Genomic DNA, 115,343 nt, shown 5'->3' with positions numbered 1-115,343 from the left:
GCCACAAGCTGTTGGCTGCCCGCAAGTTCCGTTGCTACAACCAGAGATGAATCCACCCTAGGTTGCTGAGATAATTGTGCTTCAATCTCGCCGAGTTCAATCCTAAAACCTCTTATCTTAACTTGGTGGTCTATGCGGGCAATAAACTCTAAGTTACCGTCTGGTAAATAACGAACCAAATCACCAGTCCGGTATAGCCGTTTGGAGCTATTTGGATTGCTCGCATCGAAATACGGATTGTCAATAAAGCGCTCTGCTGTTAACTCTGGGCGATTGAGATAGCCGCGAGCCAAACCGGCACCGCCGATGAATAATTCTCCAGCTACACCATGTGGGGTCATGTTTAGAAACTTATCCAACACCATAAGTTGAATATTATCAATGGGCTTTCCTATTGGTACTCCGTGACTGATATCTCCATTGCAGTTCCAGTAACTTACATCAATTGCAGCTTCTGTTGGGCCATATAAATTGTGTAGTTCTGTATTTGGTAATGCTTGTCGTACCCCTTCTACGTGGCTCACTTGTAATGCTTCACCGCTACAAAAGACTTGTTTCAAATTAGTACAGAGTTTGAACTCTTCATTTTCGAGCATGGCTCCTAGCATAGAAGGTACAAAGTGAAGTTTCGTAATTGCACTGCGCTGAATAAGCTCACATAGGTAAATAGAGTCCTTATGCCCTTCTGGTTTTGCAATGACTAACCGTCCACCGTATGACAGTGGCCACACAAACTCCCATACCGATACATCAAAGCTATATGGTGTTTTCTGGAGTACAGTATCGTCGACAGTCATATTGTACCGGGTTTGCATCCAGTGAATTCGGTTTACCAACGCTTGATGCTCTACCATGACACCTTTAGGCTTACCAGTAGAGCCAGACGTATATATGACATATGCCAAGTGAGTTGAGGTTAGGCCCTGTGCCGTAAGATCGACATTTGTAGTGGGGAATTGAGCGAAATATGAATTGTTCTTCATATCGATGAGTGTACCTGTATAGATCTCATGCAGTACCACAGATGTATTATTCTCGCTCAGCACAACATCTAAGGACGCATCATCAAGCATATAGCTTAAGCGCGCTTGTGGGTAACTTGGCTCTAAAGGTACATATGCACCCCCGGCTTTAAGTATAGCGAGTATACCGATGACCATTTCTAGTGAACGCTCGATACATAGACCTACCAATGTATCTGGCTTAACATCGTGTTGAGTAACTAAACAGTGCGCTAACTGGTTTGCTCGTGCATTCAGTTCACCATAGGTCAGCTGCTCATTTTCAAACACAATCGCGATATTATCAGGGTGCGCTGTTGCTTGATGCTCGAATAACTCGTGGATACATAGATCCGATGGGTAATCTGAAGCAGTATCGTTTAGAGCGTGTAGCAAGAAGTCAGCTTCCTCTTGGTTAAGCATAGGTAACTTCGAAGGACACAGTTGTGTATCTGTTGCACAAGATTGTGCACTTACAGCTAACACCATTTGCTCTAGGTGGCCCATAAATTGTGTGATAAATGCTTTGTCAAACAAGTGACAGTCAAAGGTGCAGCTTAAATCTATTCCGCCATTGGTAATTCGAAAATCAACATGAAGGTCAAACTTTTCATGAATTACATTTGAAGAGTAAGGCTTGAGCTCTATGCCTGGTAATGTGAAATTTTCCTCGTTGGAGCTGATGCCATACTCTGTATTGGTTGTCATCATAATTTGGAAAAGTGGCGCATGGCTGGTACTTCGAGTGACATTTAAGCTTTCAACTAACTGTTCAAACGGAACATCCTGGTTTTCTTGCGCCTCTAAATGTGTGGTTTTCACATGCTGTAGGTATTTTGCGATAGAGCCTTGCTCGACGTCTAGGCGCAAAACCAGGTTGTTGATAAACATACCAATTAAATTGTCCACTTCCGTATGAAGGCGATTGGCGACAGGTACACCTATCACAATGTCATTGGTGCCGCAGTAGCGGGCGAGCAACAGTGCAAAAATACCATGGCAGAGCATAAATTGCGTAACCCCATGTTTTTTTGCCATAGTTTGTAGTTGATGCGCCGCGTGCTCTGGCAAACTGAGTTTTACAAGGTCGCCCTCGTACTGTTTGATGTTGGGGCGTGGATATTGTGTCGGCAAATTATGCACTTCCGGCAAATCTACCAATTGTTGTTGCCAATAGGTCAATTGCGACTCAAGCATTGCTTCATTTAAATAGCTTCGCTGCCAATGGGCATAATCGGCATATTGAATGTCGAGCGCTGGTAGAGGGTTGGTTTGCCCTGCATGAAAAGCACTATACAGCGTCACGAATTCTTTAGTAAATACCTCTAAAGACCAGCCATCTGAGGCAATATGGTGCATATTTACAGTCAGCACACCTTCATGCTCACCAGTCTTAATATATTTGGTTCGAAGCATTAAGTCGCAGGCTAGGTCAAATGGAGTTCGTATCTCTTGCTCTACCAATTGTTGTATTTGGGCAGTCTGATCTGCACCGTCTGTGATGGCAAGGTCAATGACCGTGGTTGCAAAAGACACATTTTTTGCGCTCTTGATGTGCTGCGTGACTTCGCCATCTGTATTGATAAAATTGGTGCGCAAAACTTCGTGACGGTCCACAATTGTCTGGAACACGAGATTGAGCAGCGGTAAGTCTAAGTCACCATGGAGCTCGAAAATAATCGGCATATTATATTCTGGCGTCCCCCCTTGCAGCGAGTCCAGAAACCATAGTCGTTGCTGTGAATACGATAGGGGGAGGTATTTGCCTGTACGCTCAACGGGAAGGATTGGCGGGCGCTCAACACGGTTACTCTGTGTATCAATAATGTTAGCCAGCGCGGTTAAGGTTGGCGATTGAAACACATCTTTTATGGCGACTTCACAATCAAGCTGAGTACGAATTTCTGAGGTGAGACGGACTGCTAATAAAGAATGCCCACCCAATGAAAAGAAACTAGATTCTCGGCCAATTGAATTTTTTGGCACGCCTAATAGCTCTGTCCATATCACTGCCAGTGTTTGTTCTGTGATAGTTTCTGGAGGCGAAATACCTTCATCATCTACCACATCGTCATAGGCAGGAAGCCTTTTTTTATCGGTTTTACCATTGGTAGTCAGGGGCCAGTTTTCGACCACGATAAATCTGTTTGGGATCATGTATTCTGGCAGCTTTTGAGATAACTCAGCTTTTAATTCAGGGATATCTATAGTTGCTTTTGGCAAAATATAGGCGACCAGCATCTCACGGTCTTCAATCGCAATCACGCAAGATTTAGCAATCTTACTACAGTTAGTTATTTGACTCTCAACCGCACCAATTTCTATTCTAAACCCGCGTATTTTAACTTGCTCATCCTTTCTGCCGATATATTCTAATTCACCATTGTCCAGCCAGCGAACGAGATCACCACTGCGGTATAACAATGGAGAAGTATCGCCAGGGAAGGTGTTAGGGATGAAGCTTTGCTTGGTAAGCGCTGCATTGTTTAAATACCCTTTACCGACACATTCACCGCCAATAAATAACTCGCCGATAGCACCGTCTGGTACCAATTCACCGTTGTGATCTACGACATAGCAGTGTGTATTAGAAATAGGGGCTCCGATTGCGATACTTTCTGGCCACTCATCTACTTCGCTGGTCAGCACGGTCGACGTACATACGTGCGTTTCTGATGGACCATATTGATTCACAAGCCTGATATTGGGATGGCGTTTAAAGAATGTACGGATCTCAGGCGTGATGACTAACAGTGCCGCGGTAGAAATAACAACTTCAAGTGATGGGAACAGAAGCTGCCTTTCGTTGCTGTAACTGGCTAGTGTTTGCAGCATAGAGTAAGGCAAATTAGCGAGGCTAATATTTGCTGATTGGAGCTTTGTCGCTATTTCTTCAACGTCAAACTGTTCAGTTTCAGTAACCAATTGCAATGAACCGCCTTGCAACAAGGCTAAAAATATATCGGTAAAACTCATATCAAAGCCAATCGATGAAAACTGCAAAACAGTATGTGGCTTAGCTATTTCTTGGCAGTTTTCCTGCATCGCATAAATAAGGTTTACCAAAGGTTTGTGGTGCATGCCGATCAATTTAGGCTTACCTGTTGACCCCGACGTTGTGAGTGCGTAAGCAAGGGATTGCTCGTTTACAGAAACTTCGAGATCGGGTACTTCTTGAACCCAGTCAATTTTGTCCAAGTGAATAATATCAATATTGGCAGTGTCGTTTAGCGCCTGTGCATTGACAGAGCTGGAGAGAATGAGCCCTACATTTGCATCTTCTACACGCTCAACAATAATCTTATCGCTGTGTTTAATGTCCAGAGCCAAATACCCACAGCCAGCTTTTAATATGCCAAGAAGCCCAGCTATCATTTCCACAGAGCGCTCAATGTATAAGCCGACGAGTGGATTAACCATTGCTTTTTTATAAGCCAGGATCTGGTGTGCGATAATATTGGCTTTGTGATTCAACTCTCGGTAGCTGGTGGCACCTTGATTGGTGATAACGGCACATGCATCAGGCGTTAGCTCTGTTTGTTGTTCAAATATTTGGTGTAGGCACTGCGGTGTTTCCCTAGCTATTGTCGAGCCAGCAGCCTTATCAAGTAGCTTGTCGATTTCTGTATTTGACAACATAGCGATGTCGGCAAGTGCTACTTGGCCGGTAGATTGTTCTCCCAAATTGCTAATAGCAGTAAGCACATTGCACAGGTGTTCTACAAGCAGCTGAATTTGCGATTCACCAAAAAGAGCTTCGTCATATGTCCAATCAATGAAAAGACCTTTGTTTGTGAAGCTCACATCAATATCCATATCAAATTTTGATGTCGATTCGGCTAAATCGAGTGGTTCAATATCAATACCCGGCAGCTCATATTTGACATCACTTTGCAGTTTGTAGTCCGTCATTGTAGTGAGCATTATTTGAATGAGTGGGGAGTGGCTGGTACTGCGCTCCAGTTTTAAATGTTCAACCAATTGATCAAAAGGAACATCCTGATTCGATTGCGCTTCTAAGTGGACTTCCCTTACGTGTTCAAAATAGGCTGCCAAATTGGTGTGATTGGTATTCAATCGTAGTGCGAGAGAATTGACAAAAAAACCAATTAACGGCTCAAGACCAGCGACCAGTCGATTGGCTACGGGTGTACCTATAACAATATCTTGCGAGTTACTGTGTTTTGATATGACCAAGGCCAATGTTGCGTGAATGAGCATAAATGGCGTTAGCTGAAAGTCATTTGCTATTTTTTGTAGTTTAGTGGCAATGTCTAACGAGAGAGTTTCGCTCACAGTTTTGCCAACACTTTGTTTTACTTTTGGTCTGGCGTTAAGGGTTGCGATCCCATGAAGTGCAGGGGCACCGTCTAGTTTTTTCTGCCAGTAAGACAATTGCGTGCCTAATACTTTGCCGTCTAACCACTCTCTTTGCCAACATGCATAGTCGGCATATTGAAATTGCAAAGGTGGAAGTTCAGCACTTTCACCTGCGCTATGCGCTTGGTAGAAAGTAACAAACTCTCTGGATATAACATTCATTGACCAGCCATCTGAAGCTATGTGGTGTATATTGAAAAACAGCACACCAGAGCTAGGTTGAGTGTCAGTCGCATTTGACGTGTGGATATAGAGACAGCGGAGCATAAGGTCTGAACTAAGATTGAATGGCTTGGCTGCATTTTGTGTAATGATGCTTTTGACTTGCGACTGTTTTCTATTATCTGCTATTTCAGTGAGGTCATACCGTTCAATATCGACTTCTGGGTTATCACATACTTTTTGGTAAACAAGGCTTTGTTCAGTTTCAATATAAACAGTTCTTAAAACTTCGTGCCGCTCAAGTATGGACTGTAAGGCTTTTTTGACCGACGCTAAGTCTAATGAACCGGTAACTTTAAAAATAAGAGGGACGTTATACTCTATCCCTCCTCCTTGTACTTTATCTAAAAACCATAACCGCTGTTGCGAGAAGGACAGTGGGATGCGGTCTTTCGGATAAGTATGGGGTTTTAGCTTCGAGCGAGTATTAGAGAGTTGTGAAACAACAGAGATAATACTGTCTTTATTTTGCTTAAAAAATTGTTTGTCTTCGTTAGACAGTGAAGCAAGATTACCTTTGATGATAAGTTTGCCATTTTGTGAGCTGACCTTTAACCCGTTTTGAATTTTTTCTTTTATAAAGTTTCTTATGATATTTAAGTCGTTAGCCATAATGTTCTACAGTGCTTATTTGGTTAGGGCGGGGGGTTAAGACAATTTAACCTCTTTAATAGTTTGATACGCCTCGACTTTAATCAAGGCGTGTATCATCTAGCTATTAACGGTTGGATGTGTTGATTTTATTGCTATAAACCCCATTTATTATTACAGGGTTATATTTAAACGCATGGTTCACATTGCCTTTCAACTAACCTAGGTTTTGCACTTGTTTCTGTAGTGGCGGTGACGGGTATGGTGACCAATGTCTTGTGTAGCCCACAATTAAACTGCCATACCATTTCGGAGAGCGTATCTTGGTGCCATTTAAATTCAATGGTGCGCTCGACACTCCACCCGCGGAATTTAAATAGTCCATCGCTAAGCGGTTCTAAAGTAAAGAGAGGCTTTTCATCTAACCAAAATTGCAGTTCACTATTGTTGATTAACTTTATTTGGCCACTAATGATGCCTAGGATACCGTCATCTGTTTCAAATATGCCTTTTAACAAAGCGGCTGAGATATCAAAGTCACACTGATATTTTTTAAGAGATTCAACAGCAAGCGGCTGGCTATTTTGATGGCTGAGTATCTGCTTTGCAGCTATTGCTTTTTGCTCAGATTGAGGGAATAGCTCAAGTAGTTTGTCGGTGATATAGGCATCAAAAATTAGGTGAATACGATGTTTGTCACTGCCATTATCTACGCTATGCGGTACTGAAAAGTCACCATACCACAACTCACCTTCTGGCCAGTGAAACTCCTCTTTACCAAACCTCATAATGACATTTTCATCAGTTTGAATAGGGATGTGTAATCTGACTTGGCCATATTGGAGCGCTACAAAAGTATCACAGTGCTCTTGTATTGACATGCCAGGCCCCATGGATGACAGCCTAACGGTACGAATATCACCACCGAAATACGACATCAGCTTACGAATATATGGAGTGTGTTTGCTCATCTCGTTATATTCATAGTCATGGATGCTTGGGCCTCCTGGGTCTGTCCGAGATTCGCTGCCACCTAGGGAGCGCAAACTGACCACTTTCCAGTTTCCACTATGATAAACAGTAGTATTTAATCCAGGGACATTTTCAGCAATAAAAGGAGACTCTTTGTGCCACTGAAGTCTTTGGATAATTTCTAGTTCTTTTTTTAGTTCTGGTAGGTCAATATCCATATTTAATTTACTGCATATTGAAAGTGACATTTCTAGCTCCTTTAACTTGCTAAATATAACTATTTAACTTTGGGTCGTTTTATTTTTATTTTAGTTTTTATGTTGTGGCTTTTTATTTGCCATCTTTTTATTTTTTTGCTTTTTTGTTTTTATTTTTGTGGGGCTAGGTGAGTAGAACCTTGTCATTCAACTCACCTATAGGGCTAGTTAATCTCCAGATTTCAAGCTATAGACAAGAGGTCTATTTAATATGGGTCTCAATGGTACGTAACAGGCAATCCAAGAAATTGCTAAAATCAGCGCAAGTGTGTATACGCCAATCGCAACAAGTTCAAAGCCTATATATTGAGAGAGTAAATTAGGGTCTATTAGATAAGCGATGATCAGCATAGCTGTAGCAATAGAGACTCCCACAGCATATGATTTGAGATTGTTTTTAAAGACAAACAAAATTAATTGCTTGCGTTTAGAGCCAAGTGCTAATCGCGTACCTAGTTCAAATTTGTTCATCTGAGTGGTGTAATTGAGAACACCGTAAAGACCCAAACCGGCTAGAATTGTGCTAATTAAAGAAATGGCGAGGGTAGAAATAATGGTAACAATTTCGCCAAATTGAGACATGTACTTTGTCTGTGCAAGTGACTCAAACTCAAACACAGCCAACTTCGAATCAATACCATAAATAATGTTAACGATATCAGTTCTATCAACTGTTTGATTGTCTTTAATTTTAATGAGCATGGACTGGTTTGCCTTGTCGATTGGAACGTATAAACGTGCCGCATCATTTTCAGCGCCCGGTACCATGATGTTATCTATTACACCAACAATGACGTGCTCTTTGTTTCTTACTAAGAGCTTTTTGCCTAGTGCACTGTCATTACCAGACAACAGCCTAGCAAAACCCTGATTGACAACAAGTGCGTTGCTATCACCATTGAGTTCGCTGCGGTCAAAGCCTTTCCCTTCGATGAAGGAAATATCTAGTGTATTGAAGTAGTTGCTATCAACACTTTTACCAATAGGAACAAAGTTCTCATTTGTTTCGACGTCAGTTGCGGCCCACATACTAAAAGAGGACAGCGGGGATTCGCCAAATGTGACAGATTCAACTTGCGGTAGCCTCTCTATTTGGGCTTTCGTTTCAACAAGTAGCGCTGCCATTTCATCCCACTTCACAGAATGCTTTTCCATATGCGAGAAGTTAACATTGACCAAGCCATCGATTTTCATGCCAAGAGGTTGGTTAACTTTCTTGTAGGCCTCTGAAAATAAAACAGAGGTTGCGAAAATGATAATGCTTGCAATGGCAATTTGGGCAACCATTAAACTGGAGCGAGTTTTTTGTGACACCTGTAAACCAGAGCCTTTACCACTTGATTGAATTGCGGCTCTTAGCTCTTTGTAATTTATCATTGATAAATTTACTCGAGAGAAGGTGAGTATCAGAACTACCATAAGTACAAATGCAGAAATGACGCTCATAAAGTTGAGGCTTAGCTCATTACTTCTTGGAAGAAGATCAGTGAAAAATGCTTGCATGATCTCAATGCCAACATAGGCGATAACAAGTCCAAAAATCGCCGCTGGTAGCATTAGTAATGTCGCTTCAAGCAAGAATATGACATGCAATTGAGATTTCTTTGCACCGAGAGCTGCGTTGATAGCGAGTTTTCGGTGTTGTTCAATTGTTCTTGAAATAAATAAGTTAGTGATGTTAGCCATGGCTATCAACAATAATGCAAATGCCCCAAGAACCAACATAGTCACTGTTTTTTGACTGTCACCTAATACTTTATCTTTCAATGAAGTGACGATTAGCTCGATTGACCACCCTTTGAAAAAAGGAATGCCGACATTATTTTGGTTAAAAAGCTCACTGGCTCTTGGTGATGATTGCTGAGCGGCAATATCTGCTGTCACACCTGCTTTTACTTTTGCAACGTAGACGATGCCACCATCAATGTACGACCAAGTTTCTTTGGCCATTGCGGAGTTTTGATCCCAAGTTAGCCAAACGCTTGTAGATGACTGATCTGCACGGATCCTTGGTTCAATAAAATCGGGTGATAAAACCCCGACAATTTTGTAAGAGATGCCATTAAAGCTCACACTTTGATCTAGTACGCCTTCATCTGAATTGAACATTTCTTGCCAAGTTTTGTGGCTCAAAACTGCTAGGGGTATGTGACTATTCAATCCTTCATCAGCTGTAAAAACGCGACCTAAAGACGTTTTCGCACTAGTGATATCAAACCACTCAGGTGTCACCGATGTGGTAGCAACGGTTGGTTGAGCACTATCTGATGTCATCACTGAGGTTGCATAAAACATCAGTGCACTAGCATCAAATGAGTCATTATTTTTGTAGATTTCAATGGCGCCAGGGTAGGTAAATGCATTACCCATCACGCCCCCTTCCGCATTTAGCGCTCTGTACTCAACCGTGACTAATCTCTCCTGATCAGGGTAGGGAAGTGGTTTGAGAAACATGTAGTATGCAAGCGTTAAAACAGATATAAATGCGCCGAGTGTTAAGCCAAGTGTTGCAATGACACCAAACATTAAGGTTGGCTTGCGACTCAGGCTCTTAATGGATTGTTTGACTACTAACGTTGAATTCTTCATACGGCTTCACTCAACTGTTCCTCTTCAACTTGCAAAACCCCGTCTTTTAGCTGGTATTTAGTTCTAGCCATGTCCGCGTATCTGCTGTCGTGAGTTACCATGCAAATCGTAGTCCCTTGCGCATTTAGCTCCTCTAAAAGCTGCATGACTTGATCACCAGTTGTAGAATCAAGGTTACCTGTCGGTTCATCAACTAATAAAATAGCAGGATCAGCGGCAAGTGCTCTGGCAATCGCAACCCTTTGCTGCTGACCACCAGACAGTTGATTTGGGAAGTGATCGAGTCGGTGTGACAAGCTAACTTTTTCTAAGCATTCTTTTACTTTTTTATCAATTTCTTCCGCAGCAAGCCCATCAGTGCGATAGGTTAATGGCAGAGCCACGTTGTCATAAACAGAAAGCTCTTCGATTAGGTTAAATGATTGAAAGATAAAACCTAGTTTAGTGTTTCTTACTTCGGCTGCCTGATCTTGAGTGAGTGATGTGACATCTTTACCTTCAATTTTTAGCTCTCCGCCACTCGCTTCATCTAACAGACCTATGATTGATAGCAGAGTAGATTTACCCCCACCAGAAGGTCCAGATATAGAAACGTAGTCGCCCTCGTAAATCTTAATATTAATGTCTTTTAAAGCATGTGTTTCGACAAGATCTGTATCGTAAACCTTGGACACATGATTTATTTCAATCTTGATGTCTTTGTTCATGGATTTTCCTTTATTGTTTTTTACTGGCTACTGTATGTCAAAGTTCGCTTTCCCTTTGACCTGTGTAGGTACGTCAGAGATGATGAACTCGTCATTTTCTTTTGCTCCAGAATTAATTTGGATGTATTTACCACTACTGTAGCCAAACATTAGATTTCTCTTTGATGCGTTTAGGCCGTCATTTGAAAGCGCATACAGCATTGCAGGTTGAAATGCTCTTGCGTCTTTTGGATGTTCGATAAATAGCGCGTTTTCAATTTCATTGATGACAATATGTCCGTCAATACTGCGCTGGGGACGTGCACTTTTAGGTAATTGGTTAGGCAGTGCTATCTCTACCGTGACTGTATTATTTTGTACTTCCGGGACGATACGGTTCACCGTGCCATTAATCTTGTCCTGGTATGTATCGATAACTGCATTTTGACCAATTTCTATGTATTGAGCTTGGCTTTGTGGCACTTGGAGCATCGCCATCAGGCTATTGCTACTCCCTATCATTAAGATTTCCTGTCCGGTGGCGAGGCTTTGTCCTTCTTCAACAGACAGGCGTTGAATAACTCCATTTGAATCAGCACGTACTTCGAGGCGATTTACCCTTTCTTGTGCGATATGCAGCTCACCTTCAGTTTGCCTCATTTGTTGTTGGCTAATAATGATTTTTTGCTCGTGAACTTTTTCTAGAGTCGCTATTTTTGTGGTTTGGATGTCATATTGAACTTTGAGTTTGTTCAATGACGAAAGGTTTTTGATATAATTGAGCCTAGACACGACACCCGATTCAACTAATTGTTTTTCAGCCTCATGTTGCTGTTCCATTGCTTCTATGTCTGCCTTGAGTCGACTGAGCGTTGACTGCTCATCCAGCATTGCCAATTCTTGAGAGAGTTCTAGCTGCTTAAGATTTGCTTCAGCTTGCGACATTTGTTTTTGTGCACTTTGTACTTGCTGATGCAGTTCAGGGTTATCGAGTACGACCAGTAAGTCATTAGGTTTTACAATCGCGCCTGGTCGCTGAACAATTTTTTTAACCGTGGCAGGCGTCATGGTTGTCAATACACGCAGGTCATTAGGTATTAAGGTGCCAAACCCCTCAACTTTTACAGTAAATAAACCTTTTTCTACTTTAGAGGTAACCATAGACTCTCCATCTACGGCTGCTCCAGATTTGACTGTTAACATATATGCACTGGCGATGAGCGCTAAGCTCGCTGCGACGATAACTGGTTTAGATACTTTAGGCTTTTTCTTTTTTTCTTTTTTAATATCCATTTCAATGAACCTTTGAGTTCCTCACTAATTTTCCAAATCTATCATAGTGAGTAGGGCTTTTATCAATTAATTATGCTGTTTACGCTTATGTTATACGGTAAATAAAGTTTTTTATTTTATTTAAATTATTTGTTTATATAACAAGTTGCTCAGGCTCTATTGCATTGTCATTAATAATTGTTACGAGATCTTTTAGTGCATTTTTATGTGTTTCAATAAAGAAGTGGCCACCATCATAGTGATTTATACTTATGGGGTTTTTACTAAATCCTTGCCATAAAGACAGGTTGCTTTGGTTAACATCTCGGTCTTCTTTACCGGTAAAAACGGTGATTGGCACATTAAGCTGGTGGGGTAGGCATTGATATTCTTCTGCAATTTTGAAATCCGCTCGAATAGAGGGCAGTAGGAGTTCCATAAGTTCTTCTTGTGCGAGTACTTCTGGTGGGGTTCCCCCAATAATATGAAGCTTTTCAATGAATTCATGGTCAGGCTTATCACTCAGCTTGACCACATCTTCATTTGAATTAGGAGCTGGACTCCCCGATACGACAAGCTGTAGCGGTTGCCTAACTGTTAATTGCTCTAACTCTTTGGCGAGTGCAAACGCAACTCTTGCCCCCAAACTGTGACCGAAAAATAGGTAGGGCACATCGCTGAGCTGTTTAAAATCAAACAGTAAAGAGTTAACCAGTTCTTCCATATTATCTATAGCGGGTTCAGAAAATCTTTTTCCTTTCCCAGGTAGACTGACGACAAGAACTTCAATGTCATTATCAATATAATCCGGCCAATCAGAAAATGTGGTGTGACCACCACCTGCATATGGAAAGCAAAAGACCCTAAATCTCGGGCTTGAAACCTGATTAATAGGCAGGAAGGACTTAAGCACTTAATGCTCCTTATTATTATAATTATTATTCCTAAAATATTAATAATAGGTTAGAGGATAAGGGCTGGCTTATTGCTGAAATGCATTTTCCAGTTGGCTACACACTTCTTGCCTTAATACAACCAGGTTTGATGTTCTGCATAAGTGAAAACTTGACAGAAACTCTAGTTTACGCACCTGTAACCTATTGGGTGATGTTATTATCATAAGTCTAACTTTGTCAACAATTTGGTTAGCTTTAATTTACGTTGAAATCAGTTTTAGCGAGAGAGGAAATGGATTGCCATTTCGATATTATTTGTTTTCGACACGTTTAGTTAACGAGTTTTCTAACTTGCAATGTTGGCCTGTATAAATTGCGGGCAGGGGGGCGTGAGTAGCTTGATTCGACAGTGTGGCGCGGCTGTATATCTACTTGTGGTGAGTTTTTATGTGTCTAAACTGTGTGAGAGAGTCAATTAAAGGCATTGTTACTCGTCTATATGTGATTTGATGTTGTTGTTTTAAATGTGCTTTATTTTTTGTTTGGAGATTTTTTAACTTCTATTGAAAATATTAAAACATTCATAATTTACAATGAAGGTGAAAATAACACTTTTAAGATTCGCTTTTAGTGAATGCCTTTCCAGCCCTTTATTGGCGCAGTGCGGCTAAAAATCAGGCAAAATTATCCATTATTCTTAATGGTATAGGTCTGTTTTTTTGGTGTTTACTTCGTTGACAATGATGTTTCAATTGTGCAACTATTGTAATAACTGGTTTAATCATAATAACAGTATCTAGAACCGAAATGTTAAGGAGTTAATAGTGGGCTCTAGATTAAAAAATAATAACGCAGTGGTGATCAGTTGGTTTTTTAGTTGCGAAAATGGATTTTCATATGCAAAAGGAAGGTTTTTTAGTGGCAAAAGTCTTGTTCGTTTAGTTGTAAACGGATTTTTTAGCCTAATCTCATTTTGTTGATCAAACCCCCTTCGCATTGGCTGAACTGCCACATGTCAATCACTGTTCTTATATAAAAATAATAAAAATCAAGAGATTAAATTTATGTTTAACCGCTACCCCATGCTGTCAAGGACAGGCGTGTTTCTGTTGCTACCTCTTATTTTGGCAGTCCTATATACATTCTCCTGGGTGAAGTCGACAATATTTGAAGAGGATTCAAGTTTTACTGTTCAAGGTATTGAGCAGGATATCTCTGTTACTTTTGATGAATTTGGGGTGCCGTCGATAGATGCGAATTCTGATCTAGACGCATTTTTTGCGATGGGTTTCTTGCATGCCAAAGACCGTATGTGGCAAATGGAAGTCCAAAGACGGATGGGCAAAGGCGAAACAGCTGAGATATTCGGACGAAGTAGTTTGTCTCAAGATATCTGGATGAGAACCTTAGGTTTACACGCGGTTGCAGAAGCTTCATGGGAGAATTACGACGACGATTTTAAGGCTGCAATGGAGGCTTTTTCTGCAGGTTATAACTCATGGCTTGCTCAAACGGATCAATTACCCGTCGAGTTTTCGTTATTCAATGTTGAGCCTAAACCTTGGACCCCTGTCGATTCAATTGTGATCGGCAAGTTGTTCTCGCTTATGTTGAGTTTCAACCTATCGCGAGAATTAGATGTTGTAAGAGCGATGAGTTTGCTGCCTGAACAGCACTTTAGGTCGCTTTACCCTGATATTCCACAAGCGCATATTTCTACATCAATCGCTGAACAAACCACGCTGGATATTGAAAATAACTATGTGCAATTGCAAGCTCAGCGATTTGGTAAACAGAAAGATTTAGGCAGCAATGGCTGGGTTGTTTCGGGTGAACACACGACAAGTGGCGCGCCCATTTTGGCAAACGATCCACACCTTGGTATTGAGCTGCCATCAATGTGGTATGCAGCGAAAATCAAAGGAGACAAAATAAACAGTGCAGGTATGACTTTCCCCGGTCTTCCATTTGTCATTTTTGGTAAAAATGAAGATATCGCTTGGGGTGGTGCGAATTTTACGATAGATAAACAAGACATTGTGTTACATGAATTTAATCCTAATTCGCCTAACCAATACGCATCGAGCACAGGTTGGAAGCCATTGGATATTGAAGTGCAACAAATACACATCAAGTCTGAATTTCCTGATGCATTAAGAACAAAGCAACCGCCTTATGAGTTGTTCATAGCGCGCACTGAAAGTGGCCCAATCATTGATTACGCACCGGGCTCTCTGAATGGCATGTCGCTGAAATGGACTGCGCTTGACGCCAATGATTTGAGCTTGAAAGCACTGTTGCAGCTCAACTACGCTAAAGATTGGCACAGTTTCAGAAACGCTTTAAGCCATTTAGTGTCACCTTCATTAAATGTATTTTACGCTGACAGAGCGGGCAATATTGGCATGAGTGCATCAGGTCTTATTCCAATTAGAAAGGTGGGGCAAGGCAAAGTACCGGTACCGAATACGCAGTTTGAGTGGACAGGCTATGTACCTTGGGAAGAGATGCCCTATATTTACAATCCGCCTGAAGGCTTTATTGCCAATGCAAATGAAAATTACCTGCCAACGAGCTACCCGTATTTTGTCGGCAGTGATTGGGCTGAGCCGACTAGAGCAAACCGTATTAAAAGCATCCTGAAACAACGTATCGACAAGGGAGAAAAGGTCGATGCTGAGTTTAACAGAGTGATGCAACTGGATGTCGTGGATGACAACGTACGTCACCTTCAACGTATTCTGACTGAACAATATGGATTTAACCCTGAACAAACGATTCGAAAAGGCTTTCTGACTTGGGATGGCGATATGTCTTCGGATTCCCCTTACCCTGCATTATACGTTTCATTTATTGAGCACCTCAGAGAAGAATTAGTTAGACCGCACTTTAAGCTAGTTGGAAAGGGGAGTGTTTTAGATAACCGAGTGTCTAGCCTAGTAAGCCGTGTCGAGGCTGGCACTTTATTGAGGTTATTAGAGGAAGAGCCCTATTGGTGTATTAAGCAACCAGCACAGCAACAACAGGCGTGTATCACTGTTGTCAACTCGGCATTTGACAAAGCACAAGCTGAATTAACCAAACTTGTGGGTTCAAACCCTGATAACTGGCGTTGGTCAGAGATTGTCAGCCGCGAATACACACACCGCCCATTGGGTGATATGGAAGCATTAAAGTCATCCTTTAAAACCTACATTAGTGGTGATGGTACGCCCCACACAATCAATGTGGCGAACTATCGTTTCGATGAAGACGAAGGCTATATTCAAAATGCAGGTGCAACCTTCAGGCATGTTTTTGAACTGACACCTGATATTTCTTATCACTTTATTAATTCCACAGGTCAATCTGGTCATATTTATAGCGCGCACTATGCAGACATGATGTCCATGATGCGCACCAATACACTGATTAACAGCACCGAATCAAAATCACAGTACACACTAAATTTGAGGCCAGCGGAATAGTCATGCGAGTTATTAAAGAAATTACCAAATATGCACCGAACTCGATTTTTGTTTCACTCGTATTTGGTGGCTTAGCGGGTGTTGTTTACACCGGGCTTATCCCTATTTTATTGATTGGTATTGAAGATCTCGTCAATGCAAACCAAAGCGGTAACACAGCTGTTGTCCTGGGTATTCAGGTGTCAAATGTTGCATTAGCCGGGTTGTTTTTAGCACTGTGTTTTGCCATTTTGATATTTAGAGTGCTCTCTCAGACCATTTTGCTCAAGGCAAGCTTTTTATTTGCCACGTCTTTTCGCAAAAAACTCTATGAAAAGGTGCTGGCAAGTAAGCTAGATAAACTAGAAGATACGGGTTCTGCGCGGCTAATTAATGCGTTAACAACTGACATCAATAATATTGTCGCCGGTGGTCAATCAGCGCCTGTACTGTTTATTAATCTGATCACCATTTTTGGTATGTTGATGTATGTTTGGGTGGTTAATTCAGCGGTGTTTTACTTTCTGATCATTGCGCTGTTAATTGGTGTTGTGACCTACCAAATTCCGCTCATTTTGGCTGGAAACTACTTTACTCGGTCAAGGGAGTGGAGAGATAAACTACAAGCTTCTTTTGAAGCCTTGTCTTATGGCACTAAAGAGCTCAAAGTCAATAAAACGCTCAGACAAGACTTCTTCCAGTCTGAGTTATTAAAGGCTGAAGAAAAGGTTAAGGACTACTCTACTAAAAGTAACATCGTTTACTCAATTACAGGTAACTATGGGGAAATGATCTGTTTTTTGGTCATTGGTACGGTTGTTTTTGCCTATTCGAATTATCAGCAAATAAGTAATAGCCAGTTGATTTCCGTGGTCATGATTATGCTTTATTTGACAGGGCCCATTGCGGCCTTGTTATCTGCCATTCCCAGTATTATGCAAGCGGCTATTTCATACAGAAAGCTCGATATTTTATACGATGAGTTGCAATCTGAAGGCTTTGCTGTCGATGTGAAAAAGCAGACCTCATGGCAGACTTTGCAGCTTAGAGATGTCGTATATCAATATGAAAAATCGCCCTTTTTTGTTGGACCAGTCAATTTATCCATTTCAAAAGGTGAGCTGGTTTTCTTGGTCGGCGGTAATGGTTCAGGTAAGTCGACATTAAGCAAGTTAACCTCTCTATTCTACAAGCCCACCAGTGGTGCACTCTATTTTGATGACGTACAAGTTGAAGATGCAAATGTAAATGGATTTAGACAAGGCATATTTACGATATTCACTGACTATTACCTATTCAAGAAAATCGGCTCAATTGATGAAAATGATCATCAAGAGATTAATGAAGTTAACAGGTTAATCGCAGATTTTGAGTTGGCGCACAAAGTTGAATACACCGGCTCAGGATTTTCACAAACTTCTTTATCTGATGGGCAAAGAAAACGATTAGCGCTGATCTCTGCGATATATGAAGACAAAGAATTGTACTTATTTGATGAATGGGCAGCCGATCAAGATCCCGAGTTTCGGGAGCGTTTTTATCGTCATATTTTGCCAATGTTGAGGGCAAAAAATAAAGCTGTACTAGTAGTAAGTCACGACGATAGATTTTTTGATGTGGCTGACAAATTAATATTTATGGAGACAGGGCAGGTTATAGAACAGCGCGAACACCAACACCGTAATCTTAACGCTAGCTAATACAGGTTTGAAAAAATGTATAAAAATAAATCTACTGTATTAAATATTGGCATCTTAAATTTGATGCCGGATTTGGATAATTACCAAAATGAACTTGAAACTTTGTTTTCAAGTTTGGGTATTTCGACAAAACTACACTGGCTGAAACTGAGCAGCAAACCCAGTTCAGCTTCTCAACCGACTGCACTTAAGCCTCCATACTCGTTGTACTCTGAAGTGACAGCAACGACCCAGTTAGATGGATTGATCGTGTCTGGTGCGCCGGTTGAAAAGTTGCCATTTTCAGAAGTCGTTTATTGGCAAGAACTACTGGCACTCATTAAGTCTGCGCAGCGTCGCGGCATTCCTCTATTGGGCATATGCTGGGGAGCGTTGGCAATCGCTAAATCCATTGGTATTGACAAAAAAGTGATAGAAGAAAAGCACAATGGCATCTACGACATGCAGAATAAGTCGTTCGGTCATAGTGCTTATTCGTGTTTAAAGCAAAGCTTTCCAATGCCCTTTAGCATTTATGCACATTTAAATGAAAGCGATGTCCATAGCCATCTAGTAAAAGGCGATGTGACAGTGCTTGCCGGTAACGATTGTTACCCTCATGCGATACTTCAAACAACGGATGAAATGAACACCATGTGTTTGGGTCATCCTGAATACACGTCGAATCGTGTTTTAAATGAGTGGTTGCGAGATGCCGCCAACAATCCCAACTCAGTGCCACCAGTCAATTTCGATTTAAATGACCCCAAACATTTTTGGAAATCCTATTCTGAACAATTTTTTGTGACCTGGTTGCAGCAACTAACCTCAATAAAAAAAGCTGCAATGGCACCGTTACTACAAGAATCAACAAATGGAGATGTCTTATTTTATGAGTAATCATGTTTATTTACGACCTGATGTTTATTTTGAACCGTTGTTTAACAAATGGTTTATGTGGCCGTATTTGATGTCACCAGCGACAGCAGCTATGAATTTAGTGAATCAGCATATGCGTTCAATGAAATCTTTTGTCGCGAACGCAAAGATCCACGCAAAATCAGTCAAGGCAAAGTCAATGACTGGCAGCTCGCTGATGAATTTACCGTTATCTCAGGTTGATGATGTTAAGCAGCTAATAGCAAAATCTCGCGACCAATATGGTGATTTATTTGAGCTAGTAGATGCCATCAGTGAACTGGACAAAATGTTATTGTCAGAGGCCAAAGGCATGTCACTTGAGCCTCTTTATGAAAAAATACCTGATCCGCTTCGAGGTCTTGTAGAGCTATGTTATGACTTGAATAACCAGCCGTCATTTCGCTTGATAGAAAGCCTATTTTATAAAACATCCTATTATAAAGAATGTGCCCAATCTGTTTGCTTGGGTCGCCTACACAGCTCAGAAAGAAAGTTTGTACTGTCGACCCCAAGATTTGCTGATGACGATCATTTGCACCTCAATATTCCACTCAATCATCCTTTTGTGAACACGCTATTTAGTATGCGTGATGTACCGCAAGAGCTCGATGACATCGCGGCCCAATTTGAGGCACTCGATATTGAGGGAAGCTTAAGTTTCGAAGAGTTATTTACAACTACGCCCCCGAAGAAAACCGCAAAGCCCGTTGAACAGGGTAAGGTTGAGATCGACTACCTTGGACATGCGGGTTTGATGGTTAGAACTGCAAGTGCAACTGTGATGGTAGACCCTGTTCTTGCATATATGAACGATGAGGAAGTGAACAAAGTCACTTTTGATGATTTACCAGACTCCATCGATTGTGTGATGGTCACTCATACGCACATGGACCATTTATGCATTGAAACCCTATTGCAGCTCAAGCACAAAATTAAGCAAATTGCGGTTCCTAAGAGTAACTCAGGTATGTTAGCTGACCCATCAATGAAGCTGATGCTAAATGCACTGGGGTTTTCAAATGTAGTTGAAGTAGAAGATTTAGATACCTTTGATCATGAAGACATCACAATAACTGCAATGCCATTTCTTGGTGAGCATGCAGACGTCAATATTCGCAGCAAATCTGCATGGCTCATAGAGTCCAAAGGCAAAAAGATCATGGCAGCAGCCGACTCGTCCAACATAGACCCCTATTTGTACAAAAGACTCAACGATTTGTATGGCGATGTTGATGTGCTGTTCATCGGCATGGAGTGCACAGGGGGGCCGCTAAGATGGTTATACGGCGCGTTGTTGACTTCACCAGTTTCGAGTGAAGTTAACGAAAGTAGACGTTTTAACGGTTCAGACTACAAAGCCGCTTCAAGCATTGCCGCCGCGTTCAATGCGAAAAGTGTATACGTCTATGCTTTGGGCATTGAACCTTGGTTTGGCTATTTCATGGGGATCTCTTACAACGAGGATGACGAGCAATTGGTTCAGTCAAAAATGCTGGTTGATGAATGTCACTCTAAAGGCATACCAGCAAAACAGCTGCAAGGAAGAGAGCACTGGGTTTTTAGTTAGTTGCCAATAAATCACAGGTCTCAATAAAAATAATAAAAGTAAGAAGATATACATGAATTCAATAGTTGATGTTTTGCAAAAAAGAGCGTTGAGTGAACCGCAACAGCCAGCGTTTACCTTTATTGATAATAAGAATGAAGAAACCATTTCCTATGCTGAGCTAGATAGTGTTGCGCGTGACGTAGCTGGTCGCTTGTCAAATTTAACGCAGCCTAACGAGCCGGTACTCTTATTGTGCCCCCCAGGTTTAGAGTTCATCAAACTGTTTTTTGCATGCCTATACGCTGGTCGCATGGCCGTGCCACTTTATCCTCCGAGGTTGAAGCAGCGCACGGAGCGGATAAAACAGGTTGTTGAAAATTGTAATGCGCGCATCGCGTTAACGAGCAATGGCTTGCATGACTCACTGAGTGACTATTTATCAGAGCATGATGACTTGCAAGGTGGTCAGTTGTTTAGCTTATCAACACTGAATCAAGTTGACGCAGCTGATGTGTTGGCATCTGTGAACAGCAACGACACAGCGTTTATTCAGTATACCTCTGGGTCTACTGGGGTACCAAAAGGTGTTGTTGTTAGGCATGACAACATAGTGGCAAATATCCAGGGTTTAGAAGCAAATACTGGGTGCTCAAAAGATGATATTTTCGTCAACTGGCTGCCCCTATTTCATGACTTAGGGTTAGTTAATACCATATTACTACCTGTCTATTTTGGCGCTCACTCTATATTGATGGCACCAGCAGCGTTTGTCCAAAAGCCAAGCTTTTGGCTTCAGGCGATCAACAAGTATCGCGGAACAATTTGCGGAGCGCCCAACTTTGCTTACGACCTTTGTGTAGATAAAATTCAAGAAGACGCCCTAGAAGACTTAGATCTTTCTTGCTGGAAAATTGCATTTAACGCAGCAGAGCCTATTCATGCCGCTACATTGGAGCGATTTGTTGCCAAGTTTAATACTGTTGGCTTCAGCGCATCGGCATTATATCCCAGCTATGGCATGGCAGAAGCGACGGTGTTTATTAGTGGTGGTCAACCGCAAAGTGCCCCCGTAGTAGTAGAATTTGATAAAGCTGAACTGGCAAATCGACGTGCTAAAAAAGCGCAGACAGATGGCCAGCGTTTAGTAAGTTGTGGCCAAGTACCACCCAAACATACACTTAAGATTGTTGACCAAGACACTAAAGCGACATTGCCTGATGGTCAATGCGGTGAGATCTGGGTATCAGGCCCAAGTATCGCACAAGGCTATTGGGGCGATGAAAGCAAAACGGCTGAGGTATTTAACGCGTTTACTTCTGAAGGAGATGGTCCATTTTTGAGAACGGGCGATCTTGGTTTTGTATTCGATGAAGACCTATATATTGCAGGTCGGATCAAAGATGTGCTGATTGTTAGAGGTGCTAACTATTATCCTCAAGATATAGAAAAATGTGTCAGTGATCTGCATCCAGCTTTTGTAAACCATAGAGCCACGGCATTCACAACAGGTGAAGGGCCATCGCAGCGCCTTGTGGTGGTGCAAGAAGTTTTTGCCCGCGCTGCGCGTAAAGAAAATCTGGGTGACTTAACGGCACTAGCTCGACAAGCGGTGGCAGAGCAGTTTGATTTAAAAGCAGAAATTATTTGTATTCGTCAAGGTACACTTAGTTTGACCTCAAGTGGTAAAGTGCAGCGTGCAAATACAAAAATGCTATTTGAATCTGAGCAGCTCAACATCTTGTGTAATGAGGGGCAAAGCGACAAACTAGATACCCCTATGACATCTATGAGCAAGACGGAAGCTCAGCTACATACGATTTGGCAACGAGCCTTCAATCAAGCAGATATCAGTGTAGATACGAACTTTTTTGCGTTAGGGGGGGACTCTCTCGATGCGGCAAAAGTGGTATCAGAGATTGAGCGCACTTTTGCAATTCAGCTTAACCACGAGCACTTTTATGCTCACCCGACAATTCGTGAACTTGCTACTGAAATAGATAAGCTGAGTGCTATTGATGGTGCAGTCACACCCCAAAACACAATACCTGCATCCGGTTTAATGGAAGCGCCAGCTTCTTATGGGCAACAGGCGTTGTGGGTATTAGATCAAATCGAACATCAGCGCGCAACACTCAAGTTACATGTCGCTTTTAAGCTACGAGGAAAAACCGATATTGCCAAACTTGAATGGGCAATCAATCAAGTAATTACTCGCCATACGGCACTGCGCACGCGATTTATAGTCAAAGACGATACGCTGATCCAACAAATTGTCGAGCCCTATATAGTGGCACTTCAAAATGACTTGGTAACGATATCAGCCTCTGATCTTGATGCTTTTTTACAGCGTCATGGTCAAAGTGACTTCGACCTGGAAAGCGGTCACAACTTGCAAGTAAAAATCGCCCAGTTAGGCGATGATGAACTTGTGTTGAGCTTCTTGCTGCACCACATCGTGTTTGATGCTTGGTCAGCAGAGCTGTTAATCGAAGAAATTAACTGTTTGTATAACGAGCAGCAGCCGCTAGGGGAGCCTGCACTCTCGTATATAGACTGTACACTGTGGCAAAAGCAACAAGGCCATCTAAATAGTGGCATTGAATATTGGCAAGATGTGCTCGCAGGTGCGCCGGAGCTACTGCTGTTACCATACGATAGACCTCGCAATAAAACCCAATCATTCGCAGGCAGTCGTATCACTCAATCGTTAGATGTATCGATTCAGCGCAAACTAGAGCGCCTCGCAGCATCGCATCAGACTACCTTGTACACTGTGATGCTGTCAGTCTATCAGGTCTTGTTATATAGACTAAGCGGCAGCAAAGACATTGTTATCGGTACAGACAGCGCAAACCGCCAAGTGAGTGAGACCATGAATGTCATTGGTTACTTTGTGAATCAATTGGTATTGCGCCAAGTCATTAATGCGGAGCATTCACTGTCACAGTTGATTGCTGATAACCACAATGTGGTGAATGGTGCGTTGAACCATCAACATCTGCCTTTTGACTTGCTTGTTGATAACTTGAAGTTAAAGCGAAACTCAAGTTACTCACCACTTTTTCAAACCAAGTTTATTCTCAACGGTAAGGCGAATTTGCAATTGGCGCTGTCCGATGTCGCGGCTTCTAAAATTGAGATAGCAACCAATACGGCACAGTTCGATTTAACACTGAGCATAGACAAAAATGAAACGGACAATTGGGATATCAATTTCCATTACAACACGGCATTGTTTGATGCACAAACCGTGGAGCGTTTCCTTGCAGATTACCTTGTATTGCTTGAGCAGGCGGTGAGTGAGCCGAGTCGCGAAATTAAGGACATTAGCTTAGCGTCACTGTGTATCGACGAGTATGAACAAGCACACAGAGGCAAGGTTGTTGATGCAGAGTCCATTCCCGACTTTGTTTCAATGTTTGAGCAAGCTGTCGCGCAGCATCCAAACAAACAAGCAGTGGTGTTTAATGGACAAAGTTACAACTATGCGTATTTAAACCAGTTAGCCAATCAGTTTGCCCACTTTTTACAGGATATTGATGTGTCGAGTGGTGCCATCGTTGGTGTCCATATTGAGCGTTCACTCAAACAAGTCGTGGTACTGCTGGCTTTAGCCAAATGTGGCGCAACATTTTTGCCGCTAGACCCAGCTTATCCAGTAACTCGGATCAGAAATATTATTGCAGATGATGAACTTGACCTGATTGTTACTACAGATCCTGAACATGAACACTTGTCTCATTACGATGGCGCGCTGTTAGAGTTAGATGATGAATACAGCTTGCTAGATGGGGAGCTTGAGAGCAACCTTACTCAATCGGCAATTGACTCGGGGTTGGTGTATAGGCTTTATACCTCTGGCTCAAGTGGCGTACCAAAAGGCGTTAATGTGAGTCGTCGCTCGTTTAACAACCTGTGCAACTGGTACATTAACTTTTCTTCAATGAATACACACAGTGTTGTATTTCAACCTATTCCATTGAGCTTTGATGCGTCGATAAAAAATATCTTTGCACCTTTGATGTGTGGCGCGACTTTGGTATTGCCTGAAGAGGGGACTTTTGACGCAGAGCATTATGCAGAGTTGATTGCGACAAATCAGGTCACACACATTAACTGTGTGCCAAGCCTGTTCTATGCATTGGTTGATGCGACTCAACCAGATGATTTTAGTGTACTGCATGGCATGCAGTTCGTCGCATTTGGTGGAGAGGCAACAGACTTGGAGCGCCTTAAGCCATGGTTAAGTCATGCAAAATGTCACGCACAGATAGCGAATATCTATGGCCCGACAGAGTGTACTGATATTAGTGCTGCCTATATTGCACCAGCACAACAAGTGGCACAGTTAAAATCCCTGCCAATCGGTAAGGCGATTGACAATATGACGCTATACGTCGTTGATGAAGAACAAAATATTGTGCCAACCAACCTGATTGGCGAAGTACTTATTGCCGGTGCAGGCGTCAGTGAGGGTTATCATAACCGGGCATCGCAAAATCAGAGCAGTTTTATTGAACACGCGGTAGGAAAGTCTGCCAGATTTTACCGCACAGGCGATCTGATGAAAGTAAACAGTGATGGTTTACTTGAATACCAAGGTCGTGTGGATGAGCAGATCAAGATCAACGGTATGCGCGTGGAAACCGCAGAGATTGAAGCACTATTGCAAGCGCAATCTGGTATTGCTTCTGCGCTTGTGGCAAAGGTAGAAAATCAATTGGTTGCCTACTACGAAACGTCGAGCTTGACTCCTCCTACAACAGCTCAGCTTAAAGAGGTTTTAAAACAGAACCTTCATCAAAATTGGATCCCAAAACACTTCGTTCATATGTCCGAAATGCCACTGCTACCGAACGGCAAAATAGACAGGGATAAATTGGCAAATACAGCTTTGCCTGTATCTAGTGAACCAAGCCTTGTCGTCGCGCCAGAAAACGACCTAGAGCAGTCATTACATGATGTGTGGTGCCAAGTGTTGGAACAAGAAGCACTGAGTGTAATAGAGAGCTTTTTTGATCTTGGGGGGGATTCAATTACCGCTGTGCGAGTGATTGCATTGGTGAAAGAGCAAGGTTACCTGATGTCGGTTGCCGACATTTTTGAACAGCAAACAATTCGTAACTTATGCCAATCAGGCAGCATGCAACCAGAACAAACTGAGTCTGAAAATAATCAAGATGCGTCATTCGATATGCTGAGTGAAGAAGACAAACTCATTCTCGAATCATTAAATATTAGCTAGAAAAGAATAATAAGCATAAGGGCTATATAAATGTCACTTAATGTACCCAATAAAGTTGTAGATGCTTACCCGTTAAGCAAAATGCAGGATGGCCTACTATTTCATTACAGTGAAGAGCAAGATGAAGTGCTTTATCACGATGTATTTCGCTTGAGAATTAGTGGAAAGTTCGATGAAGAAAAGTTTGTCAAAGCGATTGCTTATTTACTTGATAGGCACCCTGTACTGAGAACTGCATTTGAGTTAGTCAAATTTAGTAAGCCGATGCAATTGGTTTATGCCAATGGCATTACACGCTTTGACGCACAGGATATTTCTGAGCAAAGCGCTGAGCAGCAATCGGAATTTATTGCCGAACATATTGAGAAGTTACTGCATACACCTTTCGACCTATCTGCGCCAAGCCAGATCCGCTTCTCAGTGGTCGAGGTAAAGCCAGCAGAGTTTCAGCTATTTATTGATGCGCATCACATCATTCTTGATGGCTGGAGTATGGCAAGTTTAATTTCCGAGTTGCTGCAGATGTATTTAAGCCTACAGGGCTTGTGTGAGTCACCAATTCGACCTCAAAACGGGCTTACCTATAGGGACTTTGTCAAAGCTGAATTGCTTGAAAACGACAATGCAGTGGCCAAATCATACTGGCAAGAGAAGCTCAGTGATCATGAATACAGCCCAGTAACATCTAAAGGTGAGTCACAAAAAATAGCGGTTAGTACGCTGTCTCATGGCTTGCCGATACTGGCGCTAGAACGCTTTTGTGAACATAATAAATATCGCCTAAAAGACGTACTCATGGCGGCCTACTTGCGTGTGGCCGCAATGCTTACAAGCCGCACTGACACCACTGTCACATCTGTTGTGAATGGTCGATTAGAAGAAAAGGGCGCTGAGCATGTCGCAGGCCTGTTTGTTAACTTGCAGGCTATAAGGGCGGACTTGAGTTCACTGTCGTGGCGTCAATTGATTGAACAGGTGATTGAGCAGCAAAAAGAGCAGATGCGCTTTCGTCGCTATCCTTTTGCTAACATCGTTCAGCAACAGAATAACCCAATCAGTGATTTTTGTTTTAACTTCGTACACTTTCATGTCTACAAAGGGTTGCAGGGAATCGAAGGGTTCCAAATCCTTGATGGCGAGATAATTGAAAAGAGTAACTTTAAAGTTTCGACCACCTTTAATCTAAAAATGACAGGGGAACTAGACCTGTTATTGAGCTATGACAAAGCGTCAATTTCGACTGACTTTGCCGAGCGAATTTGTGGTTACTTTCAACGTGCAATTGAACAAATTATCAACAGCGTCGACAGCCCAGTGATGAGCTCAAGCCTGTTGAGTGCAGAAGAGACTAGCCATTTACTTGATGGCTTTAATGGTATTTATCCGCAAACCTCCAGTGTAACGCGCTGCTTGCATCAGGAATTCGAAGCGCAGGTAGAAAAATCACCGGATGCAATTGCGGTGGTGTTCAATAATGAAAAACTGACTTACCAGCAATTAAATAGCAAAGCAAACCAACTCGCACAGCACTTAAAACAACAGCACAACATTGGGCCTGATTCCTTGGTTGGGCTGTGTGTTGAGCGCTCAACAGAATTAATTTTGGGCACACTGGCGATTTTAAAAGCGGGCGGTGCATATGTGCCACTGGACATTCAGTATTCAAAGTCAATTATCACCAAGCGTATAAACGATGTTGGTTTGCAATTGGTTGTCACCAAAGACAGTTGTGCTCACCTAGTTAGTGAGGCAGCCCCGAGTGTGGTTAATGTATCTGACTGGACGACCTTTGAATCATTCGACACCATCAACTTAAACGATAGTCAACATGTCGATACTTTGGCATATATCCTCTCGACTTCTGGATCTACTGGCGAACCCAAGCTTATCAGCATGCCTCACAAGCCTCTAGTCAATATGATCCAAGGTATGAGAAGTAGCTGTACTGAAATGGACAAAGCACACAGCGTTTTACAGTTCTCGTCTATTGCATTTGATATGAGCTTTACAGATATATTCCTGGCACTGCTTCAGGGCGGCACCCTGCACATGATAGGTGAATCTGAGCAGTTCAATGTAGAACTCCTTGTACCGCTTATCATAGACAAAAAAATCAGCATGTTGAACTTGCCTTATCCTATGCTGCAAATGCTCGCTTGCTACTGTAATGACAATGATATTTACCTCAGTAATGTTGAAGTGGTTATTTCGACAGCGGCGCTATTGATAGTAACTCAAGAAATCAGAAGGTTCTTTAAGCGACACAGTCAGATCCGTACTGTTAATCAGTATGGGCCTTCTGAAACACATGTTTGTACATCTAATACCATGTCCTTTGATGTTGATAGTTGGCATGACAGCATTTCTATTGGTAGCTCAATTGCGAATACCCACTGCTACGTGCTTGACCAGTGTGGAAATCTAGCGCCATTAGGTGTGAATGGTGAGTTATATATTGGTGGTGATTGTGTTTCTCGTGGCTATTTAAATAATTCCAAGTTAACTGAGCAGCGCTACGTGCGCGACCCATTTGCGCAATCTGAGCAAGCACTGATGTACCGCAGTGGCGACATTGTGCGTTGGCTATCCAATGGAGAGTTAGAGTACGTAAGCAGAGCGGATGATCAGGTAAAAATACGAGGTTTCCGGGTTGAAATAGGCGCCATCGATACGGTGTTAAGTAGCCTTGCTGGGATCACTGATTCCTGTGTAATCGCGGATGTAGAGAACGATATGCTCATTGCATACTTCAAGAGCGACGAAGCGATTGATCTCGAGCAAATGAAAAACAGCTTCCGTGAAGCTCTGCCAGATTACATGGTGCCAGGTGCATTTGTAGCGGTCTCTGACTGGCCGCTAACGGTGAATGGCAAGGTCGACAAAAGAAAGCTTCCACCAGTATCCCAGCGACTGACAGAGAGTAACTACCAAGCCCCAGAAACTGAATTGGAAGTATTGATTGCTGGTGTTTGGCAGACTTTGCTTGATGTGCCACAAATTAGTCGCACAGATGACTTTTTCAGCCTTGGCGGCCACTCAATTTTGGCGACGCGGTTGGCGGCAGTATTGAGTGAAGAATTAGGCACAAAAGTGGCGCTTAAGCAGATATTTATGCAGCCTGTTTTAAGTCAGCTAGCCAGCGCAATTGAAAGCTTGCTGCCTAAGCAAGCGGAGCGCATTGAGCGAGCTGATCGCAACCAAGCCTTACCACTGTCATATGCGCAGCAAAGACTCTGGTTGCTAGACAAAATTGAAGGTCAAAATGCACACTATAATATTCCAGCAGTCCTAACTCTTAAAGGTACGCTGAACGAAGGTGCACTGGTAGCGAGCCTTCAGGAGCTGGTTAACCGTCACGAGGTATTGCGTACGGTTTATCGTCAGCAGGGCTCAGCAGAGCCGCTTCAATCGATTTTGTCCGATGTAGATATGCACGTGCCTTTTCATGACGTAAGTGAGTTGGCGACTGAGCAGAAAAATGCCAAAGTTGAGCAACTTATTGAGTTAGAAAAGAGTGAAGGGTTCAATTTACAGCAAGATCTGATGCTCAGAGCACACTTAATTAAAACAAGTGAATGTGAGCATTTACTTCTTGTAACAATGCACCATATCGCGTCAGATGGCTGGTCTTTAACTCTATTTATCAATGAATTTTGCGCACTGTATCAAGCGAAAGTAGAAAAGCAGCAAATTAACCTACCGGAACTGCCTATTCAGTATGCTGATTATGCCGCTTGGCAAAGGCAGGTTTTGCAAGGGGAAACCCTCTCAAAGCAAGTCGATGCTTGGCAAGAGAAATTGCAAAACTTGCCTGTTGTTCATCAGCTGCCGCTCGATTTTCCAAGACCAGAGGTGCAAACCTTTTTAGGCAAAAAGTTCACTCACCGCATTGGTAAAGCCACCTCAGACAAGCTATATCGTGTTTGTGAATCACTTAAAGCAACATTATTTATGGGGCTACATGCTAGCTTTAGTGCCTTACTGTCTTTGTACAGCAAAGAGGAAGATATTGTTGTAGGCAGCCCAATTGCTAACCGGGAACAAGCGGAAGTCGCAGATCTGATCGGTTTCTTCGTAAATACGCTGGTGTTGAGAAGTGATTTAAGCGGTCAACCAAGTTTTCTTGATTTGATAACGCAAAGCAAAGAGATGTTGTTGTTTGCTTACGAGCACCAACAGGTTCCTTTTGAGCAGTTAGTAGAAGCATTGCATCCTGAACGGAGCGTGCAGCATAGCCCACTTTTCCAAATCATGCTGACGCTGCAAAACAATGACAAAACTGAGTTTAACTTACCACAACTTGATGTCGAGGTGCATGATAGTGAAGAGATCGGTGTTAAGTATGATCTAGCGCTGAACGTTTCAGAAGACGGATCTGGATTGTTATTGGAGTGGGAATACAACACGGAATTGTTTGCAGAGAAAACCATCGAGCGAATGGGGAGTCACTTTGAAAGACTCGTCGCTAGCTTGGTTGAACAGCCTGAGCTGGCTTTTTCTCAACATGAATTCATCACAGATGAAGAGCGTATCTGGCAAGCGGGTGTTGGCACTGGCAGCGCAATTGATATTGACTCTGTTGGTATGGATGAGTTGTTTGAGAGGCAAGTTGCCAGCGCGCCAAATCAAACTGCATTAATTTATCAAGGCAAGCAGACCAGCTATGCAGAGCTCAGTGAGATGGCGAACAGTGTCGCGCACCGTTTAGTTTCACAAAACAAATCAGAGCAGCAATTAGTGGGGGTGCTTGTTGAGCGCTCAGAATTAATGGTAGCTTCGCTGCTAGGTGTTCTTAAATCTGGTGCGGCATATGTTCCACTTGACCCAAGTTATCCCGTTGAACGCTTAGATTATATTATTGAACATGCTGGGATTAGTTGTATTTTGACTACCCAGAGTATGCAAGGTTTAATCGCCCCCAGTGATGATATTGACGTTATCTGTGTTGATCAATTGGCGCGTAACCCTGAGCTTGTGGTACGAGAGCGTCGTGCCTCAAACGCTGAAGAACTGGCATATGTGATATACACATCTGGTTCAACTGGAAAGCCTAAGGGTGTGCAAGTTACGCACGGTAACATTGTGAACTTTTTCACCGGTCTTAATCATTATTTTGCACCGCACGAAAACCCCCAGCGTTGGTTAGCAGTAACCAGTATTTGCTTTGATATATCAGTGTTAGAGATTTTTTGGACCCTTTGCCAAGGCCATGAAGTTGTACTGATGCCTGAAAAGCCAGTCAAAGGGCTTGTTTCAAATGAGGTATTGGCAAGCTTAGATGAGCCTACTCGACGCCGAGTGGAGTTCCAGCAGTCGATGTTTTCTACACAAGCTTTGTCTGTTCAAGACGTTCAAACACTGATTATCGAAAATAACGTGACGCATCTGCAATGTACGCCGTCATTCGTGAAGGGATGGAACCGCTCTGCACAAGGGGTTGCAGCACTAGGCCAACTCCAAGCACTACTGGTTGGTGGAGAAGGCATTGCAACCCAAGAAGCAAACCTACTACTGGACCACCTAGGTGGTCACATGTTCAATATGTATGGCCCAACAGAGACAACAGTGTGGTCGTCAATTTCTGAAATTAAGAAAGATCAACTCACCATAGGGCAGCCAATTGTAAATACGCAGTTTTATGTGTTGGACAAATGGCAGAAACCGGTGCCGCAAGGACATGTTGGTGAGCTTTTAATTGGTGGGTTAGGTGTGACATCTGGTTACTACAACAGTCCAGAGTTAAGCGCACAACAGTTTGTATCTATGCAAAATTATTCACCCACCACCTTGTATAAAACTGGCGATTTGGTGCGTGTCAATGAATTAGGCCAATACGAGTTTGTGGGCAGACTGGACAGCCAAATCAAGGTAAACGGCTATCGCATTGAACTGGGTGAAATTGAGCGTGTGTTGCAGTCTTTATCACAAGTAAAAGACGGTGCTGTCTTGTGTGTAGATGGTGATAACGGCAACAAACGTCTATTGGCATTTGCTGTTACCCAGCAGGATAGCACTGATTTTGAACTACGTTCGGAGTTGAGCCTAAAACTCGCCAATTATATGGTGCCAGAGCATGTTTATCTGTTGGATAGCATGCCTCTTACACCAAATGGAAAAACCGATAAAAAGTCACTGTATAGTTTAATTACTGAACCCACACAAAGCACATTTTTAGCGCCTGACGGTGACGATGAGCTGCAACTCGCCAGCATCTGCGCCGATGTCCTCGGGGTGGAAGTGAGTGCGATTAATATGCGGGCATCGTTTTTCGAAGTGGGTGGACACTCACTGTTGGCAACCCAGTTTGTCGCATCACTCAATGCCAAGTTTGGTATTGAGTTAACCATGCGACAGTTATTTGAATTGAATGATTTAGCATCATTATCCAAGCACATATCAGATCTGCAGATCCATAAACAATTAGAACAAGAATTAAGAAATTTATCGCACGACGATATTGAAGAGGTAGAACTGTAAATGAAAGATTTGTTTATCAAATTGGCAAAAGAAGGTGTTGAAGTTTACCTGCAAGATGGAAAGCTTAAAGCGCGTGCACACAAAGGTGGTTTAAAGCCTGAATTACTAAACTTAATCAAGGAAAATAAAGCACAATTATTGGCTTACTTAAATGAAGCGCAATCACAAAAAGTGTCTGTTGAGCACAGTTCAATTGCGCAATTTTGTGCTGAAAACACCGATGAGCCTATCTCTTTTCAGCAGCAAAGAATTTGGTTTATTGATCAGCTTGAAGGCAGTTCTAGCCAATACAATTTACCTTTATCTGCAAAAATAAAAGGGTGTTTTGACCTAGATATTGCGCAGCAGTCATTTGAAATTTTACTCCAGCGACATCAATCACTGCGCACAAACTACCATGAGGTAGGAAACGAAACGCAAGTCAGTGTTCAGCCTCAGTATTCGTTCAAAGTCACTGAATTGGACCTCAGCCATCTAAATGTCGATGAGCAGCAAATTGAATTAGAGCAGTTTACTAAAACGTTCCACGCGCGCGAGTTTGATTTATCCAATGATGTGCTAATCGATTGCGCGTATGTGAAGCAACAAAGTGACCTTGGAGTTTTATTGGTTGTCGTTCACCATATCGCGTCAGATGGCTGGTCGATGCAAGTGCTCGTCAAAGAGTTTATTGAAACCTACCAGGCTCTATCTGCCGGTCAGCAACCAAATCTACCTGAACTGACAATTTCCTATTCGAATTATGCGAACTGGCAAAGAAACTGGTTGCAACCTAATGTGATAAGCCGCAGTGAGTCATTTTGGTTAGAAAACCTAAGTGAAGCCCCGAGCTTACATAGCCTGCCTTTAGACAGACCACGTCCAGTTAGCCAAAGTTACAACACAAGTGTGTGTGTTTCAGAGCTTCCAAGTGCGCTTTTAGCGTCCCTTAAACAGTTGGCAGCAAAAGAAAATTGTACTTTATTTATGCTCATTCATGCGGCGTTGTCCCTCGTGCTTATGCGTTATGGGCGCTTAAATGATTTAGTCATCGGTACACCAGTTGCGAATCGAAATCAGGCTGAACTGGCTAATATGGTTGGCTTCTTTACCAACACAGTGCTGCTTAAAAGTACACAGCCAACTTCAGGTACTTTCCAAGATTATCTAAAAGAAGTGCGTGAAGTAAATTTATTGGCCCAAGAAAATCAAGATGTACCATTTGAGCGCATTGTTGAAATTGTAAACCCGCAGCGCAGCACAGCTTATGCACCGTTGTTCCAAATTGAGCTCAATATGAATAACACCGGAGCGCATAGCAGTCGCTTCGAATTTGCAGGCTTGGAGTTGGAAGTACTTAAAGACTTAGATCTGAGAACGCCGTTAGATCTGATGGTGTCTGCCAATGAGCTTGATGACACGTTAGAAGTGAAATTTATTTACTCTTCAGACTTGTTTGATGCGGCCACAATCAACCAGTTATCGAACAGCTTAGTGCATGTACTGGCAACGGTTGCTGCCGATATAGATGTAGATCTGGCAGAGCTATCATTGCTAGATGACACCCAGCAAAGCCTAGCACTACCAGATTTCACGACTACACCATCAGCAGATTATTTTCATCAACTGGTAGAGCAGGCTGCGGACTCTACCCCTGATGCGATTGCAATCCAAAGCGACGCTGGCACTATCACTTATGCAGAGCTAAATGCAAAAGCCAATCAGCTTGCGCGCAGTATGCAAGACAAAGGGTTGGTGCGTGAAGACCGTGTCGCAATTTGTTTGAATCGCTCGATTGAATTCGCTATTTCAATGCTAGCGGTTGCTAAGTCCGGCGGGGCATTTGTTCCCGTAGACATTAGTATGCCAGAAGAAAGAATTGCGTATATTCTGCAAGACACAGCTGCGACGATTGTGCTGACAGAACAAGAGATCATGGCTGAACTGCCACTTGAGGGCCAAAAAACAATCCTTGTTGACCCAATGTGGTTTGAGCGTTTCTGTGGCGCTTTATCCAGCGAAAACCTTGAGCCCCAAGGAGATGCCTGTCAGCACAGCCTAAGTTATGTGATTTATACATCAGGCTCCACAGGTGAACCAAAAGGTGTTGCAATAGAGCACGGCGCTTTGGCCAACTTTATTGACAACCAAACTGATATTCTTGCCTTTGATCAAAATTCAGTGGTGTTGAATGTTCTGTCCTTCTCATTTGACGCGGGTATAGGGCTGCTGTGCAGTGCATTATCTTCTGGTGCGACTACAGTGATCGCGCAAGCCGACGAACCATTTTATGCACTGATTGATCAGCATCATATCAGCCATATCTCAGTGACATCACTGATGTTGAAAACGATCCCAGAGCAAAATTACCCAAGCTTACAAAGCCTTGTAATTGGTGGGGACAAAGTACCGAGCAAAATGCTTGAATTCTGGCTCACTCAGTGCCGAGTCATCAACGAGTATGGGCCTACAGAGGCCGCGGTGACTGTGTTGTCAAATGAATGCTCGTTAGAGGAGCCTATCAGCATTGGTACACCGTACAAAAATGTTCAAACATTGGTGTTGGATGACAACTTAAATTTAGTGCCTGCCGGTGGTATTGGCGAGTTGTATTTAGCTGGAACGCAGTTGGCAAGAGAGTACCTCAATCAGCCTGAATTGACTCAGCGAGCGTTTATTGCAAACCCCTATACAACTGATAAAAATGCCCGTTTATATAAAACAGGTGATTTAGTACGCGCGCTACCAAGCGGCAAATTAGAGTTTGTTGGTCGAGTTGATGAGCAAGTAAAAGTTCGTGGATATCGAATTGAACTCAGTGAAATTGAGCATCAAATCTCTTTAATCGACGGTGTTGTTTCCAACATTGTCATTGTTGCACAAGATGGTGCAGGCAATAAGCGTATTATCGCGTATGTGGAAAGTGCACACACCGATGAGCGCGCATTAGCTCATGTACTTGGCGAGCAACTACAAACTGCTTTGCCAGATTATATGATCCCAGCTGCCTTTATTAAAGTTGCTCAATGGCCAAAGACTTTGTCAGGAAAAATTGACCGCAATGCGCTGCCTGAACCTTCTTTTACGAGCCAGGACGACGAGATAGTACATGCTGAAAACGAACTTGAGCGCCAGTTGGTTGCTATTTGGGCTGAATACCTGAAACTGGATGAAGCACAAATCAGTGTCACAGCAAACTTCTTTGAACTCGGTGGGGATTCAATTCTCTCAATCCAAATAGCGTCAAAAGCTGCGCAGCAAGGGCTTCACTTTAGAGTCAAAGACATATTTGCCGCAAAGACCATTCGTGCCTTGACTGAATATGTTTCTTGCACAGACGCACAAACTCACGATCAAGCGCCAAGTGAAGGTCAGATGCAGCTCATGCCAATTCACAATGAGTTTTTTGCCGATGAAACGCAATGGCATCACTATAATCAGTCTTTGATACTCAATGTATCAAGCAAGCTTGCACAGTGCCCATTCAGTGATTTCGTGAAGCTGATTGTCGAGCGTCATGATGCGCTGCGTCTGTGCTTTGAAAAATCAGAGCAAGGGTGGCAAGCAGAGTTTTTACCTATAGAGCAGCTTGATCTTAATAAGGCATTTCAGTTAGTTGATTTAAATGCGCATCCAGAGATCAATATCGAAGCGTATGCCAACGACATTCAAAAAACACTTAATCCAGCAAAAGGCGAATTATTTAAACTTGTGTACTTCCACGATGTGGAAAAGGAACAAGGAAAACTACTGTGGGTTATCCATCACTTGGTCGTCGACGGCGTGTCATGGCGTATTTTAACCGAAGATCTTCACACGCTTGTGCAGCAGTGGGAGCAAAAACAAACTCTGGCTTTAAACGCTAAAACGACTTCTTACCAGCAATGGGCTGAGTCTCTTCATGAGCTTGCCAGTTCAGAGCACTATCAAAATCAACTTGAGTACTGGCAGCGGCAAGCAAGTGTTGCAGTGCCAAACTTTGCCAATAGCGATATCAATACCCAAAATGCAGGTACTCACGGGTCTCGCGAAACGGCTCAATTTACATTAAGTGACAACGAAACTGCTTTGTTGTTAAACAAATGCAATACCAGTTATCGTACTCAAATCAATGAGCTTTTATTTGCAGCATTGAGCTTAGCGAGTAATCGTTGGCGTGATATGAGTGCGATACGATTTGACCTCGAAGGGCACGGTCGAGATGAGCTTGTTGAAGCGATGGATATCAGCCAAACAGTTGGTTGGTTCACGACTTTTTACCCGCTCACAATTCCTGCGCAAAGCTCGGATATTGCTGAGATTATCTCAGCAGTTAAAAATGCTTATCGCAGTGTGCCTGATAAGGGACTTGGTTTTGGCTTACTCAAGCATTGTTCGAGGCAAAATGACGCCGCAAGCTTTTCTAAAAGTGAACTTAGTTTCAACTATTTAGGCCAAATAGACGCGTCATCTGAGCAACAGGAGTTGATGAGCTTAGCATCTGATAGTACCGGTGAAAATATCAGCCCTGCCAGAAAAGCCGAGCACTTAATGGCGCTCAATGGCATGGTGCAAAATAACCAGCTTACATTCAACCTCAGCTATGACAACAGTACTTATCACGCAAGTGAAATGTCAGAATTTATGGCTGCATTTAATGACGCATTGGTGGACATCATCGCACATTGTGCCGATGTTAAACATGGTCGCTATTGTGAGTCGGACTTCCCGCTGGCTACGGTTGACGAGACGCAGATCAATGCATGGGCAGCAAACGCGCAAATTGCAGATTTGTATCCTGCTACAGGCATGCAACAAGGTTTGTTGTTCCAATCGACGCGCGAGCAGGGAAGTTACGTGACTCAAACTCTGTTGACGGTGGAGTCCATTGAAATCGAGAGCTTTATCTCGGCGTGGCAAATGGTGGTTGCTCGCAATCCTATATTTAGAACTGAGTTTAGAGGGATTGAAGCGGGTCATTGTCATCAAGTGGTGCGTAAAGAAGCATCTTTGCCTTGGATTCTGCATGATCTTTCAGCGTTGTCTATTGAACAACAAGAAGCGAGACTTGAGCAGCTAATCATAGAAGACAAGCAAGCTGGATTTGATTTTAATAACGCGCCGTTGATGCGCCTGACACTTTTCACCCTTGCTGATGGGAAAATTAAAGTGTTGTGGTCTCACCATCATGCCTTACTTGATGGTTGGTGTTTAACGTTGGTCTTCGATGAAGTTACGCAATATTACCGTCAAATTACGCAAGGGGTTGAGACAACACTGGATGAGCCTGTTTCTTATCGCAACTATATTGAATGGTTAAGTGCGCAAGACTTAGAGCAAGCACGTGAAAAATGGCAAGTGCGCTTAGCCGATTTCACTAAAGCGACGCCAACCCCGTTATATAGAAGTGAAGCGCTTAGCCATAACGAGCGAGTATCAAGCGCGCTGCATTTTGATAGTGATACAACGGCAAGGTTGCAAAAACTTGCGCAGGCGAGCCATACGACCATCAATACGCTGTTACAAGCGGCTTGGGCTTATGCGCTGTCTATTTATTCCAACGATGAAAATGTGTGCTTTGGTACTGTTGTATCTGGTCGTCCAGCGACTATCGATAACGTCGACAGTATCATGGGACTTTTCATCAATACTATCCCAGTTCAAGTCACGGTGGCCCCAGAGCAAGCCTTGCAACAATGGTTAGGTGAAATCCATCAAGATCTGGTTGAGTCGAGTGAAATGAGTTTCATACCGCTTGCTGAAATCCAAAAGTTAGTTGCGGATCAGCAATCACTATTCGATAGTCTACTGGTTTTTGAGAACTATCCTGTAGATGAGCAAATTAGCAATAAATCGGCTGAAGCGGGGATCAATGTAACGGACCTCGTACATTTCGAAAAAACCAATTTTGCTATTCAATTGACGGCATCGGTGACAGATAGCCTAGAAGTGAGGTTTGAGCTAGATAACCGCCACTATGTGCAGTCAGATGCTCAGCAATTGGCTGACAGCCTTTCAAACATCATGATGAGTATGCTCAACGAGCAAACTCAGTGCGTAAAACAGCTCGACGTCATTGGCGACGGTGAAAAGTTGTTAGAGTCACTCACGCCGAAAGGGTTTGAAGATTCTCAGCAAACTTTGCATGAAGTGTTCGAGTTGCAGGCAGCCCGTTATCCAAATAAAACGGCTGTTGACGATGGTAAGACAAGCCTTACGTACAGCGAGCTTAACCAAAAAGCAAACCAGATGGCACACATCCTATTGGAGCAACACCAAGTCACACCAGACAGCTTGGTCGGAGTGTGTTTGCAGCGCTCGTGCGATATGGCAGTGACGGTGCTGGCTATTTTAAAAGCCGGCGGCGCTTACTTGCCACTAGATGCCAGTTATCCCGTTGAACGCATCGAGTACATCCTTGGTGATGCGCAACCATTGGTGATCATTACCGATGAAACGACCGTTGGTTTTTCTGCACTGTCTCAACAGACCTTATTGAACCTACACAGTGACGAGTTTCTCCACAGTTTTGCTATGCAAAGCACTTGCAACCCTGAGATATCAAAACACACAGGACTGTATGACAAACTTGCCTACGTGATTTATACCTCTGGCTCAACTGGAAACCCGAAAGGGGTGCAAGTAGAGCACCGTAATGCGCTGAGTTTATTTAGCGCAACAACGGACTTATTTGGTTTCTCGGAGGATGACGTGTGGGTGATGTTCCACTCCTTGTCTTTTGATTTCTCTGTTTGGGAGATTTGGGGAGCGCTACTTCATGGCGGTAAATTGGTTGTAGTGCCATTTGAAGTATCTCGTGCGCCGAGAGAATTCTACAGCTTGCTTGTTGAGCACAGGGTAACCGTTCTGAATCAAACACCGAGTGCATTTAATAATTTGATTAAAGAATGTATGGATTGCTCTGAGCACGCTTTGAGGTATGTGATATTTGGCGGTGAGGCACTCATTTTCTCATCATTGCGACCTTGGGTAAGCAAATATGATTTGAGTTCGACACAATTGATAAATATGTACGGCATTACAGAAACAACCGTACTTGATACATATTATCGTGTAACCGATGAAGATGTGTTCAATGACCATGGCAGCAGTAAAATTGGTGCCATGTTACCTCACGTAAGCGCAACGGTGCTGGATCAGCATGGGAAATTAGCCCCTGTTGGCGCTATCGGAGAGCTGTATTTAGGTGGCCCAGCTGTAACTAGGGGCTATTTAAATCGCCAAGAACTCACCGCGGATCGCTTTATTACCAACCCCTTACAAGGGAATACCACGACACCTTTGGTGAAGAGGTTATACAAAACAGGTGATTTGGTTAAGCAGTTAGATAACGGTGAATTCGAATATATCGGCCGAAACGACCACCAGGTTCAAGTCAACGGGTTTAGAATTGAACTTGAAGAAGTTGAGCAAAAAATTGCCAACTGCGAAGAAGTTAAAAGTGCGTGGGTGAACGTGGTTGAAAACGACAACGGCAAAGCATCTATTATTGCGTACGTTGTATTAGAGCAAGGCTCAGTATCTCCTGTTGACGCCGTAAATGCTATTCGCAGTAAGTTGGCCAACTTATTACCTTATTTTATGTTGCCTACTGCTTTTATCCCTATGGAGCAATGGCCTTTAACTTTAAACGGCAAGTTGGACACCAGCCGCCTACCAAAGTGGAATGGTCAGACTGACGACGATAACTTTGTTGCGCCTACCAATGAAGTAGAAACCAAACTGCAAGCTTTGTGGGGTCAGCTATTGCAGCTAGAGCCAACCGAGATCAGTGTTGAGAGAAACTTCTTTGAACTGGGGGGAGATTCAATCATTGCGATTCAGTTGGTGTCAAAGGCAACTGAAGCTGGCCTGCATTTTACTGTAAACGACCTATTTGCAATGCCAACAGTGCGCGGCCTTGCCGAGAAAGCATACTCATCTAGTACTTTAGTTGCTGAGCAAGGTGATATTGAAGGCACTATCGAACTGTTACCAATACAGCATGAGTTTTTTGAAAACGACAATGGGATTAATTACTACAACCAAGCCGTACTGCTGGAGCCTCCTGTTGATCTGACACTGGCTGATTTACAACACATTGTCGCGCGCTTGTATCAAACGCATGATGCAATGCGGTTGCAGTTTGAACGACAGGCTGACTTCTCTTGGGTAGCAACGCATCAGGAAGTAAGTCAAGCACACATCGAGTCGAGTATTGCTAAGATCGCGCTAAATGGCGGTGATTGGGAGAGTATATTACCGCAAATTGACGCCATTCAGGCGAGTCTAGATATCGCCACAGGAGCGTTATTTAAAGCAGTACTGATCACTGATGAAAATCGTGCTTATAGGCTTTTATTGGTACTTCACCACTTGGTGGTCGATGGTGTTTCGTGGCGCATTATCATGTCGGATATTGAGCGAATTTATAGTCAATTACGCAATAACAGTGATGACACACCGAGAGTAAAAACAGCGTCATTCAAGCAATGGGGCGAGTATTTATCTGAGTATGCAACATCTGAGCTGTCAGCGCGTGAAGGGACATACTGGGCATCCGTGACTGAGCAGGAAGTTAGCAGTATTGCGAATAAACAAGCGTTGGCTGAATTTGAAAGTGCAAGCACTATGGCTGAGAGTGCAATTGCCATCGACAGCAAAGTCACAAATCAGATACTCACAACTGCGATAGAAAGTTTTGATAGCTCGATTAACGCGCTATTACTGAGTGCATTGCTTGAATCTATACAGCGCACATTCGATATTGGAAGTATCCGTATTGATATGGAAGGCCATGGACGTGAAGCGCTTAACTCAAACTTAGATCTGAGCGGAACAATTGGGTGGTTCACTTCGGTTTACCCTGTCAATTTTGCTGTTGGTCAAAATCAAGACATAGCTCAGTTGATAGACAGTGTGGGGGCGCAACTTTCAAAAGTGCCAAACAATGGCATCGGCTATGGTGCACTTAAATATCTTGCCGAGCTTCCAGCGCTGCAAGGTAGCGTGCACAGTGAACTGGCATTCAACTACTTAGGTCAATTTGACCAAGTCAGTGGTGGTGATGGGGCATTTACATTTGCGCCAGAGAGTGTCGGCCAAGTGGTTTGCCCAACACGCGGCAGCAGCCACCCGCTTTCAGTTAATGGCTACGTGTTAAATGGCGCGCTGAATATCAGCATTGGCTATGATACATCGCTCTATTGTGGTGACCAAATAGCGCAACTAGCAAACACATTTGACTCTGTTTTATCAGAGATCGCAGCGTTATCTGAGCAGCGCTTGAATCAAAACAACATTGCTGGTGAGCGGATCGTGCAGCGATATCCTGCAACAGGCATGCAAACCAGTCTACTCATTCAAAACTTGTTTGATAAAGAAAGTTATACCACCCAGATTAAAGTTAAATTTAAAGACTTAAATGTAGAGATATTCCAAAAAGCATGGCAGTTAGTCATGGATAAACATGCCATATTACGAACCTCATTTTCCGGTATTGAGGAAGGCTATGTGGTCCAGTGTGTTCATGAGCGCGCACAACTCACTTGGCATCAGCATGACCTAAGCGAGGTAGGATCAGATCAGCAGTCTGCTGCGCTAGAACTTATTCGCAGTAATGACAGAAAGCAGGGAATAGATCCTAGCTCTGCCCCTCTGATGCGAATGAATTTAGCGGATTTAGGTGCTGGAGAAAGTTATCTGATTTGGTCTCACCACCATGCCTTACTCGATGGTTGGAGTTTGGAATTAGTTTTTGCAGATGTATTCCAGTTCTATCAAGCATTGCTAGCGGGGCAAACGCCGAATATAGCAGGGGAAGTGCCATATAAGAATTATATCGATTGGCTGGCACAGCAAGATATGCATGGCGCAAAAGCATTTTGGCGAAATGAGCTGCAGCAAGGCACATTTGTAGGGCATTTCCCGAAAAGTAGTACACAACCTAGCGCAACTGCCCCTAAAGTTTGGCAGCGCAACTTTGCGTTACCTGAGGCGGTTACACGCAATATTCAAGCGTTTGCAAAGGCGTCACACGTTACTGTGAATGCGGTGGTGCAAAGTGCTTGGGCGCTTGTTTTAGCGAATACGTTTGCTTCTGAAGATGTGATTTTTGGTGTAACGACTTCTGGTCGCCCAGCGCAATTATCTGGAGTAGATAAAACCGTTGGCTTATTTATTAACACATTGCCAGTTGTGGTTAATGTAGCCAAGCGAGAGCCTCTGACAAAGTGGGTAAAAGATGTACATCACAGATTTAGCCAAATCAACGCAAACAGTTTCTTGTCATTTTCTGAAATATTGCAAACTGGTAACTTGCAGGGCGACATTTTTGACAGTTTATTAGTATTTGAAAATTATCCATTAGAGCAAGGCATTCGAGAGCAACAGTCAGATCTTACCCTCAATGTGCTGGAGATGGACTCCGATGAAGAAACGACATTCCCGTTAACGGTAAAAGCGTTTGTAAAGGATGAGATGATTTTCCGTTTAGAAGGGCATTCGGATACATTCTCAGAGCAACAAGTAGAGTCACTTGAACAATGCTTGAGTCAGTTGTTGGCCGACATTCCAGAGCAAAGTAGTGAATTGGTTGGTCAACTACCACTGTTTGATGAACAGGACGAGACAAGTATAGAACCGCAGCAAGTGGTGAAACAGAAATATCAAAATGATCTAATTACCGTACATAATCAGTTTGAACAGCAAGTACTAAATGCGCCAGATAAAGATGCGATTAGATTTGAAGACACCTGTCTGACATATTGTCAATTGAATGAAGCTGCGAACCAGTTATCACACTACTTGATAAATGAAGCGGGTGTTCAAAAAGGCGATTTGGTCGGTATATGTTTACAGCGCTCACCTGATTTCATTATCTCAATTTTGGCGATACTGAAAGCTGGTGCTGCTTATATCCCCATGGACCCGGAATATCCGGCGCAGCGTCTGAAGTATTTCTTGTCCGATGCGAAACCCAAATTAGTGTTAACCAGTGATTCAGTCGATGTCACTGAGCTGAGTAGCCACAGTGTATTTGTGAGCTTATCTGAGGCCGCAATTCAATCATCAATAGCGCAACAATCAAATCAAAACCCGAACATCAAAGTTGATACACAAGACTTAATCTATGTGACTTATACCTCAGGTTCGACAGGGCAACCTAAGGGAGTCATGATTGAACATGGAAATGTGTCTCAATTGCTCGTCAGTTACCAAGAGCACTTTGAATTAGGTGCGGATGATGTGTGGACATTGTTCCATTCGCTATCATTTGACGTATCTGTTTGGGAGCTGTGGGGGGCGTTAACCAATTGTGCAACACTCGTGGTTGTTCCTTATTGGACTGCTCGATCGCCACAAGCTTTATACAATGTATTGTTAGAGCACAAAGTTACCGTGTTGTGTCAAACTCCAACCGCATTCAGCAACTTAGTCGATTTACAGCCGGAAAAAGATCTGCCCTTGGACCTGAAGTATGTGGTGTTCAGTGGTGAAGCTCTGAAATTCCCTAACCTCGCACCTTGGGTCGAAAAGCATGGTGTAGTTAAACCTGCGTTGATCAATGTTTATGGCATAACTGAGACCACGGTTTATTCAACTTTTTATCAAGTCAGTATGAAAGATGTTTACCAACCAGGAGTGAACAGCAAGATTGGAGTGCCTATCAAGGAGACTAAGTTCATTGTACTCAATGAGCAGGGGGAGGAAGTTCCAGTCGGTGAAGAAGGTGAGCTTTATGTTGCCGGTGCGGGCGTATCACGTGGATATCTCAATAAAGAAGCACTGACTGCAGAGCGTTTTGTCCCCATGAATTTTGGTGATGAGCAAAGCACGCTTTACTACAAAACAGGCGACTTGGCTAAGTGTTTACCAGAGGGCGGATACGAATATATCGGGCGTAATGATCATCAGGTAAATATCAAAGGCTTTAGAGTTGAATTGGGAGAGATTGAGCATCGCCTAGCTAGCATGGAGAGTGTTGCTAAAGCGTATGTAACAACGAGCAATGAAGAAACAATAGCAGCATTTGTGGTATTTAACTCAGCTACATCAAACTCCTCAGATGAATTGGAAAAAATCCGCAAATCGTTAGCTGGCAGTTTGCCTTACTTTATGCAGCCAGAGTCGCTGGTGGCAGTTGAATCTTGGCCCCTTACCAATAACGGCAAGATTGATAGGGCTGCGCTACTTGCTGTTGATAAACCATCACAAGCATCAGAGACGGCTGAATCAGCTGAACCTGAAACTGAGACTGAATTATTTTTGGCTCAACACTGGGCGAAGTTATTTGAGGTTGAACTAGAGCACGTCGATATTCACGCCTCTTTTTATCAGTATGCAGGAAACTCGCTAATGATGGTGCGACTGGCTAATGAAGTGAAGAAAGTATATTCAGTGAATATTTCAGTGAACGTACTGTTCGAATATTCAACAATTCATCAATTGGCCTCATATATAGATTTGTTAGTACAGAAAGGAAAAGACAACACGGCTCAACAAAGCGGTGAAAGAGAGATGTTTGAACTATGAATATAATGACCTTTATTTTAGAACTACAAAAGAAGCATGTGTTCTTAGCAGTAAATAGTGGAAAGTTAAGCGTTGATGCCCCGAAAGGGGCGTTGGATAGCCAAACTCTCGAAAAACTAAAATTACATAAGAATGAGATTATTGAGCACTTAAGCAAGCTGACCAAAATAGAAGAAGAAATTCAGCCTGTGGACAATGCCAGTAACTACCCACTTTCTTTTGCACAGCAAAGATTGTGGTTTATAGATCAGGTAGAGCAGGGCAGCGCAAGTTATAACATTCCTTGGGCGTTTGAAGTGAAAGGTAAATTTGATCTATCAATTGCCAATCGCGCCCTGAACGCGGTCATTGAGAAACACCAAATACTGAGAACGATATATATTAATGACGCAGGAGAGGGGCGTCAGCAGATATTAGCAGACTTTAATTTTTCGATAACAGAGCTCGACTTTACGCAAGACCTTGGTGGCATTCAGGCTTTTATTGAAGCGGAAGCAGGGAAACCGTTTGATTTAACATCGGAGCTTGTACTGCGAGTTAACTACCTAAAAACGGCGCCAGACAGTGGTGTGATGGTCTTTAATATCCATCATATCGCTTTTGATGAATGGTCTCGAGATATCCTTTTGGCTGAGTTTGTACAAAACTACAGCCAGTTGGAGGCTGGAAAAGAGGTAGTGCAAGAGGATTTATTTGTACAGTATCGCGATTTTGCTGCGTGGCAAAGAAAGCAATTGGATAACGGTACGTTGCAATCCCAGCTTGATTATTGGCATAAGCAGCTTGCAGATGCGCCTGTAACACATGGCCTTGCTTTGCAACGTAATAGGCCTGAAACAAGTCAACAAATAGGCAGCAAATATCGCTTCACTTTACCAGCGCACACTAAGGTTGCACTTGATAACTTGGCACGGTCGCAGTCAGTAACGCCATTTGTATTGATCCATGCAATATTTTCACTGATGCTCACTAAGGCTACCCGTAACTCTGACGTGGTTATTGGTACCCCAAGTGCGGGTCGCAGCAATAGTCAACTTGAACAGATGATAGGCTTTTTTGTTAACTTCCTATCGCTCAGAACCGATGTTGATGGTCACACTTCATTTGGTGATTATTTAGAGTATGTAAAACAGGTAAACTTAGCGGCACTGCAACATCAAGATGTGCCTTTCGACAGAGTGTTAGAGCACTGCGGCATTGAGCGTAATACTCAAATGGCACCATTGTTTCAAATCGTACTGTCAGTGCATCAAAGTAGTCAGGCGCATTCAAGTGACATGCCGTGGGATTTGTCCCCAGTGAATATTGAGCATGCATCAGCAAACTTTGATTTGATGCTTGAAGTGGGCATCGATAGCCAGTCATTGGAGTTGATGTTTACTTACGATAGTGCGCTGTTTTCTGCTCAGTACATCGAGAGCCTATCGCAATACTTCTGTACGGTATGCGATCAGGTGATTGAAAATAAAGATATCAATATTTCAGATATTCAACTGATAAATGCTCAACAGCAAGGTGATATCGTTGACGAGGTGCTTCGTGCACACCGCCAATTCACTACCAACAGCATGTTACATCAACAGTTCGAAGAGATGGCAGTATCTCACCCTACGAGAGTAGCGGTTTGTGATGATGATTGTGCGCTTACATATCAAGCGCTCAACGAGCAAGCAAATCGCTTAGCGCGCTATCTGCAAGAGCAAGGTACACACGCATCCGATAGAGTTGGCATTTGCTTATCTCGTTCAACTGAGTTTGTGGTTGCGATGCTGGCAATTCTGAAAGCTGGTGGTACTTATGTTCCTATGGACCCAAGTTATCCTGCGGCGCGTTTGACTCATATCATCAATGATAGTGATATCAATTTGGTCGTTACCTCGGAGGCACTGCAAAACTTACCAGTGTTAGATACTGATCAAATCAAACGCATTGTACTTGATGGAGAACATTATACTGGCTTGCAATCTGGGCTCGATGCCGACAATTTGAATATCGAACTGCCTGAAAATCTAGTGGCGTATATCATTTACACGTCAGGCTCTTCAGGGCTGCCCAAAGGTGTTCAAGTTACCCATAAAAATGTGCTGAGACTGTTTAAATCATCAGATCAACAGTTCGAGTTTAGCGAGCAAGACGTTTGGAGTTGCTTCCATTCTACTGCCTTTGACTTTTCTGTTTGGGAGCTTTGGGGAGCGTTATTGTATGGTGCGAAGACGGTAATGGTGTCTTATGAAGACAGTCGTTCGCCGCAGCAATTTGCCAAGCTTTTAACGACGCACGGTGTCACGGTGTTGAGCCAAACAGCTTCAGCTTTTTATCAATTGTCAGAATATGTGCGTGAACACAATAGCCCACACCAACTGCGTTATGTCGTATTTGGTGGAGAGTATCTGAACTTTACCAAGCTGTTGCCGTGGATGGATCGCTACGGCAGTGAGGCCCCGCAGTTGATCAATATGTATGGTATTACAGAAACTACTGTGCATGTTACCTATCAAAAAATAGAGCGCGCGCACTGTGAGCAAGGGATCAGCCTAATTGGTAAGCCGTTACAAGATTTGACTTGTTATGTTGTTGATGAAAATGGAAATTGCCAGCCTCCAGGCGTCCCAGGGGAACTGTGGGTTGGCGGTCAAGGTGTTACAAATGGGTACTTGAATAGACCAGAATTGAATACTGAGAAGTTTATTGCCGATCCATTTAGCGCTGAGCCAAACGCCGTAATATACCGTAGTGGTGACCTTGTTCGCTGGTTGGATGATCTGAGCCTACAGTATTTAGGTCGTATTGATGAGCAAGTTAAAATTCGAGGATTCAGAATTGAACTTGGTGAAATTGAAGCAAGTTTAAATTCCCACCCGCAAGTAAAATCCTGCGCAGTACTGGCTAAATCTAAAGAGCAATCAGGCCACGAACTGGTTGTATATTTCACTTTGACAGATGAGTTAGGTTCAGGTGATCAGCAAGCGCTATTTCGTGAGTTGCACGGCTATTTGCAGGTGAAATTACCTAAACATATGGTGCCAGCAGCCTATGTAATGCTGGATGATTTACCTATGACGGTAAATGGCAAACTCAACCGCAGCTTACTTTTGTCAATGCCAGTAAGTTACATCAGCGAAGAATATCAAGCGCCAGAAACTCCCATTCAACGCCAACTGTGTGCTGTGTTTGAACAAACCTTGGAGTGTGAAAAAGTTGGTATTCAGGATAACTTTTTCAACCTTGGCGGTGATTCAATTCGAGCAATTTCATTGGTTGCCAACGCCGCAAACATTGGTCTTCAGTTTTCGGTCAAAGATGTATTTAACTATCAATCAGTTGCATCTCTGGCGGATGCCATTGAACGCAATGATACTGAGTCAACAACTAAAGTAATAGAAAAGCCATTTGCGTTACTGTCTGAAGAACAACAACAGGCACTGCCACAAATAACCACGGCAGCAATCGAAGATGCATTTCCATTAACAGCAACTCAGCAGGGTATGGTGATCCATAACATGCTTGAGGCGAGCGATGGCACTTACCACGATGTGTCTAGCTCTCGTTTGAAGTTGCAATGGCAGCCTGACTTGTTTGTTCAGGCTTTGAGTGCGGTTGTAGAGCGTCATTCAGTACTGAGATCGACATTTGAGTCATGCTGTTCTCAGCCAATCCAAGTTATACATGAATCGATTGCCTTGCCTTTGGCAGTGAGGGCGATGACAGATGAAGAGGTCAATGATTTAGCGCAATATGAACAACAGTGTTTGGCGTTGGAATTGGCATCGCCGTTCGAAATGGGTGATATCCCGTGGCGTATGGCCATTCATACAATTGCTGATGATGATGTTTATCTTCATCTTTCATTCCATCATGCTTTGTTGGATGGTTGGAGTTTGGCGTCTTTCAATACAGAACTATTCACTCAGTACAAGCGTTTGCTATCTGGGCAACCGTTATTGCTGCAATCGAAGCCTCCTGCATTTTCGTTACAAATTGCCCAAGAAGTGGCGGCTATTGAATCAGGAAACAGCCGTCAGTACTTTGAAGAAAAGTTAGACGGAATGAGTTTGCCTTGGTGGTCAAACCTCAAAAAAGGTGCTCTACAGGAAGCGTCAACAGCACTAAGCAGTGATCAACGTCGCCGCTTGAAAGACTTATCTAAGCAATTAAAAGTCACAGAAAAGAGCATCTTGCTGAGCGCACACACTGTGTTAATGGCTTTGTTGGATGGCCAAAAAGATGTTGTGACTTCAGTTGTAACTAATGGCAGACCAGAGCTAGAAGGCAGTGAGCAAACGCTTGGCCTATATCTAAATTCTCTGCCGATGAGAATAGATGTCACCAAGGGAACATGGCAGCAATTAATTGAAAAAGTGCATAGTGAAAGTGTCGACCTAATGTCGCACCGAAGCTACCCGCTCAGTGAAGTTCAGCGTGCAACAAATAGTGAATTCTCATCGTCACTGTTTAATTTTATCGATTTTCATGTTTATGAAAGCATACTCGGTGATGTTGACCTTCAAGGTGGAAACTTTTTCGAAAAAATCAACTTCATGCTGTATGTGACGTTTTTTAATAGCCCGGCTGATAACTCATTGGGCTTCAGAGTTAACGCAAACCTTGAGCAGTTTGATCAGCAATATGTTGAAAAAATTAAAAACTATTTACATAAAATTATTTCGCAAATCCTTGATGAGCCGAGCCAAGAAATTGATTTTGATTCGTTTTTAGACACTAGGGAAGTAGAGCGCATGGCGGCACTAGAACAGCAAAGTATCCAGAGTGGATCTATGCCAGCGCCGTCTGTCATTGAGTTATTTGAACGCAGTGTGGAGCAAAATCCAAGCGCGATAGCTGTAACCATGGCCGATCAGAGTCTAACTTATTTACAGCTTAATGACCGCGTAAATAATTTAGCTTGTGCGCTGCGAGAGGAAGAGGTTGGTGAAAATGACAAAGTTGGAATTTTCTTGCCACGGAGTATTGAGTCACTGATAGCCGTGTTGGCGGTTATGAGAGCCGGTGCGTGCTATGTTCCTCTGGACGTTAAAAACCCGGCGATGCGCAACCAAGCTATTATTGAGCAAACGCATGCAAGTGTTGTCATTTCTCATGAATCCCATGCTTTGCCTTTCAGTGTACAAGGTATTTCAGAGCTGGTGCTTGAAGAGGATGTGACAGACGATAGCTGGTTAGAAGACTTTGCAGACGATGAGACATTTGCTTTGCCTGATTTGCAGCAAAATGCATATGTTTTATTTACCTCAGGTTCAACGGGAACACCAAAAGGAATCGAGATATCTCATGCCAATCTCGCGTCATACTTAGACCATGTAAAGTCGCATTATTTTGTCACTGCAAGTCAGAGTTTGGTGAGTTCAACACTGAGTTTTGATGCAACTATCAGCGCTTGCTTTGGCCCGCTGAGCGTTGCTGGTACAGTCAATATCGTCGCTGAACAGAGCAATGATGCCGCATCAATTGCGGCGTTCATAAAAGACTGTGAAGCGCCATGCATATTCAAGGTGACACCATCTCATTTGGATGTAATTTCAGCAGTGTTGGGCGATTTTTCAAGTACATTGGAACATGTGCTGATAATTGGAGGAGAGGCGCTACACTGGAAAGCTGTTAATGAGTGGCGCACCAAGCACCTGCCCCAGGCAACTTATATCAATGAGTATGGCCCCACAGAGTCGACCGTCGGCTGTTGTTTTGAGGTGATCACACCGTCTTCGGCCGCGAAAGTAGATCAGGAAAACGTCGCAATTGGCGTGTCAGTGGCTGGTACATCTTTATATGTCTTTAATGATCAACTACAACGCATTCCTTTTGGATCAGTTGGTGAGCTATTTATTGCCGGCTCAGGGTTATCAAAAGGCTACCTAAACCGTCCAGATCTCACTGAACAAGCTTTTATCACGAAAAATATTAACGGCACAGATACTGTGTTATATCGTACTGGCGATTTAGTGCGTTATCTATCCGACGGTAAGTTGGAATATATCGGACGCAGAAAGGCGCAGATAAAAATCCGTGGTTATCGGATAGATCTGGATGAGATAAAGCATCATATATTAGCGGTAAAAGGTGTTAAAGCTGCCTTTGTAGCCAAGTCACAAGGTGCCGCGGGGCAGGCTGTGCTAGTTGCATATTATACCGCACAAGACGGCGCATCGCTCGATACGCAAATTCTTCAAAACCTAACAAAACATTTACCTGAGTATATGGTGCCTAAGTTTGTTGTGGCAGTTGATGAGTTTAAGCTTACGCTCAATGGTAAAGTTGATAGTAAAGCGCTACCTGATGTCAGCACTTTGCAAGGTAGCTCGAAGGTAACGGAGCCAGAATCAAGTTTAGAGGTCACGTTGCGCAATGTATGGGCATCCGTGTTGAGAGTGGCACCGGATACCCTTGATGTGATGGCAGACTTTTTTGAGCTAGGTGGCGATTCGATTTTGGCTATCCAAATTGTGGCAAAAGCACGTCATCAGGGCGTATTCTTTTCACTGGCCGATTTGTTTAAGTTTTCCACCATACGGTCTCTGTCAGGTGTCGCGACTACCGATAAAGAATTGGACATATCTCAAGAGGCAGTAACTGGCGAGATGCCACTGTTACCGGTGCAGCAAGCGTTTTTACAAAAGGGGGTTGAATTAGATTATTACAATCAAGCAGTGATGCTAAATACCCCACCTGAGTTTAATGCTGAAGCATTACAAACCATTGTTGCAGAGCTGGTAAATCGCCACGATGCCCTTAGGTTGAGCTTTAAACACGAAGCAAACAATTGGCAAGCAAGTCATCAAGACATTACCACGCAATCACTGAACCACTTCTTTGCGGTCGAAAAGTGCTCACTATCTGATAAAGAGCAAGTGGCCGAGATAGTCAATCGCTATCATCAAAGTTTTGAGCTGGCAGGACCGTTGGCTAGATTTGTATATGTGGAAGATGAGCACAATGCGCAAGACGGGCGTTTATTTATTGTGCTTCACCACCTGGTCGTTGATGGTGTGTCATGGCGTATTTTATTGTCTGATATTGAAGCTGCGTTTTCTCAGCTGCATGCATTCGGTCGTGTTCAGTTGGCACCAAAATCTTCTTCGTATAAAGCGTGGGGTGAGTTTCTTCAAGAGTATGCGTCGGATGAGCAGATTTTGGCGCAAATACCTTATTGGCAAAGTGTCGTAGCAACGCAATCGAGTCCGCTGCCTGTGCTTGAGTCTCAAAGCAGTGAACATGCTGTAGCAAAATCGCAAGCGCAAACGAGCTTTTCTAAAAAGGAAACACAGCAGCTGATCACCCAAGCTATTTTAAAGTATGACTTGCAAGTTAATGAGCTATTGCTGAGTTCGCTTTTAATCGCTTTGCACCAGTGGAGTGGTGGTAACCAATTCTTGATTGATATGGAAGGCCATGGCCGAGAGGCGTTAACAGAAAGCTTAGACCTGACAGAAACCGTCGGTTGGTTTACAAGCATTTACCCTGTTTTACTGGCAGCATCTAACGAGAGTCTTAATGCGCTTGCTTATGAGAAAATAATTCACCACGTTAAAGAGACCTATCGAGCAATTCCGAGCAATGGTATTGGATTTGGCGTGATCGCCAATAGCGAGCAGAGCCGTGAATTGGGTGATTATGCGCCAGCTCAAATTCAATTTAACTACTTGGGTCAGTTTGACAATGTAACAGAAGATGGTGAGTTCTTTTCAATTGCAACGGAATCAGCGGGTGATTGGTCTAGCGCCAATCGACCTATGTCACATAAACTAGACCTAATCGCCATGGTAACCAATGGCAGCATGCAGTTTAAGATCAACTTTGACTTGTCTGATTTTAGCCAGCAACAGGCAGATTCATTGGCAAGCCATCTCCAAAAAGCTGTGCAAGGGATTATATCGCATTGTGTCGGTGCTTTAGATGAGAGCACAATTGCAGCGCAATTCCCGCACGCGACTGCGCCTATTGAGACGCTTTCGCACTGGCATTCGCAACACGATGCGTTGGATATTTACCCCGCAACGGGCATGCAAAAAGGGTTGCTGTTCCATAGTGAATTAGATAGCAGCGCTTACGTCACCCAAATTCGCTTGGACTTTGAATACGTATTGCCAGAGATGTTGAAATTAGCATGGCACAACATCGTGAACAGGCATGATATCTTCAAAACCGCTTTTGTAGGGTTTGAGGAAGGGTATTGCCATCAGTTAGTTCAGCATGAAGTCGAACTCAATTGGTCCGAGGTATCACTTGTCCATTTAGATGCAGCGGCACAACAAGAAGAAGTAGAACGAATTCGCTGCCAAGATGCAGGCACTAAGTTTAACATCGTCGACGCGCCGTTGATGAGGTTCCACTTACTTAACTTAGGTGAAAACGGTCACGTTTTGATTTGGTCACACCATCACTCCTTAATGGATGGATGGTCAATGAGCATGGTGTTTCAAGAGGTTGCCAAAGTCTATGAAGCGGCATTGGCAAATAAACCGATAACTTTGCCTGCGGTTGCACCATATAAAAATTATATTCAGTGGCTCAATCAACAAGACCAAGCGGCGTCGCTTACCTTTTGGAAAGCGCAATTGTCTGAGGCTATGGCGCCAACACCACTGCCGTTGATGGACAGCTCAAAGGTTGCAGAATCAGAGCAAGAGTTTGCGTTGCAATTGAATGTTGAACAAACGCAGTCACTTGTTGAGTTTGCTCGTAAAACAAAAACCACACTGAATAGTTTGTTGCAATCGTCGTGGGCTATTTTACTGTCTCGCTACAGTTCAGAGTCAACAGTCACCTTTGGTTATACGACTACGGGTCGTCCTCCTGTGCTAGAAAATGTTGGCAAAATGGTTGGTTTGTTCATTAACTCTTTGCCATGCAGAGTAACGGTAGAGGGCAGTGAGAAAGTTGAGGACTTCCTAATTTCTCAACGTGATGCACTGAGCCAAAGAGAACAACATAACTTTATATCCGCGACAGAAATTCAAACTGCGGCGAATAGTCATGGGACAGGTGAGCTATACAACAGTGTCATTGTCTTTGAAAACTACCCGATCAAAGATGTGAGTGCTCATGTTAATAATGCTGGTTTGGTGATCACCGATGTGCAGCCGTATGCGCGCACTAACTTCCCGCTGAGCTTGATAGCACACTTAGGCGATACATTATCGATTCGATTTGAATACCACTTAGGGCAATACAGCGCAGCTGATATCGAAACTGTGGGTCAACAACTTAAGGCGGTACTACTCCAGCTTGTTGAAAAGGCACAAGCGCGCGTATGTGATATTGATTTGGCAGTTGATGCTGCTGTAGAAACGTTACAAGAAAGCGAAAGTGGTATCGCTTCTACCCCATTCTTTGCGCTAAACGACAAGGTTGCTGAATATGCACAACTGTCGCCCAATGCACCAGCGGTGTCTTCTCAAGATGGCGCATTGACTTATGATGCATTGGCAACGAAAGTTGCATGCCTATCTGTCGTATTGCAAGACGAAGGGTTAGCTCCAGGGCAAGCGGTAGGAATATGCATGGAGCGCAGCGTTAAAAGCACGGTTGCCATGCTTGCAGTTTTAAAAGCGGGTGGCTTTTATGTTCCAATTGATGCTAAAACGCCCAGTGCACGAATCAATCATATTATTGATGACTGTGGCATGGAACTGATGTTGGTTGATGAACACACCGTTGAAAGTGTGCCTCTAGATGGTGTTGACTTCATGATGCTTGATGATGAGCTGTTTGATGAAGATTGGTATCAATGTTCCGAGCAGGAATTACAGGACGCTAAGACTTCAGTCCAGTCATCAGATACGGCCTACGTCATATATACCTCAGGTTCTACGGGTAAACCGAAAGGCGTTGCTGTATCACATGCCAATTTAGCCCACTACTTGAACTATGCTGCGTCGCAATATTTTGATGGCGTGAATGGGGCTGTAGTGAGCACGTCTTTGAGCTTTGATGCGACAATTACCAGCCTATTTACGCCACTAGTATGCGGCAAAGAAGTTGTATTAATTGAACAAGGAAGTCGTGAGCTTGATTCACTGGCCGCATTGATTGCAAATGCTGCATCCCCTATGTTGTTTAAATTGACACCGTCGCATTTAAATGCACTTGCCAAGTTGTACGACCAACCGCAGACAAAGGTTGAGCATATGTGCATTGTTGGGGGTGAAAACTTGAGTTGGGGTACTGTTGATCAGTGGCGCAACAGTGTTATGCCAAACGCCTGTATTATCAATGAATATGGACCGACAGAAGCGACCGTAGGTTGTGTTGTATTTAAAGTCTCAGCGCATGAAAGCGCAGGGCAAACTGTGGGGTCAGTGCCAATTGGCGTGCCAATTCACAATACTGTTTTACGCGTATTGGACAAAGATGGCAGAGCTGTTCCCAAAGGCGCTAAAGGAGAGCTGTATATCGGGGGAGAAGGTGTTACTCAAGGGTATATGAATCGTTTAGCACTTACCCAAGAAAAGTTTATTGAGTTTTCCGATGACACCACCCAAGCACTTACCTATTACCGCACGGGTGACGTAGTTCGCTACAAGCATGATGGCAACCTTGAATTTATTAGCCGAGTTGACGAGCAAGTGAAAGTGCGTGGCTATCGCATAGAAACAGGCGAAATTGAGCATCACCTGCTGAGCAATCAAAGCATTTCTGCTGCGCATGTGATGTTAGACGATACTGCGGCTCAACATCTTGTAGCCTATATTGCTTGTGATGTCGATATGGATTTGGTGGAACTGGAGCGTAGTTTAAGAACATCATTGGCGTTAGAGCTAAATGACTATATGTGTCCAAGCCAGTACGTGTTTTTAGCCCAGTTACCATTAACTGCTAATGGTAAAGTCGATAGAAAGGCGCTACCAAAATGGCAAGCACATACAGAGCAAACCAGTTCGTCTGGTCCTGTAGGTGAAATAGAAAATCAGCTTGCAAATATCTGGGCACAATTGCTTGAAGTGGAATTGGCTGCGATTACACAAGATAGTGACTTTTTCTTGTTAGGCGGCCATTCACTGTTGGCAATACAGTTGATAACTGCAATTAGAGAGACGTTTAACGTTGAGGTTTCGCTTCATCAATTATTTGATGCGTCCTCTTTGTCAGGACAAGGTGAGGTGGTAGAGCAAGCCGATGCAGCGACATTTACGCCTGCTATTCAGCCTATGTCACTCGACATGACGCATTATCCACTGACACATGCACAAGAGCGCCTTTGGTTTATCGATCAAATGGGCCAAGGCAGTTCGCAATATAACATGCCACTTGCTTTTGAAGTGTCAGGCCAGTTTGACGTTGAACTGATTGAGCAGACATTAGGCGAAATTGTCGCTCGCCATCAGGTGCTTAGAAGTAACTTTGTGACGGTGGACGAGCAGCCACAAGTCACTTATGAACATGCTCAACCGTTTAAACTACATCGAGTCGACGTGAGTCACTTGGATGCGCAAGCTCGCCAACATGAAGTAGCACAAATTCAATTTGAAAATGCCACAAAGGTGTTTGATCTTGCTAAAGACTTACTGGTTAGAGCCAGTTACGTCAAGCTTACAAACGGTGCAGATGTTGAGAGTGGCGCGCTACTATTGTGTTTCCACCATATTGTCTTTGACGGTTGGTCGATTGGTATCTTAATGAAAGAATTCAATACCATATACGCAGCCAAAAGCCGTCAAGTTGTCGCAGAGCTAACCCCGCTTGCAGTGCAATACCAAGATTATGCGGTATGGCAGCGTACGTGGGAAGGTGAGCAGCAATACCTTGCCGATCAGACCTATTGGACAGAGGCACTTGCTGGGAGTCCACAAATTCACTCAATTCCAACGGATAAAGTTCGTCCTGCGCGACAGTCATTTGCCGGAAGCGCAGTGCCATTTAAGCTTGATCAGGCGCAAACAAATAAGCTCAAGGCATTCTGTCAGAGCCGAGGATTGACGATGTCAATGGCACTACAGACGGTGTTCTCTGTGCTGTTGAATCGTTACAGTGGTGAATCAGATATTTTGTTTGGTACGCCGGTAGCGAATAGGGACCGCAAAGAAGTTGAGCCATTAATTGGCTTCTTCGTAAACCTGGTTGTGATGAGAGTGGGTGTTGAACCGCAGTCTTCGTTTGATTCTTTACTGCAAATGGTTAAACAGACAAGCTTGGCTGCTCAGTCGCATCAGTCATATCCATTTGATAAATTGGTTTCAGATCTGGATATCACCCGCAGCGCGTCACATGCACCGCTTGTTCAAGTGATATTCTCAATGAACACCAATAAAGTGGAAGGCTTAGCTGCGGAAGAGTTTGCGATTTCACCAATGCATGCCGAGCAGCTAGTTGCCAAAGTTGACTTGAGTTTGGATGTTGAGGAGTTTGATGATGAAGTAGGCTTCTCGCTGGGATATTGTACTGACCTGTTTGAGACAGAAACCATTGAGCAGATGGGCGAAAATTACCTGCTCATTATAGAAAATATGTTGTCGATGCCTGAATTGCAGGTCGCGCAAGCCCTTGTAAATCAAAGAACTGATAGGAATACCGGTCGCGATGGTTTGGCTGACAGTGACAAGCCGTTTGTAGCGGTACATGAGGCTGTTAAATGTCATGCTGTTGAAGCGCCTGAAGCACTGGCTCTAATCGATGGCAGTGAACAGCTAACATATGGTCAACTTGCTGCTGCAGCCCGTGCCATGTCAGTTGCACTGTATGAACAAGGTGTTCGCGCGGGTAGTTTGGTGGGTGTGATTGCTGAAAACTCGGTGAGCAATGTTGTACTTATGGTAGCGCTTTCGCAAATGGGCGCTGTGTATATGCCGTTTGACCAAAGGTTGCCAGTTCAGCGTATTGAGCAAATGATTGAGTCGAGTGGTGTAGAGCATTTGATAGTGCCTGCAACACACCGTAAGACTGATTTTGCGGGTGTTCAGCAACTTAGCCTAGACGGGCTATACACTCGCTCTGAAGATAACCAGACACAGCAAGTTCTGCTAGCTGACAAGTTGATGCCAGTAGAGGCAGATCAACTGGCCTATGTCATCCATACTTCAGGGTCTACTGGCGTACCTAAAGGGGTGATGATTGAGCACTTGGCTTTGACTAGCTTTGTGCGAAACCATAATCACTTTGTAGGTACACAGCCTCAGTCAAGAGTGATGTCTGTCTTGTCTCCTGCCTTTGATGCCGGATTAGGTGTTATTTGGAGTAGCTTGTATTCGGGCGCTACCTTGTGTTTGGCAAGCTTTGAGCAATCGCTATCAAAGCAGTTAATTGATTTTGAAGTGCAACAAATCTCTTTAACACCTTCGATTTTAGAATCGCTGTCCTGGCAAAGTGAATTTAAGTTAGAAACACTCATCCTTGGTGGTGAGGCATGTCCAGAATCTACGGTTGAAAAGTGGCAGCAGCACTGTCGTTTAATCAATGAATATGGGCCAACAGAAACCACGGTGACTGCCATGGCAAGTGATTGGTCAGTATCGAACTCTCGAAGCTTGGGTGATGTCTATCCGGGGTTTGAAGCGGCTGTATTGGACGAAAATGGGCACCCTTGTCCTGTCGGTGCAATCGGTGAGTTATATCTGGCAGGTGATCAGTTAGCAAGAGGTTATATCAATGCCCCTGAACTGACGGCGAAAGCGTTTATTGAAATGTCATTACCCGGCAGCTCTAAGCAGAGGTATTACAAAACTGGAGATCTAGTCCGCATATTACCTTCGGGTGAATTTAGCTTTATTGGCAGAGCTGATACGCAAGTCAAAATCCGTGGATTTAGAATCGAATTAGAAGAAATTGAAAATAAAATCTTGTTAATAGATGGTGTTGAACAAGTTGTTGTTGATGTTTGTGTGTTAAATGAGGTTGAAAATATTGTTGCATATTTTGTTGCAATAAAGGATATTGACAAACCACAGTTCAAGGAACATTTAACAGCATTACTACCAGATTATATGGTGCCTAATCATTACGTTAGCTTGGAAGCGATGCCGCTAACAGTGAATGGTAAAGTTGACCGTAAATCGTTGCCTGTGCCGCAATCACTTCATCGTGAGCAAGTATACGTGGCACCGACTAGTGAGCTGGAACGTCAGGTTTGTGCTATGTGGCAGGAGTTATTGCAGGTTGAGCAAGTCGGGCTAGAGGATAACTTCTTCGATTTGGGAGGCCACTCTTTGTTGGCTGCGCGTATGTATACCGCTATTCAACATCAGTTTGATATAGAGTTGTCCATGCAAGAAGTTCTTGAGCAACCAGTGGTGTCCGAGCTTGTAAAAGTTATTGATACCGCTGTACGACTCAAAGAAGGGCTAATCTCTCAACATGAAGATGACAGCAGTGATGCCGAAGAAGATGTTTGGGAACTGTAACGTTAAGTCAAAATAATAAAAGGCTGGTGGCACATTGCACACCAGCCGCATAATAAATAAAAAGAGATGGAAATGTCACAGAAGTATTATCTAAGAGAAAGTGTTTACGTCGAACCATTGGTAAACAACTGGTACGCATGGCCAAACCTTTTATCTCCATTTCAGTATGCTCTATACATGAATAAAACTCATCTAAGGTTGATGAAGTCATTTGCCAACAATCATGAACTGCATATTATGGCGAATGAAAACAAAACCATTGCAGGTGGTGGGGAGTTTGTCGATTGTAAAGCTGAGCAGCTGGAGGATGTTAAATCACTTATCAATAAATTTGAAACAGATGATGCGCTCTTTGGTGAGTTGGCCGATGCGCTGAAATCCCTCAATGCGATGCTCAAGCAACACGTCAGTGGCGAGTCTTTAGAACCGCTTTATAAACAGGTACCTGACTTACTGAAAGGGTATGTGGAGCTAGTTATGGATAGTAACCACAACCCGAGCTTCCGTGTTATCGAGGGGTTGGTCTATCAAAGTGAATATTACAGAAAAGATCTGCAATCGGTCTCTTTAGGTGTCTTAAATGAAGAGATGGAAAGGCCATTTGTACTGAGCACGCCAAGGTTGCCAGATACGGACCACATTCATATCAGTGAACCCTTTGACAGTGAATTCTGGGATACCTTATTTAAAACCCGGACCCAGCCAATTTCTAAACAGGAAATTGAAGCCTTGTTTGAAGGCAAGCAGTGTACAGGTGGCTTAAATATTTTCGAACTATTCACTACCGAAGCACCAGCTGGCAGTGCACAAGAGATAGAGGCGACATCTGTTAAATATATTGGTCATGCAGGTTTACTGTTACAAACACAAAATGTATCCATTTTGGTTGATCCCGTTGTGGCCAACATCACATCAAAAAATCGCGAGCAAGCGATTGGTTTTGCGCAACTACCGGAAAAAATAGATTACATTTGTCTTACACACAATCATTCAGATCACGTCAACTTAGAGACTTTATTGCAGCTTCGCCACAAGACAAGTCGTATTTTAGTCCCTAAAAACAATGGCGGTTCATTGTTAGACCCGTCGCTCAAAATGATCCTCAGGCAATTAAAGTTTGATGTAATTGAAATTGATGATTTAGAAGTGATTGATGTCCCGGACGGTAGCATTACCGGCATTCCGTTTTTGGGTGAGCATGGCGATTTGAATATAAGAAGTAAAACTGGCTGGTTATTCCAACTTAACGGTAAAAAAATATATGCCGGTGCTGACTCCTCTAACTTAGAACCCATCATGTATGAAAAGCTGAGCGCTTACTTTGGTGAATTAGACTTAATGGCGATTGGTATGGAATGTGTCGGTGCACCATTTACATGGCTATATGGGGCCCTTTTCACTGAGGCTGTGCCAAGAAATATAAAGGAATCGCGCAGACTCAATGGCAGTAGTTTTGAAACGGCTTCTCAAATCACCAATGCATTGAAACCAAAAAATGTGTGGATTTACGCTTTAGGCTTGGAGCCTTGGTACAACTACTTTATGGGTCTTGATTATAGCGATGACTCTGAGCAGATAGTGCAATCTATGCAAATGGTGGAGTTTTGTCAGGCACAAGGCATTCCAGTTGAGCGTTTATGCGGCAAAAGTGAAATTAAGTTTTAGGAGACAAACATGGGATTGATGTCAATCAATGACTTAGTTGAAGTTGAAGGTCAGCCACTGGTACTCAACGTGGACCTGCAAGGCGAAAAAACCTTGGATTGGGCGCAGCGAAATCGCGCCGAATTAGAATCGTTGGTGGCAACCAATGGCGCGGTTTTAATTAAAGGCTTGAAGGTGGTCAGTACCGGGCAATTCTCAAAACTGTTGCAAACCATTTTTCAAGGGCCGCTGCTAGAGTATCAATATCGCTCAACTCCGAGGACAGGGTTGAAGGGCAATATCTATACGGCAACCGAATATCACGCCAGTGAAACTATTTTACAGCACAATGAAAATGCTTATTCAAATGAATGGCCACTGCGACTCGGTTTTTTGTGCATGCAACCGTCGCCAGTAGGCGGGGAAACGCCGATTGCAGATAGCTGCAAGTTATATGAGTTAATTCCACAGGAGATAAGAGACAAATTTGAGTCCAAGCAGCTTAAGTATGTCAGGAACTACTCTGATGTCGATTTGCCTTGGCAAGAAGTGTTTCAAACATCCGATAAGGGAGAAGTAGAAGCATTTTGTCGTCAAAAGAACATTAATTTTGAATGGTTACCCGGTGATAGATTGCGAACGTGGCAGATAAATCCAGCATCCATTGTTCACCCGGTTTCAGGAAAAAAAGTGTGGTTTAATCAGGCCCATTTATTTCATGTTTCTAGCCTTGGTAAAGATATGAAGGAAAGTTTGATCAATAGCTTGGGTAAAGAGTTTTTACCGAGAAATGTGTACTTTGGCGATGGCAGTGAAATTGATGAGTCCGAGTTACAGCTGATCCGCGACTTGAACCAAGACTTGCGAATTAAGTTTAAGTGGGAAAAGCATAACTTGATGCTAATTGATAATACGCGGTTTAGCCATGGCAGAGAGCCGTACGAGGGAAATAGAAAAATCCTCGTAGGTATGTCAGCGCCCTCTGGTTTTCAATCTATTTAATAGGACTAGATATGACAAGTAAGTCTTTGAACGTAAAGTGTAACAGCTTTAAAGTGAGTGCTTTATTCGCGGCGGTATCAGTATTTAGTCCAGTCTACGGCGCTAGCTTTTCTGAGATCCATCAATGTTATGCAAACAAGCGTAGTGCAGGTTCTAGCATTCAAATCACTAAGGGTAACCAAGTGTTGTATTCGGGGGCGATAGGACTTGCTAATGTCTCTACTGGCGAGCAGCTTGATCAAGATAGCGTGTTGGATATTGGTTCGATAACAAAGACTTACACCGCTGTTGCTGTGTTGCTTCTCAGCGAAGAGAAAAAAGTTAATCTCGATGCGCCACTTGGCACCTATGTCAAGTCTATCCCTGATGGATATAAACATGCAACTGTCGCCCAGATCCTGTCGCATATTGCAGGGTTTCCTGATTACCTAAGTGATTCGAGAGTTTGGGGGCTGTGGCACCGAGATAGGGGATTGGACCGTGTCGTTAAAAGTATCACTCGACGTAGGCCTTACCAAGAGCCACTCAACAGTTACGAATATTCAAACACTGGGTATATTTTACTGGGTAAATTGATTGAAGAAGTATCTGGGCTGTCTTATCGTGAATTTTTAGAACAGCGAATATTTGAGCCTTTTGGGCTCAAAAATACCTATGTTTTTGAGCAACCTTCTCAACATAAAACGGTTGGCTATTTCTCAGATCCAAAAGTACCTGAGAAGCTCTACCACCCCGAAAAGGTAAGTAGGACGTGGATGCATGCTGCAGGTGCTATTTCATCCACGGTATCGGATCTGAGCCAGTTTTTTATGATGTTGAATACCGGCAAAATTTTGTCTGAATCGTCTTATCAGAGAATGGTGAAAAAAGCTAAATTGAGCGACGGCACAGAAGTTGATTATGGCTTAGGCGTAAATATTAGCGAAATAATCGGCGTACCGACCATCTACCACGAAGGCCGCGTGCCAGGTTATACATCTTGGAGTGCGTATTTCAAAGACTTGGGCATCAATGTTGTTGGCCTTTCTAATAATGAGGGTATCCACCCTGGCCCGGCAACTTTGCATATGGTTGCTGAGTACACCAAGTTACTACCTGCCAGAATAAGCCTAGTTGCAGATAAACCTGCTGAAATAGCGCTGTTGGGCCACTATCAAAAAACCGATGGGGAGCGGTTTGAGATAAAACGCAGTGGTACGGATTTAATCTTGATTGAAGAGGGTGGCGAAGAAGTCATCGAGTTAAGAGAAAACAACTCTTATAGCCACAAGTGCAGCGGGAACTTTTTTACCCTCGAGCAAAGTGGCGGCGAGGCTGTGCTGACGTTTACCGATCTTTATAGAGGTGAGCGCAATTACGCCAAGAGAGTTTCGAAGCAAGGTGCTCAGGCAGGCTCTTAGTATACAGCGAGTTTTAAAAATACGTTGAAATGGCTGTAGAGTTTCAATGTCCTTGTGTTTGCAAGGTGTTGATATTGAGGCTTTATAGCACTTTCTATGAAACGTCGTGGTCGTTGCCAAGCCAATAAAACCAAAAGGTTAAAAATAGGCGCGTACACCACGTTGAGCAAATAAATATTAACGATAAAAATAGAACTGAAAATTTAGCAATAAGTGAAAAAGTAGGGAGCTTTTTTATTTAATGTCAAACATCTCTAAGGCGATTGACTAGGAAGCGGCTTTTTTGATGGCGACATAGTTTAGTTTGAATAGGCAGTGGCGCAGCTTAGTTGTGCTTAGGAGACGTATGCTGCGCATTGCGCGCACTATACCGAGGTTTGTGCCGAAGTTGGGCTGAAATTGATTTGCTAACTTAACCAAAAATAACGAATAAAAAGAGGTTATAGATGAATTTAGAAGTGCTAAACGTAAAGGATAGTGGGTTCAGCAAGCTGGGGCCGGTATTTAGTGAAACAGAGATAAACCAAATATCTAAGGCGGTTTCAGAGTACTCTAAGAAGTTTAGTGAAGGGGTTGTTTTTGAAAAGGGTACGGACACCATCAGAGCGATACACGGTCCACACTTGTATGATTCTTTTTTCAGAGATATTGCCCAAGACAAAAGACTTGTTAGCTTTGCACAAAAGGTGCTGGGCGAACAGGTTTACGTTCATCAGTTTAAAATAAATCAAAAATTGGCTTTTGAAGGTGCCAATTGGCCTTGGCACCAAGACTTTATCTATTGGCAGGAGTTTGACCATATCGAACAACCAAATATGGTGAATATCGCCATTCCTCTTGATGAAGTGAATATGCTTAACGGGCCGCTTTGCATTGTCCTAGGCAGCCATAAACTCGGTAATGTATCTGAATCTGTCAGCGATAATAGTCGTAACGTATGGCAGGAAAACGTGTCATCTAATCTCACCTTCCAAGTCAAAAAGTCCTTTATGCAAGACGTATTATCCGATGGTGAATATGAGTTTGTCACTTGTGCTGCTGGTGAAGGGTTTGCTTTTGATCCCCAGGTTATACACGCATCGTCAAATAATATGTCAGCCTCTGACAGAAGGATCATGATTATTACCTATAATGCAGTTTCCAATGTACCTAAAAAATTGTCTAGCAGGCCTGATTTCTTAAGTGCACGCAGTTTTGAGCCAATAGACGTTTAATACACATTAACATTATCAATCGGCATAACGCATATTTTAGCTGTTACTTTGAAAAATGATTGAAGCAACACAGCGACTTTGAACTGTGTTCAAACTGCGCTGAAAAAGTATGTTTAATTTCGATAAAGAAATGACGGCGCTAAGCTGGCAGCATGCAGCTCATTTACAAATGAGTGGTTGAATATGTCTTTGCCAAAGAGCGATATGCATTGATTTTTTGTAGGGTGTAACTTTCCCACAGTGGCCAGTCGATACTTGGCCACTTCTTACTTATTTTTCGTACTTGCCAATGGTAAGTACCCAAGATTATTCAATCATAAAGTAGATGCCCTAACACCAAGTAATTTTTGCTGTGTTTTGGCCTAAAGCAACAGTACCAAAGCTGCGTATTTTGGCTGTTTGCCAGTTTTGTATTGCTGGGGAGCTGGGCTTGAGCCAAGACTATTGAATGAGGCAGCTGGGTGTTGGGAGCTCAAAAGGAAAGCGCGTTTAATTTGAGATCAAATTAAAATATGCATCAAAAGTTTTGAGGTAAAAGTGAAGGAAGTATATTCAAAAATAACAGATCTGGGCGTGAGTATTTATTTAGACAACGGGGTTTTGAAAGCCAAAGCGCCAAAGGGCAGAATAAGCCCTGAGATTGCTCAGCTAATTAAAGATAATAAAAATCAATTAATAGACTATCTAACAGACAAAACCTTAGACAAAAGAATAAAAAAAATCGCACGAAGCGAGGTAGCTGAGCAGCTGCATCCAATGTCTTTTGCTCAGCAAGGGTTGTGGCTCATTGATAAACTCCACGGGGGATCGTCACAATATAATATGTCAGTCTCCTATGAGGTGACCCCGAGTTTGGATATTGCTGTAATGAAGCAAGTATTCAATATAATTGTTAGCAGACATGAAGTGCTCAGAACTGTTTACATTGAATATGAAGGTGAAGTGAAACAGTCAATTCGACCTGCATCGGCCGTCGAATTTGAATTAACTTGTGAAGATTTATCTCAGTATAGTGAAGAAAAGCAGCGGCAATTAATCCGCCTGTTGGCCGCACAGGAGCAACAAAAAGCGTTCAATTTGTCTGAGGATTTGATGCTGCGTGCAAGATACTTCAAAACGGATCTGACGTACGCTGTATTGACGTTAAGTATGCATCATATTGCATCAGATGGTTGGTCCATAGATGTGTTGGCGAAAGAATTCTTTACCTTGTACCAAGCATTGATTGAAGGCAAGAAAACATCCATACCAACGTTAGAAATACAGTATGTAGACTATGCCTATTGGCAGCGCGAGTCGCTATCTAACAAGCGCTTGGACAAACAAATAGGCTATTGGACTCAGCAATTACATGATCTGCCAGTGGTGCACAATTTACCGCTGTGTCACCCTAGGCCTTCGGTAAAGCAATATGTAGGTGGTATAACTCAAGACAGGTTGCCTGCACCGATAAGTAATAATTTACACACTCTAGCCAAACAAAATGGCATGACACCATTTATGCTATTACACGGTGCATTGTCACTATTGTTTTCTCGGCACAGTAATAGCGCAGATATTGTCATAGGCACTCCAGTGGCAAATCGGGCTCAAAAAGAGTTGGCCTCATTGATCGGGTTCTTTGTGAATACCTTGGTACTGCGAGTCGACACCGACCAAGAATCACTAGCCAGTTATTTTGAACATATCAAGCAAGTTCACCAACAGGCGCAGGCAAACCAAGATGTGCCGCTCGAACAGCTAGCCGAGTCGTTAAATATTTCAAGAAGCACTAGCCACAGTCCGCTATTTCAAATTGCGATGACAGTTAACAATGGCAACTTTGGAAATGGCGTTGAGGGGTTAAACGAATCGTTGGCAGGCGTGACTATAAGGCGATGCCAAGTCGACTCAGTGCTGGCCAAGTTTGATTTGAGCGTAGAGCTCAATATAAACGAGCAAGGTTTGGAAATAAACTGGGTATATGACACAAGCCTGTTTTCAGAACAGGCAGTTAAAAGATTCAGCAAGCACTTTTGCCGTTTACTCACCGAACTGAGTCACATATCCAATTTGCGCATTTCTCCACATGATGTGCCCATGCTCGATGAGCAAGAAACTCACTATCTAGTAACCGAGCTTAATGCCACCCAGCAGGAATATCCTCATGCGCCATTTATTCATGAGTTTATAGAGCAGCAAGCACAAATTAGGCCCAATAGTGTTGCATTGATATTTGCAACGAAAAGCATGACATACAAAGAGCTTAACGAGCGTGCCAACCAGCTTGCCCATCATTTGGTGCAAAAGCACGGTGTTAAACCGAACACACTTGTTGGATTGTGCGCTGAGCGCTCACTGGAAATGATAGTAGGAATATTGGGGATCTTGAAAGCTGGGGGAGCCTACATTCCACTAGATCCGAGTTATCCTCGAACGCGGCTAGAGTATATGTTTGAGGATGCTGCGCTGACAACCATGGTTAGTCATCGACAAGCGCATGACGCGCTAACAGGCTTTTCTGGAGAGGTTATCAATTTAGATGATGTGCAGCTGTATAGCCACTATAGCACTCAAAATATTGCGAAAGAAACGCTAGGCTTAAATGCTCATCATCTTGCTTATGTAGTGTATACATCGGGCTCCACTGGGAAGCCAAAAGGTGTGATGATTTCCCATGCAAGTCTGACAAATACCATGTTGCATAGTACCACCTGTCCGCCATTTAACGGCGGGCCGGACGATGTATTTTATCAGGCCACCTCAATTGCATTTGATGCGGCAATATGGCTCTACTGGTGTGCTTTGGCATCAGGCTCGAAATTGAGACTGGCTTCATCCATGGACTTTCAAAAAGAATTGGAATTTTATGCTGATGTCACCCATTTGCTTATGACACCCTCTATCCTCGAAGTTGTAAAGCCAGATACTTATCAATCTCTTAAAGTAGTCGCGACGGGAGGGGAAAGCTGCTCCTTAGAGTTAGTCAAAAAGTGGCGGGCGCTCGGAGTCCAATTTTACAATTATTACGGTCCCACTGAAATCACGATATACAGTTCACGAGGAAATATTTCCAACGGTGAACAAATCCATATTGGATGTGCCAGTGCGAATGTTCAGTATTTTATTTTGGACCGACAGCAGCGGTTGCTGCCCTACGGTGCGATAGGTGAATTGTACATCGGTGGTAAAGGGGTGGCGCAAGGCTATCTCAACCTGCCGACATTAACCCAACAACGTTTTATCTCAAATCCTTTTTATGATCAAAACAATCCCGCCAGCTCAGAGCGGTTGTATCGCACTGGGGACTTGGTACGCTATCTAGATAATGGAAAACTGGCGTTTGTTGGGAGAGAAGATCAGCAGGTTAAGATACGCGGATTTCGATTAGAGTTGGGAGATGTTGAGGCACAATTGACAGCTCACCCAGACATCGACTCAGCATTGGTCACTGCCACAGAGTTGGGCAGTGAACTACAGCTTATCGGGTATATCAAGCCTGCGCATCAGTTGGACAATGAAGAACAATTTGACTGGGTAAAAAAAGTTAAGCTGGAACTTTTGGCACAATTACCAGAGCACATGATCCCGAGTGTATTGCTGGCGGTTGACGCATGGCCATTGACCAAAAATGGTAAGGTAGATCGCCGCGCTTTACCGTTACCTGACTTAGGCGCGTTGGTTCAGGGTTATGTTGCACCTACCACCGAAGCAGAAAAGAAGTTGGTGGCGATATTGGCTGAGCTACTGGGCATTGATGCCGACAAGTTGAGTACCGCTGCAAATTTCTTTCAGCTTGGTGGAAACTCCTTGATGAGCATTCGTTTAGTGTCACGCATTCGCGCTCAGTTCGAAGTTGAATTACCGGTTCAGAGCGTGTTTGAATCAAAGACTTTGTCCAGCTTGGCAGCGATGATTGAGCAGCGTATAAACTGCCACCTAGCCACATCGAGTGAATTACACACAGAGTCGGCTCTATCTCGCCACATTGTGCCTGTTGAGCGTGCATCAAGTTATCGCATTTTATCTTCTGCACAAAACAGGTTGTGGTTTATCGATAAATTACAGGGTGGGGCTTCTCAATACAATATATCTGTGGCTTTGGAATATACATCAACGCTGGACTTAAATTTACTGGAACGGGTATTTGCGACCATTATAGACCGCCACCATGTCCTAAGAACGGTTTACAGAGAACAGGATAAAGAGGTGCATCAGCATGTCATACCTATGACAGAGGTGGACTTCAAGGTTGCGGTTCATGACTTATCACACCAGACGCACCATATTGAGGGAGATAACAATCGAGAAGGCATCCAAGCACTTATCAATGATGAGGTGGCTAAACCATTTGATTTAAGGCAAGCGCCGATGCTCAGGGTCAGTTGCTTTGAGATCGTTAAAGGCGATAGCCCCAAAGGTGTGCTGGTACTCAATATGCACCATATCGCCTCTGATGGCTGGTCTGCTCAGTTATTGATGAAAGAGTTTTTTAGTTTATATCGCGCCTTCCTAAATGAAGAGCCAGACCCATTGCCAGCACTTAAAGTGCAGTATTGTGATTACGCCAACTGGCAGCATAATAGTCTCAATACACCTGCTGTGACCCAACAATTGGCGTATTGGAAAAGCAAGTTATCTGAGCTGCCTGCGACACATCGTTTACCGCTGAGCTCAGCACGTCCAAAAGTTAAAGAGTATCGCGGCAAAAAGGTGGCAAGCTGTTTGGACAGAGACACGAGCAGCAGACTTATTCGTTTGGCTAAACACCATCAATTAACCCCGTTTATGTTGCTCCACGGTGCACTCGCGTTGGTGCTTGCCCGTCACAGTAATGACTCGGATGTAGTAATTGGTACGCCTGTGGCGAACAGGCTTCAACCAGATGTAGAGGCGCTAATTGGTTGTTTTGTGAATACCTTAGTACTTCGTGTGGATACCGACAAAGCGTCATTGGGTGAGTATTTCAACTATGTAAAGACGGTGCATATGGAGGCGCAATCTAACCAAGACGTACCGTTTGAGCTATTGGTTGATGAGCTTAAAGTGCCGCGAAGTACAGCCCACAGCCCTCTGTTTCAAATCATGCTAACCATTAATAACGACTTTGGTATCCATAATGCGTCGCTGTTTGATTCGACAGCAGCTGTGGATATAGATGTTCAGCCTTTTCAAGTGACAAGTGTTCAAACGAAATTTGATTTAGATATTGATATTCAGGTCAGCGACAGTGGGATCTCTATTAATTGGGTTTATGACGTGACCTTGTTTCAAGATGCATATATTCGACAACTGAGTGAGCATCTACACAACTTGCTGGTTGGTTTAAGTCGTTACCAAGGGCTGTCTAATACTCCGCTGCGTCAATTGCAGATGCTATCAGAGCAAGAGCAACAACATCTGGTCAACGAACTAAATGATACCGCTGTGGACTTCTCTCCATCGTTGTGTATTCATGAACTGTTCGAGTTGCAAGTCACGAAAACCCCAGATGCTATCGCTGTGTCGTTTGAAGGCACTGATCTGACTTTTGCGCAGCTCAATGAAAGGGCAAACCGACTCGCACATTATTTAAAAAATACTGCCAAGGTCCCGCCGTCTGCATTGGTTGGGGTATGTACTGAACGTTCACTTGGGTTGGTTGTGGGCATGCTGGCCATTTTCAAGGCGGGCGCTGCATATCTTCCGCTAGAGCCGAGTTTGCCAAAAGACCGCTTAAAGCACTTGATTGATGACTCTGAGTCGATGCTGATATTGACGCACACCCATATTCAATCTGTTTTACCAGACTATGAAGGCCAACTGGTGTTGCTTGATGAGTTTGAGCAGGCGCACATGCAGTTACAAGACAGCGTGTTTAGTGCATGCGAAGTAGACAATATTGCGACGAGTGAAGTACAGGTGGCGCCTTCCGACTTGGCTTATGTTTTTTATACTTCAGGCTCAACGGGTCAGCCAAAGGGAACGCTAAATAGCCACGGTGGCTTGGTGAATCGGCTTCATACTTTGCAGCATCAATTCAAGATGCAGCCGAATGACAAAATACTACAGAAAACTCAAATTAGCTTTGACGTTTCTTTGGGAGAGATATTGTGGCCACTCACATCAGGCGGCACTTTGATTTTGGCCAAACCTGGTGCGCAGTCTGATCCGAACTACCTGACGGACACAATAGTAGCTCAGGGTATAACGATTATTCATTTTGTCCCTTCGATGTTGCAGCTGTTTATCAATCATGCAGATACCTCTAAGTTAGAGTCTCTAAGGCTACTGATGACCAGTGGGGAGGCGTTGAATTATAACCTTCAAGCACAAGTGATAGACGCCTTTGAAAGCGTTGAATTGGTTAATCAGTACGGGCCAACAGAAGCTGCAATTGAAGTATCGTATTGGCATTTCAACACATTGAGAAAAGACAAACGGGTGCCCATAGGTTATCCCTCGGCCAATACTAAACTGTTGATCCTCGATAAAGATGGCAATTTGGCACCCAAAGGAGCGCAAGGAGAGCTATATATTGCTGGTTGCCAAGTAGGTTTGGGGTATTTAAAGCAGGCTCAATTGACCGCCCAGCGATTTGTGACATTGAACATGTTAGGTGTGGAGCACAAGGCTTATCGCACCGGTGATTTAGCGCGTTGGCTCAGCGATGGCAGCATAGAGTTTTTAGGCCGACTTGATGGCCAAGTAAAACTCAGAGGGATGCGGATTGAACTCGGTGAAATTGAGTCAAAAATGAGAGACCTTGAATCGGTTCATGACGCTGTGGTGCTGGTCAAAGAGCGTGCTGAAAATCAAGTGCTATGTGCATTTGTCCAAGTTGCCAATCCCAATGAAGGCAGTCCTGAGTTTATCAACAGCTTGCGCCAAGCCTTACAGCTTAAGCTGCCTGCTTACATGGTACCGAGTGCCATTTCGGTTGTCGACACCTTCCCATTGTCAGCGAATGGCAAAGTGGATCGCTTAGCATTGATGGCAAAGCCTGTTTCAAGTCGCAAGCGTGTCGCGGCAAAAGCTGGTGTCGAAACAGTGATACTGGAGATTTGGAGCAAGGAGCTGGGTATAAGCATCAATGAGTTAAGCATTGATGATAACTTTTTCGAAGTGGGTGGAAACTCATTAAACACGATTTCTGTATGCAAAGAAATCAATCATCAACTCAATACATCATTACAAATTGCAGACTTATTCCAGTACCCGAGTGTTGGGCAGCTAAGTCAATTTGTGAGCAAGTCGAATGTCAATAAGGTTAAGCGCAAAAACCTAGATGGTGCGAAAAACCGAATTATGTTGGCAAGAAAAAAGTTTAATAAAAACAATTCAAAAATAAAAACTGGGACTGAGATATGAAAGAGTATAACGGATTAGAAATCGCCGTCATAGGAATGGCAGGCAGGTTCCCTGCAGCACAAAATATAGAACAATATTGGCAGTTGTTACACTCAGGCAGCGAAGGTATCAAAGAGCTCGAGGAAAGCGAGTTAGTAGAACAAGGTTTAGATAAAGGCACGATTTCACATCGTGACTACGTAAAGCGTGCGGGCTTTGTGGCGAGAAAAAAGTGCTTTGATGCAGAGTTATTTGGCTATAGCGCCGCTGAAGCGCAATTTATGGATCCGCAGTTTGGTGTATTTCACGAGGTGGTTTGGGAGGCTTTAGAGACTGCCGGGTACACCAGTGAAAACTATGATGGACTTATAGGTTTATACGCGGGGGCGAGCAGCAATACACGTTGGCTGAGAAAAGTAGATGAAAGTTTAGCAAGTTCGTCAATGGCAGATGGTTACGCATTGGCGAGTGTAAATGAACCTGGGTATTTGTGTTCTCGCGTATCACATAAGTTGAATTTGACTGGGCCTGCAATTTCAAATAATACCACTTGCTCAACTTCATTAGTGAATATCCACTTAGCTTGCCAGGCCTTAAATATAGGTGAGTGTGATATTGCTTTGGCTGGTGGCGTATATATTGGTGCACTTGCAGAGCAAGGCTACCTATATCAAGAGGATATGATTCTATCGCCAGATGGCGTATGTCGCCCTTTTGATGAGTTGGCGCAGGGCACTGTGCCCGGAGAAGGCTGTGGCGTTTTAGTCCTTAAACGATTGGAAGACGCTGTTGAAGACAATGACAATATTCTTGCAGTGATCAAAGGTTCGGCCATCAATAACGATGGCGAAAACAAAGTAGGATTTACGGCGCCAAGTGTGAGCGGCCAAGCTCAGGTTATCAGTGATGCATTGCAAAGAGCGGAAATTAGCCCCGATTCTATTCAGTATATCGAAACCCATGGTACGGCAACTAAAATAGGCGATCCAATAGAGATCTCTGCGCTAAAGCAGGTTTTTGATGAGGTTGAAGACTGCCGTATTGCCATCGGATCAGTCAAATCCAATATTGGCCATGCAGGCGAAGCAGCAGGCGTTGCAGGTGCAATTAAGACCATTTTATCTATGCAGCATAAAACGCTCCCGGCGAGTTTAAATTACACTGCGGCTAACCCTTTGCTACATATTGAAAATAGTCCATTTTATGTCAATCAGCACTGTGCAAGTTGGGATGGCGGACTGGGCGGTACATTGCGTGCAGGTGTGAGCTCGTTCGGGTTGGGCGGCAGTAATGCTCACGTTATTTTTGAGGATCATCAAGAGCAGCCTTATTCTGGCCCATCTAGAGATGAGCATCTTATTTCGTTATCGGCCAATACCGATGCTGCCTTAATCGAAATGGAAAACAACTTGGCAGAGTATATCGCCAAAAACCCAGATGCGAGTATTGCTGATATTGCATATACCCTGCACCTTGGCAGGAAAAGTTTGAAAATCAAATCAAATTTTGTGGCGAAAAACCTTGATGATTTGAAGACTCAACTACAAGGTAAGACCAAACACACTCAGATAGAGCAGTCTAAGACAAAGACATTGTGCTTTTTGTTTCCAGGCCAAGGGGCTCAATACATTAATATGGGGCGGGATATTTTCGACACAGAGCCCGTATTTAAAGCTTCAATGTTAAAAGGGTTTGAACTGTATGAGCAAAGTACGGGTGTTGCGTTACAAGAGATGCTTTACCCAGCCAATGAATATGAAGCCAGAGAGTTGATTGCGACGGAATATGCGCAACCGGCACTGTTTATATTTGAATATGCGTTATTTGAACTATTCACTAGCTGGGGCTGTGATGCAAAAGCATTTCTTGGTCACAGTTTAGGGGAATACGTTGCCGCATGTGCAGCGGGTGTGATGAGCTATGAAGATGCACTGACTATCGTGGCAAAACGAGGACAGTTGGTTGCGTCTATGCAAGAAGGGGCTATGCTGGCAGTCGCTGCCAAGCTAGAAGAGGTGGAGAGCTACCTCTGTGATGGGCTTGCTATTGCGGCGCTCAATGCACCGCACAGAGTTGTGGTGTCAGGCGATAAAGAATTAATTCAACAGCTGCAACGCCAGCTGCAAGAACAGCAAATCAGTGCGACTCAATTACATACTTCTCATGCCATGCACTCTGCACACCTTGAGCCGATATTGAGTGATTTTAAAGCGTGTATGTCAAACATTGCACTGAATGCGCCTCACACGCCTTTTTTATCTAATTTGACAGGCGATTGGGCTGATAGCGAGCAAGTTCAAACGCCGCTTTATTGGGAGCAACATCTGCGTCACACCGTAAAGTTTGCAGACTGTGCACAGGTGTTACTCAAAGATCCCGATGTCATTTGCGTTGAATTGGGACCGGGAAATACGCTTTCTCAGCTGGTGGCGCAAAATGGAGTTGGAAATGGCGCACAAGCGGTGTCTATCGCAACGACGCGCAGTGCAAAACAGCATGTTCAACATGCTGAAAGTGCTTTGTTGGCGTCACTAAGCCAATTGCAATTGGCTGGCTACGATATTGACTGGACCAAGTTTTATGATGCAGAGCAGCGCTGTAGAGTCGCGCTACCAACCTACCCATTTGCCAATACTTGTTATTACGCGCCGGAGTTGATGCGCATTGGCTCGGTCAACACATCGCCGCAATCTAGCCAAGTGCATGATGAGGTCACACATGCAAAAGAACACCAAGTACAGTCGATGCGCTTGGTTTCAAGTGATGCTGGATTGACTGGCATACAAAGCCAGTTATTGGCTATTTGGTCAAAATATCTTGCGAACGACACGCTGAAAATTGACGACAACTTACTAAATTTGGGCGTTGATTCTCTGATGTCCATTCGAGTTATCACGGAGATCAGAGAGACATTTGAAATTGAGTTGTCTATTGATACCATATTCACCCTGGCGACAGTTGCTGAACAAGCAGACGAAATTCAAAAAAAGCGAGATGCAAGCGCGCACGACCTCGTGTTACCACCAATTTATGCTACGGGTAAAACCGAGCTATCAACCCTTTCCACTTCACAGCAAAGATTGTGGATGATTTCTCAGTTGGAAGATGGGTTGTCCGCATACAACAACGCCTTTTGCGTATTTATTAAAAACGTTTGTATCGCGTCAATGAAGAAGACGCTGTCTGAAATAGTCAATCGACACAGCATTTTGAGAACGCGCTATCGCAATGTAAATGGTCAGCCAGTACAGCAAATTACGGACAATTGCGATGTAGAGATTATTACGCGAGACGTCAGTGATGTTTGTGAGTCAGAAAGAATGGATGCCGCAAGAGCCCTATTTGACGAGTTTTTGTTGGAGCCAACGCCGCTAGAAGATGGCGTGATGGTAAGAGCATTCTTGATTAAGTTTGATGCACATCGTGACATCCTGTGTATCAGTCAGCATCATATTTGCTCGGACAACTGGACGGTCAATATACTCGTTGAAGAAATGAGTAAGATTTACCTCGCTTATACTAAAGGTGAAGCCCATGACCTGCCACCACTTCCAATTCAATATATTGATTATGCCGACTGGCAATCCCGTTGGTTAGGGCAAAATGAACTGGCTAATCAAATTGAATTTTGGAAAGAGTACCTATTGGACGCCCCTGATGTAAACAATTTACCAACCGATTTTACCAGACCAAAGTATCAGAGCTATCGCGGCGCTCAGTACATTAAAACCATTGGCAATAACGTGCTTGGCGGGCTCAACCGTTTGAGTCAAGAGCAAGGGACAACCTTGTATATGACCATGCAGGCTGCATTTTCTTCCTTTATCGGTCGTTATAGCAACGAAGATGACATTATAGTGGGCTTTCAAGTTGCAAATAGACTGCAAAAAGAAGTGGAGCCGTTAGTTGGTTTTTTTGTCAACACCTTAGTATTGCGCAGCGATTTGACGGGTGATCCAACATTCTCCGAGTTTTTAGCTACAACCAAGCAAAACTTATTGAAGTGCTATTCCAATTCGCATTTACCATTTGAAAGCTTAGTGGATGAATTGAATCCAAATCGCAGTTTGAGTTACGAGCCCATTGCACAGATACAATTAGTGTATATGGATCAAAGTCAGACTGTCGGTGGGGGAAGAGGTGACTTTGACGAAGAGCAAGCTCAGGTATTCGAGAGTGTGCCATTTACGGCGCCATTTAGTAAATATGACTTAACACTGTATTTTAGAGTGTTAGATACGGGGGTTGAGTGTGTTTGGGAATACGCAACAGACTTGTTTAGAGCTGACACAATAGAGCGAATGGCTGACAACTTTGAATGTTTGCTATCAAGTATCATTGCGCAGCCAAGTCAGACGATCCGAGCGCTGCCGATGCTATCTGAGCAAGAAAAGTCAACCCAGTATGTAGATTGGCATACGGATAGCGAGGGCAGCTTATCTCACTCCGTATACAACCAACTAACAGCAAGTGAGCAGCAGATTGAGGGTAGCGAAAAAAGTGTCAACTTTAGTTTGTTCTTTTTTGCAAACGATGCCGGTGACAGTCGTCTAGGTAAGTACAATCTGCTGATGCAAGGGGCTAAATTTGCAGATCAACATGGATTTGAAGCGGTGTGGACTCCTGAGCGCCACTTTGGCGCGTTTGGTGGCTTGTTTCCCAATCCTGCGATCACTGCGGCAGCCATTGCGGGCATGACTGAACGTGTCAAGATCAGAGCCGGCAGCTGTGTGTTACCACTCCACAACCCTGTTCGAGTGGCTGAAGACTGGTCGGTCATCGACAATATTTCAGGAGGCCGAATTGGACTTGGTTTTGCGGCAGGTTGGTCTCCAAAAGATTTTGTGCTTGCACCGCAAGGGTATGAAAGCCGCAGAGATGACCTGCAAGCGGGGATTAAAACAGTTAAGTCTCTGTGGAAAGGTGAGACGCTAGAAATGCCATCGGGTAATGGGAAAATCGAAGAGGTGAGTATCAGGCCTCGCCCTATTCAAACCGATATACCGATTTGGACAACAACTGCTGGCCATGTTGACGCGTTCATTAGGGCAGGTCAGGCGGGTCAAAATGTCTTAACCCATCTACTTGGGCAATCTCTTGATGATCTTGCTGATAAAGTTGCGGCATATCGTGATGCATGGAAAAAGGCCGGTCATATGGGGCACGGCACTGTCACGCTACTGGCTCATACCTTTATTGCTGAGAATGAAGCTGTGATCTTTGACCACGTGAAGGAGCCATTTAAACGCTATTTGGTTACCTCGGCCGGATCACCACAGGAAATAGCAAGATTGGTTGGCGAGTCCGCAGATATGGTTTTATCAGGGGACTTAAATCAGTCTGACGAACTCAATGCGATTACGGAACGCGCGTTTATGCGATATTATCATTCAAATGCTTTATTGGGCACGGTGGATAGTTGTAAGCCAACTGTTGAAAAGATAGCGGCCAGTGGTGTGAATGAAATCGCTTGTCTTGTCGACTTTGGAGTTGACGAATCACTTGTCCTTGATAATTTGCAAAACCTACATCAGTTAAAAGCACTGTTTACTGAGTCTGTGGAAAAGCAGCAAGCGGATCTGAAGCTAAGTAGTAATGAGGTGACAGATGTTTTATCTAGCGGATCTCAGTGGTGTTTACACACACTATTTGAACAGACCGCAGCGCAATTACCTAGTGCCATCGCTTTAAAACTCGATGGCGAGACGCTCACTTATGCCGAGTTAAATGACAGAGCAAACCGCTTAGCTAATTACTTGATTGAACATCACCAGATTGTTGCTGAACAAGTGGTTGCACTGTGCTTGGGTCGCTCATTTGAAATGTACATTGCAATTTTGGCTGTACTTAAGTCGGGTGGGGCCTATGTAGCCATCGACCCTAGTCTGCCACAGCAGCGCACTGAACTAATCCTGAGCGAATCGCAGGCTGAACTTCTTTTAACCCGTGCAGAAGACATTTTTGCTTATCCGCTGCAAGGAGTAAGTACGGTATATACTGAAGATAGCACCTTATTTTCGGACTATTCGCCAGCGAACCTCGATATAAAAGTCACACCGTCTCAGCTTTCAAATATCATCTATACCTCAGGCAGTACAGGGACTCCTAAAGGGATTATGATTGAGCATCGCAATATGACACGCTTGTTTGATGCTTGCCCAACGGCCATGAAGCGAACCGCACATGATATTGGGTGTGCATTCCACTCGTATGTATTTGACGTGTCAGGTTGGGAAATGTGGGGAAGTCTGCTGCATGGTGGGCAATTGGTGCTCATTCCCGATACTTTAATTGAAGACATGGGCGACCTTTATCGTTTGTTGGTTGATGAAAAGGTGACTCATTTATCCATGACACCTTCAGCGTTTTACACGCTGCAATCGCTATTTGACGTTAAAAATCATGCACTGTCGCTCGTAAACGTGAATCTAGCTGGCGAAGCACTGAACTTTAAAATGCTGCGACCATGGTACGAGCTAGACACGCAAAATAGGCCCCGTTTCTTTAATGTTTGGGCACCTGCTGAAGTGACAGTGTATGCCTCGGCCAGAGAGATATCACAGCTAGATATCGAGTTAGGGATCAGTAATATCGGGGCTGCATTTAACGACATGGCACTGTGTATTTTAAATGAAAAACAGCAACCTCAGCCAATCGGTGTGCCTGGAGAGTTATATGCCGGTGGCGCCGGAGTGTCGAGAGGGTATCTAAACAATACTGAGCTAACGGCAAAAAGCTTTATATCAAATCCATTGGTGCAAGGTGAAAAGGATATCTGGTATCGCACCGGAGATATTTGCCGCTGGATGCCTGATGGATCATTGGAGTTTATGGAGCGTAAAGACCGACAGGTTAAATTACGCGGTTTGCGAGTTGAACTGTCTGAAATCGATGTCTGTTTAAATGCATTTGATGGTATTAAAGAAGCCGTTGTATTGGCAGAAAAAGAAGGCGCAGAACAATATTTAGTGGCTTATTTAGTACTTGAAGATTCTGTGAATAAAGAGAAGTTATTTACTCATGTTAAACAGACGCTCATTAATCAGCTTCCAGCATATATGATCCCGAACGTATATACGGTTATAGATGATATACCTCGAAATGTAAGTGGTAAAATTGATAAAGAAGCTCTCAAATTAAAATTGAAAGAAACACAACAAGAATATATTGAGCCGAGAACAGAAACCGAACGAGTTGTTCATGATATTTGGGCTGAAGTATTAGGCTTAAAAACCATTAGCGTCACCTCTAACTTTTTTGCTTTAGGGGGGCAGTCCTTACTGGCAATTAATGTTGTAAATAAGTTAATGGCTGAGTTTGGTTTCGAGATAAAGACGAAGTTGATATTTGAATATAGTAGTGTAGAATCAATTTCTGCCCTGATCGACAGTGTTAACATTGTTGAACAAAATGAAAATGGCGAGACTGATTTAGAGCACGAAAATTTAATTGAATTTGAGCTTTAGTCTATAAAGTAAAGTCACTTAACTTTACGCTAAGTTACTGCCGTTTTTTGAACATAAAACGGCAGTAACCATAAAAATAATAAAAATAATAAATGTGCACAAAATTAATTTTTGTGTTTTGGGTGGTTGTTATATGGATGTGGTAGTTAAAAAGAAAACCGATTATAAGAAGGTTTTAGGCAAAGCGCTTGGTGTATGTGTTTTGCTAGGTGGTGTAATTGTTTTTTATAATGAATATAACTTAGGTGATTATTCGTCGGTTAAGCTTGAAAGGGTAACTACATCAACAGTTATACAAGGTAGCTTTGAAAATGTGGCGCCAGTGAGTGGTGCTGCTGAATCACTTAATACAGTTTACTTGGATGCGATACAAGGTGGTATTGTCGAGAAACTATATGTGGAAAAAGGCGACTTTGTTGAAGCTGGGCAAAAAATCATTGAATTCAAAAATACCGCATTTCAACTTCAAGTATATTCTCAAGAAGCACGTGTCAGTGAGCAGTTAGATATTAATACAAATACTCGACTTTCAATTGACAGCAAACGCCTAAACCTTGAAACAGAACGCAACGAAATAGAATACGATATCAAACGACTGACTCGTAAGTTAAAGAATTATCAGCGTTTGGTTAGCCAGAGGCATGTTAGTACAGATGACGTTGAAGCGGTAAAAGAAGAGCTAGAGTTTAAAACTAACCAGCTGGCTATTATCCGACAAGAACAAGAAAGTGAAGATAGTGTCAGAGGGGAAAAGGTCCAGCAACTTCAAGAAAGTGAGCAACGTCTTAAAGCGCATTTAAATATAATCCGAGCGAGTTTGGATGACCTCATTGTGAAGGCGCCCATATCTGGTCAGGTTACGTCTTTAGATATCAAACTAGGAGAGTCAAAGTCACCAGGTGAGCACTTAGGCAAACTTGATCAAATCGACAGGTTTAAGATTGTCGCGGAGGTTGGATCGTTTTATGTATCTAAAGTCAAAGAGCACGTAAAAGGCAGTATCCAATATCAAGGGAAACCATATCAGGTTGCTGTAGATAGAGTTTATCCAGAAATTATCAATGGCACATTTAAAGTTGATCTGACTTTCACTGATCAGCAACCCAAAGACATCACGAGCGGTCAAAATTTCATCGTAAAGCTCGAACTCTCAGAGCCAGTATCATCCCTAATGGTACACAACGGCGCATATTATCAGGATACGGGCGGTAAGTGGGTATTTGTGCTGGATCCTGAAAATCACAAAGCGATTAAAAGACATGTCAAATTAGGTCGTAAAAACGATCGATATGTCGAAGTCATTTCCGGGTTGGCAATTGACGAAAAAATCATTTCTTCATCGTACGCAAACTTCCTTGACTCGGAAACCGTGATCCTCGAGTAATTCAAAGCTGGATTACCACCGACCATGGAGAGCTTGTTTGATAGTGAAACGCAAGCTCGTGCAATATTTTATTGTTCAATTTATGTCAAAAACTAATATAACAAACTGATAGAATTCAAATGATAAAACTAACAAATATTTCAAAGCATTATCGCACAGACGAAATCTTAACAACGGCCTTAAGTGATATAAACCTCTCTCTGCCTCAAGGGGAGTTTATGGCAATCATGGGACCGTCTGGCTGTGGTAAATCTACACTTCTCAATGTGCTTGGCATGCTGGATACGCCTTCTGAGGGGCAGTATGAATTTATGGGAGAGGAGATAGCAAACTACAAAGAAAGCCAGCTTGCCAAAATAAGAAAAGAGCATGTAGGTGTGGTGTTCCAAGAGTTTAATTTGATCGATGAGCTGTCGGTGATTGAAAATGTAGAAGTAGCTTTGCTCTATCATAAAATGCCCAAGGCAAAAAGAAGGGAGCTGGCGCTAGAAATGCTGAAAAAAGTAGGCATGGATCATCGTATCAAGCACTATCCTGGGCAACTCTCAGGAGGGCAGCAACAGCGCGTTGCAATCGCCCGTGCTTTGGTGAATAAGCCCAAGCTCATCGTAGCGGATGAGCCAACAGGTAATTTAGACAGTAACCTCGGTAGAGAGATCATGGAATTGATTTCTGATATCAATAAAACAGGTACTTCGGTGATCATGGTGACACACTCCGAAGCGCATGCCCAATATGCCAATCAAATTTTGACCTTGTTAGACGGTAAACTTGTTTCGGGCTCTCTTGAGCAAAGTATAGCGAGCTGATTTGGGTGATTCATGACGTTAGATACGATAGTTTTTTCACTTAAGCGGCTTGTACATAGCCCACTGTATTCACTGCTAAATATTATTAGTTTGGGAATTGCACTTGCCTGCGTTCTGTTAGTTGGGCTGTATGTTAATGATGAGTTTGAATACGATGGGTTTTGGCAGGACTCTGAGCGCATATACCGAGTCGAGATGAACCGCAGCTTTAGCAATGGCGATCGGACTCACACACAATATACATTTGGGCCAATAGTTCCTTTAATCGAGAGCAACCAAACTGAAGTCGAAAGTGCAACGCGATTTGGTCACTTTAACTTTTTAGTGTCGGCAAATGACAATCGTTTTTACGAAAATTTGTTATTTACGGATCCGAATGTCGTTGATGTATTTGGCTTGGAGTTCACTGCGGGAGATGGAGCAAGTGCTTTCCAACAGCCGAATTCAGTTGTCATCACAGAGACAATGGCAAACAAGTTATTTCCCAGTGGCAACGCATTGCATCAAATGGTGTGGTTGGATGGAAAACATCAAATGCAAGTCTCAGGTGTCATCGCAGACATCTCGAATAACTCTCACCTCACTTTTAGTTTATTTGCATCAATGGATAGTGCTAAACAAATGTATGGCGATCGCATAATAAACTGGGACTATGCAAACCAAAGCAGTTATTTAAAGTTAACCGCGGGGGCTGATCCTGATGCAATTGAACGGGAAATTACTCAGCTTGTTGCTGCCAATGCACCTGAGGCTCTCTCTACTAAAGTCGAGCTTAAACTAAAGCCCGTCGCCAGTATTAACCTACTCGCACAAGACGGCAAAGGATTACAGATAATTTATATTATATCAGCGGTGGCGCTGGCGATTTTATTGATGGCGTGTGCAAATGTGGTTAATTTGGCAACCGCCAGAGGTGCGGAGCGCGCCAAAGAGCTGGGGATCAGAAAGGCAGTAGGTGCCAGTAGAAGGGATCTTTTTGCTCAATTTATAATTGAATCACTCATTCTTGCATTTTTTGCCTTACTGTTTGCACTCATTGTGACTTATTACTTCTTACCACTTGTAAATGCCATGACTCAAAAATCAATGGTATTAGATTTATTGGGCAATGTGGGGCAAATCGGATGGCTTGTATTTCTTTGTTTGGTCACCGGTTTGCTATCAGGTGCGTATCCTGCGTTTATGCTATCTAAGTTTCAACCAGCACATGTACTCAAAGGTATGATGAGATTTGGGCAGGGTTCAATGTGGGTGAGAAAGGCAATTGTTTTACTACAATTTTCTGTCTCTGTTGGCTTAGTCATCGTGACATTGATCATATATAAACAAGTCAGCTTTTTAAAACATATGGACTTGAAGTTTGAAAAAGAAAACGTGGTGGTGATCGATAATATCCATTGGACCGATATTGCGCCTCACTACAAAACGCTTAAAGCTGAACTTGAAAAACATCCTGATGTTTTGAGTGTTGGCGGCTCAACGGGCGTCCCGGCACAGGATTACAATTTGATGGGCACTTACGCCGTGAAAGGGGAAAGTGAAACAAGCGCCATCTCATTAAATAGACTTGATATGGATCACGGGTTTTTTGACAGCTATGACGTTAAACTTTTGGCAGGTCGGTTATTTTCTAAAGAGCACCCATCTGATTTGGTTGATCCCGGACCGGACAGTGGTGCAAGTCAATTTAATATCATCATCAATGAACTGGCCATGCGAAAGCTCGGTTTTGCCAGTGCCAATGAGGCCATCAACCAAAGCATAGATAGAATACAGCCTTCTCGTTTGCCTTTTTCTTATAAAATTGTCGGTGTTGTCGAAGATTTTCATATGCTGGCAGGCCATGGGCCAATCAAACCTTATCTGTTTTTGGTGAAGACCAATGGCTTTGTCCATGCATCAGTAGAGTTGTCTGAAAATGGGGTTGCAGATGGTCTTGCACATATCGACAGCACATGGAATAGCATCTATCCACAATATCCAATTGTTAGATCATTTATCGAGGATGATTTAGCGCGCGGGTTTGAGCAATGGGAGAGCTATCGTGTGGTGATGGTCGCCCTAGCTATTGTGACAACCATAATTTCTTGTTTTGGCGTATTTGGATTGGTGTCTTATTCGACGAAATACCAGAAAAAAGAAATCAGCGTACGTAAAGTGGTCGGCGCGTCTGCATGGGATATCACAGTGTTATTTAATCTCGGCTTTTTGAAATTATTACTGCTTGCTAATTTGCTTGCATGGCCCGTTGCTTACATGTTTGCAAGTCGTTGGCTCAGTGAGTTTAGTTATCGAATCATGCTGGAACCTTCATTGTTTGTATATATCGGGCTTGCTTCAGCGGTATTGACGACGCTGATAACAAGTTATCACACATACAAAATAGCGAATACAAAACCGGCTTTGGTCTTTCATACGAATTAACCAGCGGAGCCAATGTATTTTTCAGCAGCAAAGGAAAGCCACAGTTTTTATGTGTAAGTACTTTGCTCTATGCCATTAAGTTGTGCCACGGCGAATAAATCCGACTTCAAATTCAACATTAATAACAAATTTGAGGTCGTTATTTGGCGGGGTTCTAGGGAAAAGCAATGACATTAAATTCACTTGTAAGCGCAGAGTTTAATATAAAAGAAAAAGCAAACAGCCTTGTAGATATCGTAAAACATTATGCTGAAGTTCAGCCCGATAAACACGCCTATCGTTTTTTAAAAAACGGTGAGGATGTAGCGCAATCACTTACCTATAGAGAACTCGATTTATATGCGCGTGCAATTGCCAGCAATTTGCAGGCTGGCGCTACAATCGAGCGCGCGATGTTAGTGTACTCACCGGGACTTGAGTTTGTTAAAGCATTTTTTGGGTGCCTATATGCTGGAGTCGCGAGTGTGCCTGTGTATTTGCCATCAGCAAGGGTTGAAAGTTGGCAACGATTACGTGGCATTATGAATGACGCAGAAGTTCAAGCCATTTTACTCGAGCCATCTTGTGTGGAGTCTGTGAACAAATGGTTATTTGCAGACGATGAACAAAATAAACCACAGCTAATCACCACAAACTCGCTTGATGACAGCGCAGAAAATAACTGGGTCGAGCCCGTTTTTGGTGCGGATAAATTAGCCTTTTTGCAGTATACATCGGGCTCTACAGGGGACCCAAAAGGGGTGATGGTCAGCCATGGAAACTTACTGCACAACCAGTCTCTAATTGAAGCTAAGTTCTGTCACACCAATGAGTCTGTGGTCGTTGGCTGGTTACCTCAATACCACGATATGGGTTTAATAGGTAATATACTACATCCCGTCTATATGGGCGCTACATCGGTTCTGATGTCGCCAGCTGCATTTTTGCAAAATCCGCTTCGTTGGTTAAAAGCCATAAGCCAATATCAGGCTAATACAAGTGGGGGACCGAATTTTGCCTTTGATTTATGTGTACAACGAGTCAGTGAGGCGGATAAAAAAACACTCGATTTAAGCTCTTGGGATGTAGCATTTAATGGTGCGGAACCCATTTCACCACAGACCCTTGAAAACTTTTATCAGGCATTTAAAGGCTGTGGTTTTAAACGGCAGGCATTCTATCCGTGCTACGGCTTGGCTGAGTCTACTTTGATGGTTAGTGGTGTTGAAAAAGCAGCCGAACCAGCAGTTGTGCACCTGGACCGAAGAGCACTCGAAGACAACTACATAGAGGTCAAATCAGCACCTGACGACGGTACGTGTTCACTGGTGAGTTGTGGGGGGGTGAAACCTGACGTGTCGTTACAGATAGTCAATCCAGACTCAGGTATGGTACTGGAAGAGGGTTCAGTTGGCGAAATATGGGTCGGTGGAGACAGTGTTGGACTTGGTTATTGGAAGCGAGAAGCCCTCAGTCAATCAGCATTCTATGCGCAACTGGAAGGCTATCAAGCTCGCTTTCTGCGCACTGGTGATTTGGGTTTTGTACACAATGGGCAAGTCTTTGTGTCAGGCAGGTTAAAGGATTTGATTATTCTGAGAGGGAAAAATTACTACCCTCAGGATCTCGAAGCCACAGCGCAATCAGTCAGTGCAGCATTAAAACCAGCCAGAGGCATTGCTTTTATCGACGAGCCACCACATCAAGGTGCTCAACCCTCTGTAGTGCTCATACAGGAGGTGGAGCGCACATCATTGAGAAAAGTGAACTTCACTCAGCTAGAGAAAAGTATCAAACAGGCGATTTACAGCACCTTTGATTTACACATTGAGGTGTTGTTAGTGAAGCCCGGGCAGGTACCCATTACTTCAAGTGGTAAAGTGAGGCGTTCACTATGCAAAGCAAATTATCAACAGGATCAGTATCAGGGGTTGAACGAGGCGCAAAACACCGCCTCAATAGAGAGCCCTGAACAACCGCAGTGGCAGCCCAATTCGGTGGTTGAGCATTTTATGTTTGACTGGTTGAAATTGCATTTTAAGCAATCAGCGCAGCGCAATAAGCCATTGCTAGATTATGGCATTGACTCAATGAAAGCAGCCCAGCTGCAATATGATATTGAAACCGAGCTTAGCGTCATTTACCCGATGGAAAAGTTGTTAAATACGTCAAGTCTAGGGCAGTTAATCGAAGAACTCACTACGCTAAAAACGACAGTTGATGCACAGCACACCCATTGCACGCCATCAGGGAGCACAGCTACCAAAGTAAATGGTGAGTTATCAACTCATCAGGCGATGTTCTGGCAAATTGATAATCAGTCTGGCAATACCGCAGCATTAAATTTATCTCTACCAATTTTAATCAGAGGTACATCTGAGCAGGCGTTTTGCATTGATATTTTTACGCAGGCATTGAATGCGTTAATTGCGCAGCAACCGACTTTACGTACCGTGTATCAAGAACAATCAGGTGAGGCCAAGCAAGTTGTTAAGTCTATGTCTGATTTCAAAGAGGTATTAACCTATCAAGATGCAGCAACGTGGAGTACTGAAGAGTTAAATACGCAAATACAGGCGTTGGCCACAGAACCGTTTGACTTGAAAGATGGCCCGGTTTTTAGAGCAACGGTTTTTGCTAGAAATAACGGGGCTGTATTGTTTCACTTTGTGGCTCATCACATTGCGATGGATGCCTGGTCTATCCAAAAATGCATACAGCAGATAGCAAAAAATTATGCATCTCTCCTAGCGGGCAGGCAACCAGAGCGGATTATTTCTCAAGTGAGCTACCTTGATTACTGTCACAGGCAAGCAAGCGATAGTAGGCAGCAAGCTTACGCAGAGTCGGCGCGTTTTTGGCGCAGAGAATTCGAAGGATTCTCGGAGGTGACGGAGTTACCCGCAGACAGTAAGAGTCCAAAAGTGTTTAACTTTGAAGGTGGTAACCTCGACGTGCGGCTACCGGGTAGATTGCGCGGCGACATATATACGCTGGCAAAGCGTAAGGGAGTGACACCCTATACACTGTTATTGAGCGCTTTTAATGTTTTGCTTCATAAGTTTATGGGCAATGAGGATATCGTTATTGGCACGCCTATTTCTCAGCGACCTATGGTTGATTGTGCTGAAGTGGCTGGATGCTTTGTCGATGTAAAACCAGTACGTACCAAAATACACGGAGGTATGCTGTTTAATGACTTGCTTAAGAGTGTTAAGAATACTTTTTTATCAGTATTAGAAAATAAGTGCTATCCATCGCAGCGAATTTTTGAGTTACCGCAATTGAGAGATGCGTTGCGGGCTGCGAATATATTCCCCAATGTACGATTTGCTCTGCAAAAAGCGCCCGACCTTGAGTCAGTGGGTGAGTTCTTTTTGGCTACCGATGGCGCAAATATCAATTTACATGGGCTCGAGCTTTCATCTTATGAAGCGCCGAGTCAGATTGCTCAGGCTGAATTGTCACTCACGGTTGTGGAGTGTACAGACAAGGTTTGGTTGCGTTTTAATTACAGCACGCAGCTGTTTGAGCGCGGTACGGTGGAGTATTTAGCAAAATGCTTCATACGAATTGTCGAGTCGCTCACTCATCAATCAGAGCAGTCTATTGACCAAATTGTACTACCTCGTAGAGATAATGCAGAGCAACAGCAGGCAGTTGCACGAGGTCAAGAGGCTTCCCTAACAGTTAAAGGCGTGCATCAATTATTTGAACGACAAGTAGCCGTCCAACCGGATGCGATTGCGGTTGTTTGTGAACAACAGCAAGTCACTTATTCAGAGTTGAATCACATGGCAAATACGATTGCGCACACGCTGTTGTCACACAAATTAGCACCAGAAAGTACCGTCGCCATTTATATGCACCGCTCGGTAGAAATGGTTGCGGCGTTTCTTGGCGGGTTAAAAGCGCGTGCCTGTTGCGTGCTTATTGAACCGACGACTCCCCGCGAACGCCGTGAACATATTTTGGCAGATTCAAATGCTAAATTTGTGCTCACAGATAAAGTATCTAAGTCAGTCAATAGGGTTGAGCAGCTGACTGAGATAATTGTCGATGACAATTTATTTGAAAGTGTCGAAAAGTATCAAAATCCAGATTTGCCAGTCTCTGACACGGATGCTGCGTATGTAATTTACACATCAGGTTCAACAGGAAAGCCAAAGGGCGTTGTGGGGATCCACAAAGGGATGATCAATAGAACACAGTGGATGATAGAAACCTTTAGCGCAAGCCACCTTGATGTTGTCTTACATTGCACACCATTTAATTTTGTGCGCGCTGAAAGAGAGTTGTGTTTCGCACTGGGTGCTGGGGCGCAATTGGTCGTCTTGCAACAGAATGCGCTTAATGAGCCTGCGGCGTTTATGCAAGCAATGCAAACTCACAAAGTGACATTCACTGCCACCTCACCTGCACATATTAAAACGCTTTTGGACTACGATAAACAGGCTTTTTCTCGCTTGGTGCCGCCAAGGCATTGGTTTATTGGTGCAGACGTTTTAGACCATACCTTGGTTTCCAAACTGCAATCTATACACGGCACTATGACGCTTAGTTATTTCTACGGTTCAACAGAAACAACGTCTGATGTGAGCTGTTTTACAGTGCCTAAAAACTACTCGGGGGGGGCATTCACTACGCCGATTGGGCGGCCTCTAACAAATACCCAGCTCTACATTTTAGATAAGGCCTTTAATCCGGTCCCTAGTGGTGGAAAAGGTGAGTTATACGTAGCTGGCGATCAGATTTCCAGAGGGTATTTAAATGCCAGTGAATTGACAGATCAGAAGTATATCGACAACCCGTTTTCTGCTGCAAAGGAGCGGCTCTATCGCACTGGAGATTTAGCGAGACAGCTTAGCAACGGGGACATCATCATTCTTGGCAGGGAGGATGCCCAAGTTAATTTAAATGGCTTCCGCATTGATTTATCCGAAGTGGAGCATGGAATCTATCGTCTTGAAAGCGTCAAAGATGTCGCTGTGCGTTTGCATCAAGAAAGTGCAGACAAGCAATACATAGTTGCCTACGTGGTGCTGAGCAGCGACATGCAAACGCAAGCTCAAGAAGAAGTCACCTTGCGTCGACATGTGCAGAACATCTTCAATGAGTATATGCAACCCAGCGTGTATGTGTTTGTAGAGCAACTGCCAAGAACTGAACTAGGAAAACTCGATCATAGGCGTCTTCCTGAACCTTCGATGGTCATCGAGCAGGCTAGAGTTGCAAACTATGAGGCTCCTGAGAACGAGCTAGAAGTCCTCTTAGTTGGTATTTGGCAAGAGATATTGCAGCTCGAACAGGTAGGCGTCGAAGATAACTTTTATCAGCTCGGAGGTAATTCTTTGCTCAGTGTAAAAATTGTGGCGGAAATAGAAGAGCAGATTGGGGTTAGTGTAACGTTGAAAACGTTTTTCGATGCACTGACTATTAGGGCGTTAGCGGAAAAAATTCTGACTATCGCGATGCAAGAGATGCCGCAGGAAAGTGAGTTTTAAAGCTTGCTGGTCGTTCACAGCAAATCAGTGAAACTCTGTTGTAGGAGGATGAGTCACGGATGCAAACCGTGGCTCAAGCAAAGTTGTTGTAGTATCAGATTAAATGCGAATTAAAAAATGAAAAATAATAAAAACTTAGTTGGCAAGTTCTCGGGGTTGTCCAAAGAACAACAGAGTAGTTTTTTAGCTCAACTAAAAAAAAAAGCATTTCAACAAGAGCCATCACAAAAAGGCGTAGTTGCTAGAGTGTCGCAAGCGCAATTAGCCAAGGGTATTGCGCTGTCGTATTCTCAGCAGCGCCTATGGTTTATAGACAAATTAGAGGGGGCAGATAAAGCCAGCTATAACATGCCTGTGGCAGTAGGCCTTAAAGGCAAGGTCAATGTGGCGTCAATACAGCGTGCTCTTCAAGCAATTGTTGACAGGCATGATGTACTGCGCAGCCGTATCGTTGTGCAAAACGGTGAGCCTCGACAAGTGATAGATCCCCAGCTTGAGTTGAATTTAGAAGTAACTGTTGTCACCGAAGTGCAGTTACAAACTGCCTTATGTGATTTTGCGAGCCAGCCCTTTGAGTTAGAAAAAGGCAAATTGTTCAAAGCCGAGATGTTTCAAGTGAACGACGAAAATCATGTGCTCTGCTTGAACATGCATCATATTGTTTCTGACGGGTGGTCTTTAGAAGTAATCAAAAAAGAGTTTATTCACCATTATCGTTCAGGTACTCCGTTGCCTGCACTTGAGGCACAGTTTCACGACTTCGCCCATTGGCAGCGCCAGCCAGAGCAAGACGAGGCAATTAAGTCCGGTTTGACGTTTTGGGCTCGTTCATTGGCCGGACTGCCGGATTACCTGCCTTTACCAACGTGCAATGAGCGACCAATTGTATTGGCTGAACAGGGCACCATTTATTGTGATTCGCTGACTTTGGAAGCTCGCGACCAAATCGAGCTTTTTAGTCGTTCACACCAAGTATCGACATTTGTTACCTTGATGTCGGTGTTCAATGTCTTGTTAAATCGCTATACCAATACGTGTGATATTGCTGTGGGGACTCCCGTAGCAAATCGCCAGCATAAATCAATCGAATCAAACATTGGTTTGTTTGTGAATACCTTGGTAGTTCGAAACCAAGTTGATCCATCACTCAGTTTTGCGACGCTATTGCAAAATGTGAATGGTGTTATTAGGTCGGCATTTGAGCATCAAAATACACCGTTTGAAAAAGTCGTTGAGCATCTTAAACCAAACCGAAGCCAGAGTTACACACCGCTGTTCCAAGTTATGTTGGTCTATCAAGATTTTCCTTCCGCTGTAGCGCTAGAGCTGGATGGCCTGACAATGACGGAAATCCCGATATCAAGTGCCACGTCAAAATTTGATTTAACCTTATTTGTACAGCGCGAGCGCTCAGGTTTTAATTTGAGGCTTGAATACAATACAACGCTGTTTGATGAAAACTTCATTGCGCAGTTCACTAATCACTATAAACAACTTGCGATTAAGTTATGCAGTGAGCCTGAGCTCAAAATAGGTGCAGTCCCGCTACAAACCGACCATGAAAATAAACTAATCGCACAGTGGCAAGGCAAGCGCTGTGACCGCTATCAAAAACATTCTCTTGTCTCACTTATTCATGAGCAGGTCAAATGTCGTCCAAATGCCACCGCGGTTAGGATCGGCACCGAGTCAATTACCTTTGAGCAACTGTACAGAGATGCATTGCAAATATCTAAACAGCTAAACGATGCACAGCTGGCAACCAATGCCATTGTAGCCATTGCTATAAGCTCTGATTGGCGGCAAATTTCCGCTGTGCTGGGGGCGCTGATCTCAGGGATCACGTTTGTGCCCATAGATGTCTCGCTTCCGACTCGGCGTCAGCAACAAATTTTATCCTTATCTGGCGCGAGCATGATGTTGGTTGAAAAGACCATCGAGTGTTTAAGCATTACTCAGGTCCTAGTAAAGAAGGTCAATGACAGCGCGGATATCGGTTGTGATGTGGCTGCGAAGGTAAATGATTTAGCCTGTATTGTATTTGATGCCGATGAATATGACTCGGAACCCAAAGGCATTCAAATCTCGCAAAGTAGCATTATAAATTCAATATTAGATGTTAATGCACAATTGCCTCTGACCCATGAAGACTCGATCCTTGCGGTTTCTGAGTTCGATTGTGAGTATTCGATATTCGAACGATTTAGCATCTTAGCCTGCGGTGGGTGTGTGACTATGCTCCACCAGTCTGACTTAGAGAGTCCGAAAGCGTGGGCGGCAGCACTCAGTGACCATGATATATCGACTTGGCATTCATCGCCTTACAAGGTGGCTGTTTTATTAGCGTATTTTCAAAGCAGCAATACCACATTGCCAACAGCCCTCAATAAGTTGTGCTTGGTTGCACAACACTTAGACCAGAAGCTGGTTTCGCGTATAGAGGCATGGAATGACCAATTATTGATATATGGCTTTGAAGGGCTACCGGAAGCGGCGAGTTGGTCGCTGTTAAGGTGTTATGGCAAAAAAGAGCAGACGAATAAACTCAATGTATTGAGTAATCAAAAAGTACATATTCTTAACTCGGCATTAGAAACCTGCCCTCAACTCGTTAATGGAGCTGTGTATCGCAGTGGGTGTGGTGTAGCGGATGCATACTGGAATAAAGCGGCGCCAATAGATACGCGATTTGTCGTTCACCCCCGCACCGGAGAGCGCTTGTTCAAAAGCGGAGAACTAGGCCGCAGACTGGCAAGTGGGGAGTTGGAGATAAACCAGTACGATCAGCACAAGGTGATAATAAATGGCCGACCTACCAGCTTAGTCGAAGTAAAAAGTGTGTTGGATACACATAGGTATGTGTCGGCATCCAAAGTCGATGTCGTTCGTGGTAGCAGTGGAGGTGATGTGTTAGTTGCAACTGTAGCAACTGGTGCAGCGCTCACCAAGTCTGAACTATATCGCTACTTACGCAATCTGCTGCCTCACTACATGGTCCCAAGGTATTACAACATCGGCAGCGAAATTGAGGCTGATCCCATTGAATATACGGAGCAGTTGCTGGCAGGGTTTCAGGTGAATAGTCAGTTTGTCGTCGCACGAACGCCACTGGAAGAAGATGTAAACCGCATTTGGTGCGAGGTACTGGGGGACGAACAAATCAGTATCAACGATAGGTTTACTGAGCTTGGTGGCACGTCGATGCAAGCGATTAAAATTGTCAATGAAGTCAATGCTGCTTTTGAAATAAAGATAACGCTCAAGGAGTTTTTTAGGTGCGAATCGATAGCTGCTTTGGCTCGTTTACTTAGTCGTGCAGCTTAGTGCGCATGGTACAAAACACAATTCAAATGAATTTAGGCGCTGTGTGACAGCGACAAGTTATTGAGGTGATTGATTTGTTTAATTCACTAAAAGAAAAGCATCCACTGTTATCGCGGCTGAGTGCATGGATTTTACTTCCCTTATTGGCGATATGTCTGGCGATGTATCTTTGGTTGAGTTCAGATTTGCCAACGGCTAACTCGGTTGTTGAGGTGACAGGCAAGCATGGCACCGCGGTTATTTCCAGAAATGAGTGGGGGGTGCCCACTATCTCAGCAAAACAAGATTTATCCGCTTTTTTTGCTTTGGGTCTGGCACACGCACAAGATCGATTGTGGCAAATGGATTATCAACGTCGGCTAGGTAAAGGCCGACTGGCTGAAATACTAGGAGTGTCTGCACTCTCTAGTGACAAACTAATGAGAACCTTGGATTTAAAGACGGCCGCAGAGTCGGCGTTAAATGGCTTATCCGACAAAACGCGTGCAATTTTGAAGGCGTATGTAGATGGGGTGAACCAGGGCATATCCGCTCTTAAAGTGATGCCGATTGAATTTTATTATTATGATATAGACATCGAACCTTGGTCTGAATCTGACTCATTACTGCTAATCAAATTGATGGCGATGAATTTAGGCGCAAATTATCAAGATGAGTTATCGAACTCGATTTTAGTTAAACACTTAGGGCGCGTTAAAGCACATGAGTTACTGGGGATCAATATTGCACCTGCGCACGATGTACCAGCAACGTCAGCGCAAGAGTTTGCTGCACTCAGCGAATTTTATCAAAATATTGAACGCCAATATCATGCTACATGGGAAGGGGTTGGCAGTAATGCTTGGGTAGTATCTGGCCGACATACTCAATCAAGCCTTCCTATGTTGAGCGGCGATCCACACCTGCGATTACAGCTGCCAACAACATTTTATTTAGCGAAATTACAAGGGGAGCTCCTTGACGTAACTGGTGCAACAATTCCTGGCGTGCCAGCAGTCATTTTTGGTCACAATCGGCATATAGCATGGTCAGGGGTCAACTTAGCGGCGGACGTGCAAGACATCTATCTGGAGCGCCAACATCAGGTTAATGAAAACCTATTTGAGTACAATGGAGCATGGGTTAAAGCTAATATCAAGGTTGAAAAAATTGTAGTCGCTCAGCAGTTCCCTGCGTTTTTGCGCGCGCCATATCAGCCTTTAGAGTGGCAGGTACGTTCAACCTCAAACGGTCCTTTATTGAGCGATGTATTTGGTTCCGATCGTCACTTTTCGCTGAAATGGTCAGTACTGGATCCAGTTGATACCAGCTTGCAAAGCTTTTTAGAGGTTAACTACGCGCGTGATCAGCAAACGTTTAGCCTTGCGCTTGAACAGCATCATGCACCAGCATTGGCATTTGTATATGGTGATGTTGCAGATAACATTGGGCTATTTACCGCAGGTAAAATACCCATTCGTCATGATGCAAATGGCCAGCTACCAGTGCCGGGTTGGACTGCCCAATATCAGTGGCAAGGCTATGTGCCATTCGAAGAGATGCCACAACAAATGAACCCTGAGTCGGGGATCATTGTTACTGCGAACAACCAGATGCATGGGCCATCTTATCCCCATATCATATCCAACAATTGGCAACCAGATTTTCGAGCTCAACGCATCGCTGATTTGCTGCTTCAGCATATTCAAGAAAAAAACAAATTGTCGCTCGGCGATATGGCAGCAATTCAGTCAGATGTGTATGCAATTCACGCTGAAAAAGTGGTGGCGTTTTTGCTCCAATCGGTAGCAAAAACATCGGCGCAAGATGAGCTGGTAAGTGTATTGGAAGACTGGAATATGGAAATGTCGGCACGCAGCGCTGGGGCGGTTATTTTCAGAGCATGGTCGCGGCATTTTAATAGTCGCGTCATTGGTGATGAATTAAAAGTGCAATTTAGCTACCCGAATAGGATGTCCGTTTTGGATGGCCTCAGTGCGAGCTATCAAGCTGAGTTCATTGCGGCGGTGATAAATGGCGAGCATCGCGCTTGGTGTGACGATGTCACCACAGAAGCAATAGAAAGCTGCGAAAAGATGGCTCAGTTGTCTTTGATAGATGCAAAAGATGAACTTGAATTGATGCTTGGAGGTAACCCAGAGTCGTGGCAATGGCAGGATATGCACAAAGTGACGCTTCCGCATTCAACGTTTTCACAGCACCCATTTTTAGCGAAGTTTTTTAATCAGGAACATGCCACACAAGGAGGATTATATACGGTGAATGTCGCCGGTGGATCGTACTCAAAAGATGAAGGTTACATTAAGCACATGGGGGCAACTTATCGACAGTTGATCGACTTAGGTGCTTTGTCCGATACGCAATTTATTCTCGATACAGGGCAATCAGGGCACCTGTTTAGCCCGCATTATACAGACATGGTAGAGAGGTTTGAGCGTGGAGAATATGTATCGATAGACCAAAGTGAACTTGGTCAAACTCAGGATGCGGGAGAGAAATAAGATGCCTCGGCAAAATAAAATAGAAGAAATAAACAAAGGGCTCTTTCACTTTTTAATCATGCAGGGAGAAAACCGTGTATTGCTGTCAATTATTACGGGGGTTTTAGGGGGGTTGGCTTATGCGGCATTGATACCCTTAATATTGGCATCTATCAGTGTCGAAAGTGCACTCATGGCTAATTTTTTGGCGGAAGAGAAAGTATTCGTTTTAGGGTATGAAATCATTCAACCCAAGTTTGCCATCGCTTTTCTCTTGGTTTGCTTAGCTGCACTCATTTTAAGAGCTGTTTCACAGATCCTATTGGAAGGTGTAGTGGTCAAAGCAGCCAGTGGACTACGTGTATATATGAGCGATCGCCTTTACAAGCTCCCTATTCAGGAACTTGAGCAAATAGGGCCTTCTCGATTTATCTCCGCAATTACGATGGATGTGCCAACAATTGCGGGCAGCGCTGCATCGTTGCCTAATTTTGTTATTAACATCAGTGTGGTACTCGGAGTGCTCGGTTATATCGCTTTTCTCGATGTGCACATGTTATGGACGGTGCTACTGGTCATTTTGTTCGGGGTACTCTCATATCGTATCCCAATGATGTTTGGGCAAAAGTTTTACGCAAAATCACGTGATAGCTACGATGATATTCAAGAAAGTGTGAGGGGCTTCATTTACGGGGCTAAGGAGCTAAAGCTTAAGCACAAGCGCTATCAAGAGTACCGAGATCAGCGATTGATCACCGCAGAAGGCCACTATGTCAAAATGCAGTTGTGGGGAGGGCGTATTTTTTACATGGCAATTCAGTACGGTAATTTAGTTGGATTTCTCGCTATTGGTGTAATTGTGTACGCAGCAGGGAATTACTATTCACTTTCCAATTCAACCTTAGTCAGTGTGGTAGTGGCAACGTTATATTTGATAGGGCCTTTGGCCAATATCATGAATTCAATAATGCCTTATAGTCAGGGAGTGGTTGCACTTAAAAAGCTTAATACGCTGATCAATGATATGCCTCAAGAACCAGTGAGCGAAAGTTATGAGCCACTACTTTGTGACCGAATTGATATTAAGGAGCTGTGTTATCAATATCCTGGACAAGAAGGATTTAACCTCGGGCCGGTGAGCTTTACGCTGCAGCGTGGGCAGATCACGTTCGCCATCGGCGGAAACGGGTCCGGTAAATCAACTTTAGCCAAGTTAATCTCTAACCATTATGCCCCTTCAGAAGGTGAAATAGCCTTTAATGATACTCAAATCACACCAGAAAACAGATGGCAGGCGCGAGAAAGCATCAGTGCAATCTATACCGACTTTTTTCTGTTTACCAAGCTATATGGGTTTGCACAAGATGATTTAGGTAAGGTTGAAAGTTATCTTAAAAAGTTGGCTTTGCATGACAAGGTGTCTTTGCAAGGCGACATGTTTTCGACAATTAGTTTATCAGATGGACAAAGAAAACGCTTGGCCTTGTTAGTGAGCTATTTAGAAGATAGAAGCCTATACGTTTTTGATGAATGGGCAGCAGATCAAGACCCTGAATTTAAAAAGGTCTTTTACACAGAATTACTCCCAGAGCTAAAGGCAAGAGGCAAGATAGTGTTTGTAGTTGGTCACGATGAATTGTATTTCTCTCAAGCAGATCAGCTACTGACAATGCAGCGTGGGCGCTTGGTCGACATTCAATCCAATCAATCGTGTAAGAGGGAATTGAGTCATGCAATTTAGCGAAATGGCACAACTTACTTATGGATTGGATGCTTGAGATAGCATCGATGGGGCTAACCAGTCTATTGATGCCAATTTTCATACTCTAACAAAATAAAAATAATTAAATAGGTATTAAGAATGAACAACCTAACAGTATCTCTATTATCTGAGCTGAAAAGCTTGGGAATTCAACTAACGCAGGCGCAGGGAAAACTTAAGTTAAAGGCCCCTGAAGGGGCATTAACCGAGGCACTAAAAGAAAAAATACTCAAGCACAAAGGAGATATCATCGCATTGCTGAAGCTCCAGGAAGAGGGCTTTACCAAACTAGATAAAATACCCAAACGCACGTCAAACAATGCGCTACCTCTGTCCAACGCACAGCGCAAGTTGTGGTTGATAGATATGCTCAAAGGTACAAGTATCCATTACAACATGCCAGGCACTTTGCGGTTTGAGGGGACTTTAGATGAAAGAGCGCTGTATCGAGCAATAGAAACAATCATACAACGTCATGAAGCCCTGAGAACGGTGATAAAAGTTGATGAGCAAGGTAAGCCTTATCAACATATTTACGACTCTTTTGAATTTTCACTTCCGGTGGTTGACCTCACACCTTTAACACCGCAACAGCAATACGATGCGGTTGTCGAACACTATGTGGAAGATATCAATACTGCGTTTGACTTGTCCAAAGACTTAATGTTCCGTGCGCAGTTACTCAAGTTAAATACGCAGACCCATGTTCTTGTATTTGATATTCACCACATTTCGGCGGATGGTTGGTCGTTTGAAATATTCTACAAAGAGCTCGGTCTATTGTACCTTGCTTATAGCTCAGGTAAGGCCAATCCATTACCTTCACTACCAGTTCAATTTGCCGATTACACGCTGTGGATGGAATCTAAGTTTGAGAACAAGGAATTGGATGAACAATTGGCATACTGGCAGGCACACCTTGCTGAATTACCTGCAGTGCACAAGTTACCGTTGGATAAAGAAAGGCCTGAAGTTCAAACCTTAAATGGCAAGAAGTACAGCAAAAAATTTAGTGCGCAAACGTACGCTGCGCTTAAGCAGTTTGCAGAACGCAATAGTGTCAGTTTATTTATCGTTTTACAAAGTGCTTTTGCGGCAGTGCTCAGTCGTTGGAGCGATGAAAAAGATATTGTTATGGCGACGCCCAATGCGAACCGCGCGAGGCCGGAACTGGCGGAGTTGATTGGCTTTTTTACCAACACGCTTATTTTGAGAACTGAGTGTGATCTGGGCCAGTCTTTTAACCAGTTTTTGCAATCGTCTACACAGGTCTTACATAAGGCTTATGAAAACCAGCTGGTCCCCTTCGATATATTGGTTGAGGCTCTAAATCCGCCGCGAGTGATGGCTCATAATGCGTTGGTACAAATCACCTTTTCTCTTGAGAGCAATAGAACGGGCCCGGCGGATGCTCTGAGCTCCTCGACTTTAAAAGTAACGTCGGCCATTGATGAAAGCAATGCCCCCATAGAAGTGCCAAGCAAGTTTGACCTAGAGTTCTATATTTGGGAACTTGAAAACGGGTGTAGATTTGATTGGACTTACAATCGAGATTTGTTTGAAGAAGAAACAATCAAGGCATTGGATCGCGATTTTGAGTGCTGTCTGCACGGTATTTTGAATAACCCAGATTTGCCGATGCACCAATTTTTTAGCTTGGACACACATCAGCAACAATTGATCACGCAAAGTAATGCCCAGCATTTGCCCTGCCCAAATAATGAAACGCTTTTCGATATGCTGGAGCGCCAGTACGAGCGGACACCGAGCAATATTGCTGTCAAATATGGCGAGTTGTCATTGACATACTGTCAGCTACATGAAAAGGCAAACCAATTGGCGTATTGCCTGCGGACATATCAAGGCGTTCAGCCCGGGCAGCTAGTAGGCCTATATTCTGAGCGTTCAGTGGATATGATCATTGGCATGTTGGCAATTATTAAAGCAGGCGGCTGTTACATGCCGTTAGACCCCAGTTTGCCGAAGCAACGGCTGGACTATATGTTAGCCGATGCGAAAGTGTCTCTGGTGTTGGCGCAAACACATTTATGTCATAGTTTGGCAAGCTCGACTATCACAGTACAGCAAATTGCAACTGAGCAGAGCTGGCCTTGCACTACTTTGTCAAATCACGCGTCGGCTGAGTTGCCTGTCTATGCCATTTACACGTCAGGGTCAACAGGGCGACCAAAAGGTGTTTTGAACAATAACAAAGGATTATGTCATAAATTGCATGGCATCCAGCATCAATACTCACTGCAAGCTGGGGAGCGAATGCTGCAAAAAACACCGGCCCATTTTGATGTATCTATCTTTGAAATTTTCTGGCCGTTGACTACAGGAGCAACAACGGTGTTAGCTGAACCTGAAGCGCACAAAGATCCGCAACGTGTATATCAGCTTATTTGCTCGGAGCAGATCAATGTTGTGCACTTCGTTCCTGCCATGCTTAGGCTGTTCTTAGAGGAAATTAAGGGCGGAGAGTTAGCAAGCTTAAGGTTGCTATTTACGAGCGGTGAGGAGTTAAGCTATGCGGTGCAAGCCCAAGCTATCGACGTGCTCAAAGGAGTTGAGTTAGTTAACCTCTATGGCCCTACGGAAACGGCGATTCATGTGACGGGCTGGCGCTTTAATGAACTTAGAGCCGATAAAAAAGTGCCCATAGGTTTTGCCTTGCCGAATGTACAAACGCATGTACTTGATCCTTGGCAGCAGCCTGTCCCAATAGGTGTCAGTGGTGAGCTGTTTATTGGTGGTCCACAGGTGGGGATGTGCTATTTAAACAATAAGCCCTTAACAGCAGAGCGGTTTCCTACACTTGTAATAAATGGCCATCAAACACGTGTTTACAGAACTGGTGACAGAGCTAGACGCTTAAAAGACGGTGCAATTGAATTCTTAGGTCGTTTTGATGAACAGGTCAAACTGAGAGGATTTAGAATAGAACTGGGTGAGATTGAATTTGCACTGATGAATATCAGCGAAGTAGAGTCTGCGGCTGTTGCGATTAAGGAACTTGAGAAAGGTGTTGCCAGCAGCGCACTGCTTGTCGCATATGTAACATTGAGAGATGGCAACATAACTGACGCTGCCATTAAAGAGGAGCTTAGTAAGTTTTTGCCCGACTATATGGTACCAGCTGCGATTGTACGAATGACCGAGCTGCCACTGACCTCGAGCGGCAAGCTTAATCGACTTGCTTTACCCGCGCCGGGCTTTGTTCCAACTACAACAGATATTCTTCAGCCACAAAGTGGCACTGAAAAAGCTGTCTTGCGCATTTTCTCAGAGTTGCTAAATCGGGAAGATATTTGTATTACAGCAGACTTTTTTAGTTTAGGTGGCCACTCCTTGTTAGCCAGTGAGCTGCGCATGAAGCTACAAAAAAGCATGAATATGGATGTGCCACTGAGTGTGATTTTTGAAAAGCCAACGGTAAAAGCGCTGTCAGTATGGTGTGACAATGCTACCAGCAACTCCATATCATCTATTGAGGCTGTACCAGAAGCACAGTGGGTTCCCTCTTTTTCGCAGCAAAGCCTGTGGTTTATCTCGCAAATTGAAGGTGGCTCAAAATACAATATTCATGATAGTTTCTTGATGACAGGTCAGCTGGATATTCCAGCCCTGACACAGGCTTTTATTGCTTTGATAGAACGCCACAGCGTTTTTCGTCAAGTTTTTCCTACCGTGAATGGTCAGCCAAAATTAACTTTGTTGAACAGCTATTCCCCATTAACCGTTACGTCACTGGCACATTTGCAAGGTGATGAGCAACTCGAAGCGCTTGAAAAGCTAAGTACAGAGCATGCTTTGTATCCATTTGATATTAGCGCGCAAGGGCTTTTAAAAGCGCAACTGGTGGTGCTTAGTGAGCAGCGTTATAGGTTGATGCTGACTCTGCACCACTTGGTTGTAGACGGTCAATCATTCCCTGTTTTGATGCGTGATTTGATAAGCCTCTACAGTGCACAGTGTGGCAACAAAGTAACGTTGCCAGCGATGAGTATTCAATACGGTGACTTTGCCGTGTGGCAAAAAGCCCATGCCGATGGTGGTGCTATTGAGCAACAAAAAGCGTATTGGTTGAAAAAGCTCAAAGGTGCCCCTGAATTACTCTCTTTACCTGCCGACTACCCGCGACCATCAGAGGTATCATATCGCGGGGAAACATTGGCGCTTGCGTTTCCTGACGCTTTAATTTCACCGCTGGAGAGTTTTAGCAGAAAAAATGACAGCACATTGTTTATGACCTTATTGACCATTTACAAAGCACTATTGTCTATGTACAGCGATGAAACGGATATTTGTGTTGGTACAGCGGTCAATAATCGCAGTCATCACCAACTGAAAGACGTCATTGGCATGTTTGTTAACCGGCTAGTGTTACGTTCAGAGATCTCCCTCGGCGAGAGCTTGAGTGAGGCGCTTGTCAAAGTGCGCCAGACCACACTAGATGCTTTTAGCCATCAAGATTTACCATTCAGTCAGCTGGTTACTGAAATAAATCCACAGCGTAATTTGAGCTATAACGCACTGTTTCAAGTGGCCTTTCAGTTTGAGCAGAGCAGCATGAGCCATATGCAAAACCACAGTATGGATTTAGAGGGCCTCTGCATAGAAAAAGAGCAGGTTGCTGATAACATTTCAAAATATGACTTGTCGTTATACGTAGTTGAAAGCTCCGGAAAGTTGGAATGCAATTGGGAATATTCGAGCGATTTATTTAAAAGAGAACGGATTGAGCGAATGCACGACCAATTTTGCAACTTATTGGAAGCTGCTTTAGATAAGCCAAATGAGCCTCTTGCCGACTTACTCATGGGAGAGTATGGGGCGGGTGTATTTACGATTTAAGTTTCATTAAATAATCACAATAATAAGAATCCATAATGAATACTAAGATAAGCAACACCTTACCTGATGGTATACTTTCATCACGAGTAAAAAGAGTGCTAAAAATTGCGGCAAGTCCACCGACTGAGCAAGCTCCTCTAGATAGTACGCTGGTATTGGAGTTTGACTTTCAAATTGACAGTACGCTGGTGGAAAAGGCGCTAAATACGCTTGTTGCTCGCCATGATATTCTTCGAACTCGGTTCGTACTAAGTGGCGAACAAGTGCATGTCAATGTATCACCAAAAAGTGCCATAGCGCTGCAACAGTTTGAGCTGTCAGATAGTCAGCTCATTGAGAAGATTATACAAACCGAGCAAAATAAGCGTTTCGATCTCGCATCAGAGCCCCTCATTGCCGCATCGTTAGTTGTATGTGACAGCGCATGTGGACAAGTGCGCACAGTGTTAATACTGCGTGTTCACAGTGCCATTGCTGAGCCTGAGTGCAAAGCAATCATATTAAATGAGTTCTGTTCGATATATGAAGACTATGACCGAGGCTTGGTTAGTGCCTTAGCGCCTGTAAAGCGGCAATATTTGGTTTGCCTTTTGGAGTCTGCGGGGAAAACGTTTATTGCCCAGTCCGGTGCTGGTGACGTGTATAGACGGACAGATTTGGCTCAGAGCGAAGACTCGAAAGACAGTCATACTGTTTTTAAACAGTACAATATAGGCGCAAATCAAGTTCGCAAACTAAAGGAATTCGCTCAATCAAAGGGGGTAACCTCTTTTGCAGTTTTGAAATGCGCCTTTGGTGTGATGTTATTAAAAGCTGGTTTAGCTGATTGGCATGTAGGACATGTGGTTTCCACGCGTCGCGACAACTTATCAAATGATATGTTAGGGGCTTTTGATACCGTTATTGGCAGTCGTCATATTGTAGATGAAAATACCCGTGTTGACATCATTCTAGAAGCTGTGTGGGACTCGCTATTGGAGTCATTAGATGAGGTGGATGGATTAGAACGTCGCGATCTATCTACACGCTTAGAGCGTACGATACCTGCTTTTGACGTGGTGTTGAGCTATGAAAAGTGGCTCGGAGATGGCCTGCCGCTAGCGCGTATCGGTGGCACGCTTCGCAAATGCCACTCTCTACCGGTAATTATTCCAGTGCCTTTATCAATTAACGTGGTTGAGTCTAGTCACGGTATTAGTCTGGACTGTCATTTTTCAGCTGAACAGTTTGAGCGTTCGAACATTCAAAGCATGTTGACATCATTCGAGCTGATACTTTCTGCCATTTGCGACGATTCAGCCTATACGGTGAAAGAGCTTCCCTTTATTGACTGTGCAGAGTTTCAACACTTGGTCTATGGCATTAATAGCAGCTGGGTCGACTACTCAAAAAGTCAGTGTATTCACGAGCTTTTTGAGCATCAAGCAAATACGAGACCTGACGCAGTTGCGCTGATTTGCAATGGCGAATCCATGAGCTATGAGGAATTAAATAACAAGGCCAATCAACTCGCACACTATTTAATCCGCGATCAGGGCGTACAACCAAACTCCTTGGTTGGTGTTTGTATGAGCCGCTCTTTCGAGATGGTCATCAGCCTGCTCGGGATAATGAAAGCGGGGGCGGCTTATGTTCCTTTGGATCCGACTTACCCCGAAAATCGGCTTAGCTATATGATTGAAGATACCCAGCTCGCAGTGGTGCTGGCTGATAAGGCTGGTGGACACTCTTTACCGGCCTCGTATCTGGGTACTGTTGTGAAGCTTGATGACTTTGCGACGACATCGAATCACTTTTTGGTCGACTTTGATACTTACAATCTTGATAAACGCACTTTGGGGTTAAACTCTGAACACCTCGCGTATGTTATCTACACATCGGGGTCTACCGGCAAACCCAAAGGGGTTATGATAGAGCACCAATCAGTGTCAAATTTCATCTCAAGTATGTGTGATAAGTTATCGGTTTCTTGTCAAGATAAGGTATTAGCGCAAACTTCCATTAACTTTGACATTCATGTTCTGGAGCTTTTCGTCACGTTGAGCGCGGGAGCTACACTCATCGTCGCCAGTGATGAACAGCGTAAAACACCTGAAACAATCATCCAATTGGTAACAAATCACCACATCACATTAATTCAGGCAACGCCGAGTTTATGGAAATCTATGTTCGATTACGGTTGGCAAAGCAGCGCCAGAATGTCTCTTTTGTGTGGTGGAGAAGCCCTATCTCCAACGCTGTTAGAAACCTTCCACAATAAGTGTCCTCAGAGTCAGGTTTTTAATATGTATGGCCCGACAGAGACAACCGTTTGGTCCGCCATTGCAACCCTCAATACGTCATATTGTCACTTGGGCAAAGTGATTCAAAATACGCAGTTTTATGTACTTGATGAGGCACAAAGGCTTCAGCCTCATGGAACAATTGGGGAGCTTTATATTGGTGGGCAAGGGCTTGCTCGTGGATATTTACACAGGCCAAGTTTGACTGCTGAGCGTTTCATCGACAATCCATATTACGACCATAAATTTAAAGGTAGCTCCAAAAAGCTCTATAAAACTGGCGATTTAGTTAGGTATTTAGCAGATGATAACCTGGAGTTCGTGGGACGAATAGATGACCAAGTGAAGATCCGCGGGTTTCGAATTGAACTGGCAGAGATAGAGAGTGTGCTGCACCGCCTTACTGCTGTGCACTCTGCACAAGTTGTGACTGCGAATATCGCGGGCAGTCAGCAACTTGTCGGGTATATAAAACAGCATAATAAAGAGTCAAATAATGGGGCTTCAATTGATACCATCAAAGCTGCATTGAGCGCCCAATTGCCTGAATATATGGTGCCCAGCTTATTGGTATTCATTGAAGAGTGGCCACTTACGCCAAATGGAAAAATTGATAAACAAGCATTGCCCGACCCGCAAGGTAGCAATTTGCATGGTGAGTATGTCGCTCCATCTACAGAAATTGAAGAAAAGCTGGTGCAAATTTGGGCGGAACTACTGGACTTGGGCCACGAAAAGATCAGCTGCGCAGCCAGTTTTTTTAATTTAGGTGGTCATTCATTGTTAGTGAATCAACTTTTGCAAAATATAGATAGCCATTTAGGGGTTGAACTGCAACTTGCGGAGCTGTTTAGCGCAGTAACCATTCACCAACAAGCTGAATTGGTCGCACTCTCTATCTCGCAATTAGCCCTTGATGAAGCGCTTGCAGCTGCCGATGAGGTTGAGATTATGGCGTTTTAGACATTTTGCTTATGGATAAGGCATTCAGTGTAAATAAGCTTACTTTAGTATAAAAGCTACGGGTGCTCTGTTTGGCAGAGCACGCCGTCAAATGACTAATTTGGGAGATGTAAATGGTTACTTTTGAAAGTGCAGTTTATATAAACTAAGTGTTTTTTAAAGGTAAAATATTCGCATATAAAAATATTCATTAAATTTTTATTTATATTTTGTCATTTATTGGGTATAATGACCTTCCAGAGGAAAGAGGTGCGTATTACGCATCTTTTTTTATGTCTGTTTTTTATACAGAATAAGCTAGCAGCCTCCCTCAGGCTGAATACACACACGGCGATTCCTTTGGAGATTTTATGACAACAGTTTTACCACGCGTTGGTCTATCTGCGCTTAGTGCTGCGATTTTATCCGCAGTGAGCTTACCATCCTTTGCAGCTGAAGATACTCAGGCTAAAAATAATACCTTTGAGAAAATTGAAGTAACAGCACGTAAACGCACTGAAAGCCTGTTTGAAACACCAACCGCGATCACTTCTATTGGCTCGGAAGCTATTGAAAAAGGCAACATGAGCAATTTAGATGACATTGGTAAATTTGTTCCAAATCTAAATATCACTCGTTATGGTGTTGGTAATGCCGCGCATGCTTCGGTATTTATTCGTGGTATTGGTCTTCAAGATCACATTATCACCACAGATCCTGGCGTAGGTGTTTATGTTGATGGTGTTTACTTAGGCCGTCAGATGGGGTCAAACTTATCGCTGCCTAATATTGAGCGTGTAGAAGTACTTCGTGGCCCACAAGGCACACTATATGGTCGTAATACGCTTGGTGGTGCGGTTAACATCATCACTAAAAAGCCTGGTAGTGAAGACATTGTTCGCGTTGAGTCGAAAGTAGGCTCTCGAGGCAGACTTGGTGGAGATATCTACACAAACCAAACCATCAATGACCAGTGGAGCTTTGCAGCTAACGCGTCTTATAAAGAGCGCGATGGTGTTGGCCATGCGGTAAACCTAGCTAACCCTGAAAAAGAAATTGGTGAAGAACAAGAAATGAGTGGTCGTTTGGCGCTTAAATGGCAGCCAAGCAGTGACTTTAGTTTAAATGTAGCCCTTGATGGGGTGGATAACGAATCAGGGCAATCTCCTTACACAATTGAGGTAACAGGTGGTCTTGATGCAAATAATCCTGACAATGGCGACTTCCCATTACTGAAAGAGAGCATGTTACCAGACAACCCTGATGACTTAGGATCAACAGTGGCAGGCATTGAGAGCACTGACTACTCTGGTTGGGGGGCATCAGTGATTGCAGATTGGCAAGTAAATGATGTCTACGCAGTGAAATTTATCACCAGCAAGCGTAGCTCTGATTACACCGGTGGCCTTGATGATGATGGTACGCCACTTCATTTGTCAGAGTTTCCTGAAGAGGGTGGTGCAGATCAGTTTTCAGTTGAGTTTCAGCTAAATGGTACATTTGATTCTTGGGATTTTGTATCGGGTTTGTACTACTTTAACGAAGATGGCTTCACAGCATCGGCACCTTACGTATATTCGCCATTCAATACGCCAGCTGCACCGGGTTCTTTCCGTATTGAGCAAGAAACCGACTCTTATGCAGCCTACTTTAATGCGAGTTTTGATATTACCGAGCAGTTAAGCTTGGGTGGTGGTTTAAGGTATTCGGAAGACTCCAAAGATGCGACTGCGGATTTCACTTGGTTTAGGAAAAATGCTACAGCAGAGTTTGATGAAGTGACTTGGGATGTGAATGCTGCATATCAATTAAATCGTGATATGAATGTGTACGCTCAAATACAAAAAGGCTATCAAAGTGGTGGTTTTCCACCGCGCCCATTTAGTGGTGGCGATGCATTTGTTTCATTTGATGAAACTAAAGCGCTTAACTACGAAGTCGGCTTTAAAGGCCAAGTTCATGACCGCGTGTCTATGATGGTTGCGGTATTTGTCACAGATTACACAGATTTGGCGTTGCCATTTAATGACCCGTCAAATGGATTCAATACTTATATTGAAAATGCCGGTGAATCACGCGCGCAGGGTATTGAGCTAGAAACGACAGTCGCAGTGACAGATGACTTTAGCATTCGTAGCTCAGTGGGCTACCTAGACTCTGAAATCACACATGTTGATGAGGGTGTGCAAGGGATCACGGTAGGTAATGCACCAGCTTTGACGCCGCGTTGGACTGTTATGGTTGCTCCATCATACTTTATGGACCTCGATTCAGGTGCGACGGTTGCTGTGAATGCAAGCTACTCTTACCGTTCTGATATGCAGGGTCAGTCAGTGAATAACCCAAATGAATTCATTGAATCTCGTGAGTTATTTGGATTCAATCTTTCTTATACTAACAGCGAAGGCGATACAGAAATTACCTTATATGGTGAGAATGTATTTAACGAAGTATATGATGTTGGCCGTTTACAACAAGTTGGCTTTGTTGGTGTGATGCGCAGCAATGACCGAAGTGAATTTGGCTTAAAGTTCAGAAAAGACTTTTGGCTAGACTAACTTAACAAGAAGGCCGGCTTATGCTGGCCTTTTAACTTTTGTAGAAAATTGAAAGCGCTTTTTAAATTTGGCTTTTCGCAACGAATATTCAATGACAGCCCTGTTGGATTCCCCTACACTCTGCAATACACTCGACTCAAGCTGAAGATTGAATGCAGTTTACTGTTCACACATTATCTCGAATTATGGATGGCGTTAGCGCCATGGCGATTTCTGCGAAAGGAATTTCAATAGAGACTAAGTCGGTCAAAAAGCTGTATACGTGGCAGTCACAATCTCAGCCCCCAGTTATACTCAACGGCAAGATCACGCCAAAAATACAGGTGTTCACGGCCGATGCGAGCTTTAAAGTACGCATTCAGACATGTAACATTGAGCTTGCGCAATTCGAGCTGCAAAAGCTGTGGTTGAGTTCCCATGTGAACAAGCTAAAGCAAAGTATTTTGAAGTTGGAATCATTGCTAGAAAAGCGCTATTTATCACACAGTTTATTATCGGCTGCGCAGCGAATGACCTCGGAATTAGCCCAGTATTGGTTAACTTGGTCTTTAGACAAGCGATTTGAACCCCATTTAGGCCAAACACGTTTCACACTAGAAGAAGTACACCACTGGCAGCAACAGGATATCGATGAATTCAGGGAAGCTTTTATTAAAAAGCAGTTGCATGACTTTGAAGCCTATTTTGATTCAGTATCGGCACAGCCATTAACGATTGCACAACGTAGAGCCTGTGTGGTGGTAGATGAAAGACAACTGCTGCTTGCTGGTGCTGGTACTGGGAAAACCAGTGTGATGATTGCCAAAGTGGGTTATTTGTTGGCGTCAAAAATTGCGCAGAGTAGCCAGATACTGATGTTAGCCTATGGCAAAGACGCGGCAGATGAAATGCATCAACGCCTAAAATATGCGCAACTTGATGCCACATGCCGAACATTTCACAGCCTCGGGACATTTATTCTAACGGAGGTTGAGGGTCGTGCGCCAGTATTGTCAAACATGTCTAATAGCGAGCAGCAAAAGAGACAGTTTATACATGAAACACTGGTGTCTCTGTGCCAAGACCAAGAGTTTAAAACACGTTTTCTTACGCTATTAAAGTCAGAATTCAAATTGGTAAAAAGTGATACCGAAATTGATTTTGCTTCGCCGTCTGTGTCGCGCGCTGTACGCCTTTTCTGTGAACTGATTGGTTTATATAAACAGGCTGCAAGTTTAGGCAGTATGCAACATATAGAAGGGCAGTATGAATCAGTATTGGCGGTGTTTCGTCCAGTTTTGACTGAATACCAATTATATTTGGCCAATGAACAAAGCATTGATTATGACGATATGATCAGCCGAGCGATTAAGTATGTAAAGTCTGGTCAGTTTCGCAGTCCTTGGGTACATATTTTAGTGGACGAGTTTCAAGATATCTCCCCTGTGCGCGCAGAATTAGTGAAAGTATTGCTCGCCCAGCATCCGCGCAGTCACCTATTTGCGGTAGGGGATGACTGGCAATCTATATATCGCTTCAGTGGTGCAGACCTTACACTGACAACACATTTTGCACAGCACTTTGGTCCGTCGACTGTGATGCAATTGGATAAAACCTTTCGCTATGGTCAAGATTTGCTAGATTTAGCCAGTGATTTTGTCTGCCAAAACCCACAGCAAATTGTCAAACAAGTGCGAGCACAAAGGGTGCCTGATGAACCGTCAGTTTTGATTACCCCTGAAGTATCAGAGAACTCATTCACTTTTGTGATTAAAAAAATAGCCGGCAACTCAGCACGTAACATGTCGGTGATGATTTTGGCGCGTTATCATAAACAATTGCCGTCAAAAGAAGCTTTGTTATTATTAAATGAGCAGTATACACACTTGAATATTAGTGCAATGACGTTTCATGCGGCAAAAGGAAAAGAAGCGGACTACACGATTCTGACAGGCCTTGATAGTGATTCAGTCCCAGCTAAGCGTCAAAACGACGAAATTATTGATGCTTTTTTACCTAAGATGGAAGCCTATCCAGATGCAGAAGAACGACGTTTGTTCTATGTTGCTCTGACTCGCGCAAAGCGTCAAACATATATCATGTCTCCGAAAAAGCCGAGTCATTTTATTGCAGAAATATCGACTCAACTTTAGTTAAGAGATTGAGAATATTCGCCATACAATTAGAAATGTCGCCCAGTGAGAGCTAGAGTTTGGGTATCACAGCCTACATTTGGAGCCTACTATGGCGGAAAATATACTGGCAGATGCGCTGACGCGGCTTGCGACGATTGCAAATCAACTAAACATTTCTAAAGATACACTTCAGGCTTTAAGTCAGCCTTTGTGCACCCTAACTTGTTACGTGTCGATTCGTAAAGACAATGGTAAGACAGCCTATTTTAATGCCTATCGTTGCCACTACAATAATTTGTTAGGACCAACAAAAGGTGGGATCCGGTTTCATTTGGATGTCGATCAGAGTGAGGTTGAAGCGCTGGCACTTTGGATGACGCTGAAGTGCGCCGCGGTTAATGTGCCATTTGGTGGCGCAAAAGGGGGCGTGGCCGTGGATGCAAAGTCGCTTTCTGCACTTGAAATAGAACGTCTTTCCCGTGCCTATGTCCGCGCAATGGCTGATTTTATTGGCCCGGATACAGATATCCCTGCGCCGGATATGTATACCAATGAACGGATCATGGGCTGGATGATGGACGAATATCAAACCATTACACGCTGTAAATCCCCATCGGCTTTCACTGGTAAGCCACTCATCTTTGGCGGCAGTAGTGGTAGAGATACAGCAACAGGTACAGGGGCGTTTTTATGTATCGAAGCATTAGCCAGTAAACTTGATTGGCAGAGAAATAAAAAAACGGTTGCAGTGCAAGGTTTTGGTAATGGCGGTGCGCAATGCGCAAAACTACTTCAACAAGCAGGCTATAAAGTTGTCGCAGTCAGTGATTCTCAAGGGGCCATATACGCGGAAGGGGGATTGGATATTAAAAGTATTGAGTTCAAAAAGCTGCATAGTAAACAACTGCAAGCTGTTTACTGTGAAGGGTCGGTATGCGAATTGATAGAGCATACCAAGCTCTCCAATCAAGCATTGTTAGAGCTCGATGTTGATATCTTAGTACCGGCGGCGATTGCAGGGGTGATCACTCAAAGCAATGCTGCTCAAATCAAAGCAAAAACAATCGTCGAAATTGCTAACGGGCCAATTAGTGCCAAAGCCGATGTCATTCTAAAAGCTAAAAATACGTTAGTGATCCCAGATATTTTAGCCAATGCAGGGGGCGTTATTGTGAGTTATTTTGAGTGGTGCCAAAATCGTCAGGGAATGCAGTGGAGTGAAGACAAAGTCGCGAAAAAACTATCAGAATATATACACAACACATTTGAAAAAGCGTGGTCCCTGCATGCCGACGGTAACCTTGATATGCGAGAAGCTGTTTATGCGCTGGCTTTGAAAAACTTATCATTGGCGATAGAAGCACATGGAACCCATGACTATTTTAGTGCTAACTCTTAGTTCAGAGCCAAAGGTACGCATTGTAGTTAGAATAATTACACAATACTAAATCACGCATCTTCCAATACTATTCTCATAATAACAGTAGTGTTGGTTGTTTTTTATACTTCTGCGTTATAAAACGGCAAGAGGTAACCAAATGTAATGCATATTTAATGACCACAATCGACGCAATTTTAAATACTAAAATTTCTATTAAATACGTGCTTGTCTTACTCATAAGTATGTACGCTATCGATACTTTAACTAATCGTCAGGGCGCAGTCGCTCTGGTCGACTCCCACATTGATAATCAAGTTGATAATGTATGTCTCGAAGTGCCTTCTCAGCATGAGTTGGCGTTAGAAGGTGAAAGCCCAGTTCTTGTCAGCATGGTTGCGCCCCGTGACGATACCAAGTTAAACGTATTTCCTTTGCCTGAAGCGCAAATAGGTGTGACGCAACTTTCCTCTTTTAGCGGCGATACCCAGTTATCTCAAGCGCGCTTTTCTCAGCTCCAATCAGAATTTGCTATCAAAGATATTGAACTTTATATCCAATCTCAACGTGAACCGGATGGTACAAATATGGCGACGATGTTTGCACACGAGCCAGTTGATGAAGAGTGGGCGATACCACAAGAGCAAGTACTAACTGAGCTTTTCGATACGGATGGGCTAAGTATATATCCGTTCGAGCGCGCCAAATGCCGCAGTAGTCAATGTGCGGTTGGTGTGTTTGTAGCAAGTGATGACGAGGTACGCACCCTATCCATGGATTTAAGCGCCGCGCTGGCGGAGCTAGGTGGCGGCAATGGTGCGTTACCTATGATGATAGAAAAAAACCCACTAACAGATGAAGTGACTGTTTATATCGCGCGGACTATGCGGGGGTTTAATTTGTCAAAGACTGGTGGGGGGCCTCGTCAAAATATAGGGCAGTAAGGAAGCGCTAGGGTATGCCTGTTCACTTGTTCATTGTGGTGAGTTTGGCGTTGTGTCGTATAGCCAATGCGTGCGACTGGTGTCGAAGTGAGTTCAATAGTGGTGATGCTCGATAATAAATTGTACGCATTATCGATGGTATTGAGTTGGCCGAAGAAGTCAAAATCTTTGTAGGGCCATAAAAGTGCAAAGCGAAGTTTTTCAATGTTAGTTAAACATTTTTATTACGGACATATTAATCATTAAGGAGATTAAGCATGCATAAGTTATTACAAGGTACAGTATTAGCAGGGCTACTTATGGCCTCTGGACAGGCGCTGGCATGGTCATCCAGTGACCCAAGCTTTAATGACAACTGCCGATGGCAGTTAGTTAAAGTGCATCGTTATACAGGATTCTATGGTGAGGAGTATCGAGCTATTGGTTCATGTAAATATCAAAATAAATTTTTGAACTATAGAAACTCATATATTCACTACTGGTAATAATCGCTAAGCCGCGAAAAACGCGGCTTATTTTTTCTCGGAGAAACTTTGTTGGTCCATCGTGGTTGTAATCGGCATCGGTTATTTATAATTTCAAGAGGCTCATATTTTTCAATCACAATCATGTAGTGAAAATTTCACAGTGCATATCTGCCATTATCTATTTGTTATCTATATTTATTATTAAGTATTGAATCGTCTTTGGCTTTTTTGGGGCTTTTTATAGGGGCGAGTCAAGCTGGTTACTTATGGTGTTTATTTTTTCAGGCTAGAGGCTTGTTTTATACGGTGGAAAGATATTGCATTCTACTGGATTTGAAAAAGGAACTGTGCAGCTGGTTTAACTTACATGTGCGCAAAAAATATCGATATAGGTCCAATTTTATGCGCACATATTTTTACTGCACTAAATTTAATTAGTGACAGTTACCAGTATAAATTCCACATGGTTGACCTGGACGCTGTTGAGTCCAACAAACACCATCTGTATTACACAGATCAACGCTCATCTCAAAGCCACCAGCTACTTGCGGTGTAGCGCCTTTAGGCAATGCATTTTTAGCTGATGTTAATTTTTTAATGCTTTTTTTATTTAGCTTTAAGTTCATAATAAATATCCTTCTTTTTTTGTTTGTACTTACTTATTAGGTTTATATTTAGGTAATATCATTATTATTCTTGAGGCTAATAGTGTTCTGAGTAAGCCTTTTTATTACCATAATGCTTTATTGGTAAATGTGAATGTAAATGATATTAACTTATTAATAACATGAAAAGAAAATAAAAGGCAAGCATGTTTTTTACAGAGGTGAATATCGGTGCGCAAGGATAAACTGGGAGAGGAAATACCCTGTCACCAATACGCACACGTACAAGTGACAGGGGAATTTATTTAAAAGCTATATGAGGCCTTGGCGTATACAAATCTGCCATCAGTGTTGTAAGCAGAAAAAGCAGAATATGGGAATATCTGATTAAAGTTACTAAACCCAATATTACCGACCGTGTCTTGCGGGTATTGGTCAAATAAGTTATTTGCCCCCATAGCGAAGCGCCACTGTTCCGAGTACTGATAAGCCAATTCTAAATCTGCGATCCATTTAGCGTCTAGCACTTCATCTTTTTCGACTGTACTTGATGAGTCTGTTGTTTCACCATAGCGCGTTGCTTTTAAGATCGCTGTCCAGTTTTGATACTGCCATGTTGCAACTAAGTTGAGTTTATCCTTTGGTGTTCCCTCTTCAAAGCGTGCAATTTCTCGACGTGCAAAATATTGGTATTCGTCACCCAACGCAGCAAGTTCTGCTGGGTTGTTTTTGACTCGAGTCACTTCTGTATCGTTTAAGTTCAGTGCCGCACTTAAATTTAGGCGACCTAAAGAGTTTAGGTTAAAGCTATAAGTTGCGACGATATCGACACCCTGAGTACGCGAGTCGATGGCGTTTGTAAAATATCTTACTCGCTGGACATTTTGTTCTCCGGCATTCTTTAGAATACGCTCGACGGCGTCACCGCTTAGGTTTTCTGACAGTACAATTCGATCGTCGATATCAATACGGTAGGCATCAATAGTCAAACTAAATACGTCGTCTGTATAGATAAAGCCAGCAGTCATGTTTACGGATTCTTCTGCATCTAGAGGGCGTGCGCCAAGAGCTTGTGCCGCTGGCGTATCGACTGGAAACAAACCGACTTCATTTGGTACACCGTTTTCAAATACGGTTGCAACTGACTTGTATGATGATTGTGCTAAAGAAGGTGCTCTGAATCCCGTGCTGATAGCACCTCTAAATGACAAGGCATCATTAATAGCATAGCGTGTCGCAAGTTTACCAGTTAAGGTGGAGCCGAAGTCACTGTAATCTTCATAGCGAGCAGCTGCAATTAGGTTCCAGTCGGCATTAAGGTATGTATCAAATTCTGTGAATAGCGCAATATTATGACGAGATTCATCAACCGCACTTGCTGGCGAAAAGCCTGCTAATACCTGCGCTCCACCTGCGGCAACTGGGGTGCCATCTGCATTGAGCACTGTTAGATAAGAAGCTTCTTCACCAACCTCAATTTGGTAAGATTCATTGCGGTACTCACCACCTAGGGTGATGAATACTTCTTCATATAAACCAAGATCAAAGCTGTTTTTAGCGTCAAAGTTGAGTGTCAGCTGGTCATAAACGAGTGCGCCGTTCTCAAACTCAGTTGGACTCGCTGTGCCCATTGAGGTGTTTAAGCTATTGGTGACTCCAAAATTGAATTGGTTTCGGCCATAGTTTGCGCTGCCGTCTAAATCCCATCCCGCCACATGTGATTTTGCACCGAGTGCCAATGCAAAATCGTCTACATTAGTTGTTATTTGTGGTAAGAAGCCATTGGGGTAAATCTCGACGACATTTTTTTTGTCGTTCGCGCGACGGAAAAAACCACCTGAGTTACCTTCACGCTCAGCATAACTACCGAAAGAATAAACAGACAGAGTGTCAGAGAGGTCATAACCTGCGTTGTAAAAGAATGCGACATCTTCGATATCAGCTTTACCAAACCTATGGTTGTAACGATCGGCCTCGAACTCTCTTGGGTCTAAGTTTCCTTGCTCATCTCTGTCATACTGTTCTCTTGGATCAAAACCTGAGCGGTTTGAAGGGGCTTTATTGCGTGTTTCTGCACTGAGGTGAATATAGCCACTTTGCCCTAAAGGCAGACCTATGTTACCACTCAGAGTAGCTGTGTTGCCGTCGCTTATACGTCGATCATCAGCCAAGTTAAATGCAAGTTCGCCTTGGTCATCCTGGTAAGTGCTTTCAAGCTGTTTTACGCCAGCCATTTGCGTGTCATATTTACCATAGGTAAAGTTAATTGACCCACCATTGTCCGCATCTTTCAAAACAATATTGATAACACCTGCAATGGCATCCGAACCGTACTGCGCCGCAGCACCGTCTCTGAGTACCTCTATGCGCTTAATCGCTGCCGTAGGGATCATATTAAGGTCAACGGCTGAAGAACCTCGCCCGACAGTACCATTGAGGTTTAATAGTGCACTTGAATGGCGACGTTTACCAT

General features: G+C 43.5%; 36 protein-coding genes (2 of these 36 cut by a window edge). 28 read left to right on the top strand and 8 right to left on the bottom strand.

Features of this window, described 5'->3' with window-relative positions; all coding sequences use genetic code 11:
• From QNM18_RS04755 to QNM18_RS04730, 6 genes are all read right to left on the bottom strand, one after another.
• Positions 1-6,215, bottom strand: partial view of a non-ribosomal peptide synthetase gene (locus QNM18_RS04755; RefSeq protein WP_284136520.1) — the 5' portion only. Its footprint begins 508 nt before the window's first position; 6,215 of the gene's 6,723 nt are visible here — the first part of the coding sequence; its start codon is at positions 6,213-6,215; the stop codon falls past the left edge of the window.
• A 167-nt stretch (positions 6,216-6,382) separates the two neighbouring features.
• Positions 6,383-7,414 (bottom strand): aspartyl/asparaginyl beta-hydroxylase domain-containing protein, encoded by a 1,032-nt coding sequence (locus QNM18_RS04750; protein WP_284136519.1) that lies wholly within the window; start codon positions 7,412-7,414, stop codon positions 6,383-6,385.
• Positions 7,415-7,591: 177 nt separating this feature from the next.
• Positions 7,592-10,012 (bottom strand): ABC transporter permease, encoded by a 2,421-nt coding sequence (locus QNM18_RS04745; protein ID WP_284136518.1) that lies wholly within the window; start codon positions 10,010-10,012, stop codon positions 7,592-7,594.
• Positions 10,009-10,719, bottom strand: a complete 711-nt coding sequence (locus QNM18_RS04740) for an ABC transporter ATP-binding protein (RefSeq protein ID WP_211009530.1) — start codon at positions 10,717-10,719, stop codon at positions 10,009-10,011. Before QNM18_RS04740 ends, QNM18_RS04745 begins: the two co-directional genes overlap by 4 nt.
• 27 nt (positions 10,720-10,746) lie before the next feature.
• Positions 10,747-11,991, bottom strand: coding sequence for an HlyD family secretion protein (locus QNM18_RS04735; RefSeq protein ID WP_211009529.1), 1,245 nt, complete (start codon positions 11,989-11,991; stop codon positions 10,747-10,749).
• A gap of 133 nt (positions 11,992-12,124) precedes the next feature.
• Complete coding sequence (locus QNM18_RS04730) at positions 12,125-12,883, bottom strand: thioesterase II family protein (protein ID WP_211009528.1); 759 nt, start codon at positions 12,881-12,883, stop codon at positions 12,125-12,127.
• A gap of 1,134 nt (positions 12,884-14,017) precedes the next feature.
• On the opposite strand from QNM18_RS04730, the gene QNM18_RS04725 reads away from it, so the two are divergent.
• The 28 genes from QNM18_RS04725 (at position 14,018) to QNM18_RS04590 (ending at position 112,283) form a co-directional block, all read left to right on the top strand.
• Positions 14,018-16,333, top strand: a complete 2,316-nt coding sequence (locus tag QNM18_RS04725) for a penicillin acylase family protein (RefSeq protein WP_284136517.1) — start codon at positions 14,018-14,020, stop codon at positions 16,331-16,333.
• Positions 16,334-16,335: 2 nt separating this feature from the next.
• Positions 16,336-18,012: a cyclic peptide export ABC transporter gene (locus tag QNM18_RS04720; protein ID WP_284136516.1), complete on the top strand. Its 1,677-nt coding sequence runs from the start codon at positions 16,336-16,338 to the stop codon at positions 18,010-18,012.
• Between the two features lie 15 nt (positions 18,013-18,027).
• Complete coding sequence (locus QNM18_RS04715) at positions 18,028-18,891, top strand: homoserine O-acetyltransferase/O-succinyltransferase family protein (RefSeq protein ID WP_284136515.1); 864 nt, start codon at positions 18,028-18,030, stop codon at positions 18,889-18,891.
• Entirely contained in the window at positions 18,884-20,479 is a 1,596-nt protein-coding gene (locus QNM18_RS04710) for an MBL fold metallo-hydrolase (RefSeq protein ID WP_211009524.1), read from the top strand. The genes QNM18_RS04715 and QNM18_RS04710 overlap by 8 nt, the downstream gene beginning before the upstream one ends.
• A 52-nt stretch (positions 20,480-20,531) precedes the next feature.
• Positions 20,532-25,706, top strand: a complete 5,175-nt coding sequence (locus QNM18_RS04705) for a non-ribosomal peptide synthetase (protein ID WP_284136514.1) — start codon at positions 20,532-20,534, stop codon at positions 25,704-25,706.
• Between the two features lie 30 nt (positions 25,707-25,736).
• Entirely contained in the window at positions 25,737-32,183 is a 6,447-nt protein-coding gene (locus QNM18_RS04700) for a non-ribosomal peptide synthetase (protein WP_284136513.1), read from the top strand.
• Positions 32,184-44,675, top strand: a complete 12,492-nt coding sequence (locus QNM18_RS04695; RefSeq protein ID WP_284136512.1) for a non-ribosomal peptide synthetase — start codon at positions 32,184-32,186, stop codon at positions 44,673-44,675.
• Positions 44,672-59,023, top strand: coding sequence for a non-ribosomal peptide synthetase (locus tag QNM18_RS04690; RefSeq protein ID WP_284136511.1), 14,352 nt, complete (start codon positions 44,672-44,674; stop codon positions 59,021-59,023). Before QNM18_RS04695 ends, QNM18_RS04690 begins: the two co-directional genes overlap by 4 nt.
• A 72-nt stretch (positions 59,024-59,095) precedes the next feature.
• The gene (locus QNM18_RS04685; RefSeq protein ID WP_284136510.1) at positions 59,096-60,688 is read left to right on the top strand and encodes an MBL fold metallo-hydrolase; all 1,593 of its coding nucleotides are present in this window, start codon (positions 59,096-59,098) and stop codon (positions 60,686-60,688) included.
• A 9-nt stretch (positions 60,689-60,697) separates the two neighbouring features.
• Positions 60,698-61,669: a TauD/TfdA family dioxygenase gene (locus QNM18_RS04680; protein WP_247687272.1), complete on the top strand. Its 972-nt coding sequence runs from the start codon at positions 60,698-60,700 to the stop codon at positions 61,667-61,669.
• Between the two features lie 11 nt (positions 61,670-61,680).
• On the top strand, positions 61,681-63,069 hold the full coding sequence (locus tag QNM18_RS04675; protein WP_284136509.1) for a serine hydrolase domain-containing protein: 1,389 nt from the start codon (positions 61,681-61,683) through the stop codon (positions 63,067-63,069).
• A gap of 446 nt (positions 63,070-63,515) precedes the next feature.
• Positions 63,516-64,283: a phytanoyl-CoA dioxygenase family protein gene (locus QNM18_RS04670; RefSeq protein WP_284136508.1), complete on the top strand. Its 768-nt coding sequence runs from the start codon at positions 63,516-63,518 to the stop codon at positions 64,281-64,283.
• Between the two features lie 537 nt (positions 64,284-64,820).
• The gene (locus QNM18_RS04665) at positions 64,821-71,612 is read left to right on the top strand and encodes a non-ribosomal peptide synthetase (RefSeq protein ID WP_284136507.1); all 6,792 of its coding nucleotides are present in this window, start codon (positions 64,821-64,823) and stop codon (positions 71,610-71,612) included.
• Positions 71,609-79,057 carry a non-ribosomal peptide synthetase/type I polyketide synthase gene (locus QNM18_RS04660; protein ID WP_284136506.1) on the top strand — a complete coding sequence of 2,483 codons (7,449 nt, stop codon included), beginning with the start codon at positions 71,609-71,611 and terminating at the stop codon, positions 79,055-79,057. The genes QNM18_RS04665 and QNM18_RS04660 overlap by 4 nt, the downstream gene beginning before the upstream one ends.
• 133 nt (positions 79,058-79,190) lie before the next feature.
• Positions 79,191-80,441: an efflux RND transporter periplasmic adaptor subunit gene (locus QNM18_RS04655; protein WP_211009514.1), complete on the top strand. Its 1,251-nt coding sequence runs from the start codon at positions 79,191-79,193 to the stop codon at positions 80,439-80,441.
• A 119-nt stretch (positions 80,442-80,560) separates the two neighbouring features.
• Entirely contained in the window at positions 80,561-81,250 is a 690-nt protein-coding gene (locus tag QNM18_RS04650; protein ID WP_284136505.1) for an ABC transporter ATP-binding protein, read from the top strand.
• Positions 81,251-81,262: 12 nt separating this feature from the next.
• The gene (locus tag QNM18_RS04645) at positions 81,263-83,674 is read left to right on the top strand and encodes an ABC transporter permease (protein WP_284136504.1); all 2,412 of its coding nucleotides are present in this window, start codon (positions 81,263-81,265) and stop codon (positions 83,672-83,674) included.
• A 167-nt stretch (positions 83,675-83,841) separates the two neighbouring features.
• Positions 83,842-89,157 carry a non-ribosomal peptide synthetase gene (locus tag QNM18_RS04640; RefSeq protein ID WP_284136503.1) on the top strand — a complete coding sequence of 1,772 codons (5,316 nt, stop codon included), beginning with the start codon at positions 83,842-83,844 and terminating at the stop codon, positions 89,155-89,157.
• Positions 89,158-89,274: 117 nt separating this feature from the next.
• Positions 89,275-92,481: a non-ribosomal peptide synthetase gene (locus QNM18_RS04635; RefSeq protein ID WP_284136502.1), complete on the top strand. Its 3,207-nt coding sequence runs from the start codon at positions 89,275-89,277 to the stop codon at positions 92,479-92,481.
• Positions 92,482-92,555: 74 nt separating this feature from the next.
• Positions 92,556-94,982 carry a penicillin acylase family protein gene (locus QNM18_RS04630; protein WP_284136501.1) on the top strand — a complete coding sequence of 809 codons (2,427 nt, stop codon included), beginning with the start codon at positions 92,556-92,558 and terminating at the stop codon, positions 94,980-94,982.
• Between the two features lies 1 nt (position 94,983).
• The gene (locus tag QNM18_RS04625; protein WP_284136500.1) at positions 94,984-96,702 is read left to right on the top strand and encodes a cyclic peptide export ABC transporter; all 1,719 of its coding nucleotides are present in this window, start codon (positions 94,984-94,986) and stop codon (positions 96,700-96,702) included.
• Between the two features lie 120 nt (positions 96,703-96,822).
• Positions 96,823-101,580, top strand: a complete 4,758-nt coding sequence (locus QNM18_RS04620) for a non-ribosomal peptide synthetase (RefSeq protein WP_284136499.1) — start codon at positions 96,823-96,825, stop codon at positions 101,578-101,580.
• 35 nt (positions 101,581-101,615) lie between these two features.
• Complete coding sequence (locus QNM18_RS04615) at positions 101,616-104,825, top strand: non-ribosomal peptide synthetase (RefSeq protein WP_284136498.1); 3,210 nt, start codon at positions 101,616-101,618, stop codon at positions 104,823-104,825.
• Positions 104,826-105,175: 350 nt separating this feature from the next.
• Positions 105,176-107,362 (top strand): TonB-dependent receptor, encoded by a 2,187-nt coding sequence (locus QNM18_RS04610; RefSeq protein ID WP_284136497.1) that lies wholly within the window; start codon positions 105,176-105,178, stop codon positions 107,360-107,362.
• A 152-nt stretch (positions 107,363-107,514) separates the two neighbouring features.
• The gene (locus QNM18_RS04605) at positions 107,515-109,494 is read left to right on the top strand and encodes a UvrD-helicase domain-containing protein (RefSeq protein WP_284136496.1); all 1,980 of its coding nucleotides are present in this window, start codon (positions 107,515-107,517) and stop codon (positions 109,492-109,494) included.
• Positions 109,495-109,585: 91 nt separating this feature from the next.
• Positions 109,586-110,875 carry a Glu/Leu/Phe/Val family dehydrogenase gene (locus tag QNM18_RS04600; RefSeq protein ID WP_284136495.1) on the top strand — a complete coding sequence of 430 codons (1,290 nt, stop codon included), beginning with the start codon at positions 109,586-109,588 and terminating at the stop codon, positions 110,873-110,875.
• A gap of 155 nt (positions 110,876-111,030) precedes the next feature.
• Positions 111,031-111,798: a hypothetical protein gene (locus tag QNM18_RS04595; RefSeq protein ID WP_284136494.1), complete on the top strand. Its 768-nt coding sequence runs from the start codon at positions 111,031-111,033 to the stop codon at positions 111,796-111,798.
• Between the two features lie 257 nt (positions 111,799-112,055).
• Entirely contained in the window at positions 112,056-112,283 is a 228-nt protein-coding gene (locus QNM18_RS04590) for a hypothetical protein (protein WP_023398741.1), read from the top strand.
• A 416-nt stretch (positions 112,284-112,699) separates the two neighbouring features.
• On the opposite strand, the gene QNM18_RS04585 is transcribed toward QNM18_RS04590, so the two are convergent.
• Together QNM18_RS04585 and QNM18_RS04580 are read right to left on the bottom strand one after the other, a co-directional pair.
• The gene (locus QNM18_RS04585) at positions 112,700-112,891 is read right to left on the bottom strand and encodes a hypothetical protein (RefSeq protein ID WP_023398742.1); all 192 of its coding nucleotides are present in this window, start codon (positions 112,889-112,891) and stop codon (positions 112,700-112,702) included.
• Between the two features lie 284 nt (positions 112,892-113,175).
• Positions 113,176-115,343, bottom strand: partial view of a TonB-dependent receptor plug domain-containing protein gene (locus tag QNM18_RS04580; protein WP_211009501.1) — the 3' portion only. Its footprint extends 352 nt past the window's final position; only the last 2,168 of its 2,520 coding nucleotides appear in the window; its start codon lies off the right edge, out of view; the stop codon is at positions 113,176-113,178.

The sequence above is a fragment of the Pseudoalteromonas obscura genome (assembly GCF_030135505.1).
GTDB classification, from domain to species: Bacteria; Pseudomonadota; Gammaproteobacteria; order Enterobacterales; family Alteromonadaceae; genus Pseudoalteromonas; species Pseudoalteromonas obscura.
The sequence above is the reverse complement of the archived record's forward strand: the minus strand, read 5'-3'. Positions and strand labels throughout refer to the sequence as shown.

What these genes read in the sequence shown, in the direction of transcription:
- QNM18_RS04750 (WP_284136519.1), bottom strand. Translation starts at nt 7,414, where the DNA reads ATGTCACTTTCAATATGCAGTAAATTAAATATGGATATTGACCTACCA.
- QNM18_RS04745 (WP_284136518.1), bottom strand. Translation starts at nt 10,012, where the DNA reads ATGAAGAATTCAACGTTAGTAGTCAAACAATCCATTAAGAGCCTGAGT.
- QNM18_RS04740 (WP_211009530.1), bottom strand. Translation starts at nt 10,719, where the DNA reads ATGAACAAAGACATCAAGATTGAAATAAATCATGTGTCCAAGGTTTAC.
- QNM18_RS04735 (WP_211009529.1), bottom strand. Translation starts at nt 11,991, where the DNA reads ATGGATATTAAAAAAGAAAAAAAGAAAAAGCCTAAAGTATCTAAACCA.
- QNM18_RS04720 (WP_284136516.1), top strand. Translation starts at nt 16,336, where the DNA reads ATGCGAGTTATTAAAGAAATTACCAAATATGCACCGAACTCGATTTTT.
- QNM18_RS04715 (WP_284136515.1), top strand. Translation starts at nt 18,028, where the DNA reads ATGTATAAAAATAAATCTACTGTATTAAATATTGGCATCTTAAATTTG.
- QNM18_RS04710 (WP_211009524.1), top strand. Translation starts at nt 18,884, where the DNA reads ATGAGTAATCATGTTTATTTACGACCTGATGTTTATTTTGAACCGTTG.
- QNM18_RS04705 (WP_284136514.1), top strand. Translation starts at nt 20,532, where the DNA reads ATGAATTCAATAGTTGATGTTTTGCAAAAAAGAGCGTTGAGTGAACCG.
- QNM18_RS04700 (WP_284136513.1), top strand. Translation starts at nt 25,737, where the DNA reads ATGTCACTTAATGTACCCAATAAAGTTGTAGATGCTTACCCGTTAAGC.
- QNM18_RS04695 (WP_284136512.1), top strand. Translation starts at nt 32,184, where the DNA reads ATGAAAGATTTGTTTATCAAATTGGCAAAAGAAGGTGTTGAAGTTTAC.
- QNM18_RS04690 (WP_284136511.1), top strand. Translation starts at nt 44,672, where the DNA reads ATGAATATAATGACCTTTATTTTAGAACTACAAAAGAAGCATGTGTTC.
- QNM18_RS04685 (WP_284136510.1), top strand. Translation starts at nt 59,096, where the DNA reads ATGTCACAGAAGTATTATCTAAGAGAAAGTGTTTACGTCGAACCATTG.
- QNM18_RS04680 (WP_247687272.1), top strand. Translation starts at nt 60,698, where the DNA reads ATGGGATTGATGTCAATCAATGACTTAGTTGAAGTTGAAGGTCAGCCA.
- QNM18_RS04675 (WP_284136509.1), top strand. Translation starts at nt 61,681, where the DNA reads ATGACAAGTAAGTCTTTGAACGTAAAGTGTAACAGCTTTAAAGTGAGT.
- QNM18_RS04670 (WP_284136508.1), top strand. Translation starts at nt 63,516, where the DNA reads ATGAATTTAGAAGTGCTAAACGTAAAGGATAGTGGGTTCAGCAAGCTG.
- QNM18_RS04660 (WP_284136506.1), top strand. Translation starts at nt 71,609, where the DNA reads ATGAAAGAGTATAACGGATTAGAAATCGCCGTCATAGGAATGGCAGGC.
- QNM18_RS04655 (WP_211009514.1), top strand. Translation starts at nt 79,191, where the DNA reads ATGGATGTGGTAGTTAAAAAGAAAACCGATTATAAGAAGGTTTTAGGC.
- QNM18_RS04650 (WP_284136505.1), top strand. Translation starts at nt 80,561, where the DNA reads ATGATAAAACTAACAAATATTTCAAAGCATTATCGCACAGACGAAATC.
- QNM18_RS04645 (WP_284136504.1), top strand. Translation starts at nt 81,263, where the DNA reads ATGACGTTAGATACGATAGTTTTTTCACTTAAGCGGCTTGTACATAGC.
- QNM18_RS04640 (WP_284136503.1), top strand. Translation starts at nt 83,842, where the DNA reads ATGACATTAAATTCACTTGTAAGCGCAGAGTTTAATATAAAAGAAAAA.
- QNM18_RS04635 (WP_284136502.1), top strand. Translation starts at nt 89,275, where the DNA reads ATGAAAAATAATAAAAACTTAGTTGGCAAGTTCTCGGGGTTGTCCAAA.
- QNM18_RS04625 (WP_284136500.1), top strand. Translation starts at nt 94,984, where the DNA reads ATGCCTCGGCAAAATAAAATAGAAGAAATAAACAAAGGGCTCTTTCAC.
- QNM18_RS04620 (WP_284136499.1), top strand. Translation starts at nt 96,823, where the DNA reads ATGAACAACCTAACAGTATCTCTATTATCTGAGCTGAAAAGCTTGGGA.
- QNM18_RS04615 (WP_284136498.1), top strand. Translation starts at nt 101,616, where the DNA reads ATGAATACTAAGATAAGCAACACCTTACCTGATGGTATACTTTCATCA.
- QNM18_RS04610 (WP_284136497.1), top strand. Translation starts at nt 105,176, where the DNA reads ATGACAACAGTTTTACCACGCGTTGGTCTATCTGCGCTTAGTGCTGCG.
- QNM18_RS04605 (WP_284136496.1), top strand. Translation starts at nt 107,515, where the DNA reads ATGCAGTTTACTGTTCACACATTATCTCGAATTATGGATGGCGTTAGC.
- QNM18_RS04600 (WP_284136495.1), top strand. Translation starts at nt 109,586, where the DNA reads ATGGCGGAAAATATACTGGCAGATGCGCTGACGCGGCTTGCGACGATT.
- QNM18_RS04595 (WP_284136494.1), top strand. Translation starts at nt 111,031, where the DNA reads ATGACCACAATCGACGCAATTTTAAATACTAAAATTTCTATTAAATAC.
- QNM18_RS04590 (WP_023398741.1), top strand. Translation starts at nt 112,056, where the DNA reads ATGCATAAGTTATTACAAGGTACAGTATTAGCAGGGCTACTTATGGCC.
- QNM18_RS04585 (WP_023398742.1), bottom strand. Translation starts at nt 112,891, where the DNA reads ATGAACTTAAAGCTAAATAAAAAAAGCATTAAAAAATTAACATCAGCT.